101 protein-coding genes and 1 pseudogene (1 of these 102 running past the window's edge) are annotated in these 114,044 nt (G+C 67.7%); 57 read left to right on the forward strand and 45 right to left on the reverse strand.

Annotated elements, in window-relative coordinates; translation table 11 throughout:
• Positions 1-239: transposase (locus BFF94_RS25275; RefSeq protein WP_219139987.1), on the forward strand; the 239-nt coding region annotated here is incomplete at its 5' end.
• 55 nt (positions 240-294) lie between these two features.
• Here the strand turns inward: BFF94_RS25275 and BFF94_RS25280 are convergent.
• Entirely contained in the window at positions 295-600 is a 306-nt protein-coding gene (locus tag BFF94_RS25280) for an NIPSNAP family protein (protein WP_128848432.1), read from the reverse strand.
• Positions 601-857: 257 nt separating this feature from the next.
• On the opposite strand from BFF94_RS25280, the gene BFF94_RS25285 reads away from it, so the two are divergent.
• The 3 genes from BFF94_RS25285 (at position 858) to BFF94_RS25295 (ending at position 4,836) form a co-directional block, all read left to right on the forward strand.
• Positions 858-1,655, forward strand: a complete 798-nt coding sequence (locus BFF94_RS25285) for a GNAT family N-acetyltransferase (RefSeq protein WP_219139988.1) — start codon at positions 858-860, stop codon at positions 1,653-1,655.
• A 360-nt stretch (positions 1,656-2,015) separates the two neighbouring features.
• On the forward strand, positions 2,016-4,073 hold the full coding sequence (gene kdpB / locus BFF94_RS25290) for a potassium-transporting ATPase subunit KdpB (RefSeq protein ID WP_219140012.1): 2,058 nt from the start codon (positions 2,016-2,018) through the stop codon (positions 4,071-4,073).
• A gap of 64 nt (positions 4,074-4,137) precedes the next feature.
• On the forward strand, positions 4,138-4,836 hold the full coding sequence (locus BFF94_RS25295; RefSeq protein WP_128848642.1) for a response regulator: 699 nt from the start codon (positions 4,138-4,140) through the stop codon (positions 4,834-4,836).
• A gap of 8 nt (positions 4,837-4,844) precedes the next feature.
• On the opposite strand, the gene BFF94_RS25300 is transcribed toward BFF94_RS25295, so the two are convergent.
• From BFF94_RS25300 to BFF94_RS25310, 3 genes are all read right to left on the reverse strand, one after another.
• A complete protein-coding gene (locus BFF94_RS25300) occupies positions 4,845-5,498 on the reverse strand; it encodes a lytic transglycosylase domain-containing protein (protein ID WP_128848645.1) in 654 nt (217 codons plus the stop codon).
• 128 nt (positions 5,499-5,626) lie between these two features.
• Positions 5,627-6,985 (reverse strand): DUF3999 domain-containing protein, encoded by a 1,359-nt coding sequence (locus BFF94_RS25305; protein WP_219139989.1) that lies wholly within the window; start codon positions 6,983-6,985, stop codon positions 5,627-5,629.
• Positions 6,982-10,407, reverse strand: coding sequence for a DUF2339 domain-containing protein (locus tag BFF94_RS25310; protein WP_219139990.1), 3,426 nt, complete (start codon positions 10,405-10,407; stop codon positions 6,982-6,984). The genes BFF94_RS25305 and BFF94_RS25310 overlap by 4 nt, the downstream gene beginning before the upstream one ends.
• A 316-nt stretch (positions 10,408-10,723) precedes the next feature.
• On the opposite strand from BFF94_RS25310, the pseudogene BFF94_RS25315 reads away from it, so the two are divergent.
• The 5 genes and pseudogenes from BFF94_RS25315 to BFF94_RS25335 form a co-directional block, all read left to right on the forward strand.
• A pseudogene (locus BFF94_RS25315) lies at positions 10,724-12,185 on the forward strand (quaternary amine ABC transporter ATP-binding protein); the annotation flags it as partial.
• Positions 12,178-13,074: a choline ABC transporter permease subunit gene (gene choW, locus BFF94_RS25320; protein ID WP_128843254.1), complete on the forward strand. Its 897-nt coding sequence runs from the start codon at positions 12,178-12,180 to the stop codon at positions 13,072-13,074. The pseudogene BFF94_RS25315 and the gene choW, both read left to right, overlap by 8 nt.
• A gap of 109 nt (positions 13,075-13,183) precedes the next feature.
• Positions 13,184-14,182 carry a GlxA family transcriptional regulator gene (locus tag BFF94_RS25325; RefSeq protein ID WP_128843255.1) on the forward strand — a complete coding sequence of 333 codons (999 nt, stop codon included), beginning with the start codon at positions 13,184-13,186 and terminating at the stop codon, positions 14,180-14,182.
• Between the two features lie 98 nt (positions 14,183-14,280).
• Entirely contained in the window at positions 14,281-15,228 is a 948-nt protein-coding gene (locus tag BFF94_RS25330) for a choline ABC transporter substrate-binding protein (RefSeq protein WP_128843256.1), read from the forward strand.
• Positions 15,229-15,520: 292 nt separating this feature from the next.
• On the forward strand, positions 15,521-16,147 hold the full coding sequence (locus BFF94_RS25335) for a trimeric intracellular cation channel family protein (protein WP_128843290.1): 627 nt from the start codon (positions 15,521-15,523) through the stop codon (positions 16,145-16,147).
• Positions 16,148-16,156: 9 nt separating this feature from the next.
• Here the strand turns inward: BFF94_RS25335 and BFF94_RS25340 are convergent, their stop codons facing one another.
• Positions 16,157-16,582, reverse strand: coding sequence for a PACE efflux transporter (locus BFF94_RS25340; RefSeq protein WP_128843257.1), 426 nt, complete (start codon positions 16,580-16,582; stop codon positions 16,157-16,159).
• 147 nt (positions 16,583-16,729) lie between these two features.
• Here BFF94_RS25340 and BFF94_RS25345 point away from each other — a divergent pair, with 147 nt between their 5' ends.
• Entirely contained in the window at positions 16,730-17,662 is a 933-nt protein-coding gene (locus BFF94_RS25345) for a LysR substrate-binding domain-containing protein (protein WP_128843258.1), read from the forward strand.
• A gap of 32 nt (positions 17,663-17,694) precedes the next feature.
• Here BFF94_RS25345 and BFF94_RS25350 read toward each other — a convergent pair whose 3' ends face one another.
• From BFF94_RS25350 to BFF94_RS25360, 3 genes are all read right to left on the reverse strand, one after another.
• Positions 17,695-18,843 carry a WD40/YVTN/BNR-like repeat-containing protein gene (locus tag BFF94_RS25350; protein ID WP_128843259.1) on the reverse strand — a complete coding sequence of 383 codons (1,149 nt, stop codon included), beginning with the start codon at positions 18,841-18,843 and terminating at the stop codon, positions 17,695-17,697.
• A gap of 52 nt (positions 18,844-18,895) precedes the next feature.
• Entirely contained in the window at positions 18,896-19,165 is a 270-nt protein-coding gene (locus BFF94_RS25355; protein ID WP_128843260.1) for a MoaD/ThiS family protein, read from the reverse strand.
• A gap of 167 nt (positions 19,166-19,332) precedes the next feature.
• Positions 19,333-19,731 carry a nuclear transport factor 2 family protein gene (locus BFF94_RS25360; protein WP_128843261.1) on the reverse strand — a complete coding sequence of 133 codons (399 nt, stop codon included), beginning with the start codon at positions 19,729-19,731 and terminating at the stop codon, positions 19,333-19,335.
• 80 nt (positions 19,732-19,811) lie between these two features.
• On the opposite strand from BFF94_RS25360, the gene BFF94_RS25365 reads away from it, so the two are divergent.
• Complete coding sequence (locus BFF94_RS25365) at positions 19,812-20,768, forward strand: LysR substrate-binding domain-containing protein (protein WP_128843291.1); 957 nt, start codon at positions 19,812-19,814, stop codon at positions 20,766-20,768.
• Between the two features lie 63 nt (positions 20,769-20,831).
• Here BFF94_RS25365 and BFF94_RS25370 read toward each other — a convergent pair whose 3' ends face one another.
• On the reverse strand, positions 20,832-21,521 hold the full coding sequence (locus BFF94_RS25370) for an aspartyl/asparaginyl beta-hydroxylase domain-containing protein (protein WP_128843262.1): 690 nt from the start codon (positions 21,519-21,521) through the stop codon (positions 20,832-20,834).
• Between the two features lie 210 nt (positions 21,522-21,731).
• Between BFF94_RS25370 and BFF94_RS25375 the strand changes: the two genes are divergently transcribed.
• Entirely contained in the window at positions 21,732-22,076 is a 345-nt protein-coding gene (locus tag BFF94_RS25375; protein ID WP_128843263.1) for a DUF4148 domain-containing protein, read from the forward strand.
• A 71-nt stretch (positions 22,077-22,147) separates the two neighbouring features.
• Complete coding sequence (locus BFF94_RS25380) at positions 22,148-22,423, forward strand: DUF4148 domain-containing protein (RefSeq protein ID WP_128843292.1); 276 nt, start codon at positions 22,148-22,150, stop codon at positions 22,421-22,423.
• Positions 22,424-22,692: 269 nt separating this feature from the next.
• On the opposite strand, the gene BFF94_RS25385 is transcribed toward BFF94_RS25380, so the two are convergent.
• The 3 genes from BFF94_RS25385 to BFF94_RS25395 all read right to left on the reverse strand — a co-directional run bounded on the left by BFF94_RS25385 (position 22,693) and on the right by BFF94_RS25395 (position 25,413).
• A complete protein-coding gene (locus BFF94_RS25385; protein WP_128843264.1) occupies positions 22,693-23,220 on the reverse strand; it encodes a cytochrome b in 528 nt (175 codons plus the stop codon).
• Between the two features lie 70 nt (positions 23,221-23,290).
• The gene (locus BFF94_RS25390) at positions 23,291-24,757 is read right to left on the reverse strand and encodes an ATP-binding protein (RefSeq protein WP_128843265.1); all 1,467 of its coding nucleotides are present in this window, start codon (positions 24,755-24,757) and stop codon (positions 23,291-23,293) included.
• Complete coding sequence (locus BFF94_RS25395; RefSeq protein WP_128843266.1) at positions 24,754-25,413, reverse strand: response regulator; 660 nt, start codon at positions 25,411-25,413, stop codon at positions 24,754-24,756. The genes BFF94_RS25390 and BFF94_RS25395 overlap by 4 nt, the downstream gene beginning before the upstream one ends.
• A 294-nt stretch (positions 25,414-25,707) precedes the next feature.
• Between BFF94_RS25395 and BFF94_RS25400 the strand changes: the two genes are divergently transcribed.
• From BFF94_RS25400 to BFF94_RS25410, 3 genes are all read left to right on the forward strand, one after another.
• Complete coding sequence (locus BFF94_RS25400) at positions 25,708-26,058, forward strand: hypothetical protein (RefSeq protein ID WP_158061946.1); 351 nt, start codon at positions 25,708-25,710, stop codon at positions 26,056-26,058.
• Between the two features lie 62 nt (positions 26,059-26,120).
• Complete coding sequence (gene hpnI, locus BFF94_RS25405) at positions 26,121-27,290, forward strand: bacteriohopanetetrol glucosamine biosynthesis glycosyltransferase HpnI (RefSeq protein WP_128843268.1); 1,170 nt, start codon at positions 26,121-26,123, stop codon at positions 27,288-27,290.
• Positions 27,287-28,372, forward strand: a complete 1,086-nt coding sequence (locus BFF94_RS25410; RefSeq protein ID WP_128843269.1) for a lysylphosphatidylglycerol synthase domain-containing protein — start codon at positions 27,287-27,289, stop codon at positions 28,370-28,372. The genes hpnI and BFF94_RS25410 overlap by 4 nt, the downstream gene beginning before the upstream one ends.
• Positions 28,373-28,415: 43 nt before the next feature.
• Here BFF94_RS25410 and denD read toward each other — a convergent pair whose 3' ends face one another.
• From denD to BFF94_RS25450, 8 genes are all read right to left on the reverse strand, one after another.
• Entirely contained in the window at positions 28,416-29,387 is a 972-nt protein-coding gene (gene denD / locus BFF94_RS25415; RefSeq protein WP_219139991.1) for a D-erythronate dehydrogenase, read from the reverse strand.
• 28 nt (positions 29,388-29,415) lie between these two features.
• On the reverse strand, positions 29,416-30,192 hold the full coding sequence (otnI, locus tag BFF94_RS25420; RefSeq protein WP_128843270.1) for a 2-oxo-tetronate isomerase: 777 nt from the start codon (positions 30,190-30,192) through the stop codon (positions 29,416-29,418).
• A gap of 64 nt (positions 30,193-30,256) precedes the next feature.
• Entirely contained in the window at positions 30,257-31,582 is a 1,326-nt protein-coding gene (locus tag BFF94_RS25425) for an MFS transporter (protein WP_128843271.1), read from the reverse strand.
• A 129-nt stretch (positions 31,583-31,711) separates the two neighbouring features.
• Positions 31,712-32,353 (reverse strand): 3-oxo-tetronate 4-phosphate decarboxylase, encoded by a 642-nt coding sequence (otnC, locus tag BFF94_RS25430; protein WP_128843272.1) that lies wholly within the window; start codon positions 32,351-32,353, stop codon positions 31,712-31,714.
• Positions 32,350-33,648 carry a 3-oxo-tetronate kinase gene (gene otnK, locus BFF94_RS25435; protein ID WP_219139992.1) on the reverse strand — a complete coding sequence of 433 codons (1,299 nt, stop codon included), beginning with the start codon at positions 33,646-33,648 and terminating at the stop codon, positions 32,350-32,352. Before otnK ends, otnC begins: the two co-directional genes overlap by 4 nt.
• Before the next feature lie 19 nt (positions 33,649-33,667).
• Positions 33,668-34,558, reverse strand: coding sequence for an L-threonate dehydrogenase (gene ltnD, locus BFF94_RS25440; RefSeq protein ID WP_128843273.1), 891 nt, complete (start codon positions 34,556-34,558; stop codon positions 33,668-33,670).
• Between the two features lie 70 nt (positions 34,559-34,628).
• Positions 34,629-35,333, reverse strand: coding sequence for a FadR/GntR family transcriptional regulator (locus BFF94_RS25445; RefSeq protein WP_128843274.1), 705 nt, complete (start codon positions 35,331-35,333; stop codon positions 34,629-34,631).
• Between the two features lie 186 nt (positions 35,334-35,519).
• On the reverse strand, positions 35,520-36,587 hold the full coding sequence (locus BFF94_RS25450) for a GlxA family transcriptional regulator (protein WP_128843275.1): 1,068 nt from the start codon (positions 36,585-36,587) through the stop codon (positions 35,520-35,522).
• Positions 36,588-36,849: 262 nt separating this feature from the next.
• Here BFF94_RS25450 and BFF94_RS25455 point away from each other — a divergent pair, with 262 nt between their 5' ends.
• The 8 genes from BFF94_RS25455 to BFF94_RS25490 all read left to right on the forward strand — a co-directional run bounded on the left by BFF94_RS25455 (position 36,850) and on the right by BFF94_RS25490 (position 45,816).
• Entirely contained in the window at positions 36,850-38,235 is a 1,386-nt protein-coding gene (locus BFF94_RS25455; protein ID WP_128843276.1) for an L-serine ammonia-lyase, read from the forward strand.
• A gap of 16 nt (positions 38,236-38,251) precedes the next feature.
• Positions 38,252-39,496 (forward strand): sarcosine oxidase subunit beta family protein, encoded by a 1,245-nt coding sequence (locus BFF94_RS25460; protein WP_017331352.1) that lies wholly within the window; start codon positions 38,252-38,254, stop codon positions 39,494-39,496.
• A 25-nt stretch (positions 39,497-39,521) separates the two neighbouring features.
• Entirely contained in the window at positions 39,522-39,836 is a 315-nt protein-coding gene (locus BFF94_RS25465; protein ID WP_219139993.1) for a sarcosine oxidase subunit delta, read from the forward strand.
• Positions 39,833-42,844 (forward strand): sarcosine oxidase subunit alpha family protein, encoded by a 3,012-nt coding sequence (locus BFF94_RS25470; protein ID WP_128843277.1) that lies wholly within the window; start codon positions 39,833-39,835, stop codon positions 42,842-42,844. The genes BFF94_RS25465 and BFF94_RS25470 overlap by 4 nt, the downstream gene beginning before the upstream one ends.
• Positions 42,834-43,463: a sarcosine oxidase subunit gamma gene (locus BFF94_RS25475; protein WP_128843278.1), complete on the forward strand. Its 630-nt coding sequence runs from the start codon at positions 42,834-42,836 to the stop codon at positions 43,461-43,463. The genes BFF94_RS25470 and BFF94_RS25475 overlap by 11 nt, the downstream gene beginning before the upstream one ends.
• A complete protein-coding gene (locus BFF94_RS25480) occupies positions 43,460-43,900 on the forward strand; it encodes a dihydroneopterin aldolase (RefSeq protein WP_128843279.1) in 441 nt (146 codons plus the stop codon). Before BFF94_RS25475 ends, BFF94_RS25480 begins: the two co-directional genes overlap by 4 nt.
• A gap of 237 nt (positions 43,901-44,137) precedes the next feature.
• Positions 44,138-44,464, forward strand: coding sequence for a helix-turn-helix domain-containing protein (locus BFF94_RS25485; protein WP_128843280.1), 327 nt, complete (start codon positions 44,138-44,140; stop codon positions 44,462-44,464).
• Complete coding sequence (locus tag BFF94_RS25490) at positions 44,464-45,816, forward strand: HipA domain-containing protein (protein ID WP_128843281.1); 1,353 nt, start codon at positions 44,464-44,466, stop codon at positions 45,814-45,816. The genes BFF94_RS25485 and BFF94_RS25490 overlap by 1 nt, the downstream gene beginning before the upstream one ends.
• Before the next feature lie 73 nt (positions 45,817-45,889).
• On the opposite strand, the gene BFF94_RS25495 is transcribed toward BFF94_RS25490, so the two are convergent.
• On the reverse strand, positions 45,890-46,963 hold the full coding sequence (locus tag BFF94_RS25495) for an alkene reductase (RefSeq protein WP_128843282.1): 1,074 nt from the start codon (positions 46,961-46,963) through the stop codon (positions 45,890-45,892).
• Positions 46,964-47,137: 174 nt separating this feature from the next.
• Between BFF94_RS25495 and BFF94_RS25500 the strand changes: the two genes are divergently transcribed.
• Positions 47,138-48,013 (forward strand): LysR family transcriptional regulator, encoded by an 876-nt coding sequence (locus BFF94_RS25500; RefSeq protein WP_128843283.1) that lies wholly within the window; start codon positions 47,138-47,140, stop codon positions 48,011-48,013.
• A 123-nt stretch (positions 48,014-48,136) separates the two neighbouring features.
• Here BFF94_RS25500 and BFF94_RS25505 read toward each other — a convergent pair whose 3' ends face one another.
• The 5 genes from BFF94_RS25505 to osmF form a co-directional block, all read right to left on the reverse strand.
• Entirely contained in the window at positions 48,137-48,814 is a 678-nt protein-coding gene (locus BFF94_RS25505; RefSeq protein ID WP_128843284.1) for a lytic transglycosylase domain-containing protein, read from the reverse strand.
• 221 nt (positions 48,815-49,035) lie between these two features.
• The gene (locus BFF94_RS25510) at positions 49,036-49,812 is read right to left on the reverse strand and encodes an ABC transporter permease (RefSeq protein WP_128843285.1); all 777 of its coding nucleotides are present in this window, start codon (positions 49,810-49,812) and stop codon (positions 49,036-49,038) included.
• Positions 49,809-50,756 (reverse strand): ABC transporter ATP-binding protein, encoded by a 948-nt coding sequence (locus BFF94_RS25515; RefSeq protein WP_128843286.1) that lies wholly within the window; start codon positions 50,754-50,756, stop codon positions 49,809-49,811. Before BFF94_RS25515 ends, BFF94_RS25510 begins: the two co-directional genes overlap by 4 nt.
• Complete coding sequence (locus BFF94_RS25520; RefSeq protein ID WP_219139994.1) at positions 50,753-51,931, reverse strand: ABC transporter permease; 1,179 nt, start codon at positions 51,929-51,931, stop codon at positions 50,753-50,755. The genes BFF94_RS25515 and BFF94_RS25520 overlap by 4 nt, the downstream gene beginning before the upstream one ends.
• Positions 51,928-52,851 carry a glycine betaine ABC transporter substrate-binding protein OsmF gene (osmF, locus tag BFF94_RS25525; protein ID WP_128843288.1) on the reverse strand — a complete coding sequence of 308 codons (924 nt, stop codon included), beginning with the start codon at positions 52,849-52,851 and terminating at the stop codon, positions 51,928-51,930. Before osmF ends, BFF94_RS25520 begins: the two co-directional genes overlap by 4 nt.
• A 166-nt stretch (positions 52,852-53,017) precedes the next feature.
• On the opposite strand from osmF, the gene BFF94_RS25530 reads away from it, so the two are divergent.
• From BFF94_RS25530 to BFF94_RS25545, 4 genes are all read left to right on the forward strand, one after another.
• The gene (locus BFF94_RS25530) at positions 53,018-53,947 is read left to right on the forward strand and encodes a 2-hydroxyacid dehydrogenase (protein WP_128843293.1); all 930 of its coding nucleotides are present in this window, start codon (positions 53,018-53,020) and stop codon (positions 53,945-53,947) included.
• Between the two features lie 88 nt (positions 53,948-54,035).
• Positions 54,036-54,329, forward strand: a complete 294-nt coding sequence (locus BFF94_RS25535; protein WP_246637406.1) for a hypothetical protein — start codon at positions 54,036-54,038, stop codon at positions 54,327-54,329.
• Positions 54,330-54,932: 603 nt separating this feature from the next.
• The gene (locus BFF94_RS25540) at positions 54,933-56,489 is read left to right on the forward strand and encodes a ShlB/FhaC/HecB family hemolysin secretion/activation protein (RefSeq protein ID WP_219140013.1); all 1,557 of its coding nucleotides are present in this window, start codon (positions 54,933-54,935) and stop codon (positions 56,487-56,489) included.
• A 66-nt stretch (positions 56,490-56,555) separates the two neighbouring features.
• Positions 56,556-59,990 (forward strand): two-partner secretion domain-containing protein, encoded by a 3,435-nt coding sequence (locus BFF94_RS25545; protein WP_219139995.1) that lies wholly within the window; start codon positions 56,556-56,558, stop codon positions 59,988-59,990.
• A gap of 77 nt (positions 59,991-60,067) precedes the next feature.
• Here the strand turns inward: BFF94_RS25545 and BFF94_RS25550 are convergent, their stop codons facing one another.
• Positions 60,068-62,029, reverse strand: a complete 1,962-nt coding sequence (locus BFF94_RS25550; RefSeq protein WP_219139996.1) for a Xaa-Pro dipeptidyl-peptidase — start codon at positions 62,027-62,029, stop codon at positions 60,068-60,070.
• On the opposite strand from BFF94_RS25550, the gene BFF94_RS25555 reads away from it, so the two are divergent.
• Positions 62,022-62,261, forward strand: coding sequence for a hypothetical protein (locus BFF94_RS25555; protein WP_128843765.1), 240 nt, complete (start codon positions 62,022-62,024; stop codon positions 62,259-62,261). The genes BFF94_RS25550 and BFF94_RS25555 overlap by 8 nt on opposite strands.
• Positions 62,262-62,792: 531 nt before the next feature.
• Here BFF94_RS25555 and BFF94_RS25560 read toward each other — a convergent pair.
• Positions 62,793-64,061 carry a lipoprotein-releasing ABC transporter permease subunit gene (locus BFF94_RS25560; protein WP_128843764.1) on the reverse strand — a complete coding sequence of 423 codons (1,269 nt, stop codon included), beginning with the start codon at positions 64,059-64,061 and terminating at the stop codon, positions 62,793-62,795.
• Between the two features lie 285 nt (positions 64,062-64,346).
• Between BFF94_RS25560 and BFF94_RS25565 the strand changes: the two genes are divergently transcribed.
• The 4 genes from BFF94_RS25565 (at position 64,347) to BFF94_RS25580 (ending at position 74,855) form a co-directional block, all read left to right on the forward strand.
• On the forward strand, positions 64,347-70,349 hold the full coding sequence (locus tag BFF94_RS25565; RefSeq protein ID WP_219139997.1) for an MG2 domain-containing protein: 6,003 nt from the start codon (positions 64,347-64,349) through the stop codon (positions 70,347-70,349).
• 54 nt (positions 70,350-70,403) lie between these two features.
• Positions 70,404-72,815: a penicillin-binding protein 1C gene (gene pbpC / locus BFF94_RS25570; protein ID WP_219139998.1), complete on the forward strand. Its 2,412-nt coding sequence runs from the start codon at positions 70,404-70,406 to the stop codon at positions 72,813-72,815.
• Positions 72,816-73,020: 205 nt separating this feature from the next.
• Positions 73,021-73,710, forward strand: a complete 690-nt coding sequence (locus BFF94_RS25575) for an alpha/beta fold hydrolase (protein WP_128844296.1) — start codon at positions 73,021-73,023, stop codon at positions 73,708-73,710.
• A gap of 200 nt (positions 73,711-73,910) precedes the next feature.
• Complete coding sequence (locus tag BFF94_RS25580) at positions 73,911-74,855, forward strand: hypothetical protein (protein WP_128844299.1); 945 nt, start codon at positions 73,911-73,913, stop codon at positions 74,853-74,855.
• A gap of 69 nt (positions 74,856-74,924) precedes the next feature.
• Here the strand turns inward: BFF94_RS25580 and BFF94_RS25585 are convergent, their stop codons facing one another.
• Positions 74,925-75,770: a GNAT family N-acetyltransferase gene (locus BFF94_RS25585; protein ID WP_128844368.1), complete on the reverse strand. Its 846-nt coding sequence runs from the start codon at positions 75,768-75,770 to the stop codon at positions 74,925-74,927.
• Positions 75,771-76,134: 364 nt separating this feature from the next.
• Here BFF94_RS25585 and BFF94_RS25590 point away from each other — a divergent pair, with 364 nt between their 5' ends.
• Together BFF94_RS25590 and BFF94_RS25595 are read left to right on the forward strand one after the other, a co-directional pair.
• Positions 76,135-77,001: a hypothetical protein gene (locus tag BFF94_RS25590; protein ID WP_128844301.1), complete on the forward strand. Its 867-nt coding sequence runs from the start codon at positions 76,135-76,137 to the stop codon at positions 76,999-77,001.
• A 7-nt stretch (positions 77,002-77,008) separates the two neighbouring features.
• Complete coding sequence (locus BFF94_RS25595) at positions 77,009-77,296, forward strand: arginase family protein (RefSeq protein ID WP_201260414.1); 288 nt, start codon at positions 77,009-77,011, stop codon at positions 77,294-77,296.
• A 212-nt stretch (positions 77,297-77,508) separates the two neighbouring features.
• On the opposite strand, the gene BFF94_RS25600 is transcribed toward BFF94_RS25595, so the two are convergent.
• Positions 77,509-77,847, reverse strand: coding sequence for an XRE family transcriptional regulator (locus BFF94_RS25600; RefSeq protein WP_128844303.1), 339 nt, complete (start codon positions 77,845-77,847; stop codon positions 77,509-77,511).
• Between the two features lie 78 nt (positions 77,848-77,925).
• On the opposite strand from BFF94_RS25600, the gene BFF94_RS25605 reads away from it, so the two are divergent.
• Entirely contained in the window at positions 77,926-78,825 is a 900-nt protein-coding gene (locus tag BFF94_RS25605) for a hypothetical protein (protein WP_219139999.1), read from the forward strand.
• Between the two features lie 207 nt (positions 78,826-79,032).
• Positions 79,033-79,263 (forward strand): hypothetical protein, encoded by a 231-nt coding sequence (locus BFF94_RS25610; protein WP_128844306.1) that lies wholly within the window; start codon positions 79,033-79,035, stop codon positions 79,261-79,263.
• A 97-nt stretch (positions 79,264-79,360) separates the two neighbouring features.
• Here the strand turns inward: BFF94_RS25610 and BFF94_RS25615 are convergent, their stop codons facing one another.
• The 7 genes from BFF94_RS25615 to BFF94_RS25645 form a co-directional block, all read right to left on the reverse strand.
• Entirely contained in the window at positions 79,361-80,368 is a 1,008-nt protein-coding gene (locus BFF94_RS25615) for an aldo/keto reductase (RefSeq protein WP_128844309.1), read from the reverse strand.
• Between the two features lie 53 nt (positions 80,369-80,421).
• The gene (locus tag BFF94_RS25620) at positions 80,422-80,748 is read right to left on the reverse strand and encodes a carboxymuconolactone decarboxylase family protein (protein WP_069749055.1); all 327 of its coding nucleotides are present in this window, start codon (positions 80,746-80,748) and stop codon (positions 80,422-80,424) included.
• A gap of 131 nt (positions 80,749-80,879) precedes the next feature.
• Positions 80,880-81,773, reverse strand: coding sequence for a LysR family transcriptional regulator (locus tag BFF94_RS25625; protein ID WP_128844311.1), 894 nt, complete (start codon positions 81,771-81,773; stop codon positions 80,880-80,882).
• Between the two features lie 74 nt (positions 81,774-81,847).
• Entirely contained in the window at positions 81,848-82,726 is an 879-nt protein-coding gene (locus BFF94_RS25630; RefSeq protein ID WP_201260413.1) for an alpha/beta hydrolase, read from the reverse strand.
• Between the two features lie 122 nt (positions 82,727-82,848).
• On the reverse strand, positions 82,849-83,577 hold the full coding sequence (locus BFF94_RS25635; protein WP_128844316.1) for an alpha/beta fold hydrolase: 729 nt from the start codon (positions 83,575-83,577) through the stop codon (positions 82,849-82,851).
• Positions 83,574-84,380, reverse strand: coding sequence for a DinB family protein (locus tag BFF94_RS25640; protein ID WP_219140000.1), 807 nt, complete (start codon positions 84,378-84,380; stop codon positions 83,574-83,576). Before BFF94_RS25640 ends, BFF94_RS25635 begins: the two co-directional genes overlap by 4 nt.
• A gap of 87 nt (positions 84,381-84,467) precedes the next feature.
• On the reverse strand, positions 84,468-85,238 hold the full coding sequence (locus tag BFF94_RS25645) for an alpha/beta hydrolase (protein WP_128844319.1): 771 nt from the start codon (positions 85,236-85,238) through the stop codon (positions 84,468-84,470).
• Positions 85,239-85,420: 182 nt separating this feature from the next.
• On the opposite strand from BFF94_RS25645, the gene BFF94_RS25650 reads away from it, so the two are divergent.
• Positions 85,421-86,017, forward strand: a complete 597-nt coding sequence (locus tag BFF94_RS25650; protein WP_128844370.1) for a TetR/AcrR family transcriptional regulator — start codon at positions 85,421-85,423, stop codon at positions 86,015-86,017.
• A 66-nt stretch (positions 86,018-86,083) separates the two neighbouring features.
• On the opposite strand, the gene BFF94_RS25655 is transcribed toward BFF94_RS25650, so the two are convergent.
• Complete coding sequence (locus BFF94_RS25655; protein WP_128844321.1) at positions 86,084-86,515, reverse strand: YciI family protein; 432 nt, start codon at positions 86,513-86,515, stop codon at positions 86,084-86,086.
• Between the two features lie 209 nt (positions 86,516-86,724).
• Between BFF94_RS25655 and BFF94_RS25660 the strand changes: the two genes are divergently transcribed.
• Positions 86,725-86,955, forward strand: a complete 231-nt coding sequence (locus BFF94_RS25660; RefSeq protein WP_128844324.1) for a hypothetical protein — start codon at positions 86,725-86,727, stop codon at positions 86,953-86,955.
• A 281-nt stretch (positions 86,956-87,236) separates the two neighbouring features.
• Here the strand turns inward: BFF94_RS25660 and BFF94_RS25665 are convergent, their stop codons facing one another.
• The 3 genes from BFF94_RS25665 to BFF94_RS25675 form a co-directional block, all read right to left on the reverse strand.
• Positions 87,237-88,664, reverse strand: a complete 1,428-nt coding sequence (locus tag BFF94_RS25665) for an MFS transporter (RefSeq protein ID WP_219140001.1) — start codon at positions 88,662-88,664, stop codon at positions 87,237-87,239.
• Positions 88,665-88,825: 161 nt separating this feature from the next.
• Complete coding sequence (locus tag BFF94_RS25670) at positions 88,826-89,587, reverse strand: ABC transporter permease (RefSeq protein ID WP_128844327.1); 762 nt, start codon at positions 89,585-89,587, stop codon at positions 88,826-88,828.
• 3 nt (positions 89,588-89,590) lie between these two features.
• A complete protein-coding gene (locus BFF94_RS25675) occupies positions 89,591-90,535 on the reverse strand; it encodes an ABC transporter ATP-binding protein (protein ID WP_128844330.1) in 945 nt (314 codons plus the stop codon).
• A gap of 435 nt (positions 90,536-90,970) precedes the next feature.
• Between BFF94_RS25675 and BFF94_RS25680 the strand changes: the two genes are divergently transcribed.
• The 9 genes from BFF94_RS25680 to BFF94_RS25720 all read left to right on the forward strand — a co-directional run bounded on the left by BFF94_RS25680 (position 90,971) and on the right by BFF94_RS25720 (position 100,359).
• Positions 90,971-91,267 (forward strand): cupin domain-containing protein, encoded by a 297-nt coding sequence (locus BFF94_RS25680; RefSeq protein ID WP_128844332.1) that lies wholly within the window; start codon positions 90,971-90,973, stop codon positions 91,265-91,267.
• Between the two features lie 617 nt (positions 91,268-91,884).
• The gene (locus tag BFF94_RS25685) at positions 91,885-93,498 is read left to right on the forward strand and encodes a DUF2957 domain-containing protein (protein ID WP_128844335.1); all 1,614 of its coding nucleotides are present in this window, start codon (positions 91,885-91,887) and stop codon (positions 93,496-93,498) included.
• A gap of 71 nt (positions 93,499-93,569) precedes the next feature.
• Entirely contained in the window at positions 93,570-94,823 is a 1,254-nt protein-coding gene (locus tag BFF94_RS25690) for a DUF2957 domain-containing protein (RefSeq protein ID WP_219140002.1), read from the forward strand.
• A 70-nt stretch (positions 94,824-94,893) separates the two neighbouring features.
• Positions 94,894-95,718, forward strand: a complete 825-nt coding sequence (locus tag BFF94_RS25695; protein WP_128844338.1) for an OmpW/AlkL family protein — start codon at positions 94,894-94,896, stop codon at positions 95,716-95,718.
• Between the two features lie 120 nt (positions 95,719-95,838).
• Positions 95,839-96,342: a PraA/PraB family alkane oxidation protein activator gene (locus tag BFF94_RS25700; RefSeq protein ID WP_128844341.1), complete on the forward strand. Its 504-nt coding sequence runs from the start codon at positions 95,839-95,841 to the stop codon at positions 96,340-96,342.
• A gap of 321 nt (positions 96,343-96,663) precedes the next feature.
• Positions 96,664-97,782 (forward strand): hypothetical protein, encoded by a 1,119-nt coding sequence (locus tag BFF94_RS25705; protein ID WP_128844344.1) that lies wholly within the window; start codon positions 96,664-96,666, stop codon positions 97,780-97,782.
• Positions 97,783-98,134: 352 nt separating this feature from the next.
• On the forward strand, positions 98,135-99,277 hold the full coding sequence (locus BFF94_RS25710) for an MGDG synthase family glycosyltransferase (RefSeq protein ID WP_128844347.1): 1,143 nt from the start codon (positions 98,135-98,137) through the stop codon (positions 99,275-99,277).
• A complete protein-coding gene (locus BFF94_RS25715) occupies positions 99,274-99,768 on the forward strand; it encodes a hypothetical protein (protein ID WP_128844349.1) in 495 nt (164 codons plus the stop codon). The genes BFF94_RS25710 and BFF94_RS25715 overlap by 4 nt, the downstream gene beginning before the upstream one ends.
• Before the next feature lie 6 nt (positions 99,769-99,774).
• Positions 99,775-100,359: a dual specificity protein phosphatase family protein gene (locus BFF94_RS25720; RefSeq protein WP_128844351.1), complete on the forward strand. Its 585-nt coding sequence runs from the start codon at positions 99,775-99,777 to the stop codon at positions 100,357-100,359.
• A gap of 87 nt (positions 100,360-100,446) precedes the next feature.
• Here the strand turns inward: BFF94_RS25720 and betA are convergent, their stop codons facing one another.
• Genes betA through betI form a run of 3 tightly spaced genes read right to left on the reverse strand, consistent with a single transcriptional unit; the run spans position 100,447 to position 104,250 of the window.
• Positions 100,447-102,147 carry a choline dehydrogenase gene (betA, locus tag BFF94_RS25725; protein ID WP_128844353.1) on the reverse strand — a complete coding sequence of 567 codons (1,701 nt, stop codon included), beginning with the start codon at positions 102,145-102,147 and terminating at the stop codon, positions 100,447-100,449.
• A 16-nt stretch (positions 102,148-102,163) separates the two neighbouring features.
• Positions 102,164-103,633: a betaine-aldehyde dehydrogenase gene (betB, locus tag BFF94_RS25730; protein WP_219140003.1), complete on the reverse strand. Its 1,470-nt coding sequence runs from the start codon at positions 103,631-103,633 to the stop codon at positions 102,164-102,166.
• A gap of 32 nt (positions 103,634-103,665) precedes the next feature.
• Complete coding sequence (betI, locus tag BFF94_RS25735) at positions 103,666-104,250, reverse strand: transcriptional regulator BetI (protein WP_128844356.1); 585 nt, start codon at positions 104,248-104,250, stop codon at positions 103,666-103,668.
• Between the two features lie 720 nt (positions 104,251-104,970).
• Here betI and BFF94_RS25740 point away from each other — a divergent pair.
• From BFF94_RS25740 to BFF94_RS25770, 7 genes are all read left to right on the forward strand, one after another.
• Positions 104,971-105,873 (forward strand): alpha/beta fold hydrolase, encoded by a 903-nt coding sequence (locus BFF94_RS25740; RefSeq protein ID WP_128844358.1) that lies wholly within the window; start codon positions 104,971-104,973, stop codon positions 105,871-105,873.
• A gap of 67 nt (positions 105,874-105,940) precedes the next feature.
• Positions 105,941-106,510 (forward strand): methyltransferase family protein, encoded by a 570-nt coding sequence (locus BFF94_RS25745; protein WP_128844361.1) that lies wholly within the window; start codon positions 105,941-105,943, stop codon positions 106,508-106,510.
• A 17-nt stretch (positions 106,511-106,527) separates the two neighbouring features.
• Positions 106,528-107,817, forward strand: a complete 1,290-nt coding sequence (locus BFF94_RS25750; RefSeq protein ID WP_128844363.1) for a glycosyltransferase — start codon at positions 106,528-106,530, stop codon at positions 107,815-107,817.
• On the forward strand, positions 107,814-109,409 hold the full coding sequence (locus BFF94_RS25755) for a DHA2 family efflux MFS transporter permease subunit (RefSeq protein ID WP_219140004.1): 1,596 nt from the start codon (positions 107,814-107,816) through the stop codon (positions 109,407-109,409). Before BFF94_RS25750 ends, BFF94_RS25755 begins: the two co-directional genes overlap by 4 nt.
• A 10-nt stretch (positions 109,410-109,419) precedes the next feature.
• Positions 109,420-110,358 (forward strand): glycosyltransferase family 2 protein, encoded by a 939-nt coding sequence (locus tag BFF94_RS25760; protein ID WP_219140005.1) that lies wholly within the window; start codon positions 109,420-109,422, stop codon positions 110,356-110,358.
• Positions 110,359-110,366: 8 nt separating this feature from the next.
• Positions 110,367-112,193, forward strand: a complete 1,827-nt coding sequence (locus tag BFF94_RS25765; protein ID WP_219140006.1) for an efflux transporter outer membrane subunit — start codon at positions 110,367-110,369, stop codon at positions 112,191-112,193.
• On the forward strand, positions 112,193-113,383 hold the full coding sequence (locus BFF94_RS25770) for an HlyD family secretion protein (RefSeq protein ID WP_219140007.1): 1,191 nt from the start codon (positions 112,193-112,195) through the stop codon (positions 113,381-113,383). The genes BFF94_RS25765 and BFF94_RS25770 overlap by 1 nt, the downstream gene beginning before the upstream one ends.
• Here the strand turns inward: BFF94_RS25770 and BFF94_RS25775 are convergent.
• Positions 113,371-113,523: a hypothetical protein gene (locus BFF94_RS25775; protein ID WP_158062119.1), complete on the reverse strand. Its 153-nt coding sequence runs from the start codon at positions 113,521-113,523 to the stop codon at positions 113,371-113,373. The genes BFF94_RS25770 and BFF94_RS25775 overlap by 13 nt on opposite strands.
• A gap of 118 nt (positions 113,524-113,641) precedes the next feature.
• Between BFF94_RS25775 and fdhA the strand changes: the two genes are divergently transcribed.
• Positions 113,642-114,044: the 5' end (the start) of a formaldehyde dehydrogenase, glutathione-independent gene (fdhA, locus tag BFF94_RS25780; RefSeq protein WP_128849607.1), read on the forward strand. Its footprint extends 794 nt past the window's final position; 403 of the gene's 1,197 nt are visible here — the first part of the coding sequence; it begins with the start codon at positions 113,642-113,644; its stop codon lies beyond the right edge, outside the window.

Here is a 114,044-nt window from a genome sequence, read left to right on the forward strand (position 1 = left end):
GGGAGCAGTGGATCGAACAGGCTCAGCAAAGCGGAATCGCTGCCCTGCAAAAGTTCGCTGAACGCTTGCAGGGCTATTGGCACGGTATCGTGACTCGTTGCCGCCACCCGCTCAATACCAGCATCGTTGAAGGCATCAACAACACCATCAAGGTCATCAAGCGTCGGGCTTATGGGTACCGCGACGAGGAATACTTCTTCCTGAAGATCCGCGCCGCGTTCCCCGGTAATCCGCGATGAACCTTTTTTTCGTCCCGGTCAGGAAAAGGGGCGCGATGCGCCGGGCCGTTGCCGGTTACTCGAACACCGGCCGGAAGAAGCTGCGCTCGTAGCTGACGATGCAGCGTGTTTCCTCCGCGTAGCGGAACGCGGCCTGGCAGGCCGGATCGTCCTTCGAGCGTTCGCGGTAGCGCTCGTACTCGGCGAGGCTCGGGAACGAGAACATCGCGAGCGCGATGTTGCTCGCGCCTTCGGACGGCAGGAAGTAGCCGTGATGCGTGCCGCCGAATTGCTCGACGAGCGGAATCCACATCTTGCCGTAGGTTTCGAACTGGTCGAGCTTGTACGGATCGATGACGTAGCGAAGGAAGCAGGTGACCATGAGCGCTCTCGGTGCGGTGGGGGAGCAGCGAGTCTGGATGGCGTCGTCGCACGTGTCAACGGAGCACGCGACATTGCTTGCGCGAACAACGATCGGCGTTCTTTCATGCGTTCTCGACGACGTACGCGAAAGCCTCGGCAGGCACCGTCGCAACCGTCTCGACCGCACGCATTTCCCCAAACTTTTACGACATTTTTTCTTGCGACGGCGGCCGGCGCGCTCATAGACTTCGGGCATCCCAACCACGGAGCATTGCAATGTCGATACCCTGGAACGCGATCGCCGAACGGTCCCCTGCCGCGCCGCCTTCCGTGTGCGCCGATCGGGTGGTCGTCCGGCGTTTCGATCCGGCATTCGACAGCTACGCACAACTCACGCCGATGCTGCATCGCGCATTCGCGCGGCTCGGCGCGATGGGGCTCAACTGCACGTGCGTCGATCAGGACGAAGACGTCACGCGGCGCCGCGCGCAAGCGGGCGAGTGCTACGTCGCGGTGTGCGGCGGGCGTGTGATCGGCACGGCCACGCTGTATGCGACCGATCCGTCTTCGGCCTGTTCGCTGTACCGGCGCGAAGGCGTCGCGAGCGTGCGGCAGGTGGCCGTCGATCCCGACTGCCAGAGCCGCGGGATCGGCGCGTTGCTGCTGTCGTTCGCCGAGCAGTGGGCCGCGTTGCGCGGCTATACGCTGCTCGCGCTCGATACGCCGCATCCCGCTTCGCACCTGCTGGCGTTCTACGGCGTGCAGGGTTTCGAGGTCGTCGACACGATGCGCTTCGCCGGCAAGCGCTACGACAGCGCGATCCTCTGCAAGCGGCCCGTCGTGCATTTCGCGCACGTCGCGCGCCGCGTGTCGCCGGCGTCGCGAATGGCTGCGCGCGTGGCGGCCGTGCGGCGTCTCGCGTATGCGTTGCCGTCGCGTGTGGCCGCGGTGGCCCGGCATGACCCGCGCGTGCGCCGTGTCACCGGATGGGCAGCGCGACGTGCGGCCGGCGCCGCGAGCTGCCGCTCGTCACCGTGGCGGCCGCGCCAGCATGGTCGCTACACGTTCGGCTGAGCGCCGCGCCCCGGCGACTTTTCCTGGTATTGCCGCGTAAGCGTCGCGTGAGCGGAGTGTGGCGCTCCCGCTCGTGTACGGCCCTTGAGACACCCCGCCGCGTCGCGGCGAAACGGACGTTTACGCGCTTTTTATGCTCTGACGCGATCCTTTGCCGCGATCTTCACGCGAACCTTCATAAGATGGTTTCGTGGAAACGGAAGCCATACGCGCGAATGCGCGAAGGCATCCGGCTCGCGTGACCGATGCCGGATGCCGCCGCGCCGATGCGCCGGCAAAAGGAAAACCGCCATGTCTCTCGCACCCGTGACAGGCCAGCGTCCCGAGCATCCCGGCCATGCGCGCACGGCCGCGCGCTCGATGTTCGATCCCGCGCTCGTGCGCCCGGCGATCGTGGACTCGTTCAGGAAACTCACGCCGCGCACGCAGTTCCGCAACCCGGTGATGTTCTGCGTGTACGTCGGCAGCATCCTGACGACGCTCCTGTGGATCGCCGCGCTGTTCGGCCAGGCCGAGGCGCCCGCGGGCTTCATCGTCGCGATCGCGCTGTGGCTGTGGTTCACGGTGCTGTTCGCGAACTTCGCGGAAGCACTCGCCGAAGGGCGCTCGAAGGCGCAGGCCGCATCGCTGCGCAGCGCGAAACACAACGTGGTCGCGAAAAAGCTCGTGGCGCCGCATGCGAAGGCGGCCGTCGAGGTGATGGCGTCGACCGACCTGCGCCGCGGCGACGTCGTGCTCGTCGAGACCGGCGACGTGATTCCGGCCGACGGGGACGTCATCGAAGGTGTCGCGTCGGTCGACGAATCGGCGATCACCGGCGAATCCGCGCCGGTGATCCGCGAATCGGGCGGCGACTTCTCGTCGGTGACGGGCGGCACGCGCGTGCTGTCCGACTGGATCATCGTGCGGGTCGCCGTCAATCCGGGCGAGGCGTTTCTCGACCGGATGATCGCGATGGTCGAAGGCGCGAAGCGCAAGAAGACGCCGAACGAAATCGCGCTGACGATCCTGCTCGTCGCGCTGACGATCGTGATGCTGCTTGCGACCGCGACGCTGCTGCCGTTCTCGACATTCGCGGTTGAAGCGATGAAGGCCGGCCATGTGGTGACGATCACCGCGCTCGTCGCACTGCTCGTGTGCCTGATCCCGACGACGATCGGCGGTTTGCTGTCCGCGATCGGCGTGGCCGGGATGAGCCGGATGATGCAGGCGAACGTGATCGCGACGTCGGGCCGCGCGGTGGAAGCGGCCGGCGACGTCGACGTGCTGCTGCTCGACAAGACCGGCACGATCACGCTCGGCAACCGCCAGGCATCGGCGTTCGTGCCTGCGCCGTTCGTGACGGAGGAAGCGCTGGCCGATGCCGCGCAACTGTCGTCGCTCGCCGACGAAACGCCGGAAGGGCGCAGCATCGTCGTGCTCGCGAAGGAGCGCTTCAACATTCGCCAGCGCGACATGGCGCAACTGCACGCGACGTTCCTCGGCTTTTCCGCGCAGTCGCGGATGAGCGGCGTCGACCTCCCCGGCCGCGAGATCCGCAAGGGCGCGGCCGACGCGATCGCGCACTACGTCGAGTCTCATGGCGGCCGCGTCATGCGTGAGGTCGAAGCGACCGTGACCGACATTGCGCGCCGCGGCAGCACGCCGCTTGCGGTCGCGGAGCGGCACGACGGCGTCGCGCGCGTGCTCGGCGTGATCGAGCTGAAGGACATCGTGAAGGGCGGCATCAAGGAGCGCTTCGCGGAACTGCGCAAGATGGGCATCAAGACCGTGATGGTGACGGGCGACAACCGGCTGACGGCCGCGGCGATCGCGGCGGAGGCGGGGGTCGACGATTTCCTCGCGGAAGCGACGCCGGAAACCAAGCTTGCGACGATCCGCGAGCACCAGGCGGCGGGGCGCCTCGTCGCGATGACGGGCGACGGTACGAACGACGCGCCGGCGCTCGCGCAGGCCGACGTGGCGGTGGCGATGAACACGGGTACGCAGGCCGCGAAGGAAGCCGGCAACATGGTCGACCTCGACTCGAACCCGACGAAGCTGATCGAGATCGTCGAGATCGGCAAGCAGATGCTGATGACGCGCGGCTCGCTGACGACGTTCTCGATCGCGAACGACATCGCGAAGTACTTCGCGATCATCCCGGCTGCGTTCGCGACGACGTACCCGCAACTGCGCGTGCTCGACGTGATGCACCTCGCGTCGCCGGCATCGGCGATCCTGTCGGCGGTGATCTTCAACGCGCTGATCATCGTCGCGCTGATTCCGCTCGCGCTGAAGGGTGTGCGCTATCGTCCGCTCGGCGCGGCGCCGCTGCTGCGCAGGAACCTGCTGCTGTACGGCCTCGGCGGCGTGCTGTTGCCGTTCCCGTTCATCAAGCTGATCGACATGGGGCTGGTTGCATGCGGATGGGCCTGAACATGGACGCGCACTGTGCGGCGCGTTCAAGCGCGCATGACGCACCGGACGGAGGCGCTGCCGGATGAGCGAACCGACCGTCGTCATCGTGATCGTCGACGAAGACAGGTTCATCCGGCATTTCGTCCGTGTCGCGCTGAAGGCCGAACGCATGCACGTCTTCGAGGCCGCGACCGGTGCGGCGGGCGTGGCGGCCGTCGGCGCACGACGTCCCGACCTGATCGTCGCGGACACGAACCTGCGGGATCTCGGCGGCACCGAACTGATCCGTGCGCTGCGCGCGTGCTCGGCCGCGCCGCTGATCGTGCTGTCGGCACTGAGTGCGGAAAGCGACAAGGTAGCCGCGCTCGATGCGGGCGCGGACGACTACCTGACCAAGCCGTTCGGCGCCGCCGAGCTGATTGCGCGGATTCGTGCGCACCTGCGGCGGCAAGCCGGCGGCGGGCGCATCGACGCGGTGTGCGTGCGCTTCGGCGACGTGACCGTCGATCTCGCCGATCGCCAGGTGCTGCGCAGCGGGGCGCGCGTGCATCTGAGCCCGATCGAATTCCGGTTGCTGGCCGCGCTCGCGCATCACGCGGGCCGGCTGCTCACGCACGACCGCCTCCTGAGCGAGGTGTGGGGCGCGGCGCACGGCAAGGATGCACACTACCTGCGCGTGTATGTCGGCCACCTGCGGCGCAAGCTGGAGTGCGATCCGCGGCGGCCCGCGTACATCGTGACGGAGACGGGCGTCGGCTACCGGCTCGCCGGCGCGCAGTAGCGGCGCGCTCAGGGGTTCGCGGCCGTCCGCAGCTCGTCGCTCGCCGCGCCGTTCGCACGGCGCAGCTGCGCATCGAATTGCTGCACGCGCAGCGCGACCCGCTGCGCATAGCGCTTCGTGCCGCCGTTGTAGCGCACGAGCGCGGTTTCGACGTCGCCGTCCGCATCGTCGAGATAGCCGCGGAAGATGGCCGCGCCGATCCGCACGTTGGTGGCCGGATCGGAGAGGTCCTTCACATGCGCGACTAGATCGCGATGGGCGGTGGGCAGCACCTGCATCAATCCGCGCGCACCGGCGACACTGGTCGCGTGGCGATCGAAGCCCGACTCGACCGCGATGATCGCGAGCAGCAGCGCTGGTGTGAGTCCGTAGCGATTCGATTCGGTCTGCACCGCGCGGGCGATCGTGCGTGCGTCCGCATACGCAACGTGAAAGCGATTGCGCAGCGCCGTGACGATCGTGTCGAGGGTGGGGGGAGGCGATGCTTCGGGCGTGCTGGCGGCGGTGACCGGTGCTGCGGGCGTATCGTCGGCATGCGCGAGCAATGCGGTTGACAGCGGCAGCACGATCGGGAAGAGCAGCAGAAGCCGCTTCAGCCGCAGGGCCGGGCGCACGCGCGTGCGCGGCGCCGGCCGGTCATACGATGGATAGGTTTCCTGCATGTTGTCGCATCGTGGTTCCGATGCGACGACTGTACGCAGTTATGCATTGCGACCGTCGAAAGAAACCGGCACGCGAGATAAACGGTGCGTAAAGACGGGCGACGGGCGGTGCGCATGACCGCGCGGCGTCACTCGTCGCGTCCGCGCGTGTCGCCGCCGCCTTTCGCGAGACGCCACGCAATCGTGCCGAGCACGCCGACCGCAACGACGAGCGCGCCCCACAGCACGTAGCGGCGCGTCGCGTCCGTATCGGCGGCCGCCACCGGCGCGACCGCCGATACCGGCAGCGCCGCGCCGACGCGCGCAGGCCGCACTTCGGGCGCCATGCCGACCAGCAGCGCGTCGCGGCTCACGGCCGACGACACGAGCGTCGCGTCGCCGACGCCGAGCGTGAACGGCGGCGCGCCGCGCGCGACGAAAGTCAGCGCGGCGGGATGCCAGCCGATCGCGACGGCCGGCTGGCCGCCGCCGAATCCGCCGTTGCGCATGTCGACGACGATCCGCCACGCGCGATCCGCATTCGCCGCGAACTCGAGCGGCGGATTGCGTTGCTCGCCGGCCTTGCCCTGGAGCCGGAACAGCACGCCGCCCGCGACGTCGCGCCACGGCGCCTGCGCGTCGGCGCGGCTCTGCAGTGTCGCGCGCGCGACGGTGTTCGGTTGCGGCAGGTCGATGCGCACGCGGTCGACCGGATACGCGCCGTCGGTGTCGAACCGGTACTCGCCGGGCGTGCCGCCGGCCCGCACGCGCGCGGCGTCGCGCCACTGGCGCGGCACGGACGCGGTGTCGGTCCCGCGCGTGTCGCGCGGATGCGTCTCGACGTCGATCGACGAGATCGCGGGCGCGCCGTCGAGCCAGTCCAGCCGCAGGTAGCGCGGGGCTGCGTCTTCGAGCGCGATGCGCTCCTGCACCAGCATGTCGTCGCCGTGGCCGACCTTCAGCAACTGCGTGCTGCCGAGCGGCCGCCAGCTGCGCAGGTCGTCGCTCGCTTCGACGGCGACACGCCCCTGGTAGCTGTCGTCGCCCACGTGCACGAGCAACGCGTCGATGTCGCCGTTCGCATGCGACAGGTCGACGAGATCCGCGCCGCGCTTCGCGCGCGACGGCGCGGCGACGGCTGCGCGTAGCGCCCCGTCCGGGCCGACCGTCACGCCGAGCGATGCATTGCCGTTGTCGGCGCGCGCAGGCGGCAGCGGGAACCAGTGCACCGGCGTGCGCGACGGCGGCACGACGGGCGCGGCCGCGGCGGGCGCGTCGAGCGAATACGGCACCGGCTCGCCGGCGCCGTTGAAGATGCGCACGTCGCCGAGATCGTCGCGCCGGCTCGCCGCATACACGGGCTGCGGCACGGTGAGCTGGTAATACGCGGCGCTGCCGTCGAGGTCGAGCGAGAAGCGTTGGGCAACGCGTCCGGCGCCCGGCGTGCCGTCGGCCGCCGCGAACGACGCGAGCAGGCTCAGTCCGAGCAGGGCGGCGAGTCGCTTCATCGCGCGTCGTCCTGTTGGGCCGCGGCCTTCGGCGGCAGCGGCGAGAAATAGCCGATCAACAGCAGCAGCACGCCGATGCCGATGAACGACACGATGCGCTCGATGCCGGTCACGTGCGACAGGTCGAACAGGAACAGCTTGACGACCGTGAGCGCGAGCAGCGCGGCGCCGACGAACCACAGCGGCCGCAGCCCGCGGCGCGTGGCCCAGATCGTGATCGCGAGCGCGCAGAGCGTCCAGTACACGGACACCGACGCCTGCACGAGCGTCGATTCGGCCATTGCGCCGAATTCGTACGGCACGCCGGCCCAGTGATGCAATGTGCGCAGCAGGATCGCGTTCAGCCACAGGAAAGCGGTCGCGCCCGCCGCGCTCAGCAGTTCGACGCGATATTTGCCGAACGACCAGCCGAGCTTGCGCGCGCGCACGAACCACGACGCGGCGAGCGCATAGACGACCGCGAGCACGAGATCGAGCGGGTTGAAAAGCGGCACGCGCGCCCAGCTTCCGCCGTCCTGCGTGAAGTTCGCGTAGAAGGTCCACGCCCACATCACGACGATCAGCGGCAGCGACGCGAGCGCGCACACGCGGGCGATGCCGTCGCGGCGCGTCAGCCACATCCCGGCGAACGCGAACAGGCTCCAGCCGACCATGAACACCTGCTGGATGCCGAACGACGACAGTACGGTGTCGATGTCGTAGGCCAGGTGGAAGCGGTGATGCAGCGTGCGCAGCATCAGCGCGTTGAACCACAGGAACACGGTCGCGATCGCCGCATAGTCGACGACGCGCGGGTGCCATGCGATGCCGAGCGCCTTCAGGCGGCGCAGCCATGCGGCGAACGCGACGAAGACCAGGCTCTGCGCGATGTCGAGCGGATTGAGCAGCGGCAGCCAGAAGAGCGGCGCTGCGTCGCCGTCGCTGATCACGCTGGCGATGCTCCACAGCCACAGCAGCGCGGCGAGCGGCGCCGCGCCCCACACCTGGTATGCGCGCGGGAACGCCGCGACGGGCCAGCGCAGGCGCGAGCCGGGGCCCGACACCAGCAGGAGCAGCACGCCGAAGCCGTAGGCCCACGCGCTCCAGCTCCATGCGCCTTCGGGGACGAACGCGCGCAGGCGCCAGAACCCTTCGAGCGACAGCAGTCCGCACAGAGTCCAGAACGTCAGCGTATGCAGCGGCGCGATGATGCCTGCGGCGACGGATTGCCCGATGCCGGGCGCCGCGCCCTTCGCGGGTTCGGCGCCTGCCGCGCCGCGCGACTGGCGCCACAGCAGCGCGAGGCATGCGCCGACGGCGACGGGCCACGCGAACGCGCCCATGCCCGACAGCGGCGCTTCGTGCGCGTCGAACGCGCGCAGCGCGAGCAGCGCCAGCACCGGCGTCAGCGCGAGCGCGGGCCATTCGGCGAGCGGCCATGCAAGCCGGCGGCGCGCGACGTGCGCGAGCCACGCGGTGCCGGCGGCGAACAGCGCGGTCGTATCGACGACGAAGCGGTCGGCATGCAGGTCGACGTGACGGCTCGCGTAGACGAGGATTTCGTGCAGCCCGCCGCTGATCCACCACAGCAGCCCCCACGCCGCGGCCGCGGCGCCGATCTCGGGCATCCACGCGTGCCACGCGCGTGCTTCCCGTCGCCCGTGCAGCCACCAGCCGGTGAACAGGCCGGCGAGCGCGATCAGCAGCATCGCGATGGTCGGGCTGTTGAGCACGGGCAGCGCGGTGGTGTCGGCCGGCCCGAGCAGGCTCGTGAAGAATGCGCCGGCCGCGGCAACCTGCATCAGCAGCCCGAAGCCGAACCGCAGCAGGCGTTTCTCGCGCACGCCGAGCCACACGACGGCCGCGCCCTCGATCGCCCACGCGGCGCTGGTCGTCGGGCCCGAGAACGCGAGCGGCACCGCGAGCGTCGCGAAGATCACCGCGAGCGCGAGCGTGGATTCGAACAGCAGCGCGAGACGGTCGCGGCGCCGCGCGAGCCATGCGGCGACGGCGACGTAGAACGCCGACAGCGCGACGGCGCTCCACGCGAGCCCGAACGGCATGTCCTTCACGAGCGCCGCCTGCAGCGCGGTCGCGACGATCGGCGTGCCGAACACGAGCGTGCCGTCCACGTAGTGCCGCAACGCCAGCTCGCGTTTCACCGCATACAGCAGCGCGATGCCGACATACATCAGGAAGAACAGGATGAGGAACGGCTCGGTGCTCGCGAACAGCGCGGGGCGGTAGGCCGTCACGCCCCACGCCGAGCCGATCGTGAACGTGAACACGAAGCCGAGCAGGTTCAGCGGACGCCAGGCCTTGAACCACGCGATCGCGAAGATGCCCGCGTTCAGCAGTGCGTAGTAGCTGAACAGCGCGACATGGTTGCCCTGGCCGGTCGACAGCAGCACCGGCGCGAGAAAGCCGCCCGCGCTGCCCATGAACGCGAGCGGCAGCGCGTTCTGCCGCACCGCGAGGAACGCGCTCAGCGCGCAGACCGCGACCATCAGCGGGAACGCGGCGCCGACGGGCAGCAGCGTATAAAGCTTCGTCGCGGCGAAGATCGTCAGGTACAGGATGCCGACGCCGCCGCCCTGCAGCACGAGGCCGTACGCCGAGCGCCGCGTACGCACGCGCCAGCCGATCGCGAGCAGCGCGGCCGCGGCGAGCGCCGTGCCCGCGAGGCGGAATTCGATCGGCAGCATGCTGTTGTCGGCCGCGTACTTGAGCAGGAACGCGACGCCGAAGAACAGCACGATGATCCCGACGCGCACGACCGTGTTGCCGCCGAGCAGCCAGTCGCGCGCGGCGCGGAACGCGCGCTCGGCAATGCCGGGTTCGCGGGGCGCGGGCGGGGCGGGACGAGCGGGAGTTGCGGGAGCGTTTGCCGCGGGATTGCCGGCGGCGGGCGCTGCGGTTGCCGGTGCGGGCACCGCGGCAGGAACCGGCACCCATGTGGAGGCCGGCGTGTCCGCCCGGGCGGCCGCGGGTTGCGCGGGCGGTGTCGGTGCCGGTGTCGGTGCCGGTGCCGGTGCCGGTGCCGGTGCCGGTGTCAGTGTCGGTGGCGTTGCCGAGGCCGCAGGCAGCGGTGCGGCACAGGCCGCGCCGGACGAAGGCGTTTGCGTCGCGCTACCGGCTGTGGTCGCACCGGCTTTCGCACCGGCCAACTGGCCGCGCAGCGACGCGACTTCGCGCGTCAGTGTCTCGACGGTCGCTTCGAGGCGCGCGACGCGATCGGCGAGCGGTAAGGGCGTGGGGGGCGGCGTCGCGGGCATCGCGTCGGGTGCGGCGGGCTTGTTCCCGAGCTTGCGTTGCCGCAGCGCGTGCCCGATGCAGAACCCGACGGCGGCCCCGAGCAGCGCGCCGTTCGCGGCCGAGAAGTCCCCGATCAAGGCGGCGATGCCGCCCACGACAAAACCGATTCCGGCGAATGCCCAGTTCAACGCCTTGCTCCCTCTCACTATCGTTATCGTCCGTCGATCCTGGATCGAGGCGGTTTCAGCACGGCCGGCAGGCGAACCGGCATGCGCGTGCCGTCGGCGGACCATCGTGCGAAAGGCCCGCGGCAACGTCGCGATCAGCGTGTTTGCGGGGAATGTATCACAGCGGTCGTCGCGGATTTTGGGGGTTGGCGCGGTATCGCGGCGTGCGCCGTCCGGTGCCGCCGCGCGGCCTTTTGCACGGTCATGCTTTTTACTGGTGAATGCGGTGTCTTCTTTCGTCTGAGAAGAGCGGCGCCGGATCGGACGTGAAATTGTCGCAAAGCGACGCGCGCCCGATGCGAATTGGCGCAAAACGCCATGCGATGCGCGGCGCGCTGCTGCGCACAAGTCCGGCGTGCGATGCCCGCCGTTGCTGGGTGTGCGCGTATTGCGCTGCCGCAATCGGGTGCCGCCGGGCGGCGCGGCCCGCCAGGCGGGGCTGGAGGCCGTGTCGTATTTGCGCAAGCGTTTGTCGTAATTCGTCGGCAGGTCGGGGTTTTTTCTGGCAACTATGTAGGCACGCTATGAAACAAACGTGTGAGTCCCCGCTACACGAGGAGAAGGTTTCGATGGATGCCCCCAAGGTTGTGGTCGAAGGTCTGTGCAAGGTGTTTGGAAGTAATCCGCAGCAGGCGCTCGACATGCTCGCCGCCGGTGCGACGAAGGACGATGTGCTCAAGCGCACCGGTCAGGTCGTCGGCGTGCACAACGTCTCCTTCGATGTGCAGGAAGGCGAAATTTTCGTGCTGATGGGCCTGTCCGGCTCCGGCAAATCCACGCTGATCCGCCTCGTGAACCGGCTGGTCGATCCGAGCGCCGGCAAGGTGATGATCGACGGGCTCGATGTCGCGTCGGCGCGCCGCTCCGCGCTGACCGCGCTGCGCCGCAAGGACATGAGCATGGTGTTCCAGTCGTTCGCGCTGATGCCGCATCGCAGCGTGGTGTCGAATGCCGCGTTCGGCCTGGAGGTCGCGGGCGTCGGCAAGAAGGAGCGCGAGCGCCGTGCGATGGACGTGCTCGAGCAGGTCGGCCTCGCCCCGTTTTCGCACAAGCTGCCGTCCGAGCTGTCGGGCGGCATGCAGCAGCGCGTCGGCCTCGCCCGCGCGCTGGCCGTGAACCCGTCGCTGATGATCATGGACGAGGCGTTCTCCGCGCTCGATCCGCTCAAGCGCAGGGAAATGCAGGATGTGCTGCTGCAACTGCAGAAGGAGCAACGCCGCACGATCATGTTCGTGTCGCACGATCTCGAGGAAGCGCTGCGCATCGGCAACCGCATCGCGATCATGGAAGGCGGCCGGCTCGTGCAGGTCGGCACGCCGCAGGACATCATCGCGAACCCGGCCGACGATTACGTGCGCGCGTTCTTCGACGGCATCGACACCAGCCGCTACCTCACCGCCGCCGACCTGATGCAGACGGGCGCCGTGCCGATCGTGTCGAAGTGCGATGCCGCGAACGTCGCGGCGACGCTGAACGGCAGTGCCGATTACGCGTTCGTGCTCGACGCCCAGCGCAAGATTCGCGGCTTCGTCACGCGCGAGGCGATCGGTGAGGCCACGCCGTCGGTGCGGCCGATCGAAAGCATCCGGCACGATGCGTCGCTCGAACATGTCGTCGCGCGTGTGGTCGCGAGCCCGAATGCACTGCCCGTCGTCGACGACGACGGCTGCTACTGCGGCTCGGTCGATCGTGCGCTCATCCTGAAGGCCATCACGCGTTCGCGAGGCTCCCATGTCTGAAATGATTCCGCTCGGTACCTGGGTCGACCAGTCCGTTCACTACCTGCTCGACCACGACGCGAAGACGTTCGATGCCATCGGTCAAGCGATCGAGGGGCTCGCGGCATTCGTCGAGCACGGCCTGCAGGCGATCCCGATGTGGCTGATGATGGCGATCTTCATCGGCGTCGGGCTGTGGCGGGTGGGCTGGCGGTTTGCGCTGTTCACCACCGCTGCGCTGCTGCTGATCTTCGCGACGGGCTTCTGGGACCAGACGGTCATCACGCTCGGCCTCACGCTGTCGTCGACGATCATCAGCCTCGTGCTCGGCATCCCGCTCGGCATCTGGGCCGCGAAGAGCAAGTGGGTCGCCGCGATCGTGCGTCCGATCCTCGACCTGATGCAGACGATGCCCGCCTTCGTCTACCTGATTCCGGCCGCGATGCTGTTCGGTCTCGGCCGCGTGCCGGGGATCCTGTCGACGGTGATCTTCGCGATGCCGCCCGCGGTGCGGCTGACGAGCCTCGGCATCCGCCACGTGAACCGCGAGATCGTCGAAGCCGGCCAGGCCTTCGGCTGCACGCCGTGGCAACTGCTGTACAAGGTGCAGTTTCCGAACGCGCTGCCGTCGATCATGCAGGGTGTGAACCAGACGATCATGATGGCGCTGTCGATGGTGATCATCGCGTCGATGGTCGGCGCGGGCGGTCTCGGCAACGACGTGCTCGCGAGTATCCAGCGCCTTGACATCGGCCTCGGTTTCGAAAGCGGTCTGTCGGTCGTGCTGCTCGCGATCATTCTCGACCGCATCACCGAGAGCTTCGGCCGCGCGCCGGGCACCGTGAAGGCACCGCTGTTCTCGGGCCTCAAGCATCTCTTTCGCGTGAAGGCTACACCCGCACAGGCCTGACCGACTGGCGGCCGGCCCGTCTCCCGGCCGCCTTCCCTGAATCGATAACGGCTTCCGCGGCCTTGGCCGCGGGGCTGGCCCCCTGCAACCTCCTCGCCAGGAGACCGATGTGACGTCCGCCGTCGCTGTCGCGCCCGCCGCCTGCGTTTCACCGGTTTCGTCCCTCGCCCATTTCGGCTTCCTGACGCTGCCGAACTTCTCGATGATCGCGTTCTCGAGCGCGGTCGAAGTGCTTCGGATGGCGAACTACGTCGGGCGCGCCGATCATTACCGGTGGTCGATCTACTCGCTCGACGGCGCCCCCGCGCATGCCAGCAACGGCATCGCGGTGCGGCCCACGCAGGCGCTCGACTACACGGACCTGCCCGACGTGATGATCGTGTGCGGCGGCATCCGCATCCGCGACGTGGTCGACGAGGGCGCGCGCGATACGCTCGCGGCGCTCGCCGAACGCGGGCTGCCGCTCGGCGGCATCTGCACGGGCGCGTACGCGCTGATGTCGAGCGGGCTGCTCGACGGCTATCGCTGCACCGTGCACTGGGAGAACCTGTCCGCGCTGCATGCCGAGTTTCCGCAGGTCGGTTTCGCCGATGAACTATTCGTTGTCGATCGCGACCGGCTGACCTGCACGGGCGGCACCGCGCCGCTCGACCTGATGCTGAACCTCGTCGGCATGCGGTTCGGCCAGCAGCTGGCCGCGCAGGTGTCGGAGCAGTTCATCCTGGAGCGTATCCGCAGTTCGACCGACACGCAGCCGATTCCCGTCGATGCGCGCGTCGGCTTCTCGCGCGCCGAGCTGATCGAGGTCGTGCGGCTGATGGAGGCGAATATCGAGGAGCCGCTGTCGCTCGAGGAACTCGCGCGGCTCGTGCGGCTGTCGCAGCGGCACCTGCAGCGGATGTTCAAGGTGTACCTGAACGTGTCGCCGACCCACTATTACCTGACGCTGCGGCTGAAGCGCGCCCGCGACCTGCTGCGCACGACCGACGCGTCGATCGCGCGCGTGACGACGGTCTGCGGCTTCCATTCGCCGTGTCATTTCAGCAAGGCATACCGCGCGCAGTTCGGCCATGCGCCGAGCTACGAGCGCAGGTTGCCGGGGCGCTGACCCGAGAGAATCATTATCGCGACGTCGCCGGGATCGCGGCGCGCGGCTTCAATAAACGATCCCGCATTGCAAACGACATCACTTTGAGGAGAAGAAAGATGAAGCGCCTATTGATCGCAGCGGTGTGCGGGGTCGGGATAACCGCGCCGATGTCGGCCGTTTATGCGGCCGATCCGCCCGTATGCAAGAACGTGCGCTTCGCGGATGTCGGCTGGTCCGACATCGCGGCGACCACGGGCCTGGCGTCGACGATGCTGCAGGGGCTCGGCTACAACCCGACCAAGACAATCGCATCGGTGCCGATCACGTTCGCCGGGATCAAGAGCAAGCAGATCGACGTGTTCCTCGGCTACTGGTCGCCGACCATGGACCCGATCATCCAGCCGTTCACGAAGGCCGGCACGATCAAGGTGCTCGCGACGCCGAACCTGACCGGCGCGAAATACACGCTCGCGGTGCCCGACTACGTGTACCAGGGCGGCCTGAAGTCGTTCGCGGATATCCAGAAGTACGCGGACAAGCTCAACGGCAAGATCTACGGGATCGAGCCGGGCAACGACGGCAATGCGCTGATCAAGAAGATGATCGACGGCAACCAGTTCGGCCTCGGCAAGTTCAAGCTGGTCGAGTCGAGCGAGGCCGGGATGCTGGTCGAGGTGAACCGCGCGGCCCGCGACAAGCAGTGGATCGTGTTCCTCGGCTGGGAACCGCATCCGATGAACGTGCAGATGAAGATCGACTACCTGACCGGCGGCGACGACGTGTTCGGCCCGAACTACGGCGAAGCGAAGGTGCTGACGGCAACGCCGCCCGACTACTCGCAGCGCTGCCCGAACGTCGCGAAGTTCGTGTCGAACCTGCAGTTCACGACGTCGATCGAGAACCACGTGATGATGCCGATCATGAACAAGGAAGACCCGAACAAGGCGGCGGCCGAATGGCTGAAGGCGAACCCGCAGGCGCTCGACAAGTGGCTCGCGGGCGTGACGACGCTCGACGGCAAGCCGGGGCTGCCGGCGGTGAAGGCGTACCTCGGCGTGCATTGAGTCTGGCGCGTCGGCCTTCGCGGTTTCGGCCGGAAGTCCGACGTGTTCCCGGGCCGGCGGAAGCAGGGTGTCCTGCTTCCGCCGGCTTTTTGCTGTCCGCTTCAGGCTCGGCCCGATGGTCGGCGGACGATGCGTTAGACTGCTCGATCCCGATCGAGGAGGCGGCAATGATCCGCAACACGCTTGGTGCATCCGGATGGCAACGCGAAGTCGGCACGCGGCTGAACGGCGCGCGCGCTTCGCTCGACGCAGGCTGCAGCCGGACGATGCAGCGCCCCGGCCATTCGGTCGCATGAAGCGCATCGAGCAAGTCGTGCTCGCCGCCGATCTCGCGGGCACGGTGGTGTTCGCGATCGAGGGGGCCAATGCGGCGATCGGCGCCGGACTCGACCTGTTCGGGGTGATGGTGCTGTCGCTCGTCGTCGCGCTCGGCGGCGGCGTGATCCGCGATCTGTTGATCGGCGCACGGCCGCCGAGTGCCGTGAGCGATTGGCGTTATCCGGCGCTCGCATTCGCTTCCGGGCTTTTCGCGTTTGTCTTTCACGCACGGGTGGCCGCGTTTTCGTCGTCGCTGCTCACGACGCTCGATGCGGCCGGCCTGGCGTTGTTCGCGGTCGCGGGCGCGGTGAAGGCGCTCGAATTCCGGGTTCACCCGTTCATTGCGACGCTGATGGGCGCCGTTACCGGCTGCGGTGGCGGCGTCGTGCGCGATCTTCTGCTCGCGCGGGTGCCGGTCGTACTGGTCACGGACATTTATGCGAGCGCTGCGCTGCTCGGCGCGGTGTTCGTCGTCGCGTGCAGGCGACTCGGTTGTCCGCCGGTGGTCGCGGCCGTGCTGGGTGGCGTCGCATGTTTTGCGCTTCGAATGGCGGCGGTGCGCTTCGGTTGGCAACTGCCGAAAATTGCCGCGGGCGCGTGAGCGTCCGGCTCACACCCCCTTCGTCGCCGCCGGCACGTCGAACACGCGATCGAACGCCCACTGGAATACGAACGCATAGCAGAAGAAGAACGCGAACAGCCCGATATCGACGACGAACGCGTCGAGCCACGAGATGTCGAGCCACCACGACACGACGGGCACGAGCATGAAGATCAGCCCGCCTTCGAATCCGGCGGCATGCAGGATCCGCCGCCCGAGCGTGCGCACCGGCTGCCGGCGCGATGCTTCCCAGCGCTCGAACAGCGCGTTGAAGATCATGTTCCACAGCAGCGCGATCGCCGACATCGTCGCCGACAGCGCACCCGAATAGACGAGGTCCTGCCTGAAGATCGCCGCGATCACCGGCGAGATGCAGGAAATGGCGATCGCTTCGTAAAGCACCGCCTGCGTGATCCTGCGCGGGAAGCCTTGCACGTTGTTTCTCCGGTTCGACGGCAATCGCCGCGACACCGTGCCGCGACGTCCCGCAAGGCTACCCACGTTGCGCGCCCGCTTCAATTCACCTAATCTCACCCCGATTGAATCGAATTCAACCCGGCCGCATCCGGCCCGCGAGGCCCCGTGTTTTCGAAAATTCCCCTGACCGCATTGCGTGTATTCGAGTCGTCGGCGCGGCTCGGCGCGTTCAAGGCGGCCGCGGACGAACTGTCCGTGACGCCGGCCGCCGTGTCGCACCAGATCAAGTCGCTCGAAAGCCGGCTCGGCGTGCTGCTGTTCGAGCGCGGTGCGAGCGGCGTGCGGCTGACGGAGGAGGGCGAGCGCCTGTTTCGCACGAGTCACGATGCGTTGCTTGCACTGAGCCAGGGACTCGACGCGGTGCGGCCCGAAGCGGCCGACGAGCGCACGCTCGTGCTGACCACCACGCCTGCATTTGCCGCGATGTGGCTGATTCCGCGCCTTGGCCGGTTCCGTCGCGTCGATCCGCAACTGCACATCAAGGTCGAAACCGGCAACACGCTCGCCGATCTCGAACGCGATGCGCGGATCGATCTCGCGATTCGCGCGACGTCGCGCACGTTCCCGGCGCTGCACGAGATTGCGTTGATCGACGAGTATTTCAGCGCGTATGCGGCCGCCGGGTTCGATGCGCATGACACCACGGACGAGCGGCTCGACCTGATCGAGACCGTGTGGGATACACCGCTGCCCGTGTCGATCGACTGGGCGTCGTGGTGTCGTGCGGCCGGCCGCGAAGCGTGGCTCGAACGCGCGGTATTTCGCCACTACGACGACGAGCATTACGCGTTGCAGGCCGTGCTGCACGGGCAGGGCGTCGCGCTGCTGAGCTCCGTGCTGGCCTCCGAGCATGTCGCGCGCGGGACATTGATACTCGTCGAGCCGTCGGTGCGGCTCGCCGGCGCCCGTTTCGTCGCGCTATGCCGGCCCGGACGGGAGCGGGACCCGCAGGTGCGGCGATTTCTCGACTGGTTGGAAGAGGAGATTGCGCAGACGCGGGTGGCGGTGGCGCGGATGGGGACGAGTGTCGAGCGGTAAAGCGTGCGGCGCAACATGCCCGCCGCACGCCGTCACCCGAACCTGACGCAATACACCGGCGGCAAATGCGCGGACACCAGTTGCCAGTTGTCACCGCTGTCGGCGGAGGTCCATAACGCGCCGGTCGTCGACGCCATCGCGAGACGCGTGCCGGAATCGTCCACCGCGAGCCCGTGCCGATACACGAGGTCGTACGCGGGCACCTCCGGCAAGCCGTTCGACAAACACTCGAAACTGCGCCCGCCGTCGCGCGTGCGCGTGACGACGAACCGGCCGTTCACCGGAATCCGGCACGCGTCCTTCACGGCCGGCACGAACCAGGCGGTATCCGGCTCGTGCGGGTGAACGGCCACCGCGAAGCCGAAGCTCGATGGCTGCGCCTCGATCCGCCGCCAGTGCTCGGCGCCGTCGGTCGAGCGGAAGATCGCGCAGTGATGCTGCGTCCACAGCACGTCCGGGTTGGCCGCGCACTGCACGACGCGGTGCGGATCCTGCATGTTGGGCTCGCCGCGCCGCTCGGGCGGCATGTAGTCGGCTTCCATGCCGTCGGCGGTTACGCGCCAGGTCGCGCCGCCATCGGAGGTTTGCCAGACGCCGCCGCACGAGATGCCGATCGTCACGTGCCGGCTGTCGCGCGGATCGACCATCACCGAATGGATGCCCGGCGCGTCGTACCCGCCGCCGCCCCATTCGGTGCGCTCGGGGCGATCCCACAGCGGGCGGTTGAGTACCCACGAATCGCCGTAGTCGTCGGAGCGGAACAGCCCGCCGGGAATCGTGCCGGCCCACAGCACGCCGGGCTCGTCGGCGCCACCGGCTTCGAGCGACCAGATCTGCTGCAGCGTCCAGGGCGGCTGCGGCGGGCCGGGAGGCGCGTCGTCGGCGTCGCTGGTGCCGGCATTAACGGCGGCTCGGGCGGGTGCTTCGTCGGCGGGTTGCGGCGGATAGACGGGGACCGCGCATTCTTCCCAGTCGTCGGCGCCGGCTCGCCTGCGGTGCAGCTTCACGCCGAAATGGCCGAGGTTGAGCGCCGCATACAGCGTGCCGTCGCGCGGATCGGCGAGCGTCATGCTGACCGGTTCGCCGGCGAAATGCGGCTCGCCGAGTGTCCAGCCGCCGTTGCCGTCAGGCTGCAGAACGAACAGGCCCTTGCGGGTTGCGACAAGCATTCGATCGCTCATGTCTCGTGTCCTTGGCAGTGCCATGCAAAGCTCGAATACAGGCCCGGACTTCCTACCCTCCGGAAAGCGCCTGGACGACATAAACCCGGCTTGCGTCGCCGAGCGCATCAGACAGGTGTTGCCGGTCGCGTACCGGCCGGCCGTCGACGAACACCGAGAGATGTTTGCGCAGCGCGCCCTGGTCGTCGAGGATGTAGCTGCGCAGTCGAGGCAGGTCGGCGAAGACGGCTTCAAGCGCTTCGCCGAGCGTGCGCGCGTCGATCTCGCGCTCGGGCGTTTCGATATGCCGCTGGATCGAGGCGGCAAAGAAGAGATGCGCCATGACGGTAGACGGCTGGGGAGCCGCGCGGGAATGGACGGGGCCGTTGGTTCTGTAGTTTAGGCGATCCAGCGGGCGCGACGGGGCTGTATCGTGCATCGGACGCCGGTTGCGCCGTCGCCCCGCCGGAGCCGAATGACCGGACGGGGTCGCGCCCTCATGCGTGTCGATCACGCATACTTGTCGCCAACCGCCCCCCTGACCGGATGCGTGTCATAAACGATGACCATGCGCTCGATCAGACCGCTGTCGTCGAACTCGAACACGTCGACGCATTCGAATTGCACGGCGGCACCGTCCTTCAGCCCCCAGTCGTAAACGAAGTATCCGGTCGCGCGCCGTGCGCCGGTCGTGCTGACGCAGATGTCGATCGGCGTAATCCTGCTTTGTCCGGATGCCGCGGCGACCTTTTCGAAGAACGGCGTCGGCTGCATCCAGCCGAGAAACGGCGAAAAAATTCGCGCATCCGGCGTGAACAGTGCGCAGATCGCGGCGACGTCGCCGCGCTCGAGCGCTTTCAGGTAGGTGCCGACCTGCCGCGTGTATAGTGCCTCCGACGACGAGACCATCATCTTTCTCCGCTGATTGTTGACGAGCCGGCCCGTAAAAACCGATGTGGATCCGGCGCAACCACGATAGCGATGCAGCGATGACCGAACAATCGAAAAATCCGCAACCCGGGCATGCGGCCCGTGCATACCCGCTCGCCGAACTCACGCGAGCCCTGCCGCCATTGACGGCGTTCCAGGCCTTCGTCGCCGCGGCCGAACTGGGCAGCTTCAGCCGGGCCGCCGAGCATCTGTGTCGGACCCAGGGTGCGGTGAGCCGTCAGGTGCAGCAACTGGAAGTGCATTACGGATGTGCGCTGTTCGTGCGTCATGCGTCGGGGCTGACGCTGACCGCGGAAGGCGGCGCATTGCTGGCGGTGGCCATCGACATCCTTACGCAACTGGCGCGCCACGCGGACGTCCTGGCAGGCGCCGCGTCGATCCTCACGCTGCGGCTGCCTTCGACGTTCGCGATTCGCTGGCTGCTGCCCCGGCTCCCGGCGATCCGTCGGGCCTTGCCGCAGACCGAGTTGCGCATCCATACATCGGCGGACGACACGCCGGATTTCACCGAGGCCGATGTCGATGCCATCGTCGTGCGCGGCCGTGGAAGCTGGCCGGGAATGGTGTCGGTCCCGCTGTTCGACGAGACCCTCACGCCGATGTGCACACGCGAACTGGCGGCATCGCTGACGTCGACCGCCGACTTGGCGCGTGCCACGCTGCTGCATCCCGGCCGTAGCCATGAAGAATGGCGATGCTGGCTCGATGCCGTCGGCGCCGCGCAGATCGATCCGGGCGCCGGGCTCGTGTTCGATACCCTCGAACTGACGCTCACCGCGGCGGAGCAGGGACATGGCGTGGCGATCGGCGATCCGGGCATGGCGCGGGACCGGCTCGAAGCCGGGGCGCTGGTGGCGCCGTTTTCCGACATCGTGCACAACGGCCTCGGCTACTTTCTCGTTTATCCGTCCCAGCGCGCCGCGCAACCCAGGATTCGAGCGTTGGCGGAGGTCTTGACGCATCTCGCGCAGGAAGACCGTCAGCCGCCGGCGTGATGCCGGCAATGCGGCACGGGTTGCCGTGGGGCCCCGGGAAAAACGCGGCGCCGGCCGCATGCGCTAGACCGGGATCGACCGCCCCCGAATCCGGATCCCGAGCCGCACGACACCGATCACCGCATTCGACAGCCACGTGAGCAAACGCGGCATCCCGCGCCGGCGGATATCGAGCAGCAGCACGATCCGCACTGCGTCGCTGTCGTTCCACACCTCGTGCACGAACGTGTCGTCCCACAGCAGGAAGCGGCCTTCGTCGAGCCGGTATTCGCGGCCGTCGACCTTCAGCACGGCGGCCGGCGTGCCGTCCGCGCGCTTCGGCATCGACAGCACGAGATAGCCGCGCAGGATGCCGCGAAACGGCCCGCGATGCGGCGGAATGTGCTTGCCGGGCGCGAGGAACGACAGCGATGCGGACAGCACGTCCGGTGACGCCGCGACGATCGACGCGACGGTCGGGCAGCGCGACAGGTTGCGCGGGAACGGCTGGCCGTACGCCTGCATGATGAACATCCGCCAGTCGCGCGCGTCGTTGGCCGAGATGTCGTACTGCTCGCGCATGATCTCGTGGAAGCGCGGGATGCGGGGCATGTCGCGCGCCACGTCGAGCGCCTCCGCCCGGATGGCGGCCCATGCGCGCACGAAACGCTCGGCGTCGGGAAACACGGCCGTGTCGAGCACCGCGCCGCCGTCGATATGGCGGTCATACAGCGTGCGCAGCAGGCGGGCTGCGTAGTCGTAGGCGACGGACATGGTCGATCGAAGGGCGCTCCGAAAGGGGTGTCGTCAGTCTGCACGAAGCGCGGCGGGCGCTGCGTTACGTCAGGTTACGCCGGCTGACGAAAGAATGACAGTTTGATGAACGTCCGGCAAGGGTGGGCCGAAAGACCGGGAATAAACCCACCTCCTCCGTCGTCATACGGGTGTAGCACGTCGTCTCGTTGACTTCTGAAGGAGTGGAACATGAACAGGCATTGGCTGGTGGCCGCCACGGTGGCGGCGATTTCTCTCGCGGGTGTCGCGACGCAAGCGTCGGCACAGGCACTCACGCGCGCGCAGGTCCGGCAGGAACTGATCGACGCCGAAAACAACGGGCTGCGCTTCGTGACCGATACGTCGTATCCGGACGTGAGCCCGCTTCTCCAGTGGCAGGTCGAACAGATGCCGCAGCGTCAGGCCGGCACGGCGGTCGGCAGCGATCCGGCCGCTTCATCCGAAGCGGGCAAGCCGGCGGCGATGTCGCCGCGCCAACGCTCCGCCGCATGCGTCGGCCCCGAGAGCTTCTGCACGATCTATTTCGGGAGCTGACGCAGCCGCCTGCGTTCGCGGGTCAGGCATTCGCCACGGTTGATCGATACGGAACATTGAAGGAGTTCATGATGAAAACATATATCGCAGTACTGATGATGATCTCGGCGATCATCGGTCAGTCGGCATTCGCGCAATCGGCCGCACCGCTGACGCGCGCGCAGGTTCGCGACGAGTTGATGCGCCTGGAAGCGGCCGGGTACGACCCGGGCAGGGGGGACGAAGGCGAGTATCCGGCAGATATCCAGGCCGCGGAAGCGAAGCTTGCCGAGCAGGACCGGGCCAGGATGGCAGCTTCCGCCCCGCATGAACCGGCCCCCGGCATGCCGGCGCCGGCCGGCAACTAGGTGGCGATATGAATACGTGTGGCTTCTGGCCGTCGTGTTCGCGTGACGGCAATACGCACGCCCTTCGCGCCGCTCGGCGTGGCCGAAGGGCGCCGGCTGCAAAGCCTTTCATCGCACGCCGCTTCGCGCGGCGTCGCGATCGTCATCTCGCCAGCCGGTCCCGATGGGCGGGCAGGTTGGTCGCAAGATGATCGGGAGTACAGGCGATATCGCGAACTGGAACAATCCGGTTCATGCCGGGAGCGTGCGCTGAAAGAGGGACGAGGCGATCACCACGGCATCATGCGCTGCACGACGTGATCGCGCAGCACGAAGCGGTGCGCCAGCGCGGCGGCCACGTGCAGGCAGATGCCGGCGAACAGCACCCACGCGAGGATGCCGTGCACGTCGCCCATCGCGTGACCGAATCCGGAGCCGGCCGCCGACAGCGCGGGCAACGGAACGATCCCGAGTAGCGTGACGGCCCATGCGCGCGACGATGCGTTGATCCAGCCGAGCAGCGGCACCGCGATCAGCAGCGCGTAGAGCGCGAAATGCGTCACGCCCGACAGCGCGCGCATCGCGGGCGACAGGTCGCTCGCGGGCGGGCGATGCGTCGCGCGCCAGAGCACGCGGCAAGCCATCGCGGCGAGCAGGGCCGTCCCCACGAGCAGGTGCGCGGCGATCAGGCCGACCGGTTGCGTGTCGCGATGCACATCGGGCATCGTCCAGCCGATCGCATATTGCGCGACGATCAGCGCCACAATCAGCCAGTGAAGAAAGCGCGCAACGGTGTCATATCGGGCGGGCGTGGGCATGAGGACTCCTGGCGAGCGACGGGAACGGTATGGGTCGGGCGGATTCTACGGTCGAATCCTTAACGAAACGTTAAGCACGCGGCATCATACGGGGTGATCGGTCGTCGTGTTCGCCGGCCGGGCCGCCGTGCGGCATCGATCCGCCGGCGTCCGCCGACGGCAGCGTAATCGCGACGCCGAGGCCCTGGCCGCCGATGCCGGTCCCGAACTGCACGGTGCCGCCGAAGTATTGCGCGATGCGCGTGACGATCGACAGACCGAGCCCGCTGCCGGGCGATTGCGTGCCGCTGCCGCGATAAAAGCGGTCGCCGAGCCGCTCGTGCTCGCCGGGGGCGACGCCCGGCCCGTCGTCGCGCACGACGATGCGTTGCCGCGCGCCGTCGTCGTGCACGCCGAGCTCGATGCGGCCGCCCTGGCGACCATACTTGACGGCGTTGTCGACGAGATTGTCGAGCAGGATGCCGAGCAGGATCGGATCGGCCTCGATCGCCCGTCCGGATACGTTGCCGGCCACGAGGTCGATGGCCTTGTCCGCCGCCTTCGCGAGATGGCGGTCGATGGCGGCGTCGACGAGTTCACCGACGACGACGGCGCGCGCCGGAATGCGTTCGTATTCGTCGAGCCGCGCGAGCAGCAGCAACTGTTCGGCGAGACGCGCGCTGCGGTCGACACCTTGCACGACCCGCTGCATGGCCAGTTGCTTGCACGCCGGATCGGCGGTCGCGATCGCCACCTGGGCCTGTACCTTGATCGCGGCCAGCGGCGTCTTGAGTTCGTGCGCGGCGTCGGACGTGAACGCGCGCTCGCGCACGATCGATTGCCGCAGCCTGGCCAGCAGGCGGTCGATCGCGTCGACCAGCGTGCGCACTTCGTCCGGCACGGTGGCGATGCCGAGCGGTTCGAGCGATCGCGCGTCGCGCGCGCCGATCAGCATGGACAGCGTCTTCAACGGCGCGAGACCGCGTCCGATCATGTACCAGAGGAGGAGCGCCAGCACCGGGAACGCGACGATCAGCGGCAGGACGATGCCGCGCGCGATGCCGATCGCCAGATCGCTGCGCGTATTGGCGGTCTCCATCACGCGTATCCAGCGCCCCGACGCGTTGTCGCGCAGCGTGTGCGTGCGCCATTGCGCGTCGCCGATGACCAACGTGCGAGGGGCGCCGCGCGGGTCGCGTGCGTCGGGCAAACCGGCGGCGGCAGCCGGAAGGTTCGACGCGACGACGTTGCCTTGCGCGTCGCGCACCTCGAACAGCACGTCGCGCGGCAGGCGATCGCCGTCGTTGTCAGGGCCGGATCCTGCAGCACCGAACGCCAGTTCGACCCGCGCGTCCGGCGGAAAGCGGGCCAGGCGGTCGAGGTCGGCCGGCGAGAGACCGACCAGCAGCGACGCGTATTCGACGAGGCGGGCGTCCTCCCATTCGCCGATCTCGCGCGTCGCGTAGCGGAAGCTGCCGAACACGGCGACGAGCCAGACGACGGCCACGCAGCCGAGCGCCATCGACGAAACGCGGCGTCGTATCGAGCGGGAGATCATGGGAGGTCGACGACGTAGCCGATGCCGCGGACGGTGCGGATCAGTTCGGCGCCGAGCTTCTTGCGCAGGTTCGAAACATGGACCTCGATCGCATTGCTTTCGATGCCTTCCTGCCAGCCGTACAGGCTGTCCTCGAGAGACGCGCGCGACTGCGGCGCGCCCGGGTGGCTGACGAGCTGAACCAGGATGGCCCATTCGCGCGAGGTGAGCGCGATGCGCGAGGCATCGCGTGTCACCGTGTGGGCGGCCAGGTCGATCGTGATGTCGCGCCACACGATCTCGTCGCCGGCGCGGCCCTGCGAGCGGCGCACGAGCGCGCGACAGCGGGCGAGCACCTCGGACAGCTCGAACGGTTTCGCGAGATAGTCGTCCGCGCCGTCGTCGAGGCCGCGGACCCGGTCGGCCACGGTGCCGCGCGCGGTCAGCACCAGCACGGGCACGGTATCGCCCGCATCGCGCAAGGCGCGCAGCAGTTCCGTGCCCGATTTGCCGGGCAGGCCGAGATCGAGCACGACGAGCGCGAAGCGCGTCGTCGCGAGCGCCGCGGCGGCCGCGTGACCGTCGCGCAACCAGTCGACGTGATAGCCGGCCTGACTCAGGCTGATCTCGAGACCGCTGCCGATCAGGTCGTCGTCTTCAACAAGGAGGAGTCGCATGGTCGATTCGGTGGCGGGCGTCCGCGATTGTACGAGCCCGGCGGCGCGTGCCGTGCAACGGATTGTAATTGAGCCGCTTCGATTGCCGCCCGAATCTGAAGAATGCTTAAGGTTTGCCGCCGGTAATCCCGCTACCATCGGCCACGGCATTTCTCGGGTTGTTCTCCGTTTCCCCTGATCCCGAACCGGGTCAGGCGTGTCCGGCGCGAGCCGAACGCGCTTGCCCGCCAATCCGCGACCCTTCCGATCGAGGTCCGATCGATGCGAGTCGTCCGTACGGGAGGTTCATTCTTCATGGCACCCTCGACGATCGAGCGATGGCGAGCCCACCTGCTGATCGCCGCGCTGGCCGGCATGTTCATTCAGTGTTTCGTGCTGGTTTCGTTGCTTGCACTGCGCATACCCGAAGCATTTTTCACCACGATGACGTTTCGCATCTGGATCGTCGTCGCGGTCGCGGCCTCGATCCTTTCAGCCCGCAAGCTTGCCGACACGGCGTTCCAGGCCGCGGTCGGCTGCGGATACGTGCGCGTGACCGGAATCGATCGCCGCACGATAGTTGTGTCATCTGATTGCGAGTATCGTCGGTTGGTCGTCCTTCACATCCGGCTCAACGGGAATCGATACGGCGGCGTGCACGGGTGAACCCGCGTGCACGCGGCCGCTCCCGTGCGTTGCGGCCGTACGGGTCACCACTGGGGAGAAGCATGGTTTTGCTGCATGTGCTGCACACGCTGGCCGGGGTCATATCGATCGTCTGCGGGGTGGGCGTGTTGCTGGGCATTGCGTACACGGTCACGGCCAGCGTGCTGGTCGGCCGGTTCTTTTCCCGGGCGGCCGCGGAGCCGCGCGATTATCCGGGCGTCACCGTCGCGAAGCCGCTGCACGGCGACGAGTGGCAGCTCGTACAGCATCTCGAAAGCTTTTTCGTGCAGAATTACCCGGGGCCGGTCCAGCACCTGTTCGGCGTGCACGATGCAGGCGACGCGGCGCTCGCGGCCGTCGAGACGCTGCGGGCGCGCTACCCGGACGCGAACATCAAGGTCGTCGCCGACGCGCGGCTGTACGGGCCGAACCGCAAGATCGCCAATCTCGTGAACATGCTCGAACACGCGGAGTATTCGGTGCTCTGTCTCGCCGACAGCGACGTGCTGGTCGAGCGCGATTATTTGCGTGCCGTCGTCGGCGCGCTACAGCAGCCGGATGTGGGCATCGTGACGAGCGTGTATCGCGGCGTCGCGTCGCCGGGCTTCTGGCCCGGTGTCGCCGTCGCGATGACGAACTACCATTTCCTGCCGGGCGTGATCACCGGGCTTTTCATCGGGCGCGCGCGGCCGTGCTTCGGCCAGACGATCGCGATCACGCGCGCGACGCTCGAACGCATCGGCGGGCTCACGCGTTTCGCGCATCACCTGGCCGAGGATCACGCGCTCGGCGAAGCGGTGCGGCAGGCGGGTGCGCAGGTCGTGATCCCGCCGTTCGTCGTCGGGCATGCGTGCGTCGAGGAGACGTTCGCCAAGCTGTACACGCATGAATTGCGCTGGAGTTGCACGATCCGCGCGGCGGACCGGCTCGGTCATGCCGGCTCGGTGCTGATGCACCCGGTGCCGCTCGCACTGCTGGCGCTGCTGTTCTCCGGCGGCACGGCCACTGCGTGCGGGCTGATGGTCGCGGCGCTCGCCGCGCGGGCGCTGCTGATGCTGAAAACGAGCCGTGCGACCGGCGCCGGCCTGCGCGGCGCCATCTGGCTGCCGTTCGTCGATCTCCTGCAATTCGTGGTCTTCGTGTCGAGCTTCTTCTCGTCGCATGTCGTGTGGCGCGGCACGCGCTTTCGCGTCGACCGGGAAGGCCTGCTGTCGCCGGCGAGCGAATCATGACGACGCAGACGAATCCCGCCGCCGCCGCGGACCGAGGCGCCGCGCGTCGCGATGGGCGGCTCCGGCATGTGGGGCGCGTGGCGGCGCTCGCCGGGCTGGCGCTCGCGGTGTGGCTGATCTGGCGCGAGCATCCGCTGGAAATCCTGCACCGCCTGCAGATCGCCGGCGCCGGGCTGCTGCTCGCCGCGCTGGCGCACATCCTGCCGATGCTCGCGAATGCGTGGGACTGGCGGATGCTGATCCGCGGCCCGCGCCGGCCGTCGTTCGCGACGATGCTGAAGCTCGTCTGGATCCGCGAATCGATCAACGGGTTGTTGCCGGTCGCGCGGATCGGCGGCGAGGTCGTGTCGTTCGGCCTGCTGCGGCAGGCGGGCGTGCGGCCGGCGACCGCCGTGGCCAGCCTCGTCGCCGACATGCAGTTGACGCTGATCAGCCAGCTGGTGTTCGCGCTGGTCGCGATCGGCTACGTGCTCGAACACGTATCGTCCGATGCCGCGCGGGTGGCCGCGCACCTCGCGATCGGCATGGCCGCGCTGGTGCCGGTGCTGCTGCTGTTCGCGCTGGTGCAGCATGCGCGGCCGTTCGAACGCGCGATGCGCGTGCTCAACCGCATCACGAGCGGCAAGGTGGTTGCGCTGGTCGGCGAATCGGCGCGCACCGATCAGTCGATCCGGATGATCTGGAGAAAGACCGGCGTCGTCGTGCGCTATCTGGGGATCTGGCAGACGCTGCAGTTCGCGGGCTATGCGCTGGAAATCTGGCTGGCGCTGTACTTCCTCGGCGCCGATCCGACCTTCGCGCAGGCGCTCGCGATCGAGGCGCTGATCCAGATGGTGAGCAGCATCGCGTTCCTGATGCCGGGCGGCCTCGGTGTGCAGGAGGGCGGGTTCGTGCTGATCGGCGGGCTGCTCGGGTTCGACCCGCCGACCTGTCTCGCGCTGGCCGGCGCGCGCCGCGTGCGCGATCTGCTGTTCTATCTGCCGGGCTTGCTGGCGTGGCAGTGGGCGGCCGGTTCGGCGAACCGGCCGGGCGGCACGAAACGCGCGTCGCTGCGCATCGGGGAATCCGCCAGGCCGCATTGATACGGCCCGGCAGCGCGTGCCCGCACGGCGGGCAGCGCGGGAATCAACGCCGTTCGTCGGCGATATGGCTGCGGATCACGTCCGCGAACGACGTATCGCCCTTCAGCCCGAGCGCCTGCGCGCGCGACGTGTCCCAACGGCCCGGCCAGCTGCCGACGATCTTCTCGACGCGCTCGTCGGGCGCATGGCGGATCAGCTTCACGACGTCGTCGCCCGCGACTTCGCGCAGCGCCGCGATCATCTCGTCGACCGATACCGACAGGCCGGGCAGGTTGATCACGCGCTTGTTGCCGAGCTTCGCGCTGTCGAGCTCGCAACCGGCGACGAGCGCTTCGATCGCGCCGCGCGGCGACAGCAGCCACAGCCGCGTCGAGCCGGGCACCGGGCACACGCTTTCCTCGCCGTTCAGCGGCTCGCGGATGATGCCGCTCGCGAACGACGACGCGGCCGCGTTCGGGCGGCCGGGCCGCACGCTGATCGTCGGCAGGCGCAGCACGCGGCCGTCGACGAAGCCGCGCCGCGCGTAGTCGCACAGCAGCAGTTCGGCGATCGCCTTCTCGGCGCCGTACGACGATTGCGGGTTCAGCGCGGTGTCGTCCTGCACGACGTCGGGCAGCGCGCCGCCATACACCGCGACGGAGCTCGTGAACACGACGCGCGGCTGGTGGCCGCGCGTGCGGCACACTTCGAGCAGCGTGCGCGATGCGTCGAGGTTGATCCGCATGCCGAGATCGAAATCGGCTTCGGCCTGCCCGCTGACGATCGCCGCGAGATGGAAGATCGCGCCCGTGCGCGTGTCGATCGCGCTGTCGAGCACCGCGCGATCGGCGATGTCGCCGACGATCGACGTCACGCGCGCATCGCCGAAATCGCTGCCCTTGACGACGTCGAGCAGCACCAGCTCGTCGATCTTGCCGGTCCGGCCGTCGGGGCCGGTCAGTTCGCCGCGTTCGAGCAGCTTGCGCGCGAGACGCTGGCCGAGAAAGCCGGCACCGCCGGTGATCAGTACTTTCATGTTCATTACCCTCTTAGGAATGCTTGAATCACAGGTATGGCTTGAGCCAGCCGAGGCCTTCCGACGTGCCGGCCTTCGGGCGGTACTCGCAGCCGATCCAGCCGTCGTAGCCGAGCGCGTCGATCAGCGCGAACAGGTACGGGTAGTTGAGTTCGCCGATATCCGGCTCGTGACGCTCGGGCACCCCGGCGATCTGGATATGGCCGATGCCCGCGAAATCGCGCTTGAGCTTCATCGCGAGATCGCCTTCGACGATCTGGCAGTGATAGCAGTCGAACTGCACCTTCAGGTTCGGCGCGCCGACTTCCGCGCAGATATCGTGCGCATCGTCCTGGCGACTCAGGAAATAGCCGGGCATGTCGCGCTGGTTGATCGGCTCGATAAGGATCGTGATGCCGTGCGCGAAGGCGGCCTGCGCCGCATGCCGCAGGTTCGCCAGGTAGGTGTCGCGATGGCGCGCGCGGTCGCCGCCCGGCGCGACCATCCCGGCCATCACGTGCAGCTTCCTGTTGCCGAGCACGCGCGCATAGTCGAGCGCCTGGTCGATACCGCGCCGGAACTCGTCCTCGCGGCCCGGCAGCGACGCGATGCCGCGTTCGCCCGCGGCCCAGTCGCCGGGCGGCGCGTTGAACAGCGCCTGTTCGAGGTTGTGCGCGTCGAGGCGCGCGCGGATGTCCTCGGCGGCGAAGTCGTACGGGAACAGGTACTCGACGGCCTTGAAGCCGTCGTAGGCGGCAGCGGCGAAGCGTTCGAGGAACGCGTGCTCGTTGTACATCATCGAAAGGTTGGCGGCGAAGCGTGGCATGGCAGCGGGTCCTGTGAATGAATGGGGCGGGGCGCACGGCACCCCGCGTCGAATGGCGGCCGGATCAGCGGTTCACGAGTTTCGCGGGCGTGAGCCACACGGCGATCGCGCCGATCACGAGCATCGCTGCCAGCATGTACATGCCGGACGACGTGCTGTGCGTGGCGTCCTTCAGGTAGCCGATCACGTACGGGCTCGCGAAACCGGCGAGGTTGCCGACCGAGTTGATGATCGCGATCCCGGCCGCGGCCGCGGAGCCCGCGAGGAACGCGGTCGGCAGCGACCAGAACAGCGGTGCGCAGGTCAGCACGCCGCCCGCCGCGAGCGACAGGAACACGATCGACACCGCCGTATTGTGCGAGTACGACGCGGCGACCGCAAACCCGACCGCGCCCATCAGCGCCGGCACGATCAGGTGCCAGCGGCGTTCGCGGCGCTTGTCCGCGCTGTGGCCGAACAGGTTCATCACGACGATCGCGACGAGGAACGGAATGGCCGACAGCAGGCCGATCTGCAGCGTATCGGTGATGCCGGTCGATTTCACGAGCGTCGGCATCCAGAACGTGAGGCCGTACTGGCCCGTGACGAACGCGAAGTAGATCAGCGACATCCACCACATGCGCGGGTCCGAGAACACGGCCTTCAGCGAGTGGCCGTGCTTCTGCTGTTCCTGCGGCTGCGCGGCGATTTCGTCTTCGAGCAGCTGCTTCTCGCGCTCGTCGAGCCATTTCGCGCCGCGGATGCTGTTGTCGAGATACAGGATCGTCGCGATGCCGACGAGCACGGCCGGCACGGCCTCGATCATGAACATCCATTGCCAGCCGTGGAAGCCCGAGCCGCCGTGGAAGCGCTCCATGATCCAGCCCGACAGCGGATTGCCGAAGATGCCCGACACGGGAATCGCGGACATGAACACCGCGATGATCTTCGCGCGGCGATGCGACGGGAACCAGTACGTGAGGTACAGGATCACGCCGGGATAGAAGCCGGCTTCCGCGAGGCCGAGCAGGAAGCGCAGCACGTAGAACTGCGTCGGCGTCTGCACGAACGCGAACAGCGCCGACAGCAGGCCCCATGTGATCATGATCCGCGCGATCCAGATGCGCGCGCCGAGGCGGTGCATCAGCAGGTTGCTCGGCAGTTCGAACAGGAAGTAGCCGAGGAAGAAGATGCCCGCGCCGAGCCCGAATACGGTTTCGCTGAACGCGAGATCCTGCGACATCTGCAGCTTCGCGAAGCCGACGTTCACGCGGTCGAGATACGCGACCACGTAGCAGAGCATCAGGAACGGCACGATGCGCCAGAACACTTTCTTGTAGGTGCGGTCGAGTTCCGCGGCATGGGCAGGCGCGGCGGGCGAGCGGCCAGCGGCCGCGTCGAGAGCAGTCATCGTCGTCTCCAGAGTGTTGTTTGCCGGCGGCGCGTACGCCGCCGGATCATGTGTGTGCTGACGGAAGGGCCCGCGCACACGGCGGGCATGGGAATCGGTGCTTGATCGGTGCGCGACGCGAGCGTCGCGTTACCAGCGCGCGCCGAAGGTCTGGCGCAGTTCGTCGAGCGCCGCGTCGGACAGCGGCTCGGGCTTCGGGTGCGTCATCAGCCACAGCCGTGCCGTTTCCTCGAGCTCCTCGAGCGCATACGACGCGTGCGACACCGACGGCCCCCACATCACGGGGCCGAGACGCTCGAGCAGCACGCCGCGCACCTGGTCGGCGAGCGCCGCGACTTCGGCCGCGACGGCCGGGTCGCCGGGGCGGCGATAGCGGATCAGCGGAATGTGGCCCACCTTCATCACGTAGTACGGCGTGATCGGCGGCAGCACGTCGGCGTCGCGCCATACGCCCGCGAGCGTGAGCGCGACGAGATGCGTCGAATGCGTGTGAACGACGCCGTTCGCTTGCCCGTTGCGCGCGTAGATGCCGCGATGCAGCGCGAGCGTCTTCGACGGCTTGCCGCCCGATACGGGCTGGCCGTCCGTGCCGACCTTCGCGATGTCGTTCGGGTCGAGCCGGCCGAGGCACGCGTCGGTCGGCGTGATCAGCCAGCCGTCGGGCAGGCGCGCGCTGATGTTGCCGGCGCTGCCGACCGCGTGGCCGCGCGCATACAGGCTCGCGCCGACGACGCAGATCTCTTCGCGCAGTTTCGCTTCGTGGCTCATCATGCGGCTCCGTCCAGCGCGCGCAGCGCCTTGTCGAAAAAGTCCGTCGTGCCGAAGTTGCCGGATTTCAGCGCGAGGCCGAGCGGCTGCGCGTCGATGGTGGCCGTGGCCGGCACGCCCGGATCGATCTGCGCGCCGATCTGCAGCGACTTCACGTCGAGCGCCTGCACGACCGCGCCGGACGTCTCGCCGCCGGCGACGACGAACTTGCGCACGCCGAGTTCGCGCAGGCCCCGCGCGATCGCCGCGAGCGTGCTTTCGACGAGATGGCCGGCCGCGTCGACACCGAGCGCCTGCTGCACGGCCTTCACGTCGCCGGGCGTCGCGGTGGCGTAGATCAGGACGGGCTGCGGCAGGTGCGAGCCCGCGAAGGCGAGCGCCTGGTCGACAACGGGCTCGCCGCGCGCCGCCGCGAGCGGATCGATGCGGAAGCTCGGCCGCGTCGCGCGCCACGCGGCGACCTGCGCGTTGGTGGCCTTCGACGCGCTGCCGGCGAGTACGGCCGACAGCCCGTCGATGCGCGGCAGCGACGCCGCGTTGTCGCGCTCGGGCAGTTGCTCCGCGCGGCGGAAATTCGCGGGCAGGCCGAGCGCGATGCCCGAACCGCCGGTGACGAGCGGCAGGCCCGCGCACGCTTCGCCGAGCACGTAGAGGTCGCGGTCCGACAGCGCATCGGCGATCGCGAAGCGCGCGCCTTCCGCGCGCAACTGGTCGATCCGCGTGCGCACGGCGGCCGCGCCCAGCGCGACCGTGTCGTAGCGGATCAGGCCGACCGGCGACTTCGTCTGCCGCTGCAGCACGCGCACGAGGTTCGCGTCCTGCATCGGCGTGAGCGGATGGTTCTCCATCCCCGATTCGTTCAGCAGCACGTCGCCGACGAACAGGTGGCCGCGATAGATCGTGCGGCCGTTCTCGGGGAATGCCGGGCACGCGATCGAGAAGCCGCCGCCGACCGCATCGAGCAGCGCGTCGGCGACGGGGCCGATGTTGCCCGCGTCGGTCGAATCGAACGTTGAGCAGTACTTGAAGAAAAACTGCCGGCAACCTTGCGCGCGCAACCATTCGTATGCGGCGAGCGATTGCGCGACGGCGTCGGCTGCGGGGATCGTGCGCGACTTCAGCGCGACGACGATCGCGTCGGCGTCGACGCCGGTATCGACTGCGGCGCCGCCGGCGGGCACGCCGATCGTCTGCACGGTGCGCATGCCGCTCTTGACGAGCATGTTTGCGAGATCGGTCGCGCCGGTGAAATCGTCGGCGATGCAGCCGAGCAGGGGACGGGAAGCGGAAGCGGTCATGGCAGGAGCGTCGTTCGAATCAGCGGGCGGGCGGCAGCGTGATGCCGGGGAAAGTCTTGATCACGGCGGAATCGTCCTCGCCGCCGTGGCCGGCGCTCGACGCGCTCATGAACATCTGGTGCGCGGTGGCCGACAGCGGCAGCGGGAACTTGCTGCGGCGCGCGGTATCGAGCACGAGGCCGAGATCCTTGACGAAGATGTCGACGGCCGACAGCGGCGTGTAGTCGCCGTTCAGGATGTGCGGCACGCGGTTCTCGAACATCCACGAATTGCCGGCGCTGTGCGTAATTACGTCGTACAGCGCGTCGGCATCAACGCCTTCGCGCAGGCCCAGCGCCATCGCCTCGGCGGCCGCCGCGATGTGCACGCCGGCCAGCAACTGGTTGATGATCTTCACTTTCGAGCCGATGCCGTGCGCGTCGCCGAGGCGATAGACCTTGCCGGCGATCGCGGCGAGCACGTCCTCGCAGCCCGCGTACGCGGCGGCCGGGCCCGACGTCATCATCGTCATCTCGCCGGATGCCGCGCGCGCGGCGCCGCCCGACACCGGCGCATCGAGCATCTGCAGGCCGGCGGCCTCGATGCGCGCGCCGAGCGCGACCGCGAATTCGGGTGCGACGGTCGCGCTTGCGATCACGACGCCGCCCGGCTTCATCGCCGCGACCGCGCCGTGCTCGCCGAACAGCACCGTTTCCGTCTGCGCGGCATTGACGACGAGCGTGACGACGACGTCGCATCGCGCGCCGAGTTCGGCCGGCGACACGCAGGCCACGCCGCCTTCGGCGGCAAACGCCTGCAGCACGGTGTCGCGCACGTCGCATGCGTGCACGCGCAAGCCGGCGCGCAGCAGCGAGCGGGCGACGCCGAGGCCCATCGCGCCGAGGCCGATGACTCCAACATTTCGTGACATGGTCAACCTTGATCGATTCGGGAGAGGTTCGTGACAGCGGCGCCGCCGGGGGCGGGCGAGGCCGCCGGTTTCAGCAGATGCCGGCTTCCGCGAGACGGCGGGCCGCGTTGTACATGTGCGTGCGCGCCGCGTTGCGCGCCGCCATCGGGTCGCGCGAGCGGATCGCGTCGGCGATCGCCGCGTGTTCCTCGCGCACCTGGCGCGAGAAATCCTCGCGTGTCGCTTCGTTGCGCCGCGTGACCTTCACGCCGGCTTCGAGGTACTGGTTCAGGAACTGCAGCGTCTTCAGGAAATACGGGTTGCCGGTGACGGCCGCGATCGTGCGGTGGAACGCGACGTCTTCCGCGACGCCGTCGCGCCCGGCGGCTACCGCATCGTCGATCTTGCGCAGCGCATCGTCGATGTCGGCCATGTCTTCATCGGTGTGATGCAGCGCGGCTTCGGCCGCGACCTCGGCCTCGATCGCGCGGCGCACCGCGAGCAGGTGCGGCAGCGACGTGGCCTCGACCGCTTCCGCGTAGTCGATCCGCAGCGGCCGGATCGCACCGTGCTGGTTCACGTACACGCCGCTGCCCTGGCGCGGCTCGACCACGCCTTCGTTCTTCAGCCGCGAAATCGCCTCGCGGATCACGGTGCGGCTCACGCCGAATTCCTGCGCGAGCACGGCTTCCGTCGGCAGCTTGCCGCTGGCCGAGAAACTGCCGACTTCGATCTGCTTGAGCAGTTGCTGCGCGACATGGTCGCTCATCGCACGGGCGGGAATTTTCTCGAACATGATGCTCTGGTTTGTAAGGTGATGTGGTCATCATACAAATTTGAGCGCGATGAATCATCCGGGATAACCCTCGGTAAGCGGCGGGCAACGTCGGTCAAGTTGACTGAAACCGGTTCCAAAACAGTCGAAACCGACGCGATCGTGTGCCGTTCTACGGTCGGTCAGGTAGGGGGATGCCCGTGGCTGTCAGTCGGCGATGTCCGCGACGGGGTCCGCGACCATCGCCGCGCCGGCTTCCGACACTTCCCCGCCACGCTCGCGATAGGTCGCCGGCGGCACGCCGAACTGCTTGCGGAATTCGCGCCCGAGGTGCGACGCATCGGCGAACCCGCAGCTCGACGCGATATCGGCCACCGTGCGGTCCGAACTCGTCAGCAGCCATGCGGCCGTGCGCAGCCGCACCTGCTTCGCGAACACCTGCGGGCTCTTGCCCGTCTCGGCCTTGAACAGCCGCTCGAGCTGCCGCGTCGACATGTCGAGCTTGCACGCGAGCTCGTCGAGCGGCAGCGCGCGCCCGACATGCTGTTCCATCAGAAGAATCGCGCGCTTGACCTTCGGGTGCGTGGCCGGCTCGAGGCCCGGCGGATGCGGCTGCGGCGCGTTGCCTTTCTGCATCTCGCCGACGAGCAGGATGCGCAGCGCCTTCTGCACGGTCGCGTGATCGAAATGGCGCAGCAGGATCGCGGCGGCGACGTCGATCGACGCGCGGCCGCCCGAGCACGTGATCCGGCGCCGGTCGATCACGAACAGCCGGTCGGCGATCAGCAGGTCGGGATCGGCGCTCGGGAAGCGCTCGATGAAATCCCAGTAGTGGAACCAGCTCACGCAGGTGCGGTAGCCGTCGAGTGCGCCGGCGCGCATCAGCGTGAACACGCCGGTGCAGATCCCGACGACGGTCGCGCCGCGCGCCGCCGCGCGGCGGATGAACTCGAGCGTTTCGGGGCCGGCTTGCGGCCCCGAATGCAGCAGCCCGCCGACCACGACCACGTAGTCGAACGGCTCGGCCGCATCGAAGGTCTCCCACGGCGTGATCTGGATCCCGCAACTCGCGCGCACCGGCGCGAGCGTCTCGCCGATCACGCTCCACGCGCAGCGCACGGGCTTGCTGTAGTCGCCGTCGTCGGCCGACAGCCGCAGCATGTCGACGAAACCCGAGAACGCGGTCAGCGTGAAGTTCGGCAGCAGCACGATGCCGAAGCGGATGCGCTGCGGCGCGGGTTCTGCGAGGGGGGAAGCGGGTACGTCGGGTGTCATCGCGGCCAATCTCGTCACGCCGGGCAGGCGGATCTCACTCGTTTCACTCTGTTTGCGGGCACGGCGGCCGGCAGGCGCGAACGCCTGCCGGACTTGTGGTTTTTCGTCGCGAACCATCGCCAAAACGCACTTTCCGGGCGGCCGGCGCGAGGCTTGGCGGGGGTATCCCACGCCGATGCCGTTTTTGTTCTATCGGCCAATTTTACGCTTTGATGTACTGATGCCAACGACATTTCACGTACGCCCATCCAGAGGAAGCCAGATGAACGTCAGCGCGTTCGACCTGTTCAAGATCGGCATCGGCCCGTCCAGTTCGCATACGGTCGGCCCGATGATCGCGGCGTGCCGCTTCGCGTCGCATGTCGAGGACGCGAACCTGCTCGGCTTCGTGCGCCGCGTGCGGGTCGAACTATACGGCTCGCTCGGCGCGACCGGCAAGGGCCACGGCACCGACAAGGCCGTGCTGCTCGGCCTCGAGGGCCACCTGCCCGACACGATCGATCCCGACCTGATCGAGCCGCGGCTCGCCGCGATCCGTGCGGAGAAGGCGCTGTCGCTGCTCGGCAGGCAGACGGTCCGCTTCGAGGAAAAGGAGCACATCGGCTTCTATCGCAAGCTGATGAGCGGCACGAGCATCGTGCACCCGAACGGGATGCGCTTCCAGGCGTTCGACGAGCACGGCCAGCTGCTCGTCGAGAAAGAGTATTACTCGGTCGGCGGCGGCTTCGTCGTGAACCGCGACGGCGATCGCGTGAACGGCGTGCGCGCGGCGGTCGAGGTGCCGTATCCGTTTCGCACCGGCGACGACCTGATGCGGCAGTGCCGTGAACACGGGCTGTCGATCGCCGAGCTGATGCTGCGCAACGAATCCGCGCTGCGTCCCGCCGACGAAGTGCGCGCCGGGCTGCTCGCGATCTGGCGCACGATGGCCGCCTGCGTCGAGCGCGGCTGCAAGGTCGAGGGCGAACTGCCGGGCCCGATGCGCGTGAAGCGCCGCGCGGCCGAGATGAGCGGCCACCTGCGCGCGCGTTCGGAAGAGTCGCTGCGCGACCCGCTGTCGATGCTCGACTGGGTCAACCTGTATGCGATGGCCGTCAACGAGGAGAACGCGGCGGGCGGCCGGGTCGTCACCGCACCCACCAACGGCGCGGCCGGCGTGATTCCCGCGGTGCTGCACTACTACGTGAAATTCGTGCCGGGCTCGAACGAAGCCGGCATCGTCGAATTCCTGCTGACGGCCGCGGCGATCGGGATCATCTACAAGGAAACCGCGTCGATCTCCGGCGCGGAAGTCGGTTGCCAGGGCGAAGTGGGCGTCGCGTGCTCGATGGCCGCCGCCGCGCTCGCCGCGGTGATGGGCGGCACGCCGGACCAGGTCGAGAACGCGGCCGAGATCGGCATGGAGCACAACCTCGGGATGACCTGCGACCCGGTCGGCGGGCTCGTGCAGATCCCGTGCATCGAGCGCAACGCGATGGGTGCGATCAAGGCGCTGAACGCGTCGCGCATGGCGCTCAAGGGCAACGGCCAGCACTACGTGTCGCTCGATTCCGTGATCAAGACGATGCGCGAGACCGGCGCCGACATGAAGACGAAATACAAGGAAACGTCGCGCGGCGGTCTCGCCGTGAACGTCATCGAATGCTAACGAAGGGTCCATCAAAATGAGCCGCTACTCGATATTCAGCCTGTTCCGCAACGGCCTCTCGTATCACGAGAACTGGGAAAAGCAGTGGAGGAGCCCGGAGCCGAAGAAGGAATACGACGTCGTGATCGTCGGCGGCGGCGGTCACGGCCTCGCGACCGCGTACTACCTCGCGAAGGAACACGGGATCACGAACGTCGCGATCCTCGAGAAGGGCTGGATCGGCGGCGGCAACACCGCGCGCAACACGACGATCGTGCGCTCGAACTATCTGTGGGACGAATCGGCCGCGCTGTACGAGAAGGCGATGAAGCTGTGGGAAGGGCTGTCGCAGGACCTGAACTACAACGTGATGTTCAGCCAGCGCGGCGTGATGAACCTCGCGCACACGCTGCAGGACGTGCGCGACACCGAGCGCCGCGTGAACGCGAACCGGCTGAACGGCGTCGACGCCGAATTCCTGACGCCCGCGCAGATCAAGGAAATCGAGCCGACCATCAACCTGAACAGCCGCTACCCGGTGCTCGGCGCATCGATCCAGCGCCGTGCCGGCGTGGCGCGCCACGACGCGGTGGCCTGGGGCTTCGCGCGCGGCGCGGATCGCGCCGGTGTGGACATCATCCAGAACTGCCAGGTGACGGGCATTCGCCGCGAAGGCGGCGCGGTGGTCGGCGTCGATACGGTGAAGGGCTTCATCAAGGCGAAGAAGGTCGCGGTGGTCGCGGCCGGCAACACGACGACGCTCGCCGACATGGCCGGCGTGCGCCTGCCGATCGAAAGCCATCCGCTGCAGGCGCTGGTGTCCGAGCCGATCAAGCCGGTCGTCAACTCGGTGATCATGTCGAACGCGGTGCACGCCTATATCAGCCAGTCCGACAAGGGCGACCTCGTGATCGGCGCGGGCATCGACCAGTACACGGGCTTCGGCCAGCGCGGCAGCTTCCACATCATCGAAAGCACGCTGCAGGCGATCGTCGAGATGTTCCCGGTGTTCTCGCGCGTGCGGATGAACCGCCAGTGGGGCGGCATCGTCGACGTGTCGCCGGACGCGTGCCCGATCATCACCAAGACCGACGTGAAGGGCCTCTATTTCAACTGCGGCTGGGGCACCGGCGGCTTCAAGGCGACGCCCGGCTCGGGCTGGGTGTTCGCACACACGATCGCCCGCGACGAACCGCATCCGCTGAACGCACCGTTCGCGCTCGACCGCTTCTACACGGGCCACCTGATCGACGAGCACGGCGCTGCCGCCGTTGCGCACTAATCCCCGCACTGAAGGAGAAAGAAACATGTTGCTGATCGAATGTCCGTGGTGCGGGCCGCGCGCCGAATCCGAGTTCACGTGCGGCGGCGAAGCCGACATCGTGCGCCCCGTCAACAACGAGAACATGACCGACCGCGAATGGGGCGAGTACGTGTTCATGCGCGAGAACAAGCGCGGGCTGCACAAGGAGCAATGGCTGCATGCGCAGGGTTGCCGCCGCTGGTTCAAGGCCACGCGCGACACGGTGACCTACGATATCAAGGGCTACGAAAAGTTCGGCGGGGCTGCCATCAGTGGCGCGGCCGCCGGCAACGCACACGAAGAGGGCACGAGCAAATGAGCCAGAAAGACCGCCTCGGCACCGGTGGCCGCATCAATCGCGCGATTCCGCTGACCTTCACGTTCAACGGCCGCACGTATCAGGGCTTCCAGGGCGACACGCTCGCGTCCGCGCTGCTCGCGAACGGCGTGCATTTCGTCGCGCGCAGCTTCAAGTACCACCGTCCGCGCGGGATCGTGACGGCGGACGTCGCGGAACCGAATGCCGTCGTGCAGCTCGAATCGGGCCCGTACTCGGTGCCGAACGCGCGCGCGACCGAGATCGAGCTGTACCAGGGGCTCGTCGCGACGAGCGTGAACGCCGAGCCGACGCTCGAGAACGATCGCTATGCGATCAACCAGAAGTTCTCGCGCTTCCTGCCGGCCGGCTTCTACTACAAGACCTTCATGTGGCCGCGCAAGATGTGGCCGAAGTATGAAGAGAAGATTCGCGAGGCGGCCGGCCTCGGCAAGGCGCCCGAGGCGCTCGACGCCGATCGCTACGACAAGTGCTACGCGCATTGCGACGTGCTCGTCGTCGGCGGCGGCCCGTCGGGCCTCGCGGCCGCGCATGCGGCGGCCACGGCCGGCGCGCGCGTGATCCTCGTCGACGACCAGCGCGAGCTCGGCGGCAGCCTGTTGTCGTGCCGCGCCGAGATCGACGCGAAGCCCGCGCTGCAGTGGGTCGAGAAGATCGAGGCCGAACTGCGCAAGCTGCCCGACGTGACGATCCTGTCGCGCAGCACCGCGTTCGGCTACCAGGACCACAACCTCGTGACGGTCACGCAGCGCCTGACCGATCACCTGCCCGTGTCGATGCGCAAGGGCACGCGCGAGCTGCTGTGGAAGGTTCGCGCGAAGCGCGTGATCCTCGCGACCGGCGCGCACGAGCGTCCGATCGTGTTCGGCAACAACGACCTGCCGGGCGTGATGCTGGCAGGCGCGGTGTCCGCTTATGTGCACCGGTTCGGCGTGCTGCCGGGCCGCAACGCGGTCGTGTTCACGAACAACGACCGCGCGTACCAGACCGCGCTCGACCTGAAGGCGTGCGGCGCGAAGGTCACGGTCGTCGATTCTCGCGCGTCGTCGAACGGCGCGCTGCCGGCCGCCGCGAAGCGGCAGGGCGTGACGGTGATGAGCGGCGCGGTCGTGACGACCGCGTCGGGCAAGTGGCGCGTATCGTCGGTCGACGTCGCGTCCAGCACGAACGGCCAGGTGGGCGGCAAGCTGCAGTCGCTGCCGTGCGACCTCGTCGCGATGTCGGGCGGCTTCAGCCCGGTGCTGCACCTGTTCGCGCAGTCGGGCGGCAAGGCCTGCTGGAACGACGAGAAGGCGTGCTTCCTGCCGGGCAAGCCCGTGCAGGCGGAGGCAAGCATCGGTGCGGCGGCCGGCGAATTCGGCCTGGCGCGCGCGCTGCGGCTCGCGGTCGATGCGGGCGCGGAAGCGGCGAAGGCGGCGGGCTTCACGGCCGCGCAGCGCCCGGTTGCGCCGCAAGTCGCGGAAACCGTCGAAGGCGCACTGCAGCCGCTGTGGCTCGTCGGCAGCCGCGAGGCCGCGGCGCGCGGGCCGAAGCAGTTCGTCGATTTCCAGAACGACGTGTCGGCCGCCGATATCCTGCTGGCCGCCCGCGAAGGCTTCGAGTCGGTCGAGCACGTGAAGCGCTATACGGCGATGGGCTTCGGCACCGACCAGGGCAAGCTCGGCAACATCAATGGGATGGCGATCCTCGCGCAGGCGCTCGGCAAGACGATTCCGGAAACGGGCACGACGACGTTCCGCCCGAACTACACGCCCGTGACGTTCGGCACGTTCGCGGGCCGCGAGCTCGGCGATTTCCTCGACCCGATCCGCAAGACCTGCGTGCATGAGTGGCACGTCGAGCACGGCGCGCTGTTCGAGGACGTCGGCAACTGGAAGCGGCCGTGGTATTTCCCGAAGAACGGCGAGGATCTCCATGCGGCCGTGAAGCGCGAATGCCTCGCGGTGCGCAACAGCGTCGGCATCCTCGACGCATCGACGCTCGGCAAGATCGACATCCAGGGCCCCGATTCGGTGAAGCTGCTGAACTGGATGTACACGAACCCGTGGAACAAGCTCGAGGTCGGCAAGTGCCGCTACGGGCTGATGCTCGACGAGAACGGGATGGTGTTCGACGACGGCGTGACGGTACGCCTCGCCGACCAGCATTTCATGATGACGACCACGACGGGCGGCGCGGCGCGCGTACTCACGTGGCTCGAACGCTGGCTGCAGACCGAATGGCCCGACATGAAGGTGCGGCTGTCGTCGGTCACCGATCACTGGGCGACGTTCGCGGTGGTCGGCCCGAAGAGCCGCAAGGTCGTGCAGAGGGTATGCCAGGACATCGACTTCGGCAACGAAGCGTTCCCGTTCATGAGCTACCGGAACGGCACCGTCGCGGGCGCGAAGGCGCGCGTGATGCGGATCAGCTTCTCGGGCGAGCTGGCCTATGAAGTGAACGTGCCGGCGAATGCGGGCCGCGCGGTGTGGGAAGCGCTGATGGCGGCCGGCGCCGAGTTCGACATCACGCCGTACGGCACCGAGACGATGCACGTGCTGCGCGCGGAGAAGGGCTACATCATCGTCGGCCAGGATACCGACGGCTCGGTCACGCCGTACGACCTCGGGATGGGCGGGGTCGTCGCGAAGTCGAAGGACTTCCTCGGCAAGCGCTCGCTGGCGCGCTCGGACACCGCGAAGGAAGGCCGCAAGCAGTTCGTCGGCCTGCTGACCGAGGACGAGCAGTTCGTGCTGCCGGAAGGCGCGCAGATCGTCGCGAAGGACACGCAGGTGTCGGCGGTCGATCCGACGCCGATGATCGGCCACGTGACGTCGAGCTACTACAGCCCGATCCTGAAGCGCTCGATCGCGCTCGCGGTGGTGAAGGGCGGCCTGAACAAGATGGGCGAGAGCGTCGTGATTCCGCTGGCCAACGGCAAGCGCATCACCGCGAAGATCTCGAGCCCGGTTTTCTACGATACCGAAGGGGTGCGCCAGCATGTGGAATGAAACGAGAAACCAGGCGCCGGTGGCGGGCGCGGGCGTGACGCTTGAATCGCCGTTCGTCGGCGCGGCCGACGTGCTGAAGACGCACCAGGCGCGCGCATCGAAGAAGTTCACGCTGCGCGAGCGGCCGTTCCTCGATCTCGTCAACGTGCGCGGCGAGCTGAGCGATCCGGCGTTCGTCAGCGCGTTCGAGCGCGTGGTCGGCTGCCGGCCGCCCGCGGAGCCGAACACGGTCGTGCGCGGCGCCGAGTACGACGTGCTGTGGCTCGGCCCCGACGAGTGGCTCGTGCGTTCGAACGGCCCGGTGCAGGCCGGCGTGCTCGAAGCGAAGCTCGCGGAGGCCGTGCAGGGTTCGTATGCGGCGGCGGTCGACGTCGGCAGCGGCTACACGGTGGTCGAGATCAGCGGCGAACGCGTGCGCGACGTGCTCGCGCGCGGCTGCCCGCTCGACCTTCATCCGCGTGCGTTCAAGCCGGGCCAGTGCGCGCAGTCGCATTACTTCAAGTCGTCGATCGTGCTGATTCCGACCGGTGACGATACGTTCGAGATCGTCCTGCGCCGCAGCTTCGCCGACTACTTCGTGCGCATCATGCTCGACGCCGCGGCGCCGCTCGCATCATGAAGCCGTTCGACGAACCGTTCGTGGCGATCGACGCGCCGCGCCTGCGCGGGCGCGGCTGGAGCGTGTTCGTCGACGAACTGAAGGTGCCCGCGAGGATCGGCATTCATGCGCACGAGCATGAAGCGCCGCAGCAGGTCGTGATCGATGCGCGGCTCGGGTATCGCTGCGAGCCGAGCGAGCAGGGCGAGTGGATCGATTACGACGGCTATTGCGCGCGCGTTGCCGCGTTTCTGTCGCACAAGCCGCATACGCGGCTGCTGGAGACGCTCGTCGCCGATATCGCGGTGCTGTCGTTCCGCGAATGGCCCGCGCTGGAGTCGCTGACGCTGTCGGTGTACAAGCCGAAGATCCGGCCCGGCACGAAGCGCGTGGGCGTGTCGCTCGACTGGACGCGCGGGGATTATTTGCGATGGACGGGGGCGGCGGGACAGCTATGAGCGGTGCTGGATCGGGGGCGATCCGGTCAACTCGGGCGGCGGCGCGGAAGCGTCGCCGCGCTTGTTTTAATTCCTGAAATATAGGAACAATGGGCGATGGACTGCTGCTGTCAACATAATTCCTGAAACAACGGAACAATTGGCCATTCTGCCTCTGGTTGACTATAATTCCGACATTCTCGTAATTATATCGTCGGGTGCGGAGCGTCAGTGCTTTGTTCCCGAAATCCCGGAATTATGGCTCGTACCTTACCGCGACCGATCGCGGCACCCGACCCGCTCGCACTGGATCTCGCAGCGCTGGGGGCGCTCGTGCGCAACCGACGAGCGCAGAACCAGATGCGGATCGACGATGCGGCCGATATGCTCGGCGTCTCCAAGGACGTGCTGTCGCGGCTCGAGAACGGCCGCGCGGTGAGTCTCGACAAGCTGTTCAAGGTACTGGACGGTCTCGGCCTCAATTTGCTCGTCGTGCCGAAACGCGACGTACCTGTGGCACGCAACGCATTGCGCGATTACGTGCAGAAGCGTGTCGCGTCACCGGGTTCGCAGGAGGGCGCGTAATGGTCCATCGCCTGTGCGTCTCGACTGACGGCTCGCCCGTCGGGCAATTGACCTACGATGCCGGTCGCGACGGTTACGGCTTTTCGTACGACCCGGCGTGGCTCGCGCGTGGCGATGCGTTCGCGTTGTCGCCGTGCATTCCGCTCGATGGCGGCAACCCGCCGGCGGGCGCGGTCCAGCGCTTCGTGGGCAACTTGCTGCCCGAGGGCCGTGCGCTCGACGTGGCCGCATCGATGTATCAGATATCGAAGGACAATGTCTTCGGCCTGATCCGGATGCTCGGCAAGGAGCCGGTTGGTGCGTTGAGCTTCGTCCCCGACGACGATTCGGCCGCGCGGGTGCCCGAAAGCCCCGAACCCGTGCGTCGGCCGATTTCGATGGAAGAGCTGACCGATCGTATCCGCAAGCGCGATGCGATCCCGTTTGCCGTCTGGGACGATCAGGTGCGCCTGTCGATCGCCGGTCATCAGGACAAGTTGCAGGTGCTCGTCGAGGGTGAGCAGTTCTCGCTTGTCGATGGAGCGCTCAGCAGCTCGCATATTCTCAAGCCCGAGTCGCGCAGCCCGAATGCGCCGTTCATGGTCGCCAACGAGCATTTCTGCATGACGCTGACGGCTCGCATGGGCCTGCCGGTCGCGCATGTCGAGATCCGGCGTATCCCGGAACCGATTCTGCTGATCGAACGATTCGACCGAATCGTGACGACCGACCCGGACGATCCGCACCGCGTGAGTACGGTGCGGCGACTTCATATCATCGATGGATGCCAGGCCCTCGATTTGCCGGCGACGCTCAAGTACGAGCGCAATCTCGGCAACAACGAGGACGTGCGCAATATCCGCGAAGGCGTGAGCTTCGAGAGACTGTTCTCGTTGACGCCGTCTCTCGAGACGCCGGCCGCCGCACGTTCGGCCATGCTGCGCTGGGCATTGTTGCAACTACTGATCGGCAACAGCGACGCGCATGGCAAGAACATTTCGTTTTTCGTCAGCAGCGGCGGGCTCGATCCGGCGCCGCTGTACGATCTGGTGTGCGTGAACGTATACGGCGACGCCTATGTACAGGACATGGCAATGGCGTACGGAGATGTGTTCCGGACCGAGGAGCTGACCGCTTTCGCGCTCGCGGACTTCGCACATCGTGCGCAGATCCGGCCGGCACTCGTTGCGCGTGAAATGACGCGGATGGCGACCCTGGCTGCGAAACTGGCTCCCGAGCTGGCGCAATCGGACGTCTACGCGGGCGACGAACGTGAGTGGGTGAGCAATATTTCGGAGTACGTGTGTAATCAGGCCGACCGTGTGCTGAGGATTGCACCCATGGTGTCCAAAGTCAAAGTCGAACTGCTTTGAAATCGGGAGGTTCACGGGCGATCGTCGCACCCCCCATTCCGGCGTACTGCAACGATCGCCCTGAGCCTGCGCGTCAAGCTGCTGCTGCGCTGCCCAACGCCGGATAGTCGACATACCCGCGCGCATCGCCGCCGAAAAACGTGTCGCGCTGCGCATCGTTCATCGGCGCGCCCGCTTTCAGCCGCGTCACGAAATCCGGATTCGCGAGCACCATCTGGCCGTAGGCTTCGAGATCGGCGAGGCCCGCCGCGACATCCGTGCCGATTGCGTCGCGCGCGCGGCCCGGACGGTTCACGATCAGCGTGCCGCTCCAGCGTTCGCGCAGGTCTGCGAGCAGCGGTTCGTCGCCCTGGTGCATTACGTGCAGGTATGCGAGGCCGAGCTGGTCGAGCTGCGTCGCCAGGTGGCGATACAGGTCCGGCCCTTCGGCGCCTTCGTCGATGCCCCACAGCGGAGTGCCGGGCGACAGGCGGATGGCCGTGCGGTCCGCGCCGATCTCGTCGGCGATCGCCTCGGCCACCTCGATCGCGAAACGCGCGCGATTCCCGATCGAGCCGCCGTATGCATCGGTGCGCGTGTTCGCGTTCGGCGCGAAGAACTGCTGGACCAGATACCCGTTCGCGCCGTGGATCTCGACGCCGTCGGCGCCGGCCTCGATCGCGCGGCGCGCGGCGAAGCGGAAGTCGTTCACGGTCTCGCGCACTTCGTCCGTCGTCAGCGCGCGCGGCGCGGGAATCTCCTGCATCCCCTTCACCGTGAACATCGGCACGCCCGGCGCGATTGCCGACGGCGCGACGCCCTGGCGATGATGCGGCGTGTTATCGGGGTGCGACATGCGCCCCACGTGCATCAGCTGGATGAACAGGCGGCCGCCGCGCGCGTGCACGCGCTCGCTGATCGCCTTCCAGCCGGCGACGTGCGCATCGGTGTAGATGCCGGGTGTCGTCAGGTAGCCCTGGCCGTCGTCCGACGGCTGCGTGCCTTCGGTGACGATCAGGCCGAGGCCCGCGCGCTGCGCGTAGTACTCGGCGGCCCATTCGCCGGGCGTGCCGTCGAAGGCGGCGCGGCTGCGCGTCATCGGCGCCATGACGAGACGGTTTTCCAGGGTGTAGCGGCCCACGCGGACCGGGGCGAACAGTTGGCTCATGATGCGTTGCTCCTCGAAGTACGGGATGGCGGCACCGGGGGTGCGATGCCGCATCGGGCGCCGGCCGTGCACCGTTGTGCCGACCTCGCCTCCACGCAGCCATCATCCATTGCTTCTCTTTCGGGATAAACCGAGTAATCTGGATAACATTGATCCATCAATGGAGCAGTAAGCATGGAACTGCTGAACGATATGGCGCTGTTCGTCGAGGTCGTGAAGGCGAAGGGCTTTCGCAGTGCGGCCGACACGCTGGGGATGCCGAACTCGACGCTGTCGCGGCGCATCGGCGCGCTGGAGAAGGCGATCGGGTTGCGGCTGCTGCATCGCACGACGCGCCGGATCGAGCTGACGGAGGCCGGCCGGCTTTACTTCGAACGCTGCAAGCGCATCGTCGACGAGGCGCGGCTCGCGCACGAGCAACTCGGCGATCTGCTGGCGGAGCCGACCGGCGTGCTGCGCGCCTCGTTTCCCGTCGATTTCGCGGTGACGCATCTTGCGCCGCTGATCGTCGAATTCGCGAACCGCTATCCGAAGCTGACCTTCGATTTCGAACTGACTTCCCGGCGTGTCGATCTGGTGAGCGAACCGTTCGACGTCGCGATCCGTATTGGCCCGTCCGAGGATTCGCAACTGGTCGCGCGGCGGCTCGCCACGCTCCGGAACTACCTGTATGCATCGCCCGGCTATCTGGCGCGCGCCGGCGAGCCGCGCGAGCCGGAAGACCTCACGCGGCACGCGTGCCTCGGTCTCCAGAAGAGCGGGTCATGGACGTTGCATGACGGCACGCGCTCCGTTGCGGTGGCGGTGAGCAGCCGTTTCGCGGTGAACAGCGTCGGCATGCTGCGACGCCTGGCCACGCTCGACGCGGGAATCATCGTGCTGTCGGAAGAGATCGTCGCGGACGATGTGGCCGCCGGGCGGTTGCGTCGCGTGATGCCCGAATGGGAAGGTGAGCCGATTCCCGTCTATGCGATGACGGAAACGCGCCTGCTGCCCGCGAAGACGCAGCATTTCATCGAGTTTCTGCGCGCGAATCTCGCGCAGGCATGACGGGCGGCCCGCGCGGGTGTCCGACCGTTGGTCACTTCTGCGCCGATCGCCAGCGCGGCGACGGCAAGGAAGCGGATGGCGTGGCGCATGCGCAGGACCATCGGGCGAAGGGGCGAGGCGCGCTTACTGGCGGTTGCGGGCCGACGCCGAGTTCGACGTCTCGCTGACCGGCACCATGCGGCCCTTCGCATCGTTCGGGGCTTTCTCGGCTTTCGCGTCGTCGTCGGGTTCGAGCACGAACCGGAACGAATCGACCCGCTGCATCACCTTCGCCGCATACGCGTTCGAACCGCCGCTGTAGCTCCTCAGTCCGGCCCGCACGTCGCCCCCGGCCGCCCTCACGTAGCCCGACAGAATCGCCGACCCGACTTCGACGTTCGCGTTCGGGTCGGACAGGTCCTTCACGTTGCGCAGCAGGCCGCGGTGCGCGGCCGGCACGACCTGCATCAGCCCCGTCGCGCCATGCTGGCCGCGTGCCTTTTCCTGGAAGCGCGATTCGATCGAGATGATGGCGTAAACGAGTGCCGGCGGCAGCGAATATTTCGTCGCAGTGACGCTCACGATATCGGCGAGCTTCGCGGCCCGTTCCTTCGCGACGCCGAATTTCTTCGACAGGTAGGACGTGATGCGGCGGTTTGCTTCGTTCGGCTGATCGTTGGCGTTCGCGAGCGGCGCGGACGCGACGGGCGGCGCCGATGCGGCCGCTTCGGGCGCGGATGCAGGCAGCGCGGGCGCCTGCTGCGCCGATGCCTGGTGCGCGATGCCGAGCGAAAGCACGATCAGCCAGAGAAACCGTCGCATGGTGGAGTGCGGGGAAAATGGGAGGCACATAGTATATCGGCCAATCGATACCGGTGGTCGAGCGCCGGCTCGAATGAAAGCGGCGTGTAGGCTTGTGTCGGTGTGCGCCGGCCGGCGGGCCGATCGTTGCACAGACACGCATCGGAGTCCGGATGAACGTCGCCGAACCGTGGATTCCGGCCTTTTTTACACGCACGTGACAGGGGGCGGCCCCGCGTCCCTTACGCGCGTCGCGCAGTCGCTGTCCGCGCAATCGCGCCGATCGCATCGCTGACGAGCACCGCGAGCAGCCCGACGATCACGCCGCCCTGCAGCACGAACGCGGTGTTCGACGTCTGCAGGCCCGCGATGATCACGTCGCCGAGCCCGCGCGCTGCGACCGTCGAGCCGATCGTCGCGGTGCCGAGATTGATCACGACCGCGAGCCGGATCCCGTTGATGATCACCGGAAACGCGAGCGGCAGCTCGACCGACACCAGTTGCTGCCAGCCGCTCATCCCCATCCCGCGTGCAGCGTCGACGACGTCGCGCGGCACGTCTTCCAGCCCCGCGATCGTGCTTTCGAAAATCGGCAGGAGCCCGTACAGCACGAGCGCGATCAGCACGGGTTTCAATCCGAAGCCGACGGCCGGCACCGCGAGCGCGAGCACTGCGACGGGCGGGAAGGTCTGGCCGATATCGACGACGCTGCGCGCGACCGGCAGGAAATCCGCGCCCCACGGCCGCGTGACCGCGATGCCGGCCGCGACCGCGACGAGCGTGCCGATCACGCTCGACACCGCGACCGTGCCGAGATGCGCGAGCGTGAGGTCGAGCAGGCTCGCGCGATCGTAGATGACCGGCGCGCCGTTGTCCGCGAACGGCGCGAACAGCCCCTGCAGCCACATCGGGCGCAACAGCAGCACGAGCAGCAGCGCGAGCGCGGCCGCGCGGGCCGCATACGCGGGCAGCCGCCGGGGCAGGGCCGAGTGAGTGGGCCGCACGCCGTGCACCGTCATGCGGGTTTCCTCGCATGCGCGCGGATCGCGTCGAGCGTGATGCGGCGTGCGCCGGGTTCGTTGCGTCCGCTGCCATCGTCGACGGGCAGCGCATCGACACCGCGCCACAGCAGCTCGGACACCGCGTCGCGCAGCGTGCGCGTCGCGGCGATCGCGTCGCCGTCGGCATGACCGGGTTCGGCCACCGCGTCGATCGGCGTCAGCGCGAGCAGGCGCAGCGGCCGGTCGACGCCCGCGACGAGCTGCTCGACGACGCCGGCGGCCGGCTTGCCGAGAATCTCGGCCGGCGGCGCGACCTGCAGCAGCCGTCCGCCGTCCATCACCGCGATCGTGTCGCCGAGCTTCAGCGCTTCCTCGATATCGTGCGTGACGATCACGACCGTGATGCCGAGGCGGCGCTGCAACGCGAACAGGTCGTCCTGCGCCTTGCCGCGAATGATCGGGTCGAGCGCGCCGAACGGTTCGTCCATCAGCAGCATCGCGGGCTCGGCCGCGAGCGCGCGCGCAACGCCGACGCGCTGCTGCTGGCCGCCCGACAGTTCGTGCGGCAGCTTGTCCGCGAATTCGGCCGGTGCGAGATGGAACAGGTCGAGCAGTTCGTTCACGCGCGCGTCGATGCGGCCGGACGGCCAGCCGAGCAGGCGCGGCACCGTCGCGATGTTGCGCGCGACGCTCCAGTGCGGAAACAGCCCGTGCCCCTGGATCGCATAGCCGATGCCGCGCCGAAGCTGCTCGGGTGCGACGGTGGCCGTATCGACGCCGTCGATGCGGATCGTGCCGCTGGTGGGCGCGATCAGCCGGTTGATCATGCGCAGCAGCGTCGACTTGCCGCTGCCCGATGCGCCGACGAGCGCGGTGATCGTGCCGCGCTTCATCGTCAGCGAGACGTCGTCGACGGCGACGATATCGCCGAAGCGCTTGCCGGCACGTTCGATCTCGATCATCCTGCACGCCCCTTCGCGAGCGAGGTCGCGGCTTCGAACACGACGGCGGCCGCCAGTGCGAGCGCGATCGTCGGGATCGCGCCGAGCAGCACGAGATCGGCGGCCGATTGCCCGATCCCCTGGAAGATGAAGGTGCCGAACCCGCCGCCGCCGATCAGCGCGGCAACCGCGGTCAGGCCGATGTTCTGCACGAGCACGATGCGCACGCCGCTCAGGATCACCGGCAGCGCGAGCACGAGATCGACGCGCAGCAGCCGTTGCGCACGCGTCATGCCCATCGCGCGCGCCGCTTCGGTCACGTGCGGCGGCACTTGCCCGAGCCCGACCACGACGCTCGATGCGATCGGCAGCAGCGAATACAGGAACAGCGCGAGCACGGCCGGCGCGACGCCGATCCCGCGGATGCCGAGCGCGGCCGCGAGCGGCACGTGTGCGGCGAGCAGGCCGAGCGGCGCCATCATCAGCCCGTACATCGCGATGCTGGGGATCGTCTGCACGATATTGAGCACGGGCATCGCGACGGTACGCACCGCCGCGATGCGCGCGCATGCAATGCCGAGCGGCACACCCGCGACGAGCGCGGCGGCCACCGAGCCGCCCGCGAGCGACACATGCCGGATCGCTTCGCGCCAGAAGTCGTCGCTGCGCACCGCATATTCGCGCATCACGGAGAGGCTGTCCCACCAGCCGCTCGCGAGCGGCACCGAGATCGCCGCAATCGCGGCGACGAGCGCGATGAGGCGCCGCCACGGGCCGAACGCGAGCCGCGCGAGCGCGTCGGCGATGAGCACGGCCCATGCGAACAGCAACAGCCAGACGCCCGCGTCGGGCGAGATACGCGCAAGCATGTCGTCGGGCGCGACGACATGCATCGCGGCCGCGCCGACCGCATACGCGAGCGTCGCGAGCCATGTGCAGCCGGCCGCGAGCCGCCACGCGGGACGGCTTGCCGTCATTGCCCACAGCGCGCCGACGATCCACAGCGCGGCGAGCGCGGCTCCCTGCATCGCAGGCAGCGCGGCGAACACCGACAGCCCCGTGCCGGCCGCGATCCGGTTCGGCCGCAGTACCGCGAACGGCAGGCCGAACACGGCGACGATCGTCAGCACGCCGATCAGGATGCCGACCTTGTCGAGTGTCATGCGCCGCGCGGACGCCGCCGCGCGCCCCGTCATTTCACGAAGCCCTTCGATTTCAGGTAGCTCTTCGCGACGCCGGACGCCGGCTCGCCGTTGATCTGGATGCGGGCGTTCAGCGTCTGCAGCGTCTTCAGGTCGAGGCTCGCGAACACGGGCTTCAGGTAGTCGGCGATCTGCGGATGCGCTTTCAGCACGGCCTCGCGGATCACGGGCGTCGGCGCATAGACGGGCTGCACGTGCTTGTCGTCGTCGAGCACCGCGAGGCCGCTCGATGCAATGCCGCCGTCGGTGCCATAGACCATCGCGGCATTCACGCCGTCGGTCTGGTTTGCGGCGGCCTTGATCGTCGCGGCCGTGTCGCCGCCGGACAGCACGACGAGCTGGTCGGGCTTCAGCTTGAAACCGTACGCCTTCTCGAACGACGGCAGCGCGGACGCGCTGTTCACGAATTCGGCCGACGCCGCGAGCTTCAACTTGCCGCCGCCCGCGACCCACTTGCCGAAATCGGAGAAGGTCTTCAGGTGCTGCGACTGCGCGACGGGCGCGAGCACGGCGACGCCCCACGTGTTGTTCGCGGGCGCCGGTGCGAGCCACACGAGATGGTTCGCCGCGTAGTCGAGCTTCTTCGCGGTGTCGTAGCCTTGTGCGGCGTTCTTCCACACGGGATCGTCGGCCTTGTTGAAGAAGAACGCGGCGTTGCCCGTGTACTCGGGGTAGATGTCGATCTCGCCGCTCGTGAGCGCCTTGCGCACGATCGGCGTGGTGCCGAGCGCGATCTTTTCGGTGACGGGGATGCCGTGGGCCTTCAGCACTTGCGCGATGACATTGCCGAGCAGGTTGCCTTCGGTGTCGATTTTCGACGACACCACGACGGGCGTGTCGGCGTGCGCGCCGGGCGCGACGATGGCGGCGGCGAACGCGAGGCCCAGGATCCGGGCGGGCAGGGCGAGCTTCATGAGCCAAATCTCCAGGACGGGGGCGTACGCCGAAAGTTACTTGACTGAGCGGGCTTTGGCAAACCGGGTGCGGCGGCGTGCCCACAGCCCGTGTGGGGATAACCCGCATCCGTCACGCGGGCTTGTTACACTGAAATCCGTTCCCGCCTTGCTGACACTTCCCGACATGAAGCCCGAGCTGCTGGTTCTCATCGCATTGCGCGGCGACGCGCATCGCGAAATCGCCGCGTCTTTCGACGTGCGCTACGCCCCCACCCCGGAAGAGCGCGAACGCGCGATCGCCGGATACGGCGGCGCGATTCGCGCGGTGCTGACCAACGGCAGCACGGGCCTCGCCGCTGCCGACATCGACCGGCTTCCGCGGCTCACGTTCGTCAGCGCGCTCGGCGCCGGCTACGAGCACATCGACGTAGCGCATGCGAAGGCGCGCGGCATCACGGTCGTGACAGGCGCGGGTACCAACGACGATTGCGTCGCCGATCACGCGTTCGCGCTGCTGCTCGCGGCGGTGCGCAACGTCGTGCAGCTCGATGCGAAAACCCGCGCGGGCGTGTGGCGCGACGGGCTGCAGATGCCGCCGAACGTGTCGGGCAAGAAGCTCGGCATCGTCGGGCTCGGCAAGATCGGTGAGAAGTGCGCGCGCCGCGCGGCCGGCTTCGACATCGAGATCGGTTATCACAACCGGTCGGCGAAGCCCGTGCCTTACCGCTATTTCGACCGGCTCGACGCACTCGCGCAGTGGGCCGATTTCCTGATCGTCGCCACGCCGGGCGGCGCGGGCACCCGGCATCTGGTCGATCGCGCGGTGCTCGATGCGCTCGGGCCCGGCGGCTTTCTCGTCAACGTGTCGCGCGGCAGCGTTGTCGATACCGCTGCTCTGGCGGATGCGCTGCGTGACGGACGCATCGCGGGCGCCGGGCTCGACGTGTACGAAGGCGAACCCGAGCCGCCCCGTGCGCTGACGGATCTCGACAGCGTCGTGCTGACGCCGCACATGGGCGGCTGGTCGCCCGAGGCGCTCGACCGTTCGGTGCAGCAGTTTCTCGACAATGCCGCCCGGCATTTCGCCGGGCAGCCGGTGCTGACGCCGGTGTGAGCGTGACCCGTGCGGCCCGCCCCCGGCCCGTGCGAAGGATGCCTGTCAACGAAGGAACCCGGAGGTCGACGCATATCGCCGAAGCAGAATGGCAGGCCGCCCCGGACGGCATATCCTCGACAACCGCTGCAGCCGCAAGCACGAGCGGCACTTCGATGGCGACGTGACGGTGCGCGCGTCGCGCTCGCCGCACGTCGTGCCGAAGCCGGTCGCGATCTTCAGCGGCGAATGCGTGCCGACCGACGAGGAAGTTTCGGCGCTGCATCACGCCGAGCACGAGGAATGTTTTCTTGCGTATTCGGTACGATCGACATCGAAGGGGCGTGGGACTATCGCCGTCCGCCGACGAGCGACAACTATCGTGGATAACCGAGCTGGCTGACATGCTCCCTTGGCAACGGGCGAACCATGGACTCGGATGCCGCCTGATCTGCTGAAAGACGCTCCGGTGAGCTGAGCCGGCTTGATGAAACCGTCTCTTGGGGCGTTGACAGGTGCGTCGAGGACAATATCGTTACGTCGCGTTCCCATACGCGTGCCACTCGGGTGCGACGCCGCAACGAATACTCCCAGCGATGCTCCCGTACCACACGGACGGTACGTCCTCCGACCGCTTCGCGGGGGCGAGTTCGTCGCTCAAACAAGGTGTCGAATATTTGACATATTTTGGGACGAGTACCATATAAAAAGTGAGGGGTGCTGCGTAGTATTCGCAACCGGCGAGTTAGTCCTAACCGTCCAGTCTGTCGAATTCACGTGGTGCGTCATGTATGTCATTCGGAGGCCGGAATTTGTCCGGCGCGGGGTTCATTGCCGAGCATGTGTCGGTCGGCATCAATTCCGAGGCGTCCACGACGCCAAATTTCGCGGTGTGCGTTTGCCTGCCCGGTTCGGTGCAGTATTGAGCGCAACGCTGATAGGTAGCCTGAGCGCCGTGCTGTTCGCCGGGCCCGCGCACGCGCAAGTGCCGAACGCCGGGCAGGCGATGCGCGATATCGAAACGCCGCGCCCGACCCTTCCTTCCACCGCCGCACCCGCCCTCGACATCCCGAAGTCCGATGACGCGCAGGCGCCTCTCCCCGATACCGGGCCGCGCGTGCAGGTGCGGGCGTTCAAGCTCGACGGCAACCGCGTGTTCGACAACGACGCGCTGCTGCCGCTCGTCGCCGATCTCGCCGGGCGCGACCTGAGCTTCGCCGAGCTGCAGCAGGCGGCCGCCCGAATCACGACCTACTACCGCGAGCGTGGCTATGTGCTCGCGCGTGCCTATCTGCCGCACCAGGAAATCGACGACGGCGTCGTGCGCATCGACGTGGTCGAAGGCCGCTACGGGAAGATCGAACTGAACAACCGCTCGCGCGTGCTCGACGTCGCGGTGCGGCAGCCGCTGGCCGGCATCCGCCCGGACGGCGTCGTGCGCGGCGGCGACCTCGAGCGCAGCCTCGTGCTGCTGGACGATCTCGCCGGCGTCTCGGCGCGCGGCACGCTGCGCCCCGGCGACGCGGCGGGCACGACCGATCTCGTCGTCGATGTCGACAAGGGGCCGTTCGCCACCGGCTCGCTCGAGTTCGACAACTACGGCGATGCCTCCACCGGCCGTTACCGGCTCGGCGGCAGCGTCAACGTCAATTCGCCGTTGCGGCTCGGCGATCAGCTGAGCCTGCGCGGCCTCGTCAGCAACGAGTGGCAGCGCTACTACCGTGCGGGCTACCAGGTTCCGGTGGGGCCGCTGTCGACGCGCATCGGCGTCGCCTATTCGGAATTGCACTACCGGCTTGCCGGTGAATTCTCGGATCTCGAATACCACGGCCGCGCGAGCGTGCAGAGCGTGTTCGTCGCGCAGCCGCTCGTGCGCGGCCGGCATCTGAACCTCACCGCGCAGATCCAGTACGAAAACAAGAATCTGCACGACACCTACGGCATCTTCGATCTCCAGACGGACAAGAACGTCGGCCTGTGGAGCTTCAGCCTGAGCGGCAGCAGCGAGGACCGCTGGTTCGGCGGCGGCCGCAACGGCCTGTCGGTGACGTTCGGCGCAGGCCGGCTGCGCAGCAACGATCCGCTCGACATGAACTACTTCACGAAGGCGATCGGCTCGTTCTCGAAGCTGAACGTCAGCGCGTTGCGCGTGCAGTCGCTCGGCCGGCGCTTCCAGCTCTATGCGCAATTCAACGCGCAGCTTGCGTCGCGCAACCTCGATTCGTCCGAGAAATTCAGCCTGGGCGGCCCGTACGGGGTGCGTGCGTACGCGCTCGGCGCGGGCAGCGGCGACCAGGGCTGGCAGGCGAGCGCGGAGTTGCGCTATCTCGCCGCGCCGGGGCTGCAGTTCAGCACATTCGTCGACACGGGCCGGGTGCAGCTCAACAAGCAGACGTGGACGCGCGAGCGCAATACACAGCAGATGCAGGCGGCCGGTGTGGGCGCCAGCTGGTACGGCGCGACCCGTCAGGTCACGCTGGCCGCGGCATGGGCGCTCGGCTCGCCGGTCGGTTCGCCGACGCGCGCGCCGAGCGTATGGGTTCAGGCCGCTCAGTATTTCTGAGCGGATCCTGTAGCACCACCCCTCGGTAGCGGGGGTTGTAGTGAATCAATCAATGAGGATACCAAAATGAACAAGGCCTATTCACTGGTGTGGAACGAGGCGCTGGGCGGTTGGACCGTGGCAGGGGAAACGGCCCGCCGTCGCGGCAAGCGCTCGGGCGGCAAGTGCGCGATCGCGGTGGCGGCATCGCTGCTGGGGCTGGTGGCGACAGGTGCGCACGCGCTCCCGACGGGCGGGGCGATCGTGGGGGGCAAGGGCGACATCTCGACGTCGGCGGACGGCAAGGCGATGTCGGTGAACCAGCACACGGACAAGCTGATCACGAACTGGCAGGACTTCAGCATCGCGGGCGGGGAGCGTGTGTCGTTCCATCAGCCGACGGACAAGTCGATCGCGCTGAACCGGGTGATCGGGACGAACGGCAGCCAGATCCAGGGCCAGCTCGACGCGAACGGCCGGCTGTTCGTGGTGAACCCGAACGGGGTGGTGTTCGGCAAGGGCGCGCAGGTGAACGTCGGTGGGCTGGTGGCGACGACGCGCAACATTTCGGATGCGGATTTCCTCAACGGCAAGTACCGGTTCACGGGCACGTCGAAGAACGCGGTGGTGAACGAAGGAACGATCACGGCGGCGGAAGGCGGAAGCGTGGCGCTGCTGGGTGCGCAGGTGTCGAACAGCGGGACGATCCAGGCGAAGCTGGGCCGGGTGGCACTGGGCGCGGGCAACACGATGACCGTGAACTTCGACGGCAACGGCCTGCTGAACCTGCAGGTGAATGAGGGCGCGGTGAATGCGCAGGTGAACAACGGCGGCCTGCTGAAGGCGGACGGCGGCGAGGTGCTGATGACGGCGCGCGCGGCCGGTAACCTGCTGGGCGCGGTGGTGAACAACACGGGGACGATCGAAGCGAAGGGACTGAATTCGCGCAGCGGGAAGATCACGCTGGAAGGCGGGCTGGTGAAGGTGGCCGGCAAGCTGGACGCGAGCGGGCAGGAAGCGGCCGCATCGGGCGGCGTGGTGACGACGCGCGGCGAGCGTGTCGAGGTGGCGAACGACGTGCAGGTCGACACGCGGGCGGCGGGCGGCCGTACGGGCACGTGGAAGATCGAGGCCGCGAACGCCGGCGTGGACAAGGACAGCACGCCGGCGCGCCAGCGCGGCCTCGTCATCGACGGCGGCCTCAGCGGCAACTCGAGCGACAAAGGTGCGTCGATCCAGGCCGGCGCGCTGTCGCGCGCGCTGGGCACGACCAGCGTGGAGCTGAGCAACACCAGGGGCGTCTTGACGGTTGACGGCGCGGTGAACTGGGCAAGCGACAACAAGCTGACCCTGACGTCGCAGAAGAGCCGCGTGGACCTCAAGCAGGCGATCCGCTCAAGTGGCGCGAACGCCGGCCTGACCGTGAACGCGGCAGGCAAGATCCGCCTGTCCGACGCGGTGGCGCTGACCGGCCAGAACGCACGGCTGGAACTGAATTCGCTCTATGGTTACTCGCTGGAGAACGAGAAGGCGGTGGTGACGCTGTCGGGCGAGAAAGCGTCGTTCGGCGCGAACGGCGACGAATACACGGTGATCCACGACCTGGCGGGGCTGCGCAACGTGGACGCGAACCTGAAGGGTCGCTACGTGCTGGGCAATGCGATCAAGGGCAGCGATCGCTTCCGCAGCATCGGCGGCGGCGATTCGTTCACCGGCGTGTTCGACGGCTTCGGCAACACGATCAGCGGCTTGACCGTCTACAACACCGATTCGCCGTATGTGGGCCTGTTCGCCTCCAACGCGGGAAGCATCGCCAACGTGAAGCTGCAAGGCATCACCGCGAACGGCGTGTCGCCGTATGCGTATAGCCAGTGGGTCTACGTGGGTGCGCTGGCCGGTCTCAACGTCGGCACGATCTCGAACGTGACCGCGAAGGACGTGCGGGTTACGGGCAGCGGCGCCGGCGCGACCGTCCTCGGCGGCCTGGTGGGCATGAACCTGAGCGGCAAGATCGATCGCTCGTCGGTGTCGGGGCGAATCGAGGGCGATCGCAGCACGCGGATGGCCGGCGGCCTGGTTGGCGACAACGCCACGGAGCTGTGGCCGAACCCGAACAGGGCGACGATCAGCAACAGCTCGGCCGATGTCGACGTCGTGGTCAAGGGCACGCGCGCGGACAATTTCACCGCGGTGGGCGGCCTCGTCGGGCACAACACGGGCACGATCGAAATGTCGAAGAGCTCGGGCACCGTCGAAGTGGACGGCGAAGGCGCGATGGTCGGCGGTCTCGTCGGCCTCAACGAATTCAATCTCAGCTCCCTCGGCTATATCTACGCGTCCAGTTCTTCCAGCACGGTCAAGACGGGCGACAACGCGAAGGCGGGCGGCCTGGTCGGCGTCAACCGCGGCAACATCGAAATGTCGTCCGCGAGCGGAGCCGTCACGGCGGGTGCGAACAGCCGCGCGGGCGGCCTCGTCGGCGAGAACGAGGCGACCATCTCGAGGTCGGAGGCCAGCGGCAAGGTGACGGCTGGTGCGTCGAGCCGCGCGGGCGGCCTCGTCGGCAGCAACGAAGGCGAGGTGCTGGTGTCGGACGCAACCGGCGACGTGGTGGCCGGCGATGACAGCCAGGCCGGCGGTCTGGTCGGCTACAGCGGCAGCAGGTCGCGCATCATCTTGTCGAACGCGCGCGGCAAGGTCCTGGCTGGCGACCGGTCGAAGGTCGGCGGCCTCGTCGGCGAGAACTACGGCATGATCATCCGTTCGAGCGCGCACGGCACGGTGACGGCCGGCGCGGAAAGCCAGGCCGGCGGCCTCGCGGGCCTGAGCGAAGGTGACGTGATGGACTCGGAGGCAACCGGCGACGTGATCGCCGGCGCGAACAGCGCGGCCGGCGGCCTCATCGGCGCCAGCAGCGGCAACGTGCAGTCGTCGCGGGCGTTCGGCAACGTGTCGGCTGGCAGCGGCAGCTCGGCGGGCGGCCTGATCGGCATCAACAGCGGATACGTGCAGGCGTCCAGCGCGCGCGGCAACGTGACCGTGGCGGGAACCGGCAACGCCGGCGGCCTGGTCGGCCTCAATCGCGGCTGGCGCGGCTACGTGATGGGTTCGGAGGCGTCGGGCGACGTGAGCGCCACGGGAGAGGAGAGCGCGGTCGGCGGACTCGTGGGCCGTATCGAGGACGGCGGGGTGCAGACCTCGTCGGCCCGTGGCTCGGTGAAGGGCGGCGACAAGAGTTACGTCGGCGGGCTGGTCGGCTTGAACAACGGCACCATCAGCGGATCGTCGTCGTCGGGAACGGTGAGCGGCGGCAACTTCGCGAAGCTGGGCGGGCTCGTCGGCCAGAACCTGCTCCAGGTGATGGGTTCCACGACGTCCAGCAAGATCGTCCTGACGCCGGGGTACTTCCAGACGGTCGGCGCGCTCGCCGGCACCAACTTCGGCATCCTGATGGGCAACAGCGCGACCGGCGAGGCCGCCGGCATGCAACTGGTCGGTGTCGGCCGCGGGCAAACGCGCTGATCGGCTGAACCGCTGAACCGCGCACCGCCGGGCGACGCGCAAGCGAAGCACGGCGGTGCGCGGAACTCATTCCCGCGTCATGACGAGACGAGCGGCACCGTGACCGACGTGCCGGCCGGATCGAGCGTCAGCCCGGTACCCGGCGTCGGCCGCAGGGTCGCCTCGTTGTCGCTGGAGAGGACGACGAGGCCGAGCCGGTGGCCGGCTTCCACCCTGTAGTCGCGCGGCATGAACGTCAGCTTCAGGTCATACGGCATCCCCGGCAGCACGGGCTCCGTCACCCAGTCCGACAGCCGGTTGCGCGGGTCGGTCCATGCGCGCGTGACGATCGTGGCCGTGCCGTCCGGTGCGCGGTCGACCAGCAGCGCCGTCACGTTGGCCACACCCGTGAAGGTCAGCCTGACGCGCGCGGTCGCGGCGCCGGAAAGGCGCGTCGCGGCCGTGAGCGGCGCGGTCTCGAAGCGGCTGCGGTTTTCGCCCGTCGGCGCATTCGCCAGCGTGAGCGCGGGAATGCGCGCGTCGTCGGCGAAGCGTGCGAGCGGGCCGCCGGTCGGCATCCGCAGCAGCGTGCCGGTGCCCGCGCCGTCGCCGCCCGCGAAATACGTGACCGGTGCGGCATGACGTGCCGCCCAGTCCGCCTCCTTCAGCAGCTTGCCGTCCGCCTGCTCGATCACCGCGCGCGCATCGCGTTCGACGCCGTTGTCGAAACCGATCAGGTAGCGCGTAAACCACCGGTTCACCTCCGCGGTCCACGCATCGGCCATTGCCGGCACGCGGGTCGGATCGGTGTGTTTCAGGTGATGCAGCCACAGCTGCGTCGGCACGCCCTGGCGCCGCATCGCGAGATACCACGATGTCGACTGGTCGACGCGCACGTTGTCGTCGGTCAGCCCCTGCGCGACGAGCGCCGGCGCGACCGCGAACGCGGTCGGGATGTCGCGCGCGGCCCAGAACCGCGAATAGTCGCCGGTCTTGCGGTCTTCCTGCTGCAACGCTTCGTCGATCAGGTGCGTGCAGCGCTCCGGGTGCGCGTTCGTCAGCAGCGCCTTGATGTAGACGTCGACGTCCTCGCCCTGATAGCCCTCCGGCGCGCGCACGAGCCCGCCCGAGCGGTAGTAGCCGTACATGTTCGACAGCCCGGCGACCGGCACGATCGCGTCGAGCCCGCGCGTGCGCAGGCTCGCGACCATCTTCGGCAGCGTGCCGTCGTACGACACGCCGTACATGCCGACGTGCCCCGTCGACCAGTTCGCGACGACCGTCTTGCCGTTCGCGTCCTTCGCGGTCGCGTCACGGCCGAGCCAGCGGATCACCGACGCCATCGCGACCGATTCGTCGCGCGTCAGGATCGTCGGGCAGCCGTCCGAGCCGGCGGTGCCGAGCGAATCCGCATAGACGATCGTGAAGCCGCGCGGCACGAAGTAGCTTTCGATCCACGAGCGCCCGGCGGCGGCCGCTTCGACCTGTTGCAGCATCCGCGTCTGCGGCGCGGCGGCCATGACGCGTGCGGACGTCGATGCCGACGCGGATGCGCTTGCGTTCGCTGCCGGATGCGGCGTGCCGTCGAGTTCGACGTCGACGTTGTGGTCGGGGCTGTCTGCAAGCCCCGCATAGTACGGGCTCGCGAGCACGATGACGGGCGTGCGCGCGCCGTTCGCGGTTTCGGACGGGCGCACGATGCGCACGTGAATGCGGTCGCGCGTGCCGTCGCCGTCGGAATCGACCGGCGTGTCGACCCACGCGTTCTCCTCGATCGTGCCGCCCGACAGCGACGGCTGCACCTGGCCGTTCGCGATCACGGGCCGGTAGCGACCGCCGCCGGCCGGGTTGGCGTACGGGACGCCGGACGGCGAAATGCGCGACGCCAGCGACTGCGTATCGGCCGCCGATGCGGCGGCCCCCTCCTGTTGGCCTTGCGCGAGCGCTGACGCGCCCGCCACGCTGCTGCCGCCGTCGTCGCCGCCGCACGCGGCGAGCGTCGCGGCCGCCACGAGCGCGGGAAGCCACGCGCGCCGCAATCCGGTTCGATGAATGTTCATTGAATCGACCTCGTCTCTTGTGATTGTCTGGAACCGGCTGGCCTGCGACATGCCCCCTGCGGCCCGGCCGGGTGCTGCATCGGATGAAGCGGAACTGCACCTGCGAAAGCGCCGGGCGAAACGCCCGGGTGTCACGGCCGGCGCCGGCGAGCGCATCGTCTCGACCGGAAAGCGTCAGCGCGGCGGCTGGTTCAGGCCGCGCGGTCGAAGTGAAGCCGGCGGCGTGATTTGAATGCAGGAGTGCGAATCAAATGCGGGCATGCCCGATCTTCCTTCAAGTTTCAGATGAAACGGAACGGCACGATGCGGTGAGGCGGGGGTGTTGCGAACGACGGTGCGGCAACGGCAGGAACGCGCGACGCATGTCGCGCATGGCTTGCCGGATTTCTTTCCGGAAGCTTGCGCAAACTTATCTCAGTGAAATCTCGGTGTCAAACTTTTTTAGTTAGGGGCAAACAAAGTTTCGGCGCATGGGTAGCATGCGGCCGCCGATCGTTGCGGCATCGCGTTCGACTTCCGCGGAATCCATCCGTCAATCATTAAAGGCAGTCTGAAACGAGAGAGAGGGCGATGACGACTTCGGTCACGGCGGCGGGCGGCCAGCCGGCGCGCCGATGCCCGCTTCCGGTTCATGAGCCCGATGAACGCGGCCGCCGCGCGCAACGAGAAGACGGTGCGGTCCGGCGGGCAAGTCACCGCGCCGGACGGCAGCAACGGCGCCGGTTTCCACGAGATCGCGTAACGCCGGCGCCGGACGCGCCGCCTATTCGTCGCGCAGCGCCTCGGCCGGCCGCACTCGTGCGGCGCGCCAGCTCGGGTAGAGCGTCGCGACGCACGACATCAGGAACGCGGCCGCGGCGATCTCGATCACGTCGATCGCCGCGAGTTTCGACGGCAGCGAACTGAGGAAATACACGGACGGCGTCAGGAAGCGGATGCCGAGCAGTTGCTCGATGGCCGGCAGCACCCACGGGATGCTCACCGCGATCGCGCAGCCGAGCGCGACGCCCGCCAGCGTGCCGGCGAGGCCGATCGTCATCCCCTGGATCGCGAAGATCTTCGTGATCGACCCGGGCGGCGCGCCGAGCGTGCGCAGGATCGCGATGTCGCCCTGCTTCTGCGTGACGGTCATCACGAGCGACGACACGAGGTTGAACGCGGCGACCGCGACGATCAGCATCAGGATCAGCGACAGCATGCGCTTTTGCAGCCGCTCGGCTTCGAACCACGTGCGGTTCTGCCGCGTCCAGTCGCGGATATAAAGATCGCCTGACAGCGTGCGCGACAGCGCCAGCGCGATGTCGGGCGCGCGCTGCAGATCGTCGATGCGCAGCCGGATGCCGGTCGGTGCGGGCACGTTGAACAGCTTCTGCGCGTCGCGGATGTGGATGTACGCGAGCGCGCTGTCGTACTGGTAGTGGCCCGACTCGAACGTGCCGACCACGTTGAATTGCCGGAACCGCGGCAGCGCCTCGCCGATGCGCGCGGTGTTGCCGGGCGCGAAGAACGTGATGCGGTCGCCGATCTTCACGTGCAGCGCGTCGGCCAGCGCGGCGCCGAGCACGATGCCCATCTCGCCCGGCACGAGCGCGTCGAGGCGCCCGGTCTTCAGCTTGCGCGCGATCTCGGACACGCGCGGCTCGAGCACGGGATCGATGCCGCGCAGCGCGACGCCCGTCACGCTGCCCGCGTTCGTCAGCAGCGCCTGCGCATCGACATAGGGCGCGACGGCGCGCACCGCCGGGTTCTGCAGCGATTCGTGCGCGGTGAGCCGCCAGTCGGGCATCGCGCCCGACGGCGAGAAGATTTCCACATGCGCGAGCACCGACAGCATCCGGTCGCGCACCTCGGTGCGAAAGCCGTTCATCACCGACAGCACGACGATCAGCGCGGCGACGCCGAGCGCGATGCCGGCCATCGCGGCGCCGGCAATGAACGACACGAAGCCGTCGCCGGCCGCGCGCCGGCCGCCGCGCGCATAGCGCAGCCCGATCTGCCATTCGAACGGGAGTTTCAAGCGGTTTCCTTTCATTTCGATTCGAATCATGCCGAGCCGCGCATTCTAGCGAACGCGGCGCGACCGCGTGCGGAGGTCGGCTGGCGGGCCGAAACCCGCCCGACCGGCCGGTCGTCGGCCGGCGTTGCGCGCCGGCACACCGATATTTCCATCGTTTCGGGTCTGATCGATAATGGCGCCCAGCATCCGGTCGAACATACCAAGTATTCACGGCGCAACCGGGCCGCGCCGTCACAGACCCATAACAATTCGGGGAAGGTTGCCGCATCGGGCAGCATGTCCTTGACAAGGAAATAACAAATGGATTTGCTGCGTTTCCTGCTGCTCCTGCCGATTCGCGTGGCGGGCTTCGTCTGGTGGCTGCTCGGCTGCGCGCTGCGGCCGCTGGTCGGCGACGTATCGTGGACGGCGCCGGCGTGGCCGGGCATCACCGCCGCGGCCGTGCGCCGCCGCCCGTGGCATGCCGTCGGCATCGTGCTGCTCGCGGCCGCGCTCGGCTATGGCGTGTACTGGATCAAGCATCGCCCGAAGCCGCCCGAGCCCGAGACCGTCAGCTTCACCGTGAAGGCGCCGGCGATCACGACCTATGAGGCGGACGACAGCGGCAAGCCGAAGATCACCGTGCATCCGCTCGAAGTGGCGTTCGCGCAATCGGCCGCGCCGATCGAGCGGGTCGGCAAGCCGGCCGGGCAGGGCATCGAGATGACGCCCGCGCTGAAGGGCGCGTGGGAGTGGGCCGACGACAAGACGCTGCGCTTCACGCCGGCGGCCGACTGGCCGGTCGGCGCGCACGTCGAGGTGCGTTTCGCGGTGCACCAGGTGTTCGCGCCGCAGGTGACGATGCACGACGACCATTTCGCGTTCGACCTGCCGGCGTTCGCCGCAACGTTCGGCAACAACGAGTTCTACCAGAACCCCGACAATCCTGCGGAGAAGCAGGCGCTGCTGCAGTTGCGTTTCAACTACCCGGTCGATCCGGCCGAGTTCGAGAAGCGCATCGGCCTCGTGCTGGTGGGCCGCGACGGCAAGAATTCGACGCCGCTGCGCTATACGGTCAACTACGACAAGATGAAGACGAGCGCGTGGGTCTACTCGCAGCCGCTCGAGATTCCGCGCGATCCGCTGGTGGCACGGCTCGACGTCGACAAGGGCGTGAAGAGTGCGCGCGGCGGCAACGGCACGCCGGACGTGCTGCACGCGTCGGTCGGCGTGCCGGGGCTCTACAGCCTGTCGATCGCCAACATCGCGCCGACGCTCGTCGACAACGAGCGCTATGAGCCCGAGCAGGTGCTCGTCGCGGAAGCGTCCGACGGCGTGCGCAGCGCCGATCTCGCCGCGCGCGCGAAGGCGTGGGTGCTGCCGAAGCGCAAGCCGGGCGTCGATCAGTCGGACGACGATCCACCGTACGAATGGAACGTGGCCGACATCAGCGAGGCGGTGCTGAAGCAGTCGAAGCCGCTGCCGCTCGAAGCGGTGCCGACCGAGAACGACTACGCGACGCTGCAAAGCTTCAAGTATCACGCGACGCCGGGCGAGCGCGTCGTCGTGCGCTTCGAGGGCGACCTGAAATCGGCGGGCGGCTACCTGCTCGGCGAGCCGGTGACGACCGCGTTCACGGTGCCCGACTATCCGAAGCTGCTGCGCTTCATGGCCGACGGCTCGCTGCTGTCGATGAGCGGCAGCAAGCGGCTGTCGGTCGTGTCGCGCAACCTGCCGGGGATGAAGGTCGAGATCGGCCGCGTGCTGCCCGACCAGCTCCAGCATCTCGTGAGCTTCAACAACGGCACGTACGCGCGGCCCGAGCTGTCGTATTCGTTCAGCGAGGATCACATCGTCGAGCGCTTCGTGCAGACGCGCGCGTTCCCGGCCGGCGAACCCGGCAAGGCGCATTACGAAGGCATCGATCTCGGCCAGTACCTGAAGGGCGGCAAGCGCGGCGTGTTCCTGTTGCACCTGTCGAAGTACGACCCGGCGGCCGAAAAGAAGAAAGCCGACGACGCGAAGAACAGCGATGCATCGTCCGGCGACAGCGACCAGGATCAGTCCGGCAGCGCTGATTCGGGCGACAGCAGCGGCAACGGCGACGACAGCGACAACGCGCTCGGCGACACGCGCCTGATCGTCGTGACCGATCTCGGGATGCTGGTCAAGCGCGCGCTGGACGGCAGCCAGGACGTGTTCGTCCAGTCGATCCGCACGGGCCGCCCGGTTGCGGGCGCAACCGTGTCGTTGCTCGCGGTGAACGGGCAGGCGCTGTTCACGCAGACGACCGGCGCCGACGGCGTCGTACGTTTCCCCGCGTTCAAGGGGCTCGACCGCGAGAAGCGTCCGCAGCTTTACGTCGTGAAGAAGGACACCGACCTGTCGTTCCTGCCGGTGGCCGGCCGCGACCGCCAGCTCGACTTCTCGCGCTTCGACGTCGACGGCGAACGCAACGCGACGGGCCAGGGGCAGTTGTCCGCATACCTGTTCTCGGATCGCGGCCTGTACCGGCCCGGCGATCCGTTCCACATCGGCCTGATCGTGCGTGCGGCGAGCTGGGCGCGCAGCCCGGCCGGCGTGCCGCTGCAGGCGGAGATCGTCGACCCGCGCGGGATGACCGTCGAGCGCAAGCCGGTGACCGTCGATGCGACGGGCTTCACCGAGCTCGGCTATACGACGGCCGAAACGGCGCCGACCGGCACCTGGACGGTCAACCTGTATATCGTCAAGGACGGCCAGCCGGGCGCCGAGCCGATCGGCAGCACGACGGTACAGGTGAAGGAGTTCCTGCCCGACCGGATGAAGGTCGATGCGAAGCTGTCGCAGCAGGTCGTCGAAGGGTGGGTGAAGCCGAAGGGGCTGAAGGGTGTCGTCGATGCGCAGAACCTGTTCGGTACGCCGGCCGAGAAGCGCCGCGTCGCGGCGACGCTGACGCTGCGCCCCGTGTGGCCGTCGTTCCGCAGCTGGCAAGGCTATCGCTTCTTCGACGCGCGCCGCGCGAAGGAAGGCTATACGACGACGCTGCAGGACGGCACGACCGACGACAAGGGTCATGCCGAGTTCGATCTCGATCTCGACAAGTACGCGGACGCGACCTACCAGCTCTACTTCCAGGCGAAGGCCTACGAAGCGGAAGGCGGGCGCAACGTTTCCGCGAACGCGCAGACGCTCGTGTCGAACAATGACTGGCTCGTTGGCTACAAGTCGGTCGACGATCTCGGCTACGTGAAGCGCGGCAGCCCGCGCACGGTGCGGCTCGTCGCGATCGACCCGGGCGCGAAGGCGATCGACGTGAAGGACCTGCGCGCGCAGCTCGTCGAGGAGCGCTACGTGTCGGTGCTGACCAAGCAGGATTCCGGCGCGTACAAATACGATTCGCGGCTGAAGGAAGTGCCGGTCGACGAGAAGCCGCTGGCGCTTCCGGCGGCCGGGCTCGACTTCGCGCTGCGCACCGACAAGCCGGGCAGCTATGCGATCGTGATCCGCCGCGCGGACGGCACCGCGGTGAACCGGATCGAGTATTCGGTCGCGGGCGACGCGAACGTCACGCGTTCGCTCGACCGCAACGCCGAGCTGCAGGTGAGCCTCGCGAAGCACGACTACAAGCCGGGCGAGCAGGTCGAGATCGCGATCCGCGCGCCTTATGCGGGCAGCGGCCTCATTACGATCGAGCGCGACAAGGTGTATGCGCACGCATGGTTCCATGCGGACACGACGAGCTCGATCCAGCACATCACGGTGCCGGCCGGTTTCGAAGGCAACGGCTACATCAACGTGCAATACATCCGCGATCCGTCGTCCGACGAAATCTTCATGAGCCCGCTGAGCTACGGCGTCGTGCCGTTCTCGGTGAACCTCGACGCGCGCCGCAACGCGGTGACCGTCGATGCGCCCGCGCTCGTGAAGCCGGGCGACACCGTGAACTTCACCGTGCATTCGGCGAAGCCCGCGAAGGTCGTCGTATTCGCAGTTGACGAGGGCATCCTGCAGGTCGCGCGCTACAAGCTCGGCGATCCGCTGAAGTTTTTCTTCCGCAAGCGGATGCTCGAAGTCGGCACGTCGCAGATCCTCGACCTGATCCTGCCGGACTTCGAGAAGCTGATGGCGATGGCCGCGCCCGGCGGCGACGCCGACGACGCGATCGGCCGCCAGTTGAACCCGTTCAAGCGCAAGCGCGACAAGCCGGTCGTCTACTGGTCGGGGATCGTCGACGTGAACGGCGACACGCGCCTGAGCTACACCGTGCCCGACTATTTCAACGGGAAGCTGCGCGTGATGGCCGTGTCGGTGTCGCCTGACCTGGTCGGCACGTTCGAAGGCGCGACGACGGTGCGCGGCGATTTCGTGCTGTCGCCGAACGTGCCGACGACGCTCGCGCCGGGCGACGAGGCCGACGTCAGCGTCGGCGTCGCGAACAACCTGACCGGCGTCGGCAATCAGCCGGTGCCGGTTGCGGTCACGCTGAAGACGGGCCCGCAGTTGCAGGTGATCGGGCCGGCGACGCAGAACGTCGCGCTCGCGCCGCAGCACGAGGGCGTCGCGCTGTTCCGCGTGAAGGCGACCGACACGCTCGGCTCGGGCTCGCTGTCGTTCGGCGCGCGCTACGGCGCGAAGGGCGCGCAACAGCGTGTCGACGTGTCCGTGCGGCCGGCCGCCGCGTTCCGTACCCAGCTCGATATCGCGCGGATCGATCCGGGCAAGAAGGCGAGCGTGCCGAACCTGCGGCCGATGTACGACGCATATGCGTCGCGCGACGCGAGCATCTCGACCGCGCCGCTCGTGTTGTCCGAAGGGCTGTCGTCGTATCTCGTCAACTTCGACCACTACTGCAGCGAGCAGATGGTGAGCGCGGCCGTGCCGCGCGTGTTCGCGGCGAAGTGGCTGTCGGTGCGCGCGCTGACGAGCGCGATGCATGCGCCCGAAGCCGGCGCCGACGCGGCGAACGCGAGCGCGATCACGCAATTCCTCGGCGTGCTGCGCAGCCGGCAGAACGCGCAGGGCGGCTTTGGCCTGTGGAGTGCGACGCCCGATGCCGATCCGTTCGTGTCCGCGTATGCGATGCACGTGCTGCTCGACGCGCGCGATCGCGGCATCGCCGTGCCGAAGGACATGCTCGACGCGGGCAACGCCTATCTGCAGAAACTCGCGGCGAACGATTCGCTCGGCTCGCTCGACCTGCTGCGGCAGCGCGCGTATGCGGTGTACCTGCTGACGCGCCAGGGCAACGTGACGACCAACAGCCTCGCGGCCGTGCAGAAGCGGCTGCAGGATGCGTATCCGAACGACTGGAAGAACGATCTCGCGGCCGCGTGGCTCGCCGCGTCGTATCAGTTGCTGAAGCAGGACAAGGAGGCCGCCGCGCTGATCGCGGGCCCGCAGGCGTTGCTTGAACGCAAGCGCGCATCCGGCGACGGCTACGCAACTGGCTACTACATCGATCCGCTGACGCGCGACGCGAGCGTGCTGTACCTGCTCGCGAAGCACTTCCCCGAACGCGTGCGCAAGCTGTCGCCGCGCGCGATGGACAATATCGCCGCGCCGCTCGTCGACAACCGCTACAACACGTTGTCGTCGGCGATGACGATCCTCGCGTTCGATGCGGTTGCGGCGTCGAACGCGGGGCAGCTCGACCAGCTCGCGATCGACGAAGTGCGCGCGGGTGCCGCGCCGAAGGATGTATCGTCGATCCAGGCGAATCTCGTGCGCTCGGGCACGTGGGCGGCCGGCGCATCGCGCGTCGACTTCGTGAACGGCAGCGCGCTGCCGGCATGGTGGGTCGCGAGCCAGTCGGGCTACGACCGCGGCACGTCGACGAAGGCGATCAAGAATGGATTGGAGATCGTGCGCGACTACACCGACACGAACGGCAAGCCGCTCGACAGGATCACGCTCGGCCAGGAGATCGACGTGCACCTGAAGATCCGCGCAACAGGCTCGGCGAACGTCGGCAACATCGCGATCGTCGACCTGCTGCCCGGCGGCTTCGATCCGGTGATCGCGCCGCCGCCCGTGACCGACGCGCAGGACGGCGACGGCAATGGCGATGGCGGCGCGTCGGCGCCGGTGGCCGATGCGCCATGGCATTCGCCGATCGGCGTGACGGGTTCGACGTGGCAGCCGCAGTTCGCGGATGTGCGCGAGGACCGCGTGGTGATCTACGGCACCGCGACCACCGACGTACGCGAGTTCGTCTACCGGATCAAGGCGAGCAACGCGGGCCGCTTCGTCGCGCCGCCCGCCTATGGCGAGTCGATGTACGACCGCCGCGTGCAGGCGCAGGCGCCGGGCGGCACGGCGCTGACGGTGGAGCGCGTGCGATGACGGTGCGGCTGTACCGGCCTTGCAGGCCGCGCCGGACGCGAGGAGCACCCGGACGTGGCTGATGCATCCGTGCTCCGGCGAGCGCTGCACGGCGCCGGCCGCTGGCTGCATCGCTGGCAGAACGGGATCGCCGGCGTGCTGCTCGTGTTCGGCGCGCTGGCCGCGTGCCGGCTGTGGCCGCATCCGCCGCTGCGCGACTGGAAGCCGTCGTCGGTCGCGGTGGTCGACGCGCAGGGCCGGCTGCTGCGGCTCACGCTCGCGAAGGACGACCGCTACCGGCTGTGGGTGCCGCTCGACCGGATGTCGCCGCAACTCGTCGAAGCCGTGATGCTGCACGAGGACCGCTGGTTCCGGTGGCATCCGGGCTTCAACCCGTACGGGCTAGCGCGCGGCGCGTGGATCACGTACGTGCGCGGCGGCAATCCGCAGGGCGGCTCGACGCTGACGATGCAGCTTGCGCGCTCGCTGTGGCGGCTGAACACGCGCACGCCGGCCGGCAAGCTCGAGCAGGTTGCGCGCGCGGTGCAGCTCGAACTCTTCTACTCGAAGCGGCAGATCCTCGAAGCCTATCTGAACGACGCACCGTACGGCCGCAACGTCGAAGGCGCGGGCACCGCGAGCGTCGTCTATTTCGACCGGATGCCCGACGCGCTGACGCTGCCCGAAGCGCTCGCGCTCGCGGTGATCCCGCAGGACCCGGCGCGGCGCGTGCGCGGCGGGCAGGACGAGATCAACCGCGCGCTGGCCGCGTCGCGCAACCGGCTGTATGCGCGCTGGCTGACGAAGCACCCGGGCGATGCGTCGCTCAAGCCGCTGTTCGCGTTGCCGCTCGCGATGCGGCCGCTGTCCGCGCTGCCCTTCGATGCGCCGCATGCGGTCGACCAGGCGCTCGCCGCGCGCAGCGCGTGGCGCATGGGCTCGGGCGGCGCGGTGGACGGCAGCGACGCCGGCGCGCGGCTCGTGACGACGCTCGATCCCGACCTGCAGCGCACGCTTGAACGGCAGATCGCGCGCTACGTTGCGCGCAACGACACGCGCGGCGTGCGCAACGCAGCCGCGATCCTCGTCGATACGCGCGACATGGGCGTGAAGGCGCTGGTCGGCTCCGCGAACTTCTTCGACCGCTCGATCGACGGGCAGGTGAACGGCACGCTCGCGCGGCGCTCGCCGGGCTCGACGCTCAAGCCGTTCATCTATGCGCTCGGTTTCGATCAGGGCGTACTGCATCCGCAGACCGTGCTGCGCGACGTGCCCACCGCGTTCGGCCCGTATGCACCGGAGAATTTCGACGGCCATTTCCTCGGGCCGATCACCGCCACCGACGCGCTGAACCGCAGCCGCAACGTGCCGGCCGTGTGGGTTGCGTCGCAGCTCAAGTCGCCCGATCTGTACCGGTTCCTGCAGGAAGCCGGCGTGCGCCGGCTCGCGAGCGCGCAGCACTACGGGCTCGCGCTCGTGCTCGGCGGCGGCGAAGTGACGATGCAGGATCTCGCGGCGCTCTACGCGATGCTCGCGAATCGCGGCGAGTTCCGGCCGCTGCGGCTGCGCGCGGACGAGCCGGCGCTGCCCGGCCGGCGCCTGCTGAGCGCCGAGGCGAGCTACATGACGATGGACATGCTGCGCCAGCACCTGCGCCCCGACGAGACGAGCGGCGCGCAGCCGTCGAGCGTGCCCGTGTACTGGAAGACCGGTACGTCATGGTCGTTCCGTGACGCATGGACGGCCGGCGTGTTCGGCCCGTACGTGCTGGTCGTGTGGGTCGGCAACTTCGACAATTCGACCAATACGGCGTTCGTCGGTGTCGATGCGGCGGCGCCGCTGTTCTTCCAGGTCGTCGATGCGATGAATGCCGAGCGCACGCTCGTCGAGCCGCCGCGCGCGGTGCCGCCGCGGCTGAAGCGCGTGCGGATCTGCCTCGCGAGCGGCGACCTGCCGAACGAGTGGTGTCCGCAGCAGGGCTGGACGTGGTTCATTCCAGGCACGTCGCCGATCCGCGTGAGCACCGTGCACCGGCCGGTCGTGATCGACGATGCGACGGGGAAGGCCGCGTGTCCGCCGTACGACGGGAAGCGCACGCATACGGAGATCTTCGAGTTCTGGCCGTCGGACCTGCAGCAGGTGTTCGCGCAGGCCGGCATTCCGCACCGGCGGCCGCCGCAGAATGCGGACTGTCGTGACGCCGGGCAGGTCGAAGGCGACCCGCCGCGCATCACGTCGCCGCTGCGCGGCAGCACGTATGCGATGCGCGTGAAGAGCGCGGACGATACGCGTATCGCGTTCAACGCGACGGCCGACGCGAGCGCACATGCGCTGTACTGGTTCGTCAACGATGCGTATGTCGGCCGCAGCGCGCCGGGCGACGCGCTGTTCTGGCAGCCGCGGACGGCCGGCAGCTATACGGTGCGCGTGGTCGACGATCACGGGCGCAGCGATCAGCGGCCGTTGGGGGTGGGGTTGGAGCAGTAGGGGCGACGAGGCACACGAGACCACGTTGGAAATGTTTGAAACGCCATGGTCATGCCATGTGGCGCGGATCGACCGCTCCGACCGAGTTTGACTGGAAGCGATCAGCCGATAAACTCGGCCAAATTGCGGTCGATTGAACTGCCGCGGCACCGTGATACAGGAGCGGCTAGTTGACCTGATTCAACTGCCAGCCGGAGCCATTCTGATGTTGCTACCACTCGTATTTCTACCGGCGATGCCGTGTGACGGCCGCATGTATGCCGATCAGATCGAAGCGCTCGAGGGGCTTGCCTTACCGACGGTGAGGATATTGGCGCACACGACATTCGCCGAGAGTGCCGAGAGGCTCCTGGCATCGACACGCGGCGCGTTTATTCTCGTTGGTACCGCATATGGCGGGTGCCTCGCGATGGAAGTGCTCGCGAGAGCGCCGGACCGCGTCCGTGGACTCTGGCTGATGAACTGCCAGCCGGGCGCTCATCCGAATCCGGACGCCGTTCGTGCCACCAGCCACAGAATCCGCACCGGAGAGCACGAGCGGGTCATTGAAGAGTTTGCCGAGCATGCAATCCCTGCACACGATGGCACATCACGGGCTGCGTTCATGCAAATGGCGCGCGATGCCGGAGCGGACTTGTTTGCCCGTCAATCCGATGCCACGCTGACACGTTCGGATCATTGGTCAACGCTTACATCGAGCAAGGTTCCGACGTTGCTCATCTGGGGCGCCGCGGACCGCTTCGTACCCGTCGACGTCGGCCGTCGCATCGCCGGCTTGATGCCGCACGCCCGTTTCGAAGCGATAGATGGATGTGGCCATTTCCCGACGTTGGAGCGGCCGTCGCTATGCACGGCGATCGCGCGCGAGTGGTTGATGGAGTCGGTGCTCGGGTGAGTCGTGCATGAGATGTGGTTACATGCCACGGTTGCGTGGGGCGGCGTTCGGTCATGAGCGGTCCGTCGAGGCTTGGCCCGAAACTGTTGAAATCGCGACGCTGAAAATTCTTCCGGCTCAGTGATCTCCGCACGTGTCCGCCCGTTGCCGATCTGCACAACGTGTCACACTTGCACCACCTCACATCCCGACCGCTCTCGATGTTCCGTTCCACCCTGCAGTTCGCCAGCTTGCTTCTGTTCTTGATGCGCGCGACCACGGCGCTGGCTGATCCTCGGTACTTCCACAAGACGTTTGCCGGGCGCATTGGCGATCGCTATGCGTTCACCATGGATATCAAGAATGTCGACGGCAGGCTGACGGGGCGATATCGGTACGCCGGCAAGAGCAAGGACATTTACTTGAACGGCAAGATCGATCCGGCCGGCACCTTCGCAATGGACGAGATCGGGAGTGCGGGCCAGCGCACCGGCACCTTCACCGGAAAAGTGGCCGGCGACACGCTCGACGGTACCTGGGCGTCGGCCAGTGGCGACCGGCGCTTGCCCGTCGACGCGCATCAGACCTCGGAAATCATCATCGGCTCGAAGCGGGAAATTCTCACGCAGGCGATCGGCACCTATGCGCTCGATGGCGTAAGCGGCTCGGGGGGCGCCAACGCCATGTGGGATTCGTGGCGGGAAAAAGGCCGATGGAAATCGAACGTGTCGGCTATCGAGTCGGCGCGCCGCGAGTTCTCGGACGCGGGCCTGACACGCGAGGATCAGCGTCGGCTCGACAGCATGGCGATCGTCGTGGACGCCTCGCTCACCACGCGCCTGCGTGTCGATGGCAAGGTGCTGCTGTCGATTCCGTACCGCGAAGCGGGCATGCAGTACGAGATCGACCATCCTCACGACAGCGTAGTGGAGGGTGACCTGAAGACGCTGTCACCGACCACCACTGTCCATGACGAGCGTCTATACCTGTTGGCACGTGACGTGATTAATTTCGTGCCTGCGATGTCAGGCAACTTTATGCACGACGACGGCGTGGACATCGTGACGGTCAGCTATGCCGTCGTCGACAAGACCTTCGAGGTTTTCCTGCAGAACGGCAACTGTTGCGGCGGTACCGTGTTCACCTTCCGGCGCCAGGGCCGATGACGTCGCTACTTCATGCGCGTCCAGGTCATGCCGACGCGAGCAAACGATGCGGTCGGCTCGTCTAACCCATCACCCCAACTCAAACGACGTCACCCCGAACACGCGATCGATCGCAATCGCGGGCGCATCTTTCGTGTACATCCGCGCGGTTTCGAAGACGCTCGTCATGCCGTGCCGTTCCGCCAGCGCGACGGCCGCGGGATTCGTTTCCGGCACGTCCAGCACGATGACCTCGCCGGGCATGTGTGCCGCCAGCGCACGAAACAGCCCGGTGGCGACGTCTGCATCGTCGGCGAACAGCGGGCCGATCTTGCAGCCGTCCCGGCAGCGGCGCACGACACCGTATCCGGCGATGCGGCCGGCGTCGACCGTCGCGAGCGCAACGGCATCCGGTTGTGCAATCCAGGTGGAGATGAAACGCTCGCGCGCCGAGGGAAAGCACCGGCGATCGTAGGCAAGCAACTGTTCGAACGGCACGTCGGCTACTGGCACGACATGCGCGCATCCGATGCCGCTCACGCGGCCCTGATAGCGGATGTTGCGGTACGCGAGCCGGAATCCGGACTTCCGGTAGTTCGCCTGCTGCGTAACGACACCGTCAAGACCGATGTTGAGGTCGCCGAGGTAGCGCATGCCGTGCTGCCAGATGCGCATGCCGAAGCCCTTGCCGCGAAACCCGGGTTTGACGATGTAGAGACCGATGAAGCCGAAGTGCTCGTCATAGGCGACGGCGGACAGGCATGCGACCGGCTCGCCGCGCCAGACGCCGACGAAGAAACCGGCCGGGTCCGCTTCCCTGAAACAGTGCGGGTCATGCAGGCCGGGGTTCCAGCCTTCTTCCGCCGCCCATTCGACCGACATGGCCACCTCGTCGGCCGACATGGTGCGAACGATGAAGTCTTCGTGCTGATCCATGATTCGTCCCAGTCGCAGCGCTCGGGATTGCCGCGTCGCGTTGCGTTGCGATAAATGCATCGAGGAAGCGCCGGCAGGCAAGGCGCTGGCTGTGAAGCTACAACAAGTTGTATCGATGGTTCGTCCGGACCGAGTCCGGGCGACTGGAAGTCGCCAAACACCCAACCTTCCAGGAACCCTGGCCGGATGAATATCCATAAGAATGCCCGACTCACATTGGCGCGTCGACTTGGGATGGTTCAGGAGATCACCGCCTCGGTTCGTTCTACCGTTCGCCGTTTCGGACGGACGGATCGGGCGAAATCCCCGCGCTGTACCCTGACGCCGAACCCTGCATTGACGTGATGCCGACTATGGAGCGCATATGGGCAATATATCTTCCTGTTTTGGCGGCTCGGCCAAGACATCTTTGACGGCGGAAGCAAACTTGGAAGCCGCGTCCCAACCTGGCAAGGCACCGGTCAAAAAGAACCCGACGCCAACATCACCATCAGGCGGGAATGCCTTACTCGACGACTTGAAATCCCACAACGGCGGGGCCAAGCCGGTCGCCAGCTTTACGTCGCCTCAGGCGGCATCGAGCAAGCTGTCATCGGACAAGATCAAGGCGTTCCAGTCGGTCATCGAAAAGTCGACCCACCCGCCGTTGGTTATCACGGCGAAAAATTACCGTGCCGGTCACATCAGTGCCCAGCAAACCACGCAACCGGCCGCGAGCGGTTCGCTCTTCTATCATGAGGTCCAACACAGGAATTCCGGTTCCTGCGGCATTCACGCGGCAAACGCGTATCTGGGCGAACCCGCAATCGATGCTGCAAGCGTAGCAAAAGAATGCAACGAAATCTTCGGGGCCGACGTGCTCTCCGCAGACGAAATCGCCAAGGGCGGCGCTGACGGGCTGCCGCTGGCAAATGCCATGGGCGCTGCGCATGCGCACAAGACAGGCGATGCAAACGAGTTGAAGGAGATCCTTGGCAAGCATCAATCCGCGATCGACCGGGTCATGATCGGCATATCGGGAAATGACGAAGACGCACATTGGGTCGCGTTCAGAAAGGATGCGGGGGGCGCCTGGCATTTCATCAATTCATACCCGGGGCAAAACAAGGGTAGCTGGAACAAGCTGCTTGCTAATGACCCGCAACCGCAGTTGAGCCCGGTCACATTCATGGAGAGCTTCGCTAAAAACGCATACTCGAATTATCAGGTGATCATGCCGAAGGTCGATTGACGAACTCATGTATGCGCGGCACGTCGCGATCCATTTCGACCCGGACGTGCTGGACCCGACGCGGTTTCGCGGCCTGCGGTTCGCGAGTCCGGCTTCTCCCGTGGGAGCCTTCGATGGCGTCGCTCACGGATCGATGAGGATTCCGGAAGTTGCCCGTCTGATTCAGGATGTCGCGAAAGTCGCCGATGCGGTCCGCCTCGGCGTGACGGAGCCCGTGCCGTGGGATGCCATCGCGCTGAAGGCGATGTTGATTCAACTGCCGCTGCTCGCGGGTACGCAGGGCAGGGCAGCGTAAGTCTCGGCGCTTCAATTCGCCCGGTGCGATCTCGGCGCCGGGCGCGCAATCGAGATCGCTTGTACTTCAAATTGCAGGCGTGCAATCGCGGCCCGGTTTGACCGACGGTGGCGGGCGCGGCACGCGCCATCCGCGGAAATCCGCGCAGCTCCGTCTTTTTTCTTCTCCCCTTCCTCCCCGATTCCTGCCGCGGCAACATGCTGCCCGCGCCATCACCCGTCATCCGCCTTCGCCTGCAGCCCCTTCAACCCCTGAATCACGACCAGCAGCGCGCGCCCGTGCTCGTCCGAACCGTCCCACGCGTCGACGATCGCGTCGCGCAGCAGGTCGTTATACCGGCGGCGCGACGGCTCCGTATCGACACCATAGAAACTGCATAGCTTATTGAATGGAATGCTGCGGCGCAGCCGATGCCCGTTCGACAGCCTCAGGCGCGACACGGTTGGCTGGCTGACCCCGGAAAGTCGCGCGATTTCGCTGGACGAGCGTGTATCTGCCGTCAGGCGGCGCAACAGGTCTTGAACGGGAAAATCTTGGTCCGGGGCTTCCATGCGATGCATTATACCTATACAGTTACGGCTGTTGAATGGGCTTGCTGTCACCAGCGAGGCTGTATCCCGAGAAAGTTGATGACACTGAAACACCTCCCACCCACGTTCTGCTGGACGAAGATCGGTACCGAGTCCGGCGAGGAACTGCCGACCGTCGTGCTCCGCAAGGAATGGGAGCGCCGGCTCGGGGGCGGGCGTTTTCTGTGGGGTATCAACCAGCCGCTCGGCAGCAGCGCGCAAGTCGCCGCACATCGCACGGGCTCGCTGCTCGCGCTGTTTTCGCCGGTCGCGTCGCGCCCGCGCGCGGGCGCGCGCAAGGATGCGCTGCTGTGGAATGCGTGGGTCGACGCGAGCGGGCAGGTGCGGCCGTTGCCGCCGCACACGTTCATCGCGAGCCGCTCGACGCTGCCGTCGGGCCGGCGCCGCGAGCAGCACTACGCGCTCGTGTGCGCGTCGTCCACCGCGCTGACGGTCGGCACGCAGTTGCGCGTGTTTCCCGACCACCTGCGCAGCGTGAGCACCGGCAAGCGGCTTGGCGCCGCACAGGGTGCGGCCGTGGTCGATTGCGTCGGGCGCGCGAAGGAGCAGACGGGCAAGAGCTATCCGCTCGCGCTGTCGGTCGAGCTCGAAGCACCGTATTTCGTGCGGCTCGCGCAGCCGTGCGTGCTGAAGGCGCGCGATCTCGCGGAAGTGAACAAGGCCACGCGTGCGGGCGATTTCGATCGCTTCGTCGAACTCGTCGCGCGGTTGCGCGGGCGTTCGCCGACGGACGCCGTGCGCGGCGTCACGCGCGACCTGTTCGATGTGCCGCCGATCGAAACCGCCGCCGCGTATGTCGCACCCACGCATGGGGCGCGATTGCGCAACCGGCCGGCGGCCGAGCATCCGCGCGATCTCACGGGCGACCTGTTCGACCTGTCGCCGGGCGAGGCGGCCGCGTTCGCGGGTCTCGCGCATCCGCGCATCGGGCGCGCGTGACGAACGGCAGGAAGAAGGTCGCGCAAGAATTTGTTGCAATCTCGCCATAGCGGATCGGCGAGCGCAGAGGGACAATCGGCACGAAGCGCGCTGCGCGGCGGCCGATGCGTCGACAATCGATGGGTCGTGGTTCACGCCGCCGACATGCGCACCACGCACACTGAGCGTCGGCGTGCTTCACACTGCAATCCTGAGGGAGAAGTGTCGATGTCGACCCACATCTGTTCGCGGGAAGCCCGGGCCGCGCAACGCTTCGTCGAAGCGACGCGCAACGTCGATCAAGCCTTTCGCGCCGTGCGCGGCGAAAGCGACGACGACGCTTCGTCGGCCGAATACGCACGCGCGATGTCGCGTCTCGATCGCGCGCTCGACGAGCTGGCGCGTGCGCAGGAATTCTTCGACCACGTCGTCAGCGCCGACGCGGCGCGCGGAAACTGATTCCGCCGCTTCCGTTTTTTCGCGCGTCGGGCGACGCGCGTTCATCCTCATGCCGGGCGTGTTGCCCGGCATGTCAGTCCATCATCCCGTCCCGACTTCAGACCTTGCGGCCTTCGACCGGATAACCGGGATCGGTGTAGCCGTGCGTCGACGCGTGCCCGGGCGGCACCAGCGAATCGACGAACCGTTCGTCGTCCGGGCCGAGTTCGAGCGTCAGCGCATCGATGTAGCTGTCCCAGTGCGCTTCGGTGCGCGGCCCCGCGATCGTCGAGCTGACGATGCGGTTCTTCATCACCCACGCGAGCGCGAACGCGACCGACGTCGTGCCGCGCGCGGCCGCATGTGCGGCCACCTGCTGCGCGATGTGCAACGATTCGGGCCGCCATTCCGTCTGCTGGATGCGCCGGTCGCCGCGGCCCGCGCGCGAATCGGCGGGCGGCTGCGCATTCGCCGCGTATTTGCCGGTCAACACGCCGCGCGCGAGCGGGCTGTACGGCACGACGCCGATCCCGTAATGCGCGGCGGCCGGCAGCTGTTCGACCTCGGCCGTGCGATCGACGAGGTTGTACAGCGGTTCGCTCGCGACCGGGCGATCGATGCCGAGCTGATCCGCGAGCCGCACGATCTCGGCGATGCGCCAGCCCTTGAAGTTCGACAGCCCGAAGTAGCGCACCTTGCCTTGCCGGATCAGGTCGGCCACCGCGCGCATGCCTTCGTCGAGCGGCGCGTCGGTCAGCGCGCGATGGAAATAGAGGATGTCGATGTAATCGGTGCCGAGCCGCTTCAGGCTCGCGTCGACCGATTCGACGATCCATTTGCGCGACTGGCCCTGCCGGTTCGGCCCCGCGTCCGGTCCGGCCGGATAGCCGAACTTCGTCGCGACGACCCAGCTGTCGCGACGCGGTGCGATCGCGCGGCCGACGACTTGTTCCGAACGGCCGGCGTGATACACGTCGGCCGTGTCGATGAAATTGACGCCCTGGTCGAACGCCTTGTCGATGATGCGCGCCGACGTCGCTTCGTCGGTCTCGCCGCCGAACATCATTGCGCCGAGACACAGCGGCGACACCTTGAGCGCGCTGCGCCCGAGATAGCGGTAATCCATGGGGAAGCTCCCTGCGGGCGGGTGCCCGCCGGTTGAATGAAGAGGTGCGGCGCCTATACGCCGGCTTCGTCGAACACGCGCTGCGCGATCGGCAGCGCCGAGCTTGCGGTCGGCCAGCCCGAGTAGAACGCGAGGTGCGTGATCGCTTCGATCAGCTCGTCGCGCGTGAGGCCGTTGTCGAGCGCCTTCTTCAGGTGGAACGGCAGTTCGTTCACGCGATACAGCGACACGAGGCTCGCGACCGTGACGAGGCTGCGATCGCGCGGCGACAGGCCGGCACGCTGCCAGACGTCGCCGAACAGCACGTTGTCGGTGTAGTCGGCGAGGGCGGGTGCGATGGCGCCGAACGCTTTGCGTGCGGCGGAAGTCGGTTCGGACATCGAGCGCTCCGGGGACGTTGGGGACATCGACGATGGTAGCCACCGATGCGCTTATCGATAATCCCCGCGCGTTCGCATGCACTTATCGATCCGATTCATGAATCGCGGTTCGTGGGCGGTACACCGGCGGTTCAGGCGCGGTAGCGCAGCGCGTCGACGATCACCGCGAGCGCGCGCGACGATTGCCGGCGGCTCGCGTAATACAGGTGATGGCCGGGGAACGTCGGGCACCAGTCGTCCAGCACGCTGTCGAGGCGGCCGGCGGCGATATGGGGAGCCGCGAGTTCGGCGGGCACGTACGCGAGCCCGTAGCCCGCGAGCGCCGCATCGAGCATTTCGTACGTACCGTTGAACGTGACTTGCCCGTCGACGCGCACCTGCAGCGTGTCGTCGCCGCGCGCGAGCTCCCACGCGTACAGCGCGCCGTGCGTCGGCAGGCGCAGGTTGATGCAGTCGTGTGCGACGAGCTCCTGCGGCGACGCGGGGTGCGCGCGTTCCGCGAAATACGCGGGCGCGCCGACGATCGCCATTTTCAGGTCGGGCGAGATGCGCACGGCGATCATGTCCTTCGCGACCTGGTCGCCGAGCCTCACGCCGATGTCGAAGCGCTCCGCGACGATGTCGGCCAGCCCGTAGTCGGTCACGAACTCGACCTTCAGGTCGCGATAGTCGCGCAGCATCGGCGCGAGCTTCGGCCACAGCAGCGTGCGGATCACATAGTCGGTCGCGTTGATGCGCACGGTGCCGGCCGGCTTGTCGCGCAACTCCGCGAGCGCCGACAGCTCGGCCTCGATTTCGTCGAAGCGCGGCGCGAGGTTGCGCAGCAGGCGCTCGCCGGCTTCGGTCGGCGCGACGCTGCGCGTCGTGCGCGTGAGCAGCCGCACGCCGAGGCGCGTTTCGAGCGAGCGGATCGTATGGCTGAGCGCGGATTGCGACACGCCGAGCTGGGCGGCCGCACGCGTGAAGCTGCGCTCGCGCGCGACGGCGATGAAGGCGAGCAGGTCCGCAAAGTTGTCGCGCGGCATGGAAGGTGTCGGGTGATCGATGCCAGCGCATCCTACCACCGGGTTCGCCGGGCCGCGTGGCGGCGCGGCGTGCGTCAGCCCGCGCGTGTCATGCCCGGCGCATGGGGCGCGGGATGGGACGCATAGCCGCCATGCTGGAACGACGTCGCGAAGAACCGCATCTGGTAGCGGATCGCATTCGCCCAGTAATCCCAGGTATGGCCGCCCGGCCGCTCCGCGTAGTCGTGCGGCACGCCGAGCGCGACGAGCCGTTCGTGCAGCGTGCGGTTCGAGCCGACGAACGCATCGTCGCGGCCGCAATCGATCGTCAGGTCGAGATGCGCGCGCACGAACGCGCGCGCGTTTTCGACGATCACGTTGCGGTTCCAGAACGACGGATGGCGGCCGGGGTCGCCGAACACGTGGTCGATGCCCGGCTCGTCCTCGCAGCAGCGCGGATCGACCGCGCCGCTGATGCTGCCGACCGCGCCGAACGTGTCGGGCCGGTCGAGCGCGATGCGCAGTGCGCCGAAGCCGCCCATGCTGAGCCCGGTGATCGCGCGGGCGCGCTGCGTCGCGATCGTGCGGAAGTGCGAATCGACGTAGGTCACGACTTCGTCGCCGATGAAGGTTTCGTAGCGGCTGCCCGAATCGAACGGGCTGTCGATGTACCAGCTTTCGTGTCCGCCGTCGGGCATCACGAGGATCACGTGGTAGCGGTCGGCCAGCGCGGCGATTTGCGTGTTCGACATCCAGTCGGTATGGTCGCCGCCCGAGCCGTGCAGCAGATAGACGACCGGATAGCGGTCGCCGTCGCGGTTGCCGCGTGCATAGGTGTCGGGCAGCACGACGGTCGCCTTGAGCGTCTCGCTCATCGCGGCGCTGGGAATCGCGACGATCCGCGCATGAAACGCGAAGGCAGGGCCGGTGATGGCGAGCAGCAGAACCAGCCAGAAGGCGCGTGCCAGGTGCATCGATCCTTGCATGTGTCGACCCTGTCCGGCGGCGGGGCGCCGGGAAAACCCTGTTCCGTCGACTCTAGCAACCGCGCCTTTCAACCATATTTCGGCGAATCCTACGGGTTGTCAGGCGGGCATCAGCCCAGGCAACGCTCGATTGCGTCGCGAAACGCGTCGGGCCGCTCGGCCGGGATCAGGTGCCCGCCACCTTCGATCGTGTCGAAGCCGGCGCAGCGCGCGAGCGCCCAGTCCGGCACGTGCCAGCCCGCGCGCGAGCGTTCGCCGGCGACCAGCCAGACCGGGTGACGTTCGAACACCCGGGCAAGCGCCTGAACGTAGCCCGCATCGCCGGTCGTCGCGACGACCGAGCGGCCCATCGCGCGCAGCGTGGACGCCGGCTGATGCGCGAGCCAGCGGCGTGCGTCGTCGAGCATGCGCGGCGACGGAGCGTCGATCGCGCCGCGCAGCCAGTCAAGCGGATCGGCGCGCAGGCCGTCGAGCATCGCGTCGGCTTCGACGGGCGTCATGCGGCCGACCGACGCAGACCAGAACGCATCGTCGAGCGTGAAGTTGCCTTCGACGTTGACGATGCGCCGCACGCGTTCGGGATGCGCATGCGCGAACAGCATCGCGATCGCGCCGCCGACCGAGTGGCCGACGACATCGACCGGCTGCCGGCCGAAGTGCGCATCGACGGCGTGCCGGACATGCCCGACCTGCGCGGCGAGCGTGATCGCGTCGAACGGCGCCGTGCGATGCGCGCCGTAGCCGAGCAGGTCGGGGGCGAGATGCGGGCCGTTCCATCCGCGCACGTCGAGTGTGCCGATGAAGCCGTGAATGAAGACGACGGGCGTGGGCCGGGTCATTGGGCGGGGGCGCAAGGAAGGGGCGGCAATTCAAGCTCGGCGAGCAGTTCGTCGAGTTCGAGCACGTGCGTGCGGTCGTGGTCGAGCAGTTCGCGCACGAGTTCGTCGAGCGACATGCGGCGGACGCCGTCGCGCAGCCCGCAGCGTGCGAGTTGCGACGGTTCCAGTGCGGCGGCGGTGGCGCACAGCGCGGCGCGGCCGGTGCGGAATGCCGTGACGGCTGCGTCAAGCGGCTGCGCGAGATAGTCGCGTTGCGCGGCGAGCACGGTGCCGTCGACGGATGCGATCACCGGCAGTTCGAGCGCGCGTACAGCGTCGATGCGTTCGGCGAATACCGCGTCGAGATCGCGCAGGTGGCAGGCGTGCTCGACGAGCGAGAAGCCCGTGCCGTCGGGGCGGCGTGTCCACAGCGCGGCCGGCACGTGCGCCGCATACGCGGCGAGCCGTTCGGGCAGGCGGGCCAGCGCGGCGACGACGTCGGCGAACGGCAGCAGTTGCGGATACGCGCTGAACACCGCGCCATAGCTGAACAGCGTGCCGCCGAGCCGCCCGCGCGCCTGCACGACGTCGTGGCCGTGGCGGCGCATGACTTCCGCGACCATCGCGCCGCAGAACTGGCGGGCCGTCGTGTCGGCTTCGATTTCGGGGAATTTGCGCGCGATCTCGTGCTGGATCGCGCCGATCGCGGCGACGCCCACGCGCGACAGCGCGGCGAACTCGACGTAGCGCCCGGGTTGCGTGATCAGCGCTTCGAGCTGGGCACCGAGCGTGGTGGTGCGGAAACGGTCGAAACGGGAATGCATGACGGAAGGATCTCGCCGAGTAACGTATCAAAACGATACGTTACTCGGCGGGTAGCGTCAACGGGGGGATTCGGGCGATGCGTTGCATCACTCCTTGCCGGCGCTCTTGGCTGCCTGTTCGATCAGCTTCGCGACTTCGGCCGGGTGCGAGATGTAGGCGACGTGGCTCGACTTGAGTTCGATCGTCTTGCTGCCGGCGCGTTGCGTCATGAAGCGTTCGAGCTCGGGGTTGATCGCGCGGTCGGCCGTGGCGACTACCGCCCAGCTCGGCTTGGTCCGCCATGCGGCGTGCGTGACCGGCACGCCGAACGACTGCGCGGCCGGCGTCACCTGCGAGATCGCCATGAATTTCGCTTCGGCGGCCGGCACGTCGGCCGCGAAGTCGGCGTGGAACGACGCTTCGTCGAAAACCAGGTGGCCGTCTTCGGTGGCCTTGATCGCGTGCGTCGCGGGCGGCGTTTTCTTGGTCAGGTCGAGCGGGCTTTCGCCGGTGTCGGGCTGGAACGCGGCCACGTAGACGAGGCCCGCGACCTTGTCGTCGTTGCCGGCTTCGGTGATCACCGCGCCGCCATAGCTGTGGCCGACGAGGATGGTCGGGCCGTCCTGCGCGTCGACCACACGGCGGGTTGCCTTCACGTCGTCGTCGAACGACGTTTCCGGCTGCTGAACGACGGAAACCTTGTAGCCGTCGCGCGTCAGGATGTTCGAGACGGCTTGCCAGCCCGAGCCGTCGGCGAAGTAGCCGTGGACCAGCACGACGTTCTTGACGGGGGCGGCGACGGCCGCATGCGAGCCGAGTGCGGCGGCGGACAAGGCGAGTGCCGCGGCGATCTGGCGGACTTGGGGGAAGCGCTTCATTTTCATTCTCCAGAAGGAAGACAGGGTAGAAACCGTCGGATATCGACAGGCGTCTTGTTCTGTCGATGGAGTCATCCTACTAGTAGGTAGGGTGAAGATGCAAGGAGAAATCGCGGCTGGAAAAGACTATCTCACGGCGGTAAACTATCCCTGTTTTTCATCCGACTAGATGGTAGGTGAATATGACGATAACGGGGGACAGTACGGCGGGCCGCATTCTCGAAGCCGGGCGGCAACTGATCATGCGGCGCGGCTACAGCGGGTTCAGCTATGCCGACATTGCGGACGCGATCGATATCCGGAAGGCGAGCATTCACCACCACTTCCCGACGAAGGCGGATCTGGCGGTCGCCGTGCTGCAACAGTCGCAGGCGAACTTCGACGCCGACATGGCGTTGCTCGACTCGAGCGGCGCCGACGCGCTGGTGCAGATGCGCGCGTACATCGGCTACTGGGAACGCTGCATCGCGGACGACAGCGCGCCGTTCTGTGTCGCCGGCATGCTCGGCGCGGAACTGCCGGCGCTGCCTGACGACGTCGCGCGGGCGGTGAAGGCGCATTTCGACGATCTCGCCGCGTGGCTGGTGCGTGTGCTCGAGGCCGGGGTGAAAGACGGCGTCGTGCAGCCGGGCGTGTCGGTGCAGACCGAGGCCGCGACGTTCGTATCGCTGGTCTACGGTGCGATGCTTGCCGCACGGGCGTACGGCAATGCCGGGATGTTCAGGGACGTGACCGGCGGCGCGGTCGAGCGGCTCGCGGTGCCACGCAAGCGCGCGTGAGCCGCGCACGTATCAGCGGGTAGGGGGCGCCCGGCGGTCATGCGAAACCGTCGGACGCCGCTCGACTTACACGTGCTTCCCGGCCTCGACTTCTGCACGCATCCGCGCTTCCTGCTCCTGCAGCTCGGGGGTGAGTGCAGCGCCGAAATCCTCGGGCGAAAAGATTTGTCGGATCTCGATGTCCGATTCGACGGGCATCGGGTTCGGGCAGCGCTTCACCCATTCGACGGCTTCGTCCATCGATTTCACTTCCCACAGCCAGTAGCCGGCGATGAGTTCCTTGGTTTCGGCGAACGGGCCGTCGATGACCGTCCGATCCTTGCCGGAGAAGTGCACGCGCTTGCCGCGCGAACTCGGATGCAGTCCCTCGCCGGCGAGCATCACGCCGGCTTTCACGAGCGCTTCGTTGTACTGGCCCATTGCGGCCAGCAGTTCGGTATCGGGCATCGCGCCCGATTCGGAAATGGCGGTTGCCTTGACGATTACCATGACGCGCATTGCTGTTTCTCCTTGAATGGGAGTGGACGGGCGCCGCCGGCCGTGCCGACGGCAAAACGATCGGTTACGACAACACGACGCGCGGGAGCGACGCGAATCGACATCGTGCGCGAAGAAATTTCGATGCCGGGCGAACCGACGGGCGCTGCTGCCGAGCGCGCCACCAAAACTGGTATGCTGATCCTCACCACGTCTACGCGGAGGATGCCATGGCTGCTAAAGAAGTCTCGAAGAAGAAATACCTGAAAATCCTGAACAAACGCTTGCGCGCCGAGCCAGCGGCCCCGGCCGGTGCGTCGTTCGTCTTTTTCCCGCTGGGCGCGAAGGCGAAGCACGCGACGGGCGTCGGGTCCGGCGACACGCTCAGCAAGCGCGAGCTGGCGGTGATGGCCGCGGTCCAGCGCAAGGCGGCCGAAGAGTTCGTCGTCGCCGGCGACTGACCGGCACCTGCTGTACCGCCATGGGGTTGCCGCCCGCGTGCGTCACGCGGCGGCGGCCTCGCAATGCGTGATCGCGCCGGCGAGCACGCGCGGGCAGTGGGGGCGAGACAGCACCGTCGAGTGATCGCTGCGACGCACCAAGCAAGGTGCCGCGCGCGAACCGGTGCGTCGATGCAGTCTGGTAGCGTCGCTCCGGACGTGAGGCCGTCTGTTCACGCAGCGGCCGGGAATGGCGCTGAACGCGCGCCCGGCCTGAAACAAACCCCCACAAGGCCCGGCAATCAGGACGTTTTGTCCGCCGCTGCCGCCGCCGGATACCGGCCGCCGCCACCCGCTTCGTCACCCGCCGCGAGCTGTTCCAGCGCGAGACCCTTCGTCTCGATCCCGAGCGTCCACACGGCGATCGCGGCCGCGACGAACGACAGCGCGCCGAGCGTGAACACACCGCCCTGGCCGAACACGGGCAGCACGACGCCGACCACGTAAGGCCCGATCAGCGAGCCGACGCGCCCGATCGCCGACGCGAAGCCCGAGCCCGTCGCGCGCGCGCCGGTGCCGTACAGCTCGGGCGTGTACGTGTACAGCGCGGCCCACATCCCGAACAGGAAGAACTGCATCGCGAGGCCCGTGCCGATCAGCAGCGTCATGCTGCCGCCGTACAGCGCGCTCTGGCCGTAGGCGAACGCCATCGCGCCGCCGCCGATCAGCGACGCGATGCAGGTCGGCTTGCGTCCCCAGCGTTCGACGAGCCATGCGGCGCACAGGAAGCCCGGCACGCCGCCGAGCGAGATCAGCACCGTGTAGAACACCGATTTCGTGACCTCGAAGCCGGCCTGCTGCAACAGCGCGCCGAGCCACGACGTGAGGCCGTAGAAGCCGAGCAGCGCGAAGAACCACAGCAGCCACACCATCACCGTGCGGCGTCGGTACACGCCGCTCCAGATCTCGCGCAGCGCGCCGCGCCCGTGTGCGGCCGCCGGTTCGGCGAGCCGCGACGGCGGCGGCAGCGTCGTGATGCCGGCCGAGCGCATCACCTTCGCCTCGATCGTGTGCATCACCGTGTCGGCTTCCGTGTGCCGGCCCGCATGCTCGAGCCAGCGCGGCGATTCCGGCACGATGCGGCGCACGACGAGCACGAACACGGCGGGAATCGCGAGCAGCGCGAACACCGTGCGCCAGCCGAACTGCGGTAGCACGAAGTACGCGACGACACCGGCCGTGATGAAGCCGAGCGGCCAGAAGCCGTCCATCAGCGCGATCAGTCGGCCGCGCTTCTCGGCCGGCACGAATTCGGACAGCAAAGTCTGCGCGACCGGGAATTCCATCCCCATCCCGATGCCGAGCAGCACGCGGTAGACGATCAGCGCGTCGACGCTCTGCGCGGTCGAGCACAGGTACGACGCGGCGCCCCACAGCACCATGCTCCACTGGAACACGGGCCGGCGGCCGAAGCGGTCGGCGAGCAGGCCGGCGACGGCCGCGCCGAGCACCATCCCGAAGAAGCTCGCGCTTGCGACGAGGCCGGCGGCCGCGGTCGACAGCCCGAACTCCTTGCGGATCGAGCCGAGCACGAAGGTCATCGTGCCGAGGTCGACCGAGTCGAAGAAGAACGCGATCGCGATGATGAAGAAGATCCGCTTGTGATAGCCGGAGAACGGCAGGCGTTCGAGCCGGGCGGCGGCGGAGGCGGGAGCGGTGGCGGCGGGCATGGCGTCCTCTGAAATGAAAAAGGGCCTCGCAGCGCATGCTCCAAGGCCCCGATGCTTCGGTATTCAGTAGACGCGACCACAAAATGGCACATCAGAGGAAAAACGCCGCCTGCTTGCCCAAATGCGTCATCGGCGGGCGGCGCGGGACGAGCCCGTTTGCGTCAGTTCTTCAGCTTGTATCCGGTGCGGAACATCCACGCGACGATCGCGAGCAGGATCACGAGGAACAGCCCGGTCGCGGCGAGGCTGATCCACACATGCACGTCGGCGAGCCCGTAGAACGACCAGCGGAAGCCGCTGACCAGGTACACGATCGGGTTGAACAGCGTGATGATGCGCCACGCGGGCGGCAGCATGTCGACCGAGTAGAAGCTGCCGCCGAGGAACGTGAGCGGCGTGATGATCAGGAGCGGCACGAGCTGCAGCTTCTCGAAGCTGTCGGCCCAGATGCCGATCACGAAGCCGAACAGGCTGAACGTGATCGCCGTCAGCACGAGGAACAGCACCATCCAGAACGGATGGAGGATGTGCAGCGGCACGAACAGGCCGGCCGTCGCGAGGATGATCACGCCGAGCAGTATCGACTTCGACGCGGCCGCGCCCACATAGGCGATCACGATCTCCCAGTACGACACGGGCGCGGACAAAATCTCGTAGATCGTGCCCGTGAAGCGCGGGAAGTAGATGCCGAACGACGCGTTCGAGATGCTCTGCGACAGCAGCGACAGCATCACGAGGCCCGGCACGATGAACGACCCGTAGCCGATGCCGTTCACGTCGCTGATGCGCGAGCCGATCGCGGAGCCGAACACGACGAAATACAGCGACGTCGAGATCACCGGCGCGATGATGCTCTGCATCAGCGTGCGGCGCGTGCGGGCCATTTCTGCGCGGTAGATCGCGCGGATTCCATGCAGATTCATGCGTCAGGCTCCTTGCACGCCGTTGCGGCGGTTGTCGATCAGGCTGACGAAAATGTCCTCGAGCGAGCTTTGCGTCGTGTGCAGGTCGCGAAAGCCGATGCCGGCCGAGCCGAGCGCGTTGATCAGCTTCGCGATGCTCGCGTCGTCGCGCTGCGAGTCGTACGTGTAGACGAGCGCGGCGCCGTCGTCTGCGCGTTCGAGCCCGAACGGCGCGAGCGCGGACGGCATGTCGGCGAGCGGCTGCTCGAGCTGCACGGTCAGCTGCTTCTTGCCGAGCTTGCGCATCAGCTCGCGCTTTTCCTCGACGAGCACGAGCTCGCCGCCGAGGATGATGCCGATCCGGTCGGCCATTTCCTCGGCTTCCTCGATGTAGTGCGTGGTCAGCAGGATCGTCACGCCGTTTTCGCGCAGCGAATCGACGAGCTTCCACATGTCGCGGCGCAGCTCGACGTCGACGCCGGCCGTCGGCTCGTCGAGGAACAGGATGCGCGGCTCGTGCGACAGCGCCTTCGCGATCATCACGCGGCGCTTCATGCCGCCCGACAGCGTCATCAGCTTGTTGTCGCGCTTGTCCCACAGCGACAGCGCCTTCAGCGTCTTCTCGATGTACGCGGGATCGGGCGCCTTGCCGAACAGGCCGCGGCTGAACGACACGGTGGCCCAGACGGTTTCGAACGCGTCGGTGGTCAGCTCCTGCGGCACGAGGCCGATCATGTCGCGGGCCGCGCGGTATTGATCGCGGATGTCGTGGCCGCCGACCGTCACGCGGCCTTCGGTCGGCGTGACGATGCCGCAGATCGAGCCGATCAGCGTCGTCTTGCCGGCGCCGTTCGGCCCGAGCAGCGCGAAGATCTCGCCGGGGCGGATGTCGAGGGTCACGTGCTTCAGCGCCTGGAAGCCGGACGCGTAAGTCTTGGAAAGGTCGGAGACGGAAAGGATCGGTTGCATGCTCACGGATGGCACGACCGGCCGGCGCGACGGCGTGCGCCGTGCGTGCCCGCGGTCGCTGCCGCTGCGAAGCGGCCGGGATTCGGGGGCGGCATGGCGAGCGGGCGTCATGTCGAACGGCGTTGGGGTGCGGGATCGCGGGACCGCCATATTAGCAATCGGCAGATGGAAATGCATTCTGATGGAAAGGGCGCGCGTTGCCGGTGCCGGATTCGCGTGAATTGACGGTACGTTGCTCAATAAAACGATGCTTTATTTGAGTTACCTGAACAATATGAGCCGTTTTCGGCGAATCGGGCTGCGATCGCGTTTCCGCGCGGCAGCGGGGCGGCCGGCCGGCCGACTGTGCCGCCCGAACGCCGTCGCGCCGTACCGGGACGGCACGCGTCGCGCTCGCGATAATGCGTTCCCTTCATCGTTCACGGAGCGGGGCGAATGTCTTTGATCGATTTCAAATTGGTTGCGGCCGCACAGGCAGTCGCGTGGAAATCCACGATCGTCGGAGAGGTCGGGCCGGCCCGGATCAAGGTGTTGCGCATGGATGCGCAGCCCTACGAAGCGGAAGTGCACGACTACAACGAGGGGCTGCTGGTGCTCGACGGCACGCTGATGCTCGAAGTCGAAGCGGAAACGGTCGTGGTCGGGGCCGGGCAGATGTATCTCGCGCGCGCCGGCACGCGCCACGCGGTGCTGCCCGGCAGCCACGGCACGCTCGCGATCATCGACGTGTAAGGTTGCGCCGCAGCATGCGTGCGGGCCGCGGAGGGCCTGCACGCCTGACTGGACGCGGGTTGGCCGTCTTCGTTCAAACGCGTGTTGGACAGCCCGGGTATTTGTCTGAGCAAATAAAATGAAGGGTGTTTGAAAAACTGTCAAATACCCCATAAGCGTTGGGATCGCGCGGTTCCGTTCGTTTGGAACTCTGCATCCATTTACTTGTTTGCATGGTCCGATCATAGTCTCGACCAACGACGCATCACGATAACGAATCAAGCGTACGTATGGAGACCACTTCATGAGACGCGTATCCGCGGGGCCAGCCGGACTGCCGTTTCCCCATTTTTCGCTGAATGCAGGCGCGACGCATGTCGCCTGCCTGCGTTGTCGCATCGCCGTGTAGCGGCGAACCACTTTCCGTTTCGATTGTTCCGACGGCGCCGTGCCGCATGACGGCGCCGCGGGAGCGCGCTTGTCTGCCGCCGCGGCGTGTGCCGCATGTGCCTGACCGGCATCGCGGCCGCCATGCGCGCACTGTCATGCGCCGCGCGTTCGTGCGACGGCGCGATACCAACCGGCGGGCCATGCAGCCCGTCCGGACGAGACTTGTCGTACCTGAAAAGGAGGGGTTGATGCTTTGTATTCCTGAATGGCGGAAAGCGATCCTGTCGTGCGCGGTATTCGCTTTGCCGTTCGTCGCCGGTTGCGGCGGCGGCGACGATCCGGGGCCGATCAACGTGCCGCAGTGCTCGGGCAGCGCATGCGGGCCGAGCGGCGCCGAAACGACGCCGCCCGTCGTGACGAAGCTGTGTCCGGACGCGCTCGATTACACGACGACCTATACGGGCGGCGCGGGCAGCGGCGAGTATGTGAAGGTGAAGTTCGACACGACGAAGCTCACTTACCAGATGCAGTTCCTCGAATCGTCGGTGCCGACCTCGGCGGGGCAGGTCAACGACACGCGCGCAGGCCTGACGATCAGCGGCGCATTCCATCATCCGGCCAATCTCCCGACCGCCGAGCAGAATCGCTGCGCGTTCGTGCTCGACAGCGGCGCGACGAGCGACGGCGCATATTCGGTGACGATCAAGCGTACCGATCCGCCGATGCTGTTCGTCGGCAATGGCGTGGTGGGCGGCGGGATTCCGGGTGCAACCATCGCGTTCGCCGGGATCGAACCGTTCCCCGGCTTCGTGCTCGGCGTCGTGCCGTCGCGCACGTTCGATTTCTATCCGTTCATCGGCTTTACCGAAACCGAAACGGATTTCGCGAAGGTCGCAGGCAACTACAACGAAGTCGGGATCCACCTGTCGCCTGTCGGCGGCAGTGCCCAGAGCAGTACGGGGGCGGTCGGCTGGGAGCCGGACGTGGTCAACTGGAACCAGACGTTCAATGCGGACGGTTCGTGCACGATAACGCCGAATAGCGACTACTCGTGCCAGACCACCGGGTCGCCGTGGACATTGCGCAAGAACGCAGACGGATCGGCCGACAACGTGTTCGTGAGCAATGCGGTGGCGAACCAGTTCGGTGCGGTCGCGTATCCGGTGGCGGGGCAGGCGCCGGGCATCGTGATCGCGACGCCGAGCCAGGCGAAGGGGATCATGATTGTCGGCAAGCTGAACGGTGTGCGGGTGCCGGTCGTGATTCGCGTGGGCTACACGCATGTCGATTCGAGCAATGCGCTCGCGTCGGTCGCCGATGCCGAAGTAGGGATCTCGATGCTCTCGTCGACCACCGCCATCGCGGCAAATTCGTTGAAGGGCGGCTTCATCGGCGCAACGAGCGCGTCCGCCTGCGGCATCGTGGCGCCCAGCACCGCGACGTTCGCGGTCGCGAACTCGGGCCCGAGTTTCAACAACAACGTGCCGCATCCGGATCTGCCCGGCAGTTTCAACGGTACCTTCTTCCTGGCGCAGGCGGGCAGCTGCAACGACGGCACCGCGGTATCGACGATCGCCGCGAACTACACGTCGACGCTGTTCCAGGGCGGCACCGCGGCGTTCATCGATCCTCAGACGTCGTCGGTGACCTCGCAGTTCGCGCTCGACTACACGCAAGCCACGCCCGGCAAGATCAAGGTCACTGCCACGCAGGATTTCAACGCGCAGGGCGCAAGCGGCAACGTGGCGATCTTCAAGAAGGGCGATACGGGCTGGATCGTGACGGCCGGCAACGTCTACGCGATGGTCGTCAACAACAGCCAGGTCAACCCGTTCTTCACGGTCGGCGCGTTCGTCCAGTAACCCTGCATCGAGCACGTAACACCGGCGGCGCACGCGTCGCCGCCGGCGAATCGAATTTCAAGAGGATTCCTATGAATTTGAAGCAATGGATGGCCGCGGCGTCGCTCGCGCCCATGCTGGCCGCATGCGGCGGCGACGGCGACCCGCCGCCCGCGCCGGTGGTCCGGCTGTGCCCGCAGACGATCGACTACAACACGGTGTTCGTCGGCGGGTCGGGCTCGGGCGAGCTCGTGAAGGTGCAGCTCGACACGACGAAGATGACGTACCGGATGACCTACCTCGCGTCGCCGGTGCCGATCACCGCAGGCACCGTGCAGCCGACGCGCGACACGGCGCCCGCCAACGTTGTCGACGGCACGCTGGCCGACGAAACGGGGCTGCCGACGGTGAAGCTGAACCAGTGCACGTTCCGGATGCAGAACGCGAGCCTCGACCCGAGCCGCCCCGCGCGGCTGTTTCTCGGCGAGGGCGTGCTGGGCGGCGCGATTCCCGGCGCGACGATCCAGTTCAACGGGGTGATCGGCGTCGGCAAGATCCCGCAGACGACGTTTCCGTACTACCCGTTCATCAGCTTCTCGTCGCTGGAAACCGACCTGACGAAGATCGCCGGCACGTACAACCAGCTCGGCTATCACCAGGTGCCGTCGCAGAACTTCCAGCCGGTGGCGCTCGACCAGAAGGTGACGATCAACGCGGACGGCAGCTACGTCGAGACCGACAACTTCGGCAAGAAGAACGGCGGGCAGCCGCTCGCGTCGAGCGCGACCGTGAACCAGCCGTTCACGCTGCGCCCGGATGCGCCGGCGTTCCAGTCGCTCGATTACCAGCCGCAGATTCCGCCGACGCTTGCCGCGCTCGATCCGGCGAAGGCAGGCAAGGGGATCCTGATCGTCGGCAAGCTGCGCAACCAGCTCGTGCCGGTCTTCATCCGCACCGGCGCCGCGAACGCGGATCTCACGCAGGGCCCGCCGAGCGCGGACGACGAATCGGGCATCTCGTTCCTGAGCCCGCAGACGGCGATCGCGCAGGGCTCGCAGAACGGCGAGTACACCGGCGTCGACAGCGCGTTCAACTACCGCGCGACCGCGCTCGTCGGCGCGCAGGCCACGCTGCTCGATCCGTTCAATGCGTCGCAGGCCGCGCTCACGCGCGCACTGAACCTCGACTTCACGCAGAAGGTGCCGGGCGTCGTCACGACCGTGCATGCGGATGCGGCGTCGGGGCCGGCGACCGGCAAGTTCGTGTTCACCGGCGGCGTATTCGGATTCCTGGACATGGCCGATACGAGCAATCCGTACTTCACGGTCGGCGCGTTCGTGCAGTGACCGCCTGGATGGAGACACGGCGGCGCCGCGCGCAGGTGCGCGGCGCCCGGACAGAATGAGGGGAGACTTCATGAAGAAGCTGATTGTCGCGGGTGTCGTCGCAGGCGTGTCGACGCTCGCATCGGCCCAGCAGGCGGGCGACAACGTCGCGACGCTGGGCTGGCTGCACATCATGCCGCAGGATTCGACCAACGGGTTGACGACGAATCTCGCAAGCATGCCGATCAACGGGCCGCTGCGCCTGCCCGGGTCGTTCACGTCGCCGGGCACGAGCCTGACGGTCAACAACGCCGATACGGTCGGCCTCACGCTCACGCATTTCTTCACCGACCACATCGCGGTGACGTCGGTGCTCGGGGTGCCGCCCGAGTTCACGCTGACCGGGCACGGCGTGATCCGGCCGCCGGGCCCGGCCGGCTCGCTCGGCAATGTCGACATGGACAAGTCGGCGAACCAGCCGGCCGTGAAGAACGCGCGGCAGTGGAGCCCCACGATCATCCTGCAGTACTACTTCAATGCACCGACGGCGAAGTTCCGCCCGTTCGTCGGGATCGGCGTGGCCTATAGCTGGTTCAGCAACATCGAACTGAACGGCAACTTCGCGAAGGACATCAACGAGAACCTCGGCAGCGTACTCGCGGCCGGCGCCGGCAAGCCGGGGCCGACGTCGGTGGAGGGCAAGGCGTCGTCGTCGTTCACGCCGGTCTACAACGTCGGCGCGAGTTACGCGATCGACAAGCACTGGGGGCTGACGGCGACGCTGACGTACATGCCGCTGAAGACCTACTCGTCGCTCGTGATCAGGGCGGCCGACGGCTCGACGCTCGCGACCACGCGCACGCGGCTGAAGGCCGATCCGCTGATCACGTTCGTCGGGATTTCCTACAAGTTCTGAGCTGCCGGCGCGCTTGACGCGCGCCGGCGGCTTCCTGCGACCGGCCGACCGTGCCGTTACGGCCGGGTGGTCGCGTTCCTGGCGGCGTGCCGCCATTTGTGAAGAGAGGGGGCAGTTCAAATGAGCATTCGCAAAATCGTATCGCTTGTTGCTGCAGTGGCATTCACCGCGGTTTCGGCCGCGCCTGCTTTCGCAGTGACCGTTTCGCGTGTCGACGGGCAGCCGATGAACCCGAACGGCGAGCCGTTCTCCGTGTCGGGGCTCACGAACCTCAGCAAGGGATCGATCAGCGCGTCCTGCAACGCGACGTTCAACGGCACGATCACGTCGACCGGTATCGTCAACATCACGTCGACGCAGTTTACCGGCGGCGCCACGTGCGGCCTGATCAGCGGCACGGCGAGCAGCACGTCGCCGTGGACGGGCCAGGCCGACAGCACGACGCAGTTGTCGATCAACAACGTGCACGTGAACGTCGCGCTGCTCGGCCCATGCGGCCCGAGCAAGGTGGTGACGGCATGGAGCGATCCGAACTCGTCGCTGACGTTCAATAACTCCGCCTTGACGCCGAATTGCACGGTGTCCGGCACGGTCACGACGTCGCCGAAGTTCCACGTGCAGTAAGCGTCGCGGATCGAAGCGGGTACCCGCCGCGCGCGCGGGCCGTGCGGCAAGCGCGGCGGGTTTCCGCAGCTTCGATGGGTTCGTGCCGTCGCGTGTATCGGTGCGGCGGCCGGATTCATTCGGCAGGGCGGTCGCTTTCCAGGCGGCAGGCCGCCATCCATCAAGCATTCATGTCGTCGCGCGTATCGGCGCGACGGCGAGCTGGCCGCACGCGTCGCGATCCGATGCGCGTGGCCTTGCGGGGTCGGCGCGGCATACCGCGCCATCCGATTCGACTGAAGTACCACTATTCCAACTCACCAGAACCATCCCGGACGGCCCATGCTTACCGATCCAGCAAAGTATGGCGATGCCCGCGGCGCGACGCCTGACCGGCTGCGCACGGCCGCGTGGTTGCGGTACCTGATCGAACATCTCGATGCTGCCGCTCGCGCGGCGGCGGGCGACGTTGGCGACGCGTCCGTCGTCGCGTCACACACGATACGCATGCCGGCAGGCATGAGCCTGGCTCGCGATGCAGCGGCCGTGCTCTACCGGCTTGTACCGTGGATCGCAATGGATGGCGGCGGCTGCGCATGCGATCCGACCGACCCGCTCGGCGCGTGCTCGCATGTGCCTTCCGCGCAGCAGCTTGCCGAAGCCGAACGCTGCTGCCCCGGCTCGCGCGCCGTGTTCGAAGCCGCGCACGGCGTGGTCGATGCGTGCGCATTCGACGATCCCGATGTCGGCTGGGCCGCGCTCGAGCGGATTGCCGGCGGCGTCGAATGCAACGGCGACGATGCCGGCGAACGCATCGCACATGAAAATGGCGGGCACGGCGAGACGCCGCCTGCGAAGAACCTGAGAGAAAGGCTGACCGTTATCGCGGCAACGAATGCGGAAACATCGGCCCGGCCCGGCGCCATCATCGACGCGATCGTGCTGCGCGCGTGCGGCCCGCGCGACGACGCATCGCGCATCGACGAGATGGCCGCGCTCGCGATGTTCTCGGCCGCGCTCGCCGCCGGTAACGGGATTTCCGTTGCCGCGTACGGCGGTCGGCACAACCTCGTCGCGCGGGCAATCCGCGCGCATCGCGCCGATCTCGCGTCGGCGGACGGGCTGCTCGCGGCGCTATCCGTGTGCAGGCTCGACCAGCTCGTCGGCGCGGGCAGCTTCTGGGCTTACTACCTGCTGGCGGGCATCGTGATCGCGGCGCCGGACTCGGTGCGGGAGATCGGTGGCCGCTTTCACGGAGACACATGGCGGACGTGGCTCGATGACGTGCTCGCGTGGCCGGCGCTCAGCCGCTTCGGGCCGAAGGAGGATGTCGCGTTCGACCGCCTGCGCGACGCGATGAGCCTGACGTCCCGGTCGAACCCGATCGTCCGCGCAAAGCGGATGCGGACGCGGGCCGTGGCGATGACCCGGTTCGGCGAACACGGGGACAAGGCCGGCTGACACACGGCCTTTGCCGAAACTGCACGAAACGACCTGCGCGCGAGCACCCCGTTCGCGCTGAAATGACCGAGCCCCGCTCGTACGCGCGAGCGGGGCGTCATGCCGTCGGCGTTTACGCTGGCCGCGCGCCATGCCAGCCTGACCGACAGCGCGGTACCGACCGATCCGGGCTGCATCGAGCGGACGCAGTATGATTCCGCAGGCGATGCCGGCGATCGATTCGGAATAACCGACCGCCCGGCGCCGCCGAAGATCCGCCAAGCTTGTTGAAAGCCGGACGCGACAGGCCGCCGCGTGAGAGCGCTGCCGCCGAACCCGCATCCGGATCACCATCATCGAAACGGTCAGTCAGATGTCAAAGCAAAGCAAGAAGATCCTCCTCCTGAGCGTCAGCGCCGGCGCCGGCCATACCCGCGCGGCCGAAGCGATCCGCGCGTTCGCCGACCACCATCCGGCCGGCGTCGAGGCCACGCACCTGGACGTGATGGATTTCGTATCCACCGGCTTCCGCAAGCTGTACACCGATCTCTACATCAAGCTCGTCAGCAGCCAGCCGGCGCTGTGGGGCTACCTGTACCAGAAGACCGACGAGGTCGATCCCGCCGCGCCGTCGCAGAAAATCCGGCGCGCGATCGAGCGGCTCAATTGCCGGAAGCTGCTCGCGGAGATCGAGCGGCAGCGCCCGGACGCGATCATCTGCACGCACTTCCTGCCGGCCGAACTGCTGTCGCGCGAGATTCGCAAAGGGCGCGTCGACACACCGGTGTGGGTGCAGGTCACCGATTTCGATCTGCACAGCATGTGGGTCGTGCCGCACATGCGCGGGTACTTCGCGGCCAACGACGAGATCGCGTGGCGCATGCACGCGCGCGGCATGGCGCCCGAGACGGTACACGTCAGCGGCATCCCGATCATGCCGGCGTTCGGCCGGCCGCTCGATCGCGCGGCCTGCGCGGCCGAGTTCGGCCTCGATCCCGCGCGACCGACGTTCCTGATGATGTCCGGCGGCGCGGGCCTCGGCGGCCTCGACGTGCTGGCGGCTCGGCTGCTGGAGATGGATGCCGATTTCCAGCTGATCGCGCTGGCGGGCAAGAACCAGGCGATGCTGGCGTCGCTGAAGGCGCTCGCCGCGCAGCATCCCGGCCGGCTGTTTCCGCAGGGTTTCACGCAGCAGGTCGAACGCCTGATGGCCTGCGCCGACCTCGTCATCACGAAGCCGGGCGGCCTGACGACGTCCGAATGCCTGGCGATGCAGTTGCCGATGATCGTCAATTCGCCGATTCCGGGCCAGGAAGAGCGCAACGCGGATTTCCTGCTCGAACAGGGCGTGGCGCTCAAGGCGATCGACGACGATGCGCTCGTCTACCGGATCCGCGCATTGCTGCAGACGCCGGAGCGCCTCGCCGACATGCGCCGCCGCCTGGCCCCGCTCGGGCGGCCGCTGGCCGGGCGCTTCGTGCTCGATCGCGTGCTGGGCCTGGAGCCGGCCGCATGAGCGTCGCGCGCTTTGTGCCGACGCGCCATACGCTGTTCGTCGTCGCGTGGGTCGTGTTGCTCGCGTTCTTTTTCGCGAACGTGGAGATCCAGATCGAAGGCAGCGCGGGCTGGGCCGCCAACCTGCCGACCTGGCGCATCGAGCATCACTGGCTGCTCGACCTCTTCTGGGGCGGGCGGCCGATGACCGGATACCACGCGTGGGTGTTCCCGTTCGTCGCGCTGTTCTTCCACCTGCCGTCCGTGTTCAACGGACGGTGGTCGTGGCGGATCGAGGCCCGCATCATCGCGTGCATCATGGTGTTCTGGCTGACCGAGGATTTCCTGTGGTTCGTGCTGAATCCGGCCTACGGTCTCGCCCGCTTCAACCCGGCCAACGTGCCGTGGCATATCCACTGGCTGGGCGTGGCCCCGACCGACTACTGGACCATGAGCGCCGCCGCGATCGTGCTGTTCGTCCTGTCCCGCGAGCGCAAGCGCGCCTTCTATTGAACCGACATGAAAATCGCCTTCATTGCCGCGATCGCCGCCACGCTTGCGGGGCTCGCGCAGCCGGCATACGCGGATCCGGCTTCCGGCGTTGCCGCCCGACCGATTCAATGGGCACAAAGCATCACCGACGCTCGCGTGAACAACCTGCATCGCATCACGCCGACGCTGTATCGCAGCGCGCAACTGTCGCGCGCGGACGTGCCGGAGTTGCAGAAGCTCGGCATCCGCAAGGTCATCAGCTTCCGCTCGTTTCACGCGGACGACAGCATCCTGGCCGGCACGCAGATCAAGATGCAGCGCATCCGGATCAACACGTGGGACATCCGCGACGAAGACATGGTCGCCGCGCTGAAGGCGCTGCGGACGGCGGACCAGGACGGCCCGGTGCTGATCCACTGCCAGCACGGCGCCGATCGCACGGGCCTCGTTTCCGCGCTGTACCGGATGGTGTACCAGGGCTGGACGCGCGAGCAGGCGCTCGACGAGCTGCAGCACGGCGGATACGGGTTCCATCCGGTCTGGCGGAACATCACGAACTACCTGCAGCACGTGGACGTCGAGCGCTTGCGGCAGGAGGTCAACGGCGGCTGACGAAGGAATGCAAAACGCCGCCGACAATCGCTGTCGGCGGCGTTTCGTCAGGACAACATCAAGGAGCGGGCGGCGCACCCGCCGCCGTCATGCCGTCTCGGGCTGCCGCACGGCCTTCGCGACATTGCGCGCCGGCGCGCCGTTCGCGACGAAGTACGGCACGTCCACCCGCGCGAGCGGCTGGCGGCCGCGGATCTTGTCGGCGATCTTCTCCGCGATCATGATCGTCGGCGCGTTCAGGTTGCCGGTCGTGATGATCGGCATGATCGACGCATCGACGACGCGCAGCCCTTCGAGCCCGTGCACGCGGCCTTCCTCATCGACCACGGCCATGTCGTCGTAACCCATCTTGCACGAGCACGACGGATGGAACGCGGTCTCCGCGCGGGTGCGCACGAACGCGTCGAGTTCCTTGTCGGACTTGCAGTCGGCGCCCGGATTCAGCTCGCGGCCGCGATAGCGGTCGAGCGCGGGCTGCCGCATGATCTCGCGCGTCGCACGGATCGCGTCGCGGAACTCGCGCCAGTCGAGCGCTTCGGCCATGTAGTTGAACAGGATGCTCGGATGCTGGTTCGGATCGCGCGAGCGCAGCTTCACGCGGCCGCGGCTCGGCGAGCGCATCGAGCCGACGTGCGCCTGGAAGCCGTGCATCTCGATCGCGTTCGAGCCGTTGTAGTTGATGGCAACCGGCAGGAAGTGATACTGGATGTTCGGCCAGGGATCGTTGTCGCGCGTGCGGATGAAGCCGCCCGCCTCGAAGTGGTTGCTCGCGCCGAGGCCCGTGCCGTTCAGCATCCATTCGAGGCCGATCTTCGGCTGGTTCCACCACTTGAGCGCCGGGTACAGCGACACGGGTTCCTTGCACTCGTACTGGATGTACATCTCCAGGTGGTCCTGCAAGTTCTGGCCGACGCCGGGCAGGTCGAGCACGACGGGAATGTCGAGTTCCTTCAGCCACGCGCCGGGGCCGACGCCCGAGCGCTGCAGCAGTTGCGGCGATGCGATCGCGCCGCTGCACACGAGCACTTCGCGGCGTGCATGCGCGGTCGCACGCTCGCTGCCGTGCAGGTACGTGACGCCCGACGCGCGCTTGCCGTCGAACAGGATGCGGTCGGCGAGCGCGTGCGTGACGATCTCGAGGTTCGGCCGCGCCTTCGCCTGGTCGAGGTAGCCGCGCGCGGTGCTCGCGCGGCGGCCCTTCGGCGTGACGGTGCGGTCCATCGGGCCGAAGCCTTCCTGCTGATAGCCGTTCAAATCATCCGTGCGCGGATAGCCGGCCTGTACGCCGGCGTCGACCATCGCCTCGAACAGCGGGTTCACGCCCGGCTTGCTGGTCGTGACCGATACGGGGCCGTTGCCGCCGTGATAATCGTTCGGGCCCACGTCGCGCGTCTCGGCCTTCCTGAAGTACGGCAGGCAGTCGAGATACGTCCAGTTCTCGAGGCCCTTGTGCGTCGACCAGTTGTCGTAGTCGAGCGCGTTGCCGCGGATGTAGCACATCCCGTTGATCAGCGACGAACCGCCGAGCCCCTTGCCGCGGCCGCATTCCATCCGGCGGTTGTCCATGTGCGGCTCGGGGTCGGTCTCGTACGCCCAGTTGTAGCGACGGCCCTGCAGCGGATAGGCGAGGGCGGCCGGCATCTGCGTGCGGAAGTCGAAGCGGTAGTCGGGGCCGCCCGCTTCGAGCAGCAGCACCGTGACGTCCGGATCTTCCGTCAGGCGCGTTGCGAGCACGTTGCCCGCGGAGCCCGCACCGCAGATGATGTAGTCGTATTCGCGTGTCGTCATGACGGGTTCTCCTTTCTTAAAACACCGGGTTGTAGCGGCCGAGCTCGACCTGTACGGATTTGATCCGAGTGTAGTGCTCGAGCGTCGTGATGCCGTTCTCGCGTCCGACGCCGGATTGCTTGTATCCGCCAACCGGCATCTCGGCCGGCGACTCGCCCCAGGTGTTGATCCAGCAGATGCCGGCTTCGAGGCGATGGATCGTGCGGTGCGCGCGCGACAGGTTCTCGGTCACGACGCCGGCCGCGAGCCCGTAGTGCGTGTCGTTCGCGCGGGCGATCACTTCGTCCTCCGATTCGAAATCGAGGATGCTCATCACCGGCCCGAAGATTTCCTCGCGGACGATCTTCATGTCGTCGCGGCAATCGCCGAACACGGTCGGCGCCACGTACTGGCCGCTGCCGAAATGGCCGTCGGTCAGGCGCGTGCCGCCCGCGAGCAGCTTCGCGCCTTCGGCCTTGCCGCTTTCGATGAAGCCGAGCACCTTGTCGAGCTGCGCGGCCGACACGAGCGGGCCGAAGTTGGTATCGGCATCGGTCGGCTTGCCGACGCGGATGCGCTTCACGCGTTCGAGCACGCGCTGCGTGAACGCGTCCTTGATCGAGCGGTGCACGAACACGCGCGTGCCGTTCGTGCAGACCTGGCCCGAGCTGAAGAAGTTGGCGGTCACCGCGATGTCGGCCGCGCGGTCGAGGTCCGCATCGTCGAACACGATCAGCGGCGACTTGCCGCCGAGCTCCATCGTCACTTCCTTCAGCGACGATGCGCCGGCCAGCGACATGACTTTCTTGCCGGTCTCGACGCCGCCCGTGAACGACACCTTCGCGATGTCCGGGTGGCCCGTGAGCAGCGCACCGACCGAGCCGTCGCCCTGCACGACGTTGAACACGCCGGCCGGCACGCCGGCTTCCGTATAGATTTCCGCGAGCTTCAGCGCGGTCAGCGGCGTGACTTCGCTCGGCTTGAACACCATCGCGTTGCCGGCCGCGAGCGCGGGCGCCGTCTTCCAGCACGCGATCTGGATCGGGTAGTTCCATGCGCCGATGCCCGCGCACACGCCGAGCGGTTCGCGGCGCGTATAGACGAACGAATCGGCGCGCAGCGGCACCTGCAGCCCTTCGATCGCGGTCGCAAGGCCCGCGTAGTACTCGATCACGTCCGCGCCGGTGACGATGTCGACGGCGAGCGTCTCGCCGATCGGCTTGCCGGTGTCGCGCGTTTCCAGCGCCGCGAGCGCATCGTTGCGCTCGCGCAGCAGGTCGACCGCGCGGCGCAGGATGCGCGAGCGCTGCATCGCGGTCAGCGCGGCCCATTCGCGCTGGCCTTCCTGCGCGGACGCGACCGCGCGGTCGACGTCGGCCGCGCTCGCCTGCTGCACCTGCGCGAGCAGTTCGCCGGTGGCGGGATCGAAGGTGTCGAAAGTCTTGCCGCTCGTGGCGTCGACGTAACCGCCGCCGATGTAGAGGCGCTGCAAACCGAATACGGACATGAGGATCTCCTTGAGGGCGAATGCGTGACGCGTCAGTCGGACGCGAGCAGCAGGTCGATGTAATCGTGGGCGAGCTTCAGTGCCGCCCGGGTGTCGATCGGGCCGCCGGCGAGTGCGCCGCGCAGCCACAGACCGTCGATCAGCGCGGCGAGGCCGCTGGCGGCTTCGCGCGCTTTCGTGCGCGGCAAGGCCTTCGCGAATTCGGCGCACAGGTTCGAATGGAGGCGCCGCGTGTTGACGTGCTGCAGGCGCTTGAGCATCGGGTCGTGCATGCTCTGCGACCAGAACGCGAGCCATGTCTTCATCACGGGCGCGCTGACCTGCGTGTCGTCGAAGTTCGCGGCGGCGATCGCGCGCAGCCGCGAACGCGGATCCTTGCGCGCCGATGCGCGGCGGCGCGTGCTGGCCGACCACAGGTCGCGCAGCACGTGCCGCATCGTCGCTTCGAGCAGGCCGTCCTTGTCGCCGAAGTAGTGGCTGACGATGCCCGTCGAGATGTTCGCGCGTTGCGCGACCGATGCGAGCGTCGTGCCGGGCAGGCCCGCTTCGTCGATCGAACGCAGCGTGGCGTCGATCAACTGCGCGCGGCGAATCTCCCGCATTCCGACTTTCGGCATCGCGACTCCCTTCGCCCGAACGGGCCCGTCCATGGAAGTCGAGAGCTTAGCGGTTTTTTATTGATCGTTCAATCAATAAAAAACCGGGGTCTGACGGCGACTGCGCGCGTTCGACGCACGTGCGAGGCGCCCGATCGTGCGATGTGCAGGTGCGGAATAATAATTGAAAGACAGTTAAGAAATCTGGAGTTTGTTTAAAACGGTTTATGAGGCGAGCAGTCAATCGAGTTAATCGTTGCAGGTTCCGAAGTGATTACGGATGGAAATAATGTTGAGATATGTGATATTCGATGAAACATAAAAGACAGGCCGCGTTGCGCCGTCACGATTCATTCATGAAAATACGTTTGAATTGGGCGATTAAAACGATTCAAACAATTGATTTTAAACAAAATTATATCGTCGTAGCGGGGTCGCATCACCATCTCGCAAACGATTGCGACTGCGCTCGCAAGGATTCCTCCTACCATAAAAAATGCGGAAATAATTTGAAATCGACGTATTTCCAGTCGAGTAGAGGGTATTGTTGGGATGACTTGAGTCAGTAATATTGTCCGTATTAGTATGGCGCCGCACTCTGAAGAATGAATCGACGCTGCCGGTATTGCCGCGGTGCATTGGCCGCGAGCGCGATTCGGGCCGCGCGCGAAACCGGCGCGTGCCATTACGCACCTGCAGCATGCCGCGACGTCGAGACGCCGCATCCACCGGAGAACGACGATGCCGACCGAAAAACACGTGGTCCCGCTGCCGAATGGTCTGAAGGTCTACGTCGAACGGAACGTGTTCGACCCGGCGTTCGACACGGCGATGCTCGTCAACGGCGCGCTCGCGACGACCGCGTCGTTCGGGCAGACCGTCCAGTATCTCGGCGAGCGGATGAACACGATCTGCTTCGACCTGCCGTATGCGGGGCAGTCGCGCCAGCACAACCCGGGCTGCTTCATCCTGACGAAGGACGACGAAGCCGCGATCCTCCAGCACCTGGTCGAGCGCTTCGCGCCCGCGTTTCTCGTGTCGGTGTCGTGGGGCGGCGTCGCATCGCTGTTCGCGCTCGCGCGCGGCTGCCCGAGCGTGCGGCGCGCGGCGATCTGCTCGTTCTCGCCGTTCCTGAACGACGCGATGGTCGACTACGTGACGCGCGCCCGCGACCACATCGCGGCCGGCGAGAACCTGAAGGCCGCGCAGTTGCTGAACGACACCGTCGGCCGCTACCTGCCGCGCATCATGAAGCTGTACAACTACCGGTATCTCACGCGCCTGCCGCGCGACGAGCAGGACCAGGTCGCGTTCCACGTCGACCAGATCCTGTCGCTGCGGCCCGAGCGCTACTTCAGCGAGTTCTCGAACATCGGCTGCGAGCTGCTGTTCCTGAACGGCGAGCGCGACGAATACACGACGCCCGCCGACGTGCGCCAGCTCGGCGCGCACGTGTCGCGCGCACGGTTCGCGACGGTGCCGGACGCCGGCCATTTCCTCGACATCGAAGGCCGCGCGCAGCGCGAACACACCCGTGCGGCGCTGCTCGATTTCTTCAGCAGCGGGTCGCCCGTCGCGGCCGGCAAGGCGCTCGCCGCCGCGCATGCGTGCGTGTCCGGGCCGATGCACGCGCTGTCGTCGTGACGCCGCACGTCGTGCGTCCGGCGCACCCGGCGCATCCGAATTCCCATCCACACGAGGCAGGCCAGCCGTGAATATCGTTCAGACCATCGCCATCGTCGTTCCTTGGGCCGCATGGCTCGCCTACTGGATCGCCACGTCGCAGGGCGTGAAGACGACCGTGCGCAAGGAGGCGTCGCGCTCGCGCACGCTGCAGTCGATTCCGCTGATCGTCGGCGGCGCGCTGATCATCCTGCCCGATCCATCGTGGCAGGCGTTCGTGCCCGACTGGCAGCGCTTCGGGCTGCAGGCTCAGTGCGGGCTCGCGGTGCTGATTGCCGGCCTGCTGTTCTCGGTGTGGGCGCGGCTGCACCTCGGCACGAACTGGAGCGTGTCGGTCACGCTGAAGGAAGACCATGAACTCGTCCGCACGGGGCCGTACGCGCTCGTGCGTCATCCGATCTACACGGGCTGCCTGATCGCGCTCGTCGGCGCCGCGCTGATCGGCGGCGAATGGCGCGGCGTGCTCGGCGTGCTGCTCGTGTTCGCGTCGCTCGCGTACAAGGTGCGCGTCGAGGAGAGCTGGCTGACCGGGTATTTCGGGCCGGCATACGCGCAGTACCGCCGCGAGGTCGCGGCGTTGATCCCCGGCTTCTACTGATACCCGCGAGGCGCGCGATGGCGAAGATGATCGTGACCGCGATCGGCTCGGCGGGCGACGTGCATCCGCTGCTCGGCGTCGCACGCACGCTCGCGGCGCGCGGTCACGACGTCGTGTTCTGCACGCATGCGCCGTTCGAGGCGGCCGTGCGCCGTTGCGGGTTCGCGTTCGTGCCGGTCGGCACCGCGGCCGAATACGAGGCCGCGATGGCGAACCCCGCGCTGTGGGATCCGCGCACGTCGTTCCGCACGCTGTGGCAGGTGATCGCGCCGACGCTGCGCCCGCATTACGACGCGCTGCGTGCGCTGACCGACGGCAATACGGTGCTCGTCGGCACGCTGTGGGCGTTCTCCGCGCGCTTCATGCAGGAGCTGCACGGCACGCCGTACGTGTCGGTGCAGGTGTCGCCGTCGACGCTGCTGTCCGCGCATGCGCCGCCGACGCACCCGCGCCTGACGATTCCCGCGCGCTGGCCGCTGCCGGTGAAGTCGGCGCTGATGACGCTGATCGAGCGCCAGGTGCTCGACCGCGTCTGCGGCCCCGCGCTCGACGCGGTCCGCCGCGATCTCGGGCTTGCGCCCGCGCGGCGCGTGCTCGGCCGCTGGCTGCATTCGACCGACGGCGTGCTGTGCCTGTTTCCCGGCTGGTTCGCGCCGTCGCAGCCCGACTGGCCGTCGAATCATCTGCAAAGCGGCTTTCCGTTGTTCAACGATATCGCGACTCCCGACGAAGATGTGGCACTCGATGCGTTTCTCGCGGCTGGTGAAGCCCCGGTCGTGTTTACGGCCGGTTCGACACGCGTCGATCACGCGGCGTATGCGCGTGCGGTGGCGGACGCGCTGCGCGCGACCGGCGCGCGCGGGATCCTGCTGACGCCGCACGATGCGGCACCGGAGCCGGACGGCAACCGGTTGCTCGTGCGCCGCTTCGTGCCGATGCGCACGCTGCTGCCGCGTTGCCGCGCGCTCGTGCATCACGGCGGGATCGGCACCGCGGCGCTCGCATACGAGGCCGGAATCGTGCAGGTCGTCACGCCGTTCGCGCACGACCAGTTCGACAACGCGCAACGTGTCGTCGCGAGCGGCAGCGGCGTGCGCGTCGACGGCCCGGTCGACGGAGAACGTCTCGGCGCGGCGCTCGCGCACGTGCTCGACGAACCCGCGTTCGCGGTGCATGCGGCGCGCACGCGTGCGCTGCTCGCGGCCGCGCCGGACGGCTGTGATGCGGCCGCCGATTTCATCGAACGGTTCGAGCCGAAGCGCGGGCGGGCGGCCGCTCGCGCCGATGTCGCGGTGGCCGGCGCATGAGCACCGCGTCGCCGCTTCACGACGGGCCCGTCGCGCCGTCCGCGTTCGACGTGCCGGCTCCCGTGCCGGCCGCGCAGCCGGTGCGTGGCATCCGGCTCGCGCTGCTGACGTTCGCGCTGTCGCTCGCGACCTTCATCGAGGTGCTCGACTCGACCGTGACGAACGTCGCGGTGCCGGCGATCTCCGGCAGTCTCGGCGTATCGAACAGCCAGGGCACGTGGGTGATCAGCTCGTATTCGGTCGCGGCGGCGATCGCGGTGCCGCTGACGGGCTGGCTCGCCCGCCGCGTCGGCGAGCTGCGGCTGTTCGTCGGCGCCGTGCTGCTGTTCACGCTGACGTCGCTGCTGTGCGGGCTCGCGCGCGACCTGCATGTGCTGGTGATCTGCCGTGCGCTGCAGGGGCTGTGTTCGGGGCCGATGGTGCCGCTGTCGCAGACGATCCTGTTGCGCACGTTCCCGCCGGACAAACGCACGATCGCGCTCGCGCTGTGGGCGATGACGGTGCTGCTCGCGCCGATCTTCGGGCCGGTGGTCGGCGGCTGGATCGTCGACAACTTCTCGTGGCCGTGGATCTTCCTGATCAACTTGCCGATCGGGCTGTTCGCGTTCGCGGTCTGCACCGCGATGCTGCGCCCCGACGCGCAGCGCGGCGCGGCCGGCCCGATCGACGTGCCCGGCATCGTGCTGCTCGTGATCGGCGTCGGCTCGCTGCAGGCCGTGCTCGATCTCGGCCACGATCGCGGCTGGTTCGATTCGCCGCTGATCCTCGCGCTGGCGATCGTCGCCGGGCTGTCGATCGTGTCGCTGCTGATCTGGGAGGCGGGCGAGGCGCATCCCGTGGTCGATCTCAGCCTGTTTCGCGACCGCACGTTCTCGTTCTGCGTGCTGATCATCTCGCTCGGGATGATGAGCTTCTCGGTGGTCGGCGTCGTGTTCCCGCTGTGGATGCAGGCCGTGATGGGCTACAACGCGTTTCACGCGGGGCTTGCGACCGCGTCGCTCGGCGTGCTCGCGCTCGTGTTCTCGATCCTCGTCGGGCTGCATGCGCACCGCTTCGATGCGCGCGTGCTCGCGACGTTCGGCTTCCTCGTGTTCGCGGCCGTGCTCGCGTGGGACGCGCATTTCACGCTGAAGATGACGTTTGCGCAGATCGCCGCGCCGGGGCTGATCCAGGGGATCGGGCTGCCGTGCTTCTTCATTCCGCTGACCGCCGCGACGCTGTCGCGCATTCCGGACGACAGGCTCGCCGCCGCGTCGAGCCTGTCGAATTTCCTGCGCACGCTGTCGGCCGCGTTCGGCACCGCGATGAGCGTGACGCTGTGGGACAACCGCGCGACCTATCACTACGACGTCGTATCGCAATCGGTCACGCATGCGTCGGCGAACACGCAGCGTTTCGTGCACACGCTGAACGCGATGGGCGTGGACGGCGTGCGCGAGCTGACGTCGCTGCACCAGATCGTGATGCAGCAGGCGTACATGATGGCGACCAACGACATGTTCTGGATGGCGAGCATGACGTGTCTCGCACTCGCGGCGATGATGTGGCTGACGCGGCCGAAGCGCGGCGCGGCCGCGTCGCTCGGGCATTGAGGAGAGGAACATGACGACACTCGGCGCACTCGTGATCCTGTATCACCCGAGCGATGTGCAGCTTGACGCGCTCCGTGCATGGCGGCACGCGTGCGATGCGCTGCTCGTCGTCGACAACACGCCGCAGCCCGATGCGCGGGCGCGCGAGCTGTGCGAGCGCGAAGGCATCGCGCTGCTCCATCACGGCAATCGCGGCGGGATCGCGGGCGCGTACAACGCGGGGCTCGCGGCGCTGTTTCGCGACCGCATCGACGCCGTCGCGCTGTTCGACCAGGATTCGTCGGTGCCGGCCGCGTATTTCCCGGCGATGCGCGATGTCTGCGCGGGGCTTGGCGGGCGCGCGTTCCTGGCCGGCCCGCGCATCTTCGACGAGAACGCGCGCAGCTTCCTGCCCGAACTCGCGACCAACGGCCTCGGGCTGCGCCGCCTGCGGATCGAGCCGGGCGCGCCGCCGCTGCGCTGCGCATTCCTGATCTCGTCGGGCTGCGTCGTGTCGCGCGACGCGTTCGACGTGCTCGGCCGCTTCGACGAGACGCTGTTCATCGATCACGTCGACACCGAATACAGCTTCCGCGCGCTGTCGCGCAACGTGCCGCTCTATGTCGTGCCGTCGCTGGTGCTGTCGCACCGGATCGGCGCGAAGCAGCGTCACGCGATCGGCCCTTTTGAAATGACGTCGATGAATCACTCGTGGCAACGGCGCTACTACAGCGCGCGCAATGCAGTGCAGCTCGGGATGCAGTACGGGCTGCGCTTTCCGGTGGCGATCGTGCCGAATCTGCTGACCCTGTGGCAGGTCGTGCAGATCGCGCTCGTCGAGCGCGACAAGCGCGCGAAGCTCGCAGGCATCCTGTTCGGCGTCGCGGACGGCCTGTTCGGCCGGCTCGGCCCGCTCGAGCGCACGCAGCCGCGTCTGGCCGCGCGTGCGCAGCGTATTCAGCAGGGGTGAGGGGCGCGATGCGGCGTGTGAAAAAAGCGGCGGGTCCGGCGCGTGGCGTGAAGGGCAGCGCGATGATCGCGGTGGCGGCCGCGCTGTTGGCGCTGGGCGGATGCGTGCCGTCGGGCTTCCTGCCGTCGCTGTCGCTGCGCGCGCCGGCCGACGATGCGCTCGCGCATACGGCCGGCCCCGGCGCGAACGGCGCGTGGCCCGCGCCCGACTGGGTAAAGCAGCTGCAGGATCCGCAGCTCGACGCGCTGGTTGCCGAGGCGTCGCAGAACAGCCCCGACCTGCAGGTCGCGCAGGCGCGGCTGCGGATCGCGCAGGCACAGCTTCAGCAGTTCGATTCGCTGACGGGGTTGACGGGCACCGCCGGCGCGACGATCAGCCGTGCGCGGATGCCGAAGCCGGGCGACGACGTCGCCAACGTGTCGGTCAGCGGCTATCGCGTACCCGTCGAGATCTTCGGCGATCCGAACACCTCGCCGTCGTCGGTGTTCGTCGGGCTGACCTACCAGCTCGACCTGTGGGGGAAGAACCGCGCCGCGACGAAGAGCCTGATGTCGCTGCGCGAAGCGGCACGGGTCGAGGCCGAGCAGGTGCGGCTCACGCTGTCGGTCGCGATCGTCACCGTGTATTGCCAGCTCGACCAGGCGTATGCGACGCAGGATCTGCTGCAGCAGAAGCTGAGGGTCAGCCAGCGCGTGACGACCGTGCTGCGCGAGCGCACCGCGCGCGGGCTCGACAACGCGTACGACGCGAGCGACGCGTCGATCAAGCGCAGCAGGCTGCTCGCGCAGATCGCGCTGAACGACGAGCAGATCAAGCTCGCGCAGCTGCAGCTCGGCGTGCTGTCGGGCCGCGGCCCCGAGCGCGGGCTCGCGCTGCAGCGGCCGCGCGTCGGCACGTTCGCCGGCGGCGCGGTGCCCGCGCGGCTGCCGGCCGATCTCCTTGGCCGCCGGCCCGACATCGTCGCCGCGCGGCTGCGCGTCGAAGCCGCGTTCGCGAATGCGGATTCGACGCGTGCGCAGTTCTATCCGGACGTGAACCTCGTCGCGCTCGGCGGCGTGTTTGCGCTGACGCCCGCGTCGCTGTTCTCGCGCGATTCGCTCGCAGGCTCCGTCGGCCCCGCGATCTCGCTGCCGATCTTCGACCGTGGCCGGCTGAAGGCGAAGCTCGGCGCGGATGTCGCGCAGGCCGACGTCGCGATCGGGCTGTACAACAAGACCGTCGACGACGCGCTCGGGCAGGTCGCGCAGATCGTCACGTCGCTGCAAACGTCGCAGACGCTCGTCACGCAGCAGCAGGACGCGGTCGCGGCCGCGCAGAAGATCGTGCAGATCGCGGCCGACCGTCACCGGCGCGGCGTGCTGATGCAGAAGGATGTCGATGTCGCGGATCTCACGCTGATCGACGAACGCGCGCAGATGATCGCGCTGCTCGGCCGGCAGCGGACGCTGCGCGTCGGGCTGATCGGCGCGCTGGGCGGCGGGTTCGATGCGGGCGCAACGGTGGCGCAGGCGCCGGCCGTGCACCGGGCGCGCAGCGGGGCGGCAACGCGCGGTGCCGCGACTGGTCCGGCTGCCGCGATCGCGAGCCGGGCGGCGGCGGGGCCGTCGACCGGAACGCAAGCGGGCAGCGGTGCAGTGCCGCCGGCCGCCGATACATCGAATGCCGGACCCGCGCGACGCGACGAGGCAGCGCGCCCGCCGGCTGCCGGTACCGCACCTCGCGGCACCCCCGTTCTCGCGCGCACGGCCTCGGCGAGTCCTGCGCCGAGCCCGTCGGTCATGCCGCCGATCCCCCTGTTCCAGCACGATCGTCTGATCGTCACGCAAAGCGACTGATGCACCACGACAACCTTCATACCGCCGCGCCGCCGGCCGCGCTGAACGATCCGGCACTCGATGCGCGCCGCGCGACGCGCCGCAAGCGCTTCGTGGTGTTCTTCGCGATCGTGCTGCTGGCCGCGCTCGCATGGATCGCGTACTGGCTGCTGAGCGACCGCTATTACGAGGACACCGACGACGCGTATGTCGCGGGCAGCATCGTGCAGGTCGCCGCGCAGATCCCGGGGGCCGTGACCGACGTGCTGGTCGCCGATACGCAGGCCGTGCGCGCCGGGCAGACGCTCGTGCGGCTCGACGACACCGAGGCGTCCGTTGCGTTCGCGCAGGCGAAGGCGCAGCTCGCGCAGGCCGTGCGGCAGGTTGCGAACGCGAAGATCTCGAACACGATGTACGTCGAGGCCGTGAATGCACGGCGCGCCGACCTGTCGCTCGCGCAGCGCGCGCTCGCCGCGCGCTCGGGCGCGTCGGTCGAGATCGTCGCGCCCGAGGAGCTGGCGCGTGCGCGCGCGGCCGCCGCCGGCGCGCAGGCGAATCTCGCGGCCGCGCAGGCGCAGCTCGATGCGGCGCGCGCGCTCGGCAGCAAGCTGCCCGTCGACGAAAGCCCGGCCGTCGTGCAGGCGGCCGCGCAGTTCAAGCTCGCGTACCGGAACCTGAAACGCACGACGATCGTCGCGCCGGTCGACGGCACGATCGGGCAGCGCTCGGTGCAGGTCGGCCAGCAGGTCGGGCCCGGCGTGCCGCTGATGTCGATCGTGCAGTTGAACCGGCTGTGGATCGAGGCGAATTTCAAGGAAGGGCAGATCCGCCACATGCGCGTCGGGCAGCCGGTCGAGGTCGTGTCGGATCTCTACGGCTCGCGCATCGCCTATCGCGGCCGCGTGCAGGGCTTCTCGGCGGGCACGGGCAGTGCGTTCTCGATGCTGCCGTCGCAGAACGCGGCCGGCAACTGGATCAAGGTCGTGCAGCGCGTGCCGGTCGTGATCGCGATCGATGCGCGCGATCTCGCCGCGCATCCGCTGCGCGTCGGGCTGTCGATGCGCGCGACGGTCGACACGCACGACCGCAACGGCCACGCGCTCGACAGCGAGCCGCCGACGCCGGCCGTCAGCACGCGCGTGCACGACGGCGTCGCGAGCGACGCGGAAGCGGCGGCGGCCGCGATCATCCGCGAGAATCAGGGCGGGTAGCGGCCGCCGAAACAGGGGCCGGGTCGGTCGCCGGGATCGACCAGCCCCGCCGCCGCGCGCCACCCGTCATGGCGCACGCCCGTCGTCGTCCCGCCGACTTTCGCATTTCCGCCATCGATGTCGGCGCCGATCAAACGCATGTCGCGTTTGAGACATCGGCGCCCCTGCCTCCCGGACTACTCTCGAACAGCGCGTTACGCGTGCGCCGCATGGGTCGGCACGCCGCGGCGCCATCCAACGAGACATGGAGACAATACGATGAGCAGCAATCGAGGTGTCGTCTATCTTGGGCCGGGCCAGGTCGAAGTCCAGAACATCGATTATCCGAAGATGGCCGATCCGAGCGGCCGCGCGATCGGCCACGGCGTGATCCTGAAGGTGGTGAGCACGAACATCTGCGGCTCCGACCAGCACATGGTGCGCGGCCGCACGACCGCACCGGTCGGCCTCGTACTCGGTCACGAGATCACGGGCGAGGTGGTCGAAGTGGGCCGCGACGTCGAGACGCTGAAGATCGGCGATCTCGTGTCGGTGCCGTTCAACGTCGCATGCGGCCGCTGCGCGATGTGCAAGGACACGCATACGGGCGTGTGCCTGAACGTGAACCCGTCGCGTGCCGGCGGCGCATACGGCTACGTCGACATGGGCGGCTGGATCGGCG

Origin of the sequence: Burkholderia catarinensis, from assembly GCF_001883705.2 — a bacterium.
GTDB lineage: Bacteria > Pseudomonadota > Gammaproteobacteria > Burkholderiales > Burkholderiaceae > Burkholderia > Burkholderia catarinensis.

What these genes read in the sequence shown, in the direction of transcription:
- BFF94_RS25280 (WP_128848432.1), bottom strand. Translation starts at nt 600, where the DNA reads ATGGTCACCTGCTTCCTTCGCTACGTCATCGATCCGTACAAGCTCGAC.
- BFF94_RS25285 (WP_219139988.1), top strand. Translation starts at nt 858, where the DNA reads ATGTCGATACCCTGGAACGCGATCGCCGAACGGTCCCCTGCCGCGCCG.
- kdpB (WP_219140012.1), top strand. Translation starts at nt 2,016, where the DNA reads ATGTTCGATCCCGCGCTCGTGCGCCCGGCGATCGTGGACTCGTTCAGG.
- BFF94_RS25295 (WP_128848642.1), top strand. Translation starts at nt 4,138, where the DNA reads ATGAGCGAACCGACCGTCGTCATCGTGATCGTCGACGAAGACAGGTTC.
- BFF94_RS25300 (WP_128848645.1), bottom strand. Translation starts at nt 5,498, where the DNA reads ATGCAGGAAACCTATCCATCGTATGACCGGCCGGCGCCGCGCACGCGC.
- BFF94_RS25305 (WP_219139989.1), bottom strand. Translation starts at nt 6,985, where the DNA reads ATGAAGCGACTCGCCGCCCTGCTCGGACTGAGCCTGCTCGCGTCGTTC.
- choW (WP_128843254.1), top strand. Translation starts at nt 12,178, where the DNA reads ATGTCTGAAATGATTCCGCTCGGTACCTGGGTCGACCAGTCCGTTCAC.
- BFF94_RS25330 (WP_128843256.1), top strand. Translation starts at nt 14,281, where the DNA reads ATGAAGCGCCTATTGATCGCAGCGGTGTGCGGGGTCGGGATAACCGCG.
- BFF94_RS25335 (WP_128843290.1), top strand. Translation starts at nt 15,521, where the DNA reads ATGAAGCGCATCGAGCAAGTCGTGCTCGCCGCCGATCTCGCGGGCACG.
- BFF94_RS25350 (WP_128843259.1), bottom strand. Translation starts at nt 18,843, where the DNA reads ATGAGCGATCGAATGCTTGTCGCAACCCGCAAGGGCCTGTTCGTTCTG.
- BFF94_RS25355 (WP_128843260.1), bottom strand. Translation starts at nt 19,165, where the DNA reads ATGGCGCATCTCTTCTTTGCCGCCTCGATCCAGCGGCATATCGAAACG.
- BFF94_RS25360 (WP_128843261.1), bottom strand. Translation starts at nt 19,731, where the DNA reads ATGGTCTCGTCGTCGGAGGCACTATACACGCGGCAGGTCGGCACCTAC.
- BFF94_RS25365 (WP_128843291.1), top strand. Translation starts at nt 19,812, where the DNA reads ATGACCGAACAATCGAAAAATCCGCAACCCGGGCATGCGGCCCGTGCA.
- BFF94_RS25370 (WP_128843262.1), bottom strand. Translation starts at nt 21,521, where the DNA reads ATGTCCGTCGCCTACGACTACGCAGCCCGCCTGCTGCGCACGCTGTAT.
- BFF94_RS25375 (WP_128843263.1), top strand. Translation starts at nt 21,732, where the DNA reads ATGAACAGGCATTGGCTGGTGGCCGCCACGGTGGCGGCGATTTCTCTC.
- BFF94_RS25380 (WP_128843292.1), top strand. Translation starts at nt 22,148, where the DNA reads ATGAAAACATATATCGCAGTACTGATGATGATCTCGGCGATCATCGGT.
- BFF94_RS25385 (WP_128843264.1), bottom strand. Translation starts at nt 23,220, where the DNA reads ATGCCCACGCCCGCCCGATATGACACCGTTGCGCGCTTTCTTCACTGG.
- BFF94_RS25390 (WP_128843265.1), bottom strand. Translation starts at nt 24,757, where the DNA reads ATGATCTCCCGCTCGATACGACGCCGCGTTTCGTCGATGGCGCTCGGC.
- BFF94_RS25395 (WP_128843266.1), bottom strand. Translation starts at nt 25,413, where the DNA reads ATGCGACTCCTCCTTGTTGAAGACGACGACCTGATCGGCAGCGGTCTC.
- BFF94_RS25400 (WP_158061946.1), top strand. Translation starts at nt 25,708, where the DNA reads ATGGCACCCTCGACGATCGAGCGATGGCGAGCCCACCTGCTGATCGCC.
- hpnI (WP_128843268.1), top strand. Translation starts at nt 26,121, where the DNA reads ATGGTTTTGCTGCATGTGCTGCACACGCTGGCCGGGGTCATATCGATC.
- BFF94_RS25410 (WP_128843269.1), top strand. Translation starts at nt 27,287, where the DNA reads ATGACGACGCAGACGAATCCCGCCGCCGCCGCGGACCGAGGCGCCGCG.
- denD (WP_219139991.1), bottom strand. Translation starts at nt 29,387, where the DNA reads ATGAAAGTACTGATCACCGGCGGTGCCGGCTTTCTCGGCCAGCGTCTC.
- otnI (WP_128843270.1), bottom strand. Translation starts at nt 30,192, where the DNA reads ATGCCACGCTTCGCCGCCAACCTTTCGATGATGTACAACGAGCACGCG.
- BFF94_RS25425 (WP_128843271.1), bottom strand. Translation starts at nt 31,582, where the DNA reads ATGACTGCTCTCGACGCGGCCGCTGGCCGCTCGCCCGCCGCGCCTGCC.
- otnC (WP_128843272.1), bottom strand. Translation starts at nt 32,353, where the DNA reads ATGATGAGCCACGAAGCGAAACTGCGCGAAGAGATCTGCGTCGTCGGC.
- otnK (WP_219139992.1), bottom strand. Translation starts at nt 33,648, where the DNA reads ATGACCGCTTCCGCTTCCCGTCCCCTGCTCGGCTGCATCGCCGACGAT.
- ltnD (WP_128843273.1), bottom strand. Translation starts at nt 34,558, where the DNA reads ATGTCACGAAATGTTGGAGTCATCGGCCTCGGCGCGATGGGCCTCGGC.
- BFF94_RS25445 (WP_128843274.1), bottom strand. Translation starts at nt 35,333, where the DNA reads ATGTTCGAGAAAATTCCCGCCCGTGCGATGAGCGACCATGTCGCGCAG.
- BFF94_RS25450 (WP_128843275.1), bottom strand. Translation starts at nt 36,587, where the DNA reads ATGACACCCGACGTACCCGCTTCCCCCCTCGCAGAACCCGCGCCGCAG.
- BFF94_RS25455 (WP_128843276.1), top strand. Translation starts at nt 36,850, where the DNA reads ATGAACGTCAGCGCGTTCGACCTGTTCAAGATCGGCATCGGCCCGTCC.
- BFF94_RS25460 (WP_017331352.1), top strand. Translation starts at nt 38,252, where the DNA reads ATGAGCCGCTACTCGATATTCAGCCTGTTCCGCAACGGCCTCTCGTAT.
- BFF94_RS25465 (WP_219139993.1), top strand. Translation starts at nt 39,522, where the DNA reads ATGTTGCTGATCGAATGTCCGTGGTGCGGGCCGCGCGCCGAATCCGAG.
- BFF94_RS25470 (WP_128843277.1), top strand. Translation starts at nt 39,833, where the DNA reads ATGAGCCAGAAAGACCGCCTCGGCACCGGTGGCCGCATCAATCGCGCG.
- BFF94_RS25475 (WP_128843278.1), top strand. Translation starts at nt 42,834, where the DNA reads ATGTGGAATGAAACGAGAAACCAGGCGCCGGTGGCGGGCGCGGGCGTG.
- BFF94_RS25480 (WP_128843279.1), top strand. Translation starts at nt 43,460, where the DNA reads ATGAAGCCGTTCGACGAACCGTTCGTGGCGATCGACGCGCCGCGCCTG.
- BFF94_RS25485 (WP_128843280.1), top strand. Translation starts at nt 44,138, where the DNA reads ATGGCTCGTACCTTACCGCGACCGATCGCGGCACCCGACCCGCTCGCA.
- BFF94_RS25490 (WP_128843281.1), top strand. Translation starts at nt 44,464, where the DNA reads ATGGTCCATCGCCTGTGCGTCTCGACTGACGGCTCGCCCGTCGGGCAA.
- BFF94_RS25495 (WP_128843282.1), bottom strand. Translation starts at nt 46,963, where the DNA reads ATGAGCCAACTGTTCGCCCCGGTCCGCGTGGGCCGCTACACCCTGGAA.
- BFF94_RS25500 (WP_128843283.1), top strand. Translation starts at nt 47,138, where the DNA reads ATGGAACTGCTGAACGATATGGCGCTGTTCGTCGAGGTCGTGAAGGCG.
- BFF94_RS25505 (WP_128843284.1), bottom strand. Translation starts at nt 48,814, where the DNA reads ATGCGACGGTTTCTCTGGCTGATCGTGCTTTCGCTCGGCATCGCGCAC.
- BFF94_RS25510 (WP_128843285.1), bottom strand. Translation starts at nt 49,812, where the DNA reads ATGACGGTGCACGGCGTGCGGCCCACTCACTCGGCCCTGCCCCGGCGG.
- BFF94_RS25515 (WP_128843286.1), bottom strand. Translation starts at nt 50,756, where the DNA reads ATGATCGAGATCGAACGTGCCGGCAAGCGCTTCGGCGATATCGTCGCC.
- BFF94_RS25520 (WP_219139994.1), bottom strand. Translation starts at nt 51,931, where the DNA reads ATGACGGGGCGCGCGGCGGCGTCCGCGCGGCGCATGACACTCGACAAG.
- osmF (WP_128843288.1), bottom strand. Translation starts at nt 52,851, where the DNA reads ATGAAGCTCGCCCTGCCCGCCCGGATCCTGGGCCTCGCGTTCGCCGCC.
- BFF94_RS25530 (WP_128843293.1), top strand. Translation starts at nt 53,018, where the DNA reads ATGAAGCCCGAGCTGCTGGTTCTCATCGCATTGCGCGGCGACGCGCAT.
- BFF94_RS25535 (WP_246637406.1), top strand. Translation starts at nt 54,036, where the DNA reads ATGGCAGGCCGCCCCGGACGGCATATCCTCGACAACCGCTGCAGCCGC.
- BFF94_RS25540 (WP_219140013.1), top strand. Translation starts at nt 54,933, where the DNA reads ATGCGCGATATCGAAACGCCGCGCCCGACCCTTCCTTCCACCGCCGCA.
- BFF94_RS25545 (WP_219139995.1), top strand. Translation starts at nt 56,556, where the DNA reads ATGAACAAGGCCTATTCACTGGTGTGGAACGAGGCGCTGGGCGGTTGG.
- BFF94_RS25555 (WP_128843765.1), top strand. Translation starts at nt 62,022, where the DNA reads ATGTTCATTGAATCGACCTCGTCTCTTGTGATTGTCTGGAACCGGCTG.
- BFF94_RS25550 (WP_219139996.1), bottom strand. Translation starts at nt 62,029, where the DNA reads ATGAACATTCATCGAACCGGATTGCGGCGCGCGTGGCTTCCCGCGCTC.
- BFF94_RS25560 (WP_128843764.1), bottom strand. Translation starts at nt 64,061, where the DNA reads ATGAAAGGAAACCGCTTGAAACTCCCGTTCGAATGGCAGATCGGGCTG.
- BFF94_RS25565 (WP_219139997.1), top strand. Translation starts at nt 64,347, where the DNA reads ATGGATTTGCTGCGTTTCCTGCTGCTCCTGCCGATTCGCGTGGCGGGC.
- BFF94_RS25575 (WP_128844296.1), top strand. Translation starts at nt 73,021, where the DNA reads ATGTTGCTACCACTCGTATTTCTACCGGCGATGCCGTGTGACGGCCGC.
- BFF94_RS25580 (WP_128844299.1), top strand. Translation starts at nt 73,911, where the DNA reads ATGTTCCGTTCCACCCTGCAGTTCGCCAGCTTGCTTCTGTTCTTGATG.
- BFF94_RS25585 (WP_128844368.1), bottom strand. Translation starts at nt 75,770, where the DNA reads ATGGATCAGCACGAAGACTTCATCGTTCGCACCATGTCGGCCGACGAG.
- BFF94_RS25590 (WP_128844301.1), top strand. Translation starts at nt 76,135, where the DNA reads ATGGGCAATATATCTTCCTGTTTTGGCGGCTCGGCCAAGACATCTTTG.
- BFF94_RS25595 (WP_201260414.1), top strand. Translation starts at nt 77,009, where the DNA reads ATGTATGCGCGGCACGTCGCGATCCATTTCGACCCGGACGTGCTGGAC.
- BFF94_RS25600 (WP_128844303.1), bottom strand. Translation starts at nt 77,847, where the DNA reads ATGGAAGCCCCGGACCAAGATTTTCCCGTTCAAGACCTGTTGCGCCGC.
- BFF94_RS25605 (WP_219139999.1), top strand. Translation starts at nt 77,926, where the DNA reads ATGACACTGAAACACCTCCCACCCACGTTCTGCTGGACGAAGATCGGT.
- BFF94_RS25610 (WP_128844306.1), top strand. Translation starts at nt 79,033, where the DNA reads ATGTCGACCCACATCTGTTCGCGGGAAGCCCGGGCCGCGCAACGCTTC.
- BFF94_RS25615 (WP_128844309.1), bottom strand. Translation starts at nt 80,368, where the DNA reads ATGGATTACCGCTATCTCGGGCGCAGCGCGCTCAAGGTGTCGCCGCTG.
- BFF94_RS25620 (WP_069749055.1), bottom strand. Translation starts at nt 80,748, where the DNA reads ATGTCCGAACCGACTTCCGCCGCACGCAAAGCGTTCGGCGCCATCGCA.
- BFF94_RS25625 (WP_128844311.1), bottom strand. Translation starts at nt 81,773, where the DNA reads ATGCCGCGCGACAACTTTGCGGACCTGCTCGCCTTCATCGCCGTCGCG.
- BFF94_RS25630 (WP_201260413.1), bottom strand. Translation starts at nt 82,726, where the DNA reads ATGCACCTGGCACGCGCCTTCTGGCTGGTTCTGCTGCTCGCCATCACC.
- BFF94_RS25635 (WP_128844316.1), bottom strand. Translation starts at nt 83,577, where the DNA reads ATGACCCGGCCCACGCCCGTCGTCTTCATTCACGGCTTCATCGGCACA.
- BFF94_RS25640 (WP_219140000.1), bottom strand. Translation starts at nt 84,380, where the DNA reads ATGCATTCCCGTTTCGACCGTTTCCGCACCACCACGCTCGGTGCCCAG.
- BFF94_RS25645 (WP_128844319.1), bottom strand. Translation starts at nt 85,238, where the DNA reads ATGAAGCGCTTCCCCCAAGTCCGCCAGATCGCCGCGGCACTCGCCTTG.
- BFF94_RS25650 (WP_128844370.1), top strand. Translation starts at nt 85,421, where the DNA reads ATGACGATAACGGGGGACAGTACGGCGGGCCGCATTCTCGAAGCCGGG.
- BFF94_RS25655 (WP_128844321.1), bottom strand. Translation starts at nt 86,515, where the DNA reads ATGCGCGTCATGGTAATCGTCAAGGCAACCGCCATTTCCGAATCGGGC.
- BFF94_RS25660 (WP_128844324.1), top strand. Translation starts at nt 86,725, where the DNA reads ATGGCTGCTAAAGAAGTCTCGAAGAAGAAATACCTGAAAATCCTGAAC.
- BFF94_RS25665 (WP_219140001.1), bottom strand. Translation starts at nt 88,664, where the DNA reads ATGCCCGCCGCCACCGCTCCCGCCTCCGCCGCCGCCCGGCTCGAACGC.
- BFF94_RS25670 (WP_128844327.1), bottom strand. Translation starts at nt 89,587, where the DNA reads ATGAATCTGCATGGAATCCGCGCGATCTACCGCGCAGAAATGGCCCGC.
- BFF94_RS25675 (WP_128844330.1), bottom strand. Translation starts at nt 90,535, where the DNA reads ATGCAACCGATCCTTTCCGTCTCCGACCTTTCCAAGACTTACGCGTCC.
- BFF94_RS25680 (WP_128844332.1), top strand. Translation starts at nt 90,971, where the DNA reads ATGTCTTTGATCGATTTCAAATTGGTTGCGGCCGCACAGGCAGTCGCG.
- BFF94_RS25685 (WP_128844335.1), top strand. Translation starts at nt 91,885, where the DNA reads ATGCTTTGTATTCCTGAATGGCGGAAAGCGATCCTGTCGTGCGCGGTA.
- BFF94_RS25690 (WP_219140002.1), top strand. Translation starts at nt 93,570, where the DNA reads ATGAATTTGAAGCAATGGATGGCCGCGGCGTCGCTCGCGCCCATGCTG.
- BFF94_RS25695 (WP_128844338.1), top strand. Translation starts at nt 94,894, where the DNA reads ATGAAGAAGCTGATTGTCGCGGGTGTCGTCGCAGGCGTGTCGACGCTC.
- BFF94_RS25700 (WP_128844341.1), top strand. Translation starts at nt 95,839, where the DNA reads ATGAGCATTCGCAAAATCGTATCGCTTGTTGCTGCAGTGGCATTCACC.
- BFF94_RS25705 (WP_128844344.1), top strand. Translation starts at nt 96,664, where the DNA reads ATGCTTACCGATCCAGCAAAGTATGGCGATGCCCGCGGCGCGACGCCT.
- BFF94_RS25710 (WP_128844347.1), top strand. Translation starts at nt 98,135, where the DNA reads ATGTCAAAGCAAAGCAAGAAGATCCTCCTCCTGAGCGTCAGCGCCGGC.
- BFF94_RS25715 (WP_128844349.1), top strand. Translation starts at nt 99,274, where the DNA reads ATGAGCGTCGCGCGCTTTGTGCCGACGCGCCATACGCTGTTCGTCGTC.
- BFF94_RS25720 (WP_128844351.1), top strand. Translation starts at nt 99,775, where the DNA reads ATGAAAATCGCCTTCATTGCCGCGATCGCCGCCACGCTTGCGGGGCTC.
- betA (WP_128844353.1), bottom strand. Translation starts at nt 102,147, where the DNA reads ATGACGACACGCGAATACGACTACATCATCTGCGGTGCGGGCTCCGCG.
- betB (WP_219140003.1), bottom strand. Translation starts at nt 103,633, where the DNA reads ATGTCCGTATTCGGTTTGCAGCGCCTCTACATCGGCGGCGGTTACGTC.
- betI (WP_128844356.1), bottom strand. Translation starts at nt 104,250, where the DNA reads ATGCCGAAAGTCGGAATGCGGGAGATTCGCCGCGCGCAGTTGATCGAC.
- BFF94_RS25740 (WP_128844358.1), top strand. Translation starts at nt 104,971, where the DNA reads ATGCCGACCGAAAAACACGTGGTCCCGCTGCCGAATGGTCTGAAGGTC.
- BFF94_RS25750 (WP_128844363.1), top strand. Translation starts at nt 106,528, where the DNA reads ATGGCGAAGATGATCGTGACCGCGATCGGCTCGGCGGGCGACGTGCAT.
- BFF94_RS25755 (WP_219140004.1), top strand. Translation starts at nt 107,814, where the DNA reads ATGAGCACCGCGTCGCCGCTTCACGACGGGCCCGTCGCGCCGTCCGCG.
- BFF94_RS25760 (WP_219140005.1), top strand. Translation starts at nt 109,420, where the DNA reads ATGACGACACTCGGCGCACTCGTGATCCTGTATCACCCGAGCGATGTG.
- BFF94_RS25765 (WP_219140006.1), top strand. Translation starts at nt 110,367, where the DNA reads ATGCGGCGTGTGAAAAAAGCGGCGGGTCCGGCGCGTGGCGTGAAGGGC.
- BFF94_RS25770 (WP_219140007.1), top strand. Translation starts at nt 112,193, where the DNA reads ATGCACCACGACAACCTTCATACCGCCGCGCCGCCGGCCGCGCTGAAC.
- BFF94_RS25775 (WP_158062119.1), bottom strand. Translation starts at nt 113,523, where the DNA reads ATGCGTTTGATCGGCGCCGACATCGATGGCGGAAATGCGAAAGTCGGC.